This is a genomic window from Bordetella genomosp. 12, from assembly GCF_002261355.1.
Lineage (GTDB): Bacteria > Pseudomonadota > Gammaproteobacteria > Burkholderiales > Burkholderiaceae_B > Bordetella.
Genome location: NZ_NEVU01000002.1, coordinates 57,672 through 169,629 on the forward strand (window position 1 = coordinate 57,672; position 111,958 = coordinate 169,629).

Below are 111,958 nucleotides of genomic sequence, written 5' to 3' on the forward strand. Positions count from 1 at the left end.
CACGGGTTCGGCCACGAAGGCCAGGACGCTGGAGGGGCCCAAGGACTGGAAGGTTTGTTCCAGTTCGGCGGCGAGCCGGTCGGTGTACTGGTCGTCGCTTTCGCCAGGCAGTTGGTCACGGTAGGCATAGCAGGGCGAGACGTGGCTGACCTCGATCAGGAGGGGGGCGAACTGCGCCCGGCGCCAGGCGTTGCCGCCCACGGCCAGGGCCCCCAGCGTGTTGCCGTGATAACTCTGCCGGCGCGCCACGATATGACGGCGCTGCGGCTGACCGATTTCCACGAAATACTGGCGCGCCATCTTCAGGGCGGCTTCGATGGCCTCGGAGCCGCCGGATACAAAATAAACGTGGCTGGTGCCCGCTGGGGCATCGGCCACCAGCCGATCGGCCAGCCGCTCCGCGACCTCGGTGGTGAAGAAGCTTGTGTGGGCGTAGGAGATGGCATCGATTTGCGCATGCATGGCGGCCAGCACATCCGGGTGGTTGTGCCCCAGGCAGGACACCGCTGCGCCACCCGAGCCGTCAATATAGGAGCGGCCGGCGCTGTCCTGAATCCAAACGCCCGAGCCGTGCGTGGCCACTGGCGGAGTCTGACGCAATGAACGGTGCAGGATGTGGGTATTGCTCATGGTAGGGCTCCAGGGTGGGGGGGCAGAGCGTCAAGCGTTCAGGTTGGCGCCACGCGGCGCGATGGCGTCCAATAGACCTCGTCTTCGGCCAGGCGAGCCTCGATATGCGCCAGGCGCTCGAGGGCGGCCGGGCCGGCCAGGGTGGCCAGCCGCGCGATGACGTGTTCGGCCAGGCCCAGCAGGCCGGCCGTCGTGTGGAAAAAAGAACCCGGTCCTTGTTGCGTCGGGCACGCGCCGGCCTGCCGGTCATCCGCGGTGAAATGCAAGGTATGCCGCGCGCCGACGGCCACGGGAGCGAGCGGGTGATCGGTGAGCGCGACGACATGCACGCCGCGCGCCAAGGCCTGGCGTGTCAGCGCGATGGAGGCCGAGGCGTAGGGAGCCTGAGAAATGACCACCAGGGCGTCGCCGGCCTGCAGCGCGTCGGCGTCTTCGGCGGCCGTCCCGCCCAGGCCGTCGATGAGGACGCCATTGCGGCGGAGCAACTGGAAGGCATAACGCATCTGGTAGGCAATGCCAAAGGCCGAGCGCGTGCCCAGAAACCCCACCTGCGCGGCGGCCAGCAGGGTCCGGGCAGCAGCATCGAAGCTGTCCGGCGCATTGACGCGGCCGATCGAGGCCAGGGCGCGGGTTTGATCATGGGTGAGGGCGGCCTGACCGGCCCGGGCAGGGTCGGCTTGCAGGGTGGCGGCGCGTTCGTACAGGCCTGTTTGCGCGCGCTGCGTCAGCGATTGCTGGAAGGGCTTGCGAAACGCCCCATAACTTTCATAGCCGGCCGCGCGGGCCAGGCGTAGCATCGTCGCGGGCGCCACCCCGACACTCTGTGCCTGGCGGCGCATGGACCACAGGCTGACCTCGGCCGGATGCGCCAGGGCCCAGCGCGCGGCGCGCTGCAACTCGGCAGGCAGGTGCTCGATCCGGGCGCGCAGGGTGGTCATCAGCTCAGCGGGCAACATCGGTTCTCACAGGAAAAAACAAATGATAGGGCCAGAAAAAATAAAAAACATACGTTTTTTTTACCTGGGGAAATCGCTAATAAAGGCGTCCCCATTTATTTGGATGAAGCCCGCCAAGCCCCTGACTTAACGGTAATTTTTGTCATCTTCGCGATATCGGTGTTCATTTAATTACATCGTGCACGGAATTTTGGTTTGACTTGAATTACATCGATCCATATCATTCGTATAGAAATTAATTTTCGAATCATGAATATGAACAGCGTCAACACGACGGAACCCTCACAGCAGTACGACCTGCGCATCTTGCGTGCCCTGCGCCGCATCACGCGTTCGATCGCCCTGCATTCGCGCCAGCTCGCCGCGGTCAGCCACATCACGGCGCCGCAGCTCATGTGCCTGCGCACGGTGATTGCCAACGGCCCGATGACGGCCACGGCCATCAGCCGGGAGATCCACGTCAGCCCGAGCACCGTGGTCGGCATCCTGGATCGTCTCGAGGACAAGGGTTTTATCCGCCGCGAGCGCGGCCGGGAGGATCGCCGTATCGTGTTTGTCACTGCCACCGACGCCGGCCGCGAGCTGGCGTCCCAGGCGCCTTCGCCCTTGCAGAAGCATTTGGCGGATGCCCTCAACGCGCTGCCCGAACTGGAGCAGGCCACGATCACGCTCTCGCTCGAGCGCATCGTGGCCTTGATGGAAGAGGAGGGACATGCGGCCGAAGCCCATGGTGATCCTGCCTCACCCATCCTCGAGGTTCCGACGGGGGGAGCGCCGCCGGAATCGGGGTTGGTTGTATGAGAAATATAGACACACAGACACTCTCCACTTCTGCTCTTCATTCGGCCGCGCCCGGCGCGGCCCGTCACACCCAGAGCCATCTGCTGCGGGCCCCGCGCCTGATCGATGGCTCCGCCATCCACCGGCTGGTCGCCGATTGCCCCCCGCTGGATCTCAATTCTTTATATGCCTATCTGCTGCTGTGCGAGCACCACAGCGCAACCTGCGTTCTCGCCGAGAGCGCGGGGGGAAGCATCGATGGGTTCATCTCCGCATATCAGCCGCCGACCCGGCCCGACGTCCTGTTCGTCTGGCAGGTGGCGGTGCACGAAAGAGCGCGGGGCCAGAAACTGGCCCGCGCCATGCTGAACGCATTGCTGCGACGCGATGCGCTCAGTCAGGTTCGCCATCTCGAAACCACAGTGGGGCCGGATAACCACGCCTCGCGCCGTACCTTCGCCGGCTTGGCCGCCGAATTGGGCGCCCACATCTCCGAACAGCCGTATTTCGATCGGCAGACCTTCGGCGGTGCGGATCACGATGACGAGATGTTGTTGAAGATAGGCCCGTTTGCACCAGTGTCCCACTAGCCCTTAGCCGGGCAGGGGCCGCGCGGTCCTGCAACACCTCAGGATGTCAGTCCAGCTGGTCCCGCAAGGGGGCGGCCTGGGGCTTGTCGTCCCTCAACTACAGATAGGGAGGATCACATGGATTTGAAGATTTTTGATCGTATGGAGTCTGAAGTGCGTGGCTACATTCGGTCCTTTCCGGTGATATTCAGCCAGGCTCGCGGGTCTTTGCTGATCGATGAAGAAGGTCGTGAGTACATCGACTTCTTCAGTGGCGCAGGTACGCTGAACTATGGCCACAACAACCCCGTCTTCAAGGAAAAACTGCTGGAGTATCTCGCCGCCGATGGCGTGGTGCACGGCCTGGACATGGCCACCAGCGCCAAAAAGCGCTTTCTGGAGACTTTCGAGCGCGTGCTGCTCAAGCCTCGCAATTGGAAGTACACCCTGCAATTCACCGGCCCCACCGGCACCAATGCGGTGGAGGCGGCGCTGAAGATCGCGCGTCAGGTCAAGGGTCGTTCCAATATCATTTCCTTCACGCATGGCTTTCACGGTGTGAGCGGCGGCTCGCTCGCGGCCACGGCAAACATGAAGTTCCGCGACGCGGCCGGTTATGGCCTGGGCAATACGACCTTCATGCCGTATGACGGCTATTTCGGCCCGGATGTCGACACCATTGCTTATCTGGAACGCATGCTGGATGACCCCAGCAGCGGTATGGACAAGCCGGCCGGCGTGATCGTCGAGACGGTGCAGGGCGAGGGTGGCGTCAACGTTGCCACGCTGCGCTGGCTCAAAGAGCTGGAAAAACTCTGCCGCCGTCACGACATGCTGCTCATCGTCGATGACATCCAGGTCGGTTGCGGCCGTACCGGCAGCTTCTTCAGTTTTGAGTCGGCCGGCATCCGTCCGGACATCATCACGCTGTCGAAGTCGTTGTCCGGGTTCGGCCTGCCCATGTCCCTGGTACTGATGAAGCCGGAGTTGGACATCTGGAAGCCGGGCGCGCACAGCGGCACGTTCCGCGGCAACAACCTGGCTTTCGTCACCGCCGCCCAGGCCTTGGACAGCTATTGGGCCAGCGATGCCTTCTCCACCGAAGTGCAGCGCAAGGAGCGCGTGGTGCGCGACTGGCTGGAGAACCTGGCGCACAGCTACCCGAACGCCGGTCTGGCCGTGCGCGGCCGTGGCCTGATCCAAGGCCTGGTCGCCACCACCACTCCCGAGCTGGCCAATGAGATTGCCCGCAAGGCCTTCGAGCGCGGCGTGGTGATCGAGACCTCGGGCGCGCACGACGAAGTGCTCAAGATTCTGCCCGCCCTGACCATCGAGGATGAACTCCTCGCCCGCGGCCTGGACGTCATTGAAGCCAGCGTCGCCGAAGCCCTGGGACAGAAACAGTCCTCGGCCCGTGTTCTCAAATTTGGAGGTAAGCGCTAATGATCGTTCGCAACGTCAAAGATGTCATCGGAACCCCCGACGAAGTGCGCACCGACACCTGGATGAGCCGCCGCGTGCTGCTCAAGAAGGACAACATGGGTTTCTCTTTCCACGAAACCACCATCTTCCCGGGCACGCGTACCCATATTCACTACAAGAACCATCTCGAAGCGGTGTGGTGCATCGAAGGCGACGGCTCGATCGAGACGATCGCCGACGGTAAGCGCTACGACCTCGGGCCGGGCGTGGTCTACGCCCTGGACGAGCATGACGAACACTGGCTGTGCGGCGGCAAGGAGCCGCTGCGCGTGATCTGCGTGTTCAACCCGCCGCTGACCGGCCAGGAAGTGCACGACGCCGACGGTGTCTATGCGCTGCCCCAGGCCGAAGCGGCCTGATGACAGGAGGCTGATGATGATATCCACTGCGCAGGACCCGTACGCGTCGCGGACTGACCGTGCCGCGGCCATCATTGCACGCCAGGACCCGGTCGTTTATGGCGACGGCGCTTACGCCGACGCCTTGAGCGCCGAGCAAGTGCAGTCCTACGAGAACAATGGTTTTCTGCTTCTCGAGAATCTTTTTTCGGCCGAAGAGGTGGCCGCGTTGCTGGCCGAGGTCGAGCGCATGACGCGCGACCCCGCCATCGTGCGCCGCGAGGAAGCCATCACCGAACCGGGCAGCAATGCCGTGCGGTCGGTCTTCATGGTGCACGTGCTCAGTCCCATTCTGGCCCGCCTGTCGCGCGACCCGCGCGTGGCGAATGTGGCGCGCCAGATCCTGGGTTCCGAGGTCTATATCCACCAGTCGCGCGCCAACATGAAGCCGGGCTTCAAGGGCAAGGAGTTCTACTGGCACTCCGATTTCGAGACCTGGCACGTCGAGGACGGTATGCCCTCCATGCGCGCGCTGAGTTGCTCGGTATTGCTGTCGGATAACAACGCGACCAACGGCCCGCTGATGCTCGTGCCGGGCTCGCACCGCCAGTTCATTTCTTGCGTGGGCCAGACGCCGCGAGAGCACTACAAGCACTCGCTCAAAAAGCAGGAATATGGCGTGCCCGACCCGGTCAGCCTGCAACTGCTGGCCGAGCAGGGCGGCGTGAGCACCATGATGGCGCCGGCGGGCTCGGTGGTGTTTTTCGACTGCAACACCATGCACGGTTCGAACAGCAACATCTCCCCGTGGCCGCGTTCCAATGTGTTCATGGTCTACAACAGCATGGAAAACACGCTTGTCGCGCCCAAATATGGGTTGGATCCGCGTCCCGAGCACATTGCCACGCGCAAGGCCTTCAAGGCCGTAACGCCGTTGGACGCGCTCAAGCTGGTCGAGCGTTGAGCTAGGCGCCGTGGGTGTGAGGGCCCCCGGCGACATTGACCCCGGCGCATCGCGCCGGGGATTTTTTTGGTTCATCGCGCAATAGCGTGGAGGGATTTGGCAAGTTTTCGTACTCTTAATGGCAGGAATTTGCCATCAGGAGTGCGTGGAGATGCTGGATCGCAAGCTGCTGGAGACGTTGGGAGGCTGGCAAGGCTATGCCGTTGAACGCGTGGAGTGGCCCGAGGGCGCAGGACGCACGCTGTCGATCTATTTGAAGCCAACCGCCAAGGTGATGCTGTGCGAGCAGTGCGGCGCACGATGTCGCCAGGTCCATGAGACCACGGTGCGACGGGTGCGAGATCTGCCGCTATTTGAGTACCGGGTTGTTCTTCACGTGCCACGCCGGCGCCTGTTGTGTGAGCGATGCGGTGGCCCGCGCTTGGAGCGGCTTTCTTGGCTGGGTCGCTACCAACGGGTGACGGATCGGCTTGCGGCGGCCTGCAGCCAATTGCTGCAATCAAGCAACGTGCAGGCGGTGGCAAGGTTCTTCGAACTGGGTTGGCACTCCGTCAAGGCGCTGGACAAGGCCCGGCTCCGAGCGTCAATGCGCGAGCCGGATTGGTCCAGGATCGAGTATTTAGCGATGGACGAGTTCGCCCTGCATAAAGGGCATCGGTACGCGACAGTAGTCGTCGATCCGATCAGCAGGCAGGTGCTGTGGATCGGCCCAGGACGCTCACGCGAGACGGCTCGGGCGTTCTTCGAGCAATTGCCGCGTGGGGTGGCCCAACGCATCAAGGCCGTTGCCATCGACATGACTACGGCCTACGAGTTGGAAATCCAGGCCCACTGCCCACAGGCGGAGATCGTCTATGACTTGTTCCATGTCGTGGCCAAGTACGGACGAGAGGTCATTGATCGGGTGCGCGTGGATCAGGCCAACCAACTGCGCCAGGACCGTCCCGCGCGTCGGGTCATCAAATCGAGCCGCTGGCTGCTATTGCGCAACCGCGACAAGCTAGACCGGCAGCAGGCCGTCCGGCTCGACGAATTGCTGCAAGCCAACCAGCCGCTGCTGACGGTCTATGTTCTGAGGGACGAACTCAAGCGGCTCTGGTTCTACCGAAGACCTGCCTGGGCAAAACAAGCCTGGCACCACTGGTGCGAGCAGGCCGAGCAAAGCGGTATAGCCCCCTTGAACACCTTCGCTCAGCGTCTGAAAGGCTATCTGCATGGCATCCTGGCCAGATGCCGACATCGACTAAACACCAGCATCGTTGAGGGCATCAACAACACCATCAAGGCCATTAAGCGGCGCGCCTACGGGTACCGAGACCAGGAATACTTCTTCCTCAAAATCCGCGCCGCCTTCCCCGGTAATGCTCAATGAACCATTTTTTTGCCTGTTTGCACGCCCGGGCTATCCGGCTTGCGGCACGTCGTGGCACCAAGGATAGGCGCGCTCTGGCTCCATGGCGCTCTGCTATGCTTGCGCGGTCCCTTCGCCGGTCCGCCAGCCATCATGTCGCTCACTGTTCGCAGCCTGCATATCTATCCCATCAAGTCCTGCCACGGCATCGATCTGGCGCATAGCCAGGTGGGGCGAGCCGGTCTGGCGCATGATCGCCGCTGGCTGATCGTGACCGAGTCGGGTCAGTTCATGACGCAACGCCAATGGCCGCGCATGACCCTGATCCATACGGCGCTGACCGAATCGGCCCTGCATCTGAGCGCGCCGGATATGGACGACATCGAAGTGGCATTGGACGGCAGCCAGTTGGCCGAATCGATCGAGAGCGTGACCGTGTGGCGCGACACCATTCCCGCACGCGCCGAAAGCGCGGCGCTGGCCGACTGGCTGAGCCGCTTTCTGGGTGAGCCCTGCCGGCTCATGAAGGTCGACGCGCATGCCAGCCGGCCCGCGCGTCAGGAGTGGGTGCAGGGTTGGCGCGAGCGCCACCCGGAGGCGGCCGACGTCTTCGACGGCGACCATTTTTTCGGGTTCGCGGATGGGTTTCCGCTGCTGGTGACCAACCAGGCCTCGCTGGACGACTTGAACCAGCGTCTGGCCGCCAAGGGTGTCGCCGCCGTGCCCATGGATCGCTTCCGGCCCAATATCGTCCTCGAGGGCGAGGACTGGGCGGCCTTTGACGAAGACCTTACCGTTACGGTGGACTTTGGCCATCTGCGCGTGGCGCTGGTCAAACCATGCACCCGGTGCAGCATTCCGGATGTCGACCAGGCGACCGCTGTCGCCAACCAGGAGCCGGGCCTGACGCTGGCGGGCTATCGCAACCTGGAGATCGGCGTGGTCTTCGGGCAGAACGGCATCGTGGACGTCCTGGCCGAGACGACGCTGCGGGTGGGCGATAGCGCCGAAATCGAACTGAATTTCTGAGGGTTCAGCCGCTGGCCAGTTTCAGGCCGATCAGGCCGGCCACGATGAGCAGCACGCTGACCACGCGCAGGCCGTTCAAGGCCTCACCGAAAAGCACGATGCCGGCCACGAAGGCGCCGATGGTGCCGATGCCCACCCAGACGGCGTAGGCCGTGCCCAGGGGCAGGGTTTTCATGGCTGTGGCCAGGAGCCAGAAGCTCACGAGCATGCCGGCTACGGTAATGATGGAGGGGCCAAGGCGGCTAAAACCGTGGGTGTACTTAAGACCCACCGCCCAAACGACTTCGAAGAGGCCGGCAAAGATGAGAATGATCCAGGTCATGCTGATGCTCCCGAAAGCTGGGCTGGCGCGCGGTGGGCCGCCCAGGGGGCCGTCCCCGGATGTGACTCGGGCTTCGGGTCGTCCCAAAGCCCAAAGATTATAAAATACCCGCCGGCCGGGAGCCAGCCGGAACTCCCTGTGCCCATGGCAGCCGCCTTCGGGCGGCATGGCAACACTCGCGGCCCGGTCCGCATACCCAGGAATATTTTTATGCAACGCATTATGCTGCGTGCAAAGCTGCACCGCGTCACGGTCACCGAAGCCGACCTCCATTACGAAGGGTCTTGTGGCATCGATGAAGATCTCCTTGACGCCGCCGGCATGCGCGAGTTCGAGCGCATCGAGCTTTACAACGTCACCAACGGCGAGCGTTTCGATACCTACATCATCAAAGCGGCTCGCGGCAGTGGCGCCATTTCGCTCAACGGCGCCGCGGCGCGGCGCGCCCAGGTGGGCGACCTGATGATCATCTGCACCTATGGCCCCATGTCCGAAGAGGACTCGGCCCGCCATAAGCCGACGGTGGTGCTGGTCGACGACGGCAACCGCGTCAAGGAAATCCGCAAGTTTCCTGACTGATTGATATCGCGGGCGCCCCGGAGGCGCCCGCTTCACTCCTCCATCGATTCGTATTCCTTATGAGCTTTCAGGTCACCATCCAACCCAGCCAGCATCAATTTCCGGCCGAGCCTGGCCAGACGGTGCTCGATGCGGCACTGGCCGCCGGCATTGTGTTGCCTTACAGCTGTCGCACCGGCGCTTGCTCGACCTGCAAGGGCAAGGTGGTGACGGGCGAGTTCGACGCGGGCAACACGCCGGCGCAAGTCCTGTCGCCCGAGCAACTGGCCGAAGGGTACACGCTGTTCTGTCAGGCCAGACCGCAAACCGACCTGGTGATCGAGTCCACCGAGGTCCGTCTGGCCGGCGACATTCAGATTCGCAAAATGCCCACGCGCGTGCAGACGCTCACGCTGCTGGCGCCGGATGTGATGGAGATCAAGCTGCAATTGCCGGCGTCGGAGCAGTTCCGCTATTACGCCGGGCAGTACATCGAACTCATCCTGAAAGATGGCCGGCGGCGCAGCTATTCGATGGCCGGCGCGCCGCACAAGGGCAGCCCCCTGGAGCTGCACATCCGTCATATGCCTGGCGGCGTTTTTACCGATCATGTGTTCGGCGCGGCCGCCACGCAGATGAAAGAACGCGAAATTCTGCGCATGGAAGGCCCGTTCGGCTCGTTTTTCCTGCGCGAGGATTCCGACAAGCCCATCGTGCTGCTGGCCAGCGGCACCGGCTTCGCACCGGTCAAGGCCATCGTCGAGCACATGGCGCACCAGGACATCCGCCGGCCCGTCGCGCTGTACTGGGGCGGGCGCCGGCCGCGCGACCTCTATCTGAGCGAACTCGCCGCATCCTGGGCAGCCAGCCTGCCCGAGTTCCGCTTCATCCCCGTCGTCTCCAATGCCTTGCAAGAGGATGCCTGGACGGGCCGGGAGGGGTTTGTGCACGAGGCCGTGATGCAGGACATCCCCGATATGTCCGGCTATCAGGTCTATGCCTGCGGCGCGCCTCCCATGGTCGATGCTGCCCGGCGCGAGTTCAGCCTGCAGTGCGGGTTGCCCGAGGAGGAGTTCTATGCCGATGCGTTTACCTCGGAGGCCGATCTGGCCAAAGGTTGAGCGTTAATATAGGCAGTTGGGAAAGGGGGAGCCTCCCGTGCCGCGATCGGCCGGGATGCCACCCCTTTTTTTTGAAATATAGGCGGCCGCAGGCGGCGAGAGTAAACTGCCCGACCAGTATCGAAGCTGGATCCTGACCGGCGGCCTCCGTGCCGGCGATGGGTTGGGACGCACAGGAGTGAATGGCGCATGAAAGTAGCGGTTTTGGGCAGCGGCATCATCGGAATTTCAAGCGCCTGGTGGCTCAGGCAGGCTGGCCATGACGTCGTGGTCGTCGACCGCTCCACCGGGCCTGCCCAGGAGACCAGCCTGGCCAACGGCTCACAGATCTCGGTTTCCTATGCCGAGCCCTGGGCCAATCCCCAGGCGCCGCTCAAGCTGCTCAAATGGATGTTCAAGGACGATGCGCCGCTGCTGTTCCGGCCGCAACTGGACTGGCGGCAGTGGATGTGGGGGCTGGCTTTCCTGCGCGAATGCCTGCCCTCGCGTCTGGCGCCCAATATCCGGGCCATGGTGCGGATGGCGGAGTACAGCCGCTCGACGCTGCAGGGCATGCGCGCCGAGCTGGGCATCCAGTATGACCACCTCGAGCGTGGCATCCTTAATTTCTATCGCGATCCGCACGAGTTCGAAACGTCACAACGTGCCGCTGGCCTGATGCGCGATTTCGGCGTCGAGCGCCGCGTGGTCAATGCCGACGAAGTGATTGCCATTGAGCCGGCGCTGGCGCCGCAGCGGGCCAATATCGTCGGTGGCGATTACACGCCCGAAGATGAAAGCGGTGACGTGCATTTGTTCACCGTGGGTCTGGCGCAGCGCTGCGCGGCAGCCGGCGTCGAGTTTCTCTACAGCACGCGGGTGACGCGCTTGTTGAGTGAAGGCGGGCAGGTCCTGGGCGTGGAAATCATCCATCCCGACGGGCGCTATGGCCGGGTGGATGCCGATGCCTACGTCGTGGCCATGGGCAGCTATAGCCCGCAATTGGTACGACCCTTAGGGGTTCCTTGCAATGTGTATCCCGCCAAGGGATATTCGGCGACTTATCCTATACTGAATCCGGCCGCTGCTCCGATGGTCAGTCTGACGGATAGCAGCCACAAAGTTGTTTTTTCGCGCCTGGGCAATCGCCTGCGCATGGCCGGCACCGCTGAGCTTTCCGGATATTCCCGCGAGCTCAACTCCAACCGCTGTGCCGCGCTGACCACCCTGGCGCGTGAGCTTTTCCCTGATGCCCTCGATTTCCAGGGTGTCAGTTATTGGTCGGGTCTGCGTCCGTCGACTCCATCGAATGTGCCACTCATCGGCCGTACCCGCATTGCCAATCTGTATTTGAATACCGGACACGGCACGCTGGGATGGACGATGGGGGTGGGTTCGGGCCGGGCCCTGGCCGATCTGTTGAGTGGACGCCGGCCGGAGCCGGAATTTCCTTTTCTTGGTCTATGAACCTATGAAGAAACTGCAATTTACGGGCGTAGCCCGTGCCATGACCGCCAGCCGGCGCGCATGGGTGTTTGGTTTGGCCATGGCGGCCGCAGGCGTGGCGCATGCCGACGCTGTCCAGATCCAGGTCTGGCATACGCTGTCGGGCGCCAACAAGGCCGAGTTCGAGAAACTCGCCAAGCAATACAACAAAGAACAGAACGAGGTGGAGGTCAAGCTGCGCGACTTCCCCTCGCAAGCGGCCCTGCAACAGGAAACCACCGCTGCGCTCAAGGCCAAGAAAGGCCCCAATCTGATCCAGTTGGCCGACAACCACTCGCCGGAAGTCGTGGCCGAGCACAAGTCCATCCTGCCGATGTACCAATTGCTGGCCAAGTACCCGGTCAAGGACCTGAACTGGTTCCTGCCGAACACGTCCAGCTTCACGCGTGACGCCAAAGGCCGCCTGCTGGCCTTCCCCTGGATGGCCGAAGTGCCGGTGATGTTCTACAACACGGCCCTCTACAAAAAGGCCGGCCTGAATCCGAACCAGCCGGCCCATACCTGGACGGCCTTGCAGGGCGAACTGCTCAAGCTGCGCGATGTGGCCGACATTGATTGCCCCTACGCCTCCAGCAACCAAGTGCTGGTGCACCTGGAAAACCTGGCGCCGATGAACAATCAGCTCTATGCCAGCAACAGCAACGGCCTGGCAGCCGCCAAGCAGGCGCCGGCCATGCAGTTCGACACGCTGTACATGCGGCACATCGCGCTGATGGTGAGCTGGAAGCGTTCCCTGCTGTTGACCGCCTACACCAACGACAACAAGCCTGACGCGCAGTTCGCCAAGGGCGAATGCGGCGTGCTGACGGCCGGATCGTCGGCGTTCGGCACGTTCAACAACACGCGCGGTCTGTCCTTTGGCGTGGCGCCGCTGCCCTACTATGACCAGGTCACCCAGACGGCGGGCCGCCCCTTCGTGAGCGGTTCTGCACTGTGGGCGCTGGAGGGCAATCCGGCCTCGCAGGAAAAGGCCACGGCGCAATTCCTGGCTTGGCTGTCCAAGCCTGTGGTGGCGGCCGAATGGCATCAGCGCACCGGGTATCTGCCGCTGACCGAAGCGGCCTTCCGGGCCTCCGACGTCTCGTTCTATGACAAGATTCCGGGCGCCCAGCAACTCGTGGCGGCGCTGCGTGCCCAGCAGGTTGCTCCGCAGGCCCGCGGGTTCCGCATCGCCAATTACGATCGCATCGAAAACGTGCTCAACACGCAGTTGACCGATGCGCTCGACGGCAAGACGCCGCCCATGGCTGCGCTGAACAACGCAGTCGGCCAGGCGCGTAACCTCGCCGCGCAGCGTTAAACCGCGCTGGCAGGTCCAACCGCCTCGGTATCGAGGCGGTTTTTTTTCGTCCCCGGTCCGTGCGTCGTGGCTTTGTCCTTGCGTATATGCCGTTCTGGCGGCGGCCCGTGCGTTTGCTCATCATGATTCTGTTCACTCATACAGAGTCATGGGATGCGCGGTTTTATTTCCTTTCTTGCGTTGTTGCTGCTGGGCGGTTGCCAGTCCGCGGCGCCCACAGTCTGGCAGGTCGCGCCAGCGGCCTTCGATTTCGGCTGGCAACTGAGCGGCGACGCTGAGGTCGCGCCGCTGCAGGTTTTCGCGAGTCCGGACGAGGTCTGGCTGCAATTCGCGCCGCAGCAGGCCTTGCCCGCCGTGTTCGGGCAGGGGCCGGCGGGCGAGCAGCCTTTGCCGATGCTGCGCCGTGAGCCCTATGTGGTCGTGCCGGGCCGCTGGCAGACGCTGATCATGCGGGGCGGGCATCGCCTCGCCTACGCGCGCAGGGCGGCCGTGGATGAGCCCGGCCTGCCTCAGCCGGAACCTTTGCCCGGGTCCGAGCCCGAGCCCGAGCCTGAGCCCGCAACGCCATCTGGCGGCACGCCCGCCGTGTCGCCAGCCGGCCCAATCGGGCCCGCCGTCCGCGCGCCGGCTTTTGTTGCGGGCCCGCCCGACGCCACGTTGCGCGCCGTGCTGGCGCGTTGGGCGAGTCAGGCCGGGTGGACCTTCTCGGCCGAGCATTGGGCCCTGAATGTCGATATCCCTCTGCAGGGTCAGGCGCAGTTCGATGGCGGCTTTAAGGAGGCCGTGCGCGAATTGCTGCGTGCCACGGAGCTCTCTGACCGGCCCGTGCAGCCTTGCTTCTATGCCAACCAGGTGTTGCGCGTCGTGCCGCTGGCGCAGGCCTGCGACCGCAGCCGCGGAGCTGCAACATGACGGCCCTGATCCCTCGTCTGCCCGCACTCCTGCTTTGCCTGGCCCTCGGTGGCTGCGCCTTGCAGGCGCAATGGCAACACCTGCGCGATATGCTGGGGCGCTCTCGCGAAGAGGTCGAGGCGTTGCATGCGGCTCAGGCCCGCGCCACGGATGCCGAGGCGGCGCGCAGCGCCCGCGAAGCCGCGCAAGACGTCGGCAAACCCTGGCTGGCCGGTCCGGCCCAGGCGCTGGCCCGCGAGGTGGCGTTGCCCGCGCCGCTGCGTGCCCGGGTCGACACCACGCTGATTTTCGCTGGCCGTGCCGGGCTGACCGTGATCGCCGAACGCTTGCAGCGCGCCACCGGCATCGCGGTGCGCGTGCTGCCCGAGGCCCTGTTGCCCGCCGAGCTCTTTCTGCCACGTCTGGCCGAGAAGGCGGCCCTGGCGATACCGGCGTTGGCTGAGGTCGAGCTGCACGAGGGGCCCCGGCCGCTGGCAGACATCCTCGATACGCTGGCGGCGCGCCTGCTGGTGTGGTGGCGCTATCACGATGGCGCCATCGAGTTCTATCGCAGCCAGACCCGGGCTTTCGATTTGCGCATGCTGCCGCTGGAGGCCCGGTCCCAGGCACAGCTGGGGCGTCGCGCCGACGAAGCCGAGGGCTTTGATAATGCCATTCAGGCCAGCGTCACCGTCCATCTGCCAACCCCCGCGCAGCGGGTCCGCACCCAGATCGAACCCTTTCTGTCGCGCGCTGGCGTGGCGGTGCTGGCCGATGAGGGGGGCACCCTGGTCGTGACCGACACCCCGGCGGTCCTGGCGCGCGTGGAGGCCTTCATCGCGCAGCAGAACACGCGGGCAAGCCGGCGCGTGCGCCTGCTCTTCGAAGAAATCACCCTGGTGATGCACAACAGCGCCGAGGGTGCCATCGATTGGCGCCTCCTGCACGCCAGCGCGCGTGCGGCATTGGAGGGCGTGTTTCCGGCCGCCGCGCGCACGCTCGCCCCGGGGCTGTCAGCCAAGGCGCCACAGGGGGCATGGGGCGGCTCCAAAGCACTGCTGAGCGCGTTGGCCCAGTTCGGGGCGATCCGCCACCATCGATCGATTCCTCTGCTCACGCTCAACCGCCGGCCGGTGACCTATGCCGTGCACAGCACCTTCTCCTATGTCGATCAGGTGCAGGGGCTGCAAACGGGCACGGGCAGCACCGAGCTGCCCGCCTTATCCGTCAATCAAAAGCGCGTCACTGTGGGAACCTTCCTGACGTTGCTGCCAGATGCCCAGGACGACGGCAGCATCCTGCTGTCCATCGGATACGACAACACGGCCGCCCAGCCGCTCAAGACTCTGGCCTTCGGCGACGACAGCCGGCCCTTGCAAGTGCAGCAGCTCAATCTGGATGGCAATGGCAGCGTGCAGCAGGTCAGGGTGCGTCCGGGGCATCCTGTCCTGCTTTCGGGTTTCGATCGCAGCGTGGACAGCTTCGATCGCCAGCGCCTGACGCCCGATGCCCCCTTGCTGGCGGGCGGGCGAGACCAGGCGCGTCAGGAGCGTCTGCTCACGGTCATCGTGCTGAGCGCCCAATTGGAGGAGGCCGATGGCTGATCTCTGCTTGCGGCCAGCCGGCGCTCACGGGCAGTGGGTGCATGGTTTGTCCTGGTTCGCTGTGGTGGGCAGCCATGCGCAGGCCCTGGCCCGCTTGCGGGCCCGGCAGATGCGCGCCAGTCATTACGTGCTGGGCGGAGAACGCGCCATGACAGCAGGCTGCGCGCGTCTGGCAGGCCGCGGGCCGCGCTACTCGGCGGCGCAGCAGGTTGCCTCTCACTGTGCGCCGGAATGCCATGCTGCGATCGTCCCGCTGGGCCAGGCCTATTGGTTGGTCGCGGTCCAGGATGGCGCGGTGCTGGTGGGGGGCGATCAGATGTTCGCCGACGCGGACCAGGCCCAGGCCGCGTTGCAGGCCTTGGGAGTTCCGGCAGCCGGGGCGCCCGAGGTCGTGATGCAGGCCTTGCAGTCAACGCCATTGCCCGGCAGCCGCCTGCGCGTCCTGCCGCCCCGATTGGGCGTCTGGATGGCGGCCTTGCTCGCGCCGCTGGCCTGCCTGCTGCTGTGGCGGGCCTTGGCCGCCGCGCCGTCTCTGCCTGGGGCCGTCCCCGCGCAACCCACGCAGGCTTACGTGGCCCCGCCGCCACTTTGTCTGGGTCACGTGCTAGAGGGCTTGCATCGCCTGCCCATGGTCGTGGCCGGGTGGCGGCTATCCGCCGCACAGTGCCTGCCGCAACAGCAATGGCATTGCCAGGCGCGCTATCAGCCGGCGTCGGCGCAGGCTTTGAGTGCGGATTTTGAGCGCCGGGTCGGCCGTGCATGGCGGGTGGACTTTCCGGGTCTGGACGAGGCGGTGCTGCACTGGACGACAGACGGCGTCTGCCGCGCTGATGCCCAACCGCTGGATAGGCGTTGGATGCAGGCGCTGCAACCCTGGCGTAAGGCCTTTACCGACATCCGGCTGGGCCCATGGACCTCCACACCGCAGGGTGACACCCGCTCCTTATCCGTGAGCGGGCCGCTGCGATCTTTTTCCTTGCTTCGATGGGAGGTGTTGCCCGCGCACTGGAGCGGCCTGCGTCTGCAGGTCGATCCGAAGCAGTCTTCCGATGCCCGGCACAGTCCCTTGGTCTTGCACCTTGATGGAGGTATCCATGCCGATCAAACCCAACCCTGATGCATGGCGGCGTTTCCGGCGGCAGGTACGCCTGCTTACGCTGCTGGGGCTACTGCTCCTGCCCGCAGCGCATGGCGCGGACGAAGCCATGCTGGAGCAGAGTGTGCGGCAATGGTTGCAGCAGGAAGTGGCCGCTCATGCCCCTGTCTCCGGGGCGTCGGCCGCCGCCGCTGACGCGGCAAGCGCAGACGCCAAGAGCGCCGGCGCGCCCTTGGCGCTGCGGGCGATTTACGGCGTGGGGGCGCGGCTCACGGCCGAGTTTCAGCTCGCGGGCGCCGTTTGGGTCGCGCGCCCGGATGCGCCGCGCCTGCGCGGGCCGAGTGCCGGGGACGCGGGGTCCGCCACCCTGGTCCAGGTCCGGGCTCCCTGCGTCCGCCTGCGGCAGCCGACCGGGGCCATGGCCGAAGCCTGCATCGTGCCGGAGGCCGCCACGCATGACTGAATCCGTTCAGCCTCTGCATGCGTTGGCGCAACTGCAGCCGCCCTTGCTGCGGGTGCTCGACGCCGAGTTCCACTTGGGCGGCCTGAGAGGGCATATTTGCCCGGTTCTGCTGACAAGCGGGGAGGTGGCGGTATTGGCCCAGGCGCGCTATGTGCGGGGCGCCTGGATGGACGAAATCCTCCGGCAGGTGGCAGGCAGAGGCTACGCCCTGGCCCGGCCCGCCTGCTATCAGGTGGACGCCGCCTTGCTGCTGGATCTGTTGCGTCCGCTCAGCGCCGAGGGCGGCCGGAGGCCTGCCGAGCGCCACCCGGCGGGCCAGGGCGGCAGGCCGACGCTGGCTTTGCTCTTCGAAGACATCGTTCGCGCCGGGCTGAGCGCGGGCGCGAGCGATATCCATCTCAATGTGCTGGGCGCGGACCGGGCTGAGGTGCGCTACAGCATTGACGGGCGATACGTTGCCTTGCCCGACGTGCGGCCGCTCACGCGGGCGACGATGCTGGACATGCTGGCGGTGGTCTGGATGGATGTCATGGGGGGCAATGGCGCGGTGTTCGATCCGCTGGCCGAACAACAGGGGCGGATTCTGTGTCGCCTCGATGGTCAGGAGTGGGCGCTGCGCTGGGCGTCGCTGGCGACCGACAATGGGCCCTCCGTATGTTTGCGGATCCTGCGCCGCGAAAGCCTCGCGGGCAGCCGTCTGCGCGACCTCGGTTTCGACACAGCCCAAGCGCGCCTGTTGCGGCAGGCTTGCGCCCGCGAGGGTGGGGCCGTCGTCGTGGCCGGACGCGTAGGGTCCGGCAAATCCACCACGCTGGCCACGTTGTTGCGCGGCCTGTCTGCGACGCGAAAAATCATCACGCTGGAAGATCCGGTCGAAACCCGCATCGGCGATGCGTTGCAGAACACGGTGGGGCGCGGTCTGGACGCCGATCACGACGGCGTCTTCGACGCCAAGCTCAAGACCCTCAAACGCAGCGCCATGCATGACGTCTACCTCGGCGAAGTCCGCGATCGCGAAACCGGGCGGGCGTTCATGGATCTTGCCGGCTCCGGCGTCAGTGTTTACACCACCGTGCACGCGGGGTCGGCACCGGCGATTCCCGCGCGCCTGGCTTCCGACTTCATCGGCATCCCGGCAGACTTCCTGCGGCTGCGCGGCATTCTCAAAGTGATGGTCTATCAGGAGTTGCTGCCTCGTCCTTGTCCGCATTGCGCCCAGGGCGCCGAGGCGCTGCTCAGGGGGCCGCAGGCGCGGGCCTGGGCGCCTATCCTGGAAGCCTTGCCAGAGGCGCGTTGGCGTGTGCGCCGACCGTTGGGCTGCGGGCATTGCTCGCGCGGGCCGCGCTTGTTGCGCGGTTATCTCGGGCGCAGCGTGGCCGCCGAGGTGATGGCGGGCCCGGAGGCCGCCGTGACACCGTGGGCCGATGTGCTCAAAGCGAAGGTGCTGCGCGGAGAGCTCGACCCCCGGTATTGGGCTGCCCAGGCGGGCGGGCCGCAGGCGCTCGCGCGGGAGGTGGCGCGTGCGTGAGTCCTGGTGGCTGTTGCGTGCGGATGCCTGGCGATTTCAGCGCGCGCGCGCCGACTACTACGCCTACCTGAGTGCCTTGCTACGGGCCAGCGACGGCCGGCTCGCCTTACGCGATGTCTTCGCCAATGACGCGGCCCGCTACGGGACACGGCACTGGCGCGGCCGGCTGGCGCTGCGCTGGGCCAAGGCCAGCGGCACCTATGGCGGCAACCTCGCGGCCTTGTGGGCCGGCGTGGCGCCGGCCCAAGACTGCTTGATGCTGGCCACGGCGCAAGCGGCGGGCAGCGCCGCATTGGCGCAAGGTCTGCACGATCTGGCCCAGGCGTGCCGGCTGGCCGAGGCCGCGCGCAAACAGCTCACCGCCAGTCTGTGGGCCGCGGGGCTGGCGCTGGCCGTGCTGGTGGGCACGCTGTGGGCCGTGCCCTTGTTCACCGTACCCCATCTGGCGCAGGTATTCGGCGACCTGCCGGCGCAATATCACGGCCCGCAGACGCGTGCGCTGTTCCGATTCGCCGCGCACGTGGTCTGGCTTGGCCCGCTGGCCGCCCTGGCCGCCTCGGGCGGGCTCGGGGTCGGGGTGTGGTCCATGGGGCATTGGCGGGGGCGGTGGCGCAAATACTGCGATGCCATCGGCCCCTGGCGTCTTTATCGCGACGCGCAGGCCATCCGCTTTCTGAGCCTGCTCGAAGTGCTGATACGCGATGGCGCGGCCATGGACGCACGCCTGCGCTTGGCGTTGAACACCTTGCGGCAGTACGCCGTGCCGTGGCTGGCCGCGCATATCACGCAGATGTTGGCGCGTGTCGAGTCCGGCCAGGTGGGCGCCGCCACCTTCGATACCGGGCTTCTCGACAAAGAGCTGTGGTGGTTCATGAGCGACATGATGGCCGCCCATGGCATCGAGGCCGGGCTGTCGCGCGCGCGCCTGCGGGTGGAGCAGGCCTGGCTGCCGCGCCTGGCTGCGCAGGCGGTGTTCTGGCGTTGGGTGCTGTTGCTGGCCGCCGTTGTCGCCATGCTGGCGCTGGTCTTCTGGCATTACGGGGTCATCGACGAGCTGCGGCGAGGCCTGATGCATTTTTATTCCGCGCATTGATGTTCTTACACTTACTGGGAGGTAGCTTCATGCTTGATATCTTGCGACGCCGCCGGTCGCGCCAACTCGGTTTTTCCCTGATCGAGATTTCGGTGGTCGCGGCGATTCTGCTCATCGTGGCTGTGATCGGCGTGCCCGCCATTCAGGGCTATGTGGTCGAGAGCCGCGTGCCGCAACTGGCCGAGGCCCTGCAGCGCTTTGTGGTGCGCGTCCGCATCGCCGGCACCGGCGTATCGGCGCCTTATGCCGGCTTGGATACCGCGATGCTGGCCGACGCCATGCGTGAGGCCGGCGTGGTGGCCGTCAGCGGGCAGGGGGCGGCTGCATCGGTGCGGCATGGTCTGGGCGACGGCTCGATCAGCCTGACCAGCGCTGCGCGCCCGGGCCAGCCGCCGGGCTCGGCCTTCACGCTGACGCTGGATCGCGTGCATGCCGCCGCCTGCCCGGGCCTGGCCGCGGCCCTGCAGGGTCTGGCCTCACGCGTGAGCCTGCAGGGCAAGGGCGCGGCGGTGGAAGTCAAAAACGCGGATGCGACGCCGGCCGTGGCCTATGACGGGCTGCGAGCGGCGGCGCAGTGCGCGGCGCAGAACACCTTTGCGTTTACGTTTCCATGAGGCGCCGGCAAGGTGGCTTCGCGCTGCTCGAACTGGTGGTGGCCATGAGTATCGGCCTGCTGCTGGCTGTCTTTGCGGCCGGGCGCTGGGCGCGCGAGACCGACGAGCTGGCCGCGCGCGCCAGCGGGCAGTGGATGGAGCAGGTTCGTCAGGCGCTGGCGCAGGCGCTCGCGCGAGATCTCGGCGGTTGGACGGGCCGCTCGTCGCAGGAGGCCACCTTTGCCGATCCCTTGGCGCCAACGCTGGCCGAGCTGACGCGGCAGGGGCTGTTGCCGCCAGGTTTCCCGGAACGATCACCGCTAGGCTTCGGCGTGAGGCTGCTTGTGCTGCCCGCTGCCGATTGCCCGGCCGTGGCGTGCCGCGTGGACGGGCTGGTCCTGGCCGACCAGGCGTTACGCACGCGCTCGGGCCAGGTCGACCTGATGCGGCTGGGCGCTTTGCTGCAGCCCCTGGGCGCGGCGGGGGGGTATGCCCGGCCGTCTTTGCAGGGAGCGCAGTTCCGCTATCCGAACCCGCCGCGCGAGGGGATGCCTGCCTTGCCGGCGGGCACGCCGGTGGGCTGGGCCGGTTCGCACGGCGGCCTGGACCCGCGCTATGTCAGAGTGGGCGATGACCGCGATCCGCGCCTGCGTTCAGGGCTGACCGTGGCCGGGTCGATTCAGGCCGGGGCCCGTTTGAGCGCGGGCGAATACCTATTCGCGGGCGCCCGGCGCGTGCTGGGCGACGCCTGCGGCGCGCATGAAACGGGCGCGCTGGCTCAGGGCGACCAGGGCGAGCTGCTCCAATGCCATCGCGGCCGCTGGCGGCCAGGCGAAGGCAGTTTCGGTGGGGCCTACGGGTACAACAATCGCACCCGCTGCGCCCTGCACACCGGGCAATCCATGATCAACCCCTTGTCGGGCAGCTGCAGCTGCCCGCCCGGCTTCAAGGCCGTGGCGGTGTCGTACGGCGGCAAATGGACGGAAACCGAGGGCTGGACCACCGGCTTCGTATGCGTACGCGGCAGCAGGGGCGGGCCATGAGGCGGTCTTTGGGGGCTTTTCTGGCAAGGGCGCGCCTACCCTCTATAATCAAAGATTCGCCCAAATCCCGATTCATCCACGATGAAATCCTCCGAGATTCGCCAGAAGTTCCTGCAATTCTTCCAGTCCAAGGGACACACCATAGTGCCGTCCTCGTCGCTGGTCCCGGGTAACGACCCCACGCTGCTCTTCACCAATTCTGGGATGGTGCAGTTCAAGGATGTCTTTACCGGCAAGGAAAAGCGCCCCTATTCCCGTGCCACCTCGTCGCAGCGCAGCGTGCGCGCCGGAGGCAAGCATAACGACCTGGAAAATGTCGGCTATACGGCCCGGCATCACACCTTTTTCGAGATGCTGGGTAATTTCAGCTTCGGCGATTACTTCAAGCAGGACGCCATCCGCTACGCCTGGGAGCTGCTGACCACGGTCTACAAGCTGCCGGTGGAAAAGCTCTGGGTGACCGTTTACCAGGAAGACGACGAGGCCTACGACATCTGGGCCAAGGAAGTCGGCGTGCCGGCCGAGCGCATCATCCGCATCGGCGACAACAAGGGCGCGCGCTACGCGTCGGATAATTTCTGGCAGATGGGCGACACCGGTCCCTGCGGTCCGTGTACGGAAATTTTCTACGACCACGGTGCCGATATCTGGGGCGGCCCCCCGGGCTCGCCCGAGGAAGACGGCGATCGCTACATCGAGATCTGGAACCTCGTGTTCATGCAGTTCGAGCGCGACGCGGCCGGTAATATGACCCGTCTGCCCAAGCCCTGCGTGGATACCGGCATGGGGCTGGAGCGCATTGCCGCCGTGCTGCAGGGCGTGCACTCCAACTACGAAATCGATCTGTTCCAGAAGCTGATCGCCGCGGCGGCCCGCGAAACCGGCATCAAGGATCTTGAGGACAACTCGCTGAAGGTCATTGCCGACCACATCCGCGCTTGCTCTTTCCTGATCGTCGATGGCGTCATTCCGAGCAACGAAGGGCGGGGCTATGTCCTGCGCCGCATCGTCCGCCGTGCGCTGCGCCATGGCTACAAGCTGGGCCAGACCAAACCCTTCTTCTATCGTCTGGTGCCCGACCTCGTGGCCGAGATGGGCGAGGCCTATCCCGAGCTGGCCAAGACGGCCGAGCGCGTGGCCCAGGTGCTCAAACAGGAAGAAGAACGCTTTGGCGAAACGCTCGAGCATGGCATGAAGATTCTGGACGTCGCGCTGGCTCAGGTGCCCAAGGGCGGCAAGCTCGATGGCAATACGCTCTTCATGCTGTATGACACCTATGGTTTCCCGGTCGATCTGACGGCTGATATCTGCCGTGAGCGCGAAGTCGAGATCGACATGCCGGGCTTCGAGTCCGCCATGGAGCGTCAGCGTGACCAGGCGCGCGCGGCAGGCAAGTTCAAGATGGCCGAAGGCCTGAGCTACGAGGGCGCCCAAACCCGCTTCGAAGGCTATGAGCAGCTCGAACTGAGCGACGTCAAAGTCACGGCCCTCTACGTGGATGGCACGCAGGTCGAAACCGTACAGGCTGGCCAGCAGGCCGTCGTCGTGCTCGATGCGACGCCGTTCTACGCCGAGTCGGGTGGCCAGGTGGGAGACACCGGTCTGCTGCAGGCCGATGGCTTGCGCTTCGCGGTGGCGGACACGCTGAAGATCCAGGCCGGCGTGTTTGGTCATCATGGCACCCTCGAAGAGGGTACGCTCAAAGTGGGCGCGACCCTGCTGGCCCGCGTCGATGCGGTGCGCCGCGGCCGCACCGTGCGCAATCACTCGGCCACGCACTTGATGCACAAGGCCTTGCGCGAGGTGCTGGGTTCGCACGTTCAGCAACGCGGCTCCCTGGTCGACCCCGACAAGACCCGCTTCGACTTTGCGCACGATGCGCCCATGACGGGGGAGCAGATTGCCCGCGTCGAAGCCATCGTCAATGCCGAAGTGCTGGCCAACCAGCCTGCCCAGGCTCGCGTCATGGCCTATGACGACGCCGTCAAGGGCGGCGCCATGGCCTTGTTCGGCGAAAAGTACGGTGACACCGTGCGCGTGCTGGATATTGGCTTTTCGCGCGAACTGTGCGGCGGCACGCATGTGAGCCGCACCGGCGATATCGGCTTGTTCAAGATCGTCTCCGAAGGCGGCGTTGCCGCCGGCGTGCGCCGCGTCGAGGCCATCACGGGCGACAATGCCCTGGTCTGGGTGCAGGAGCAAAATGCGCTGCTGCAGCGCGCTGCTGGGGTGCTGCGTGCACCGTCGGCCGAACTGCCCGAACGCATCGCCCAGGTGCAGGAGCAGGTCAAGGCGCTCGAAAAAGAGCTCGAGCAGGCCCGCTCCAAGCTGGCTGCCAGCGCGGGCAATGACCTGGCGGACAAGGGCACGGTCGAGATCAAGGGTGTCAAGGTGCTCGCCGCGACGATCGCCGATGTCGATCCCAAGGCGTTGCGTGGCATGGTCGACAACCTGAAGGACAAGCTCAAGTCGGCCGTTGTGCTGCTCGCTGCAAGTGCCGATGGCAAGATCAGCCTGGTTGCCGGCGTGACGGCCGATCTGACCGGCAAGGTCAAGGCCGGCGACCTGGTGGGTTTTGTTGCAGCCCAGGTCGGTGGCAAGGGCGGTGGCCGCCCTGACATGGCCATGGGTGGCGGCACGGATGCGTCGGCGTTGCCGGCTGCGGTGTCCAGCGTGCAGGGCTGGGTCGATGAGCGGCTCTGATACCGCCTTGCCGGCTGTCGAGCTCGAAGTCGATGCCAGCGGGTTGAGCTGCCCGCTGCCGATTCTGCGCGCCAAGAAAGCCTTGGCCCAGTTGGCCAGCGGGCAGGTCTTGCGGGTCATCACGACCGACCCCAAGGCCGAGCGCGACTTTCAGGCCTTCTGCCAGCAAAGCGGCAACGCCCTGTTGGCGCAGCACGCGCAGTCGGGTCGTATCGAGCACTATCTGCGGCGGCGCTGAGCCCGGCGCGGCTGGCAAAACAACAAAGGCAGCCCCTGGGCTGCCTTTGCTGCGTTGGGGCGCTCAGTGTTTTTTCGCTGGCGCAACGACTGCGCCGGCCAGAGCCCGGGTGAAGGTGAAGTCCACCAGGTCGCCTTCTTTCAAGTGGGCGAGCGTTTTGATGGCCTGAGGATCATGCACCACGACCGTCTGCCGGCTGCCGTCCGGGCCTTGCAGAATCACGGTGTTGTTGTTGCGGCCGATGTGCCAGATCTCCGCCGTGACGGTGGTCTGCACGCCGGCGCCGCCCTGCGGGCGTTTGCCCAGCGTGGGGCGCGTCGTGGCCGATTCCGTGCGCACTTCCGGCGCGCCGGTGCCCTTGGGCCTTACCGAGATGTTCAGTGACTCGTAATAGCTCAGTTGCACCACATCGCCGACCTTGATGCGATCGAAATTTCGCACCTGAGGGCCTGCCTGCAGCATGACGGACTCTCCATTGGGATCGGTGACGGTCAGCATGCGGGTCGATGGATCGATCGCTGTCACCTTTCCTGCGGCGCGGACCAGGGTGGCGTCGACGACGCGGGCCTGAGCCGGCACGGGAAGAAGCGGGGTGGTGATGGCCAGCGCTGCAGCCAGGGCGGCAATCGCCTGTGCGCGGGTAGTCAGGGCAAGCAACTTTTGGACTTTCATGGCCAAGATCTCCTAGCGAGATGCGGCAATGAGCCGAGAGGGTGTATGCTTCGCCTTGCCGAGCTGGTGCGTAGCGCCGGCTCGTTGCACAACCGGCCATAGTCGCATGGGTCGGTCCAGGTCTTGCGATCCTTGCGCTTCGCGACCCTGTCTGATTGTGCCGCTTCAGCATACGCCGGGCCGGTCATTCTGGGAGCACATCACCCCCGCCGGCACCCGCGGTGTCGGTAAAAAACGGCAGGCTATTTGCCAGGGGCTGCGTTTGGATGCTAGAATTTCCCGTTTTTCACATCTAATTCAAGGGATTACCTATGGTGGTGATTCGTTTGGCCCGTGGCGGCTCGAAGAAGCGTCCGTTTTACAATCTGGTTGCAACTGACTCGCGCAATCGCCGCGACGGCCGTTTCGTCGAGCGTGTGGGTTTTTACAACCCCGTCGGCGCTGATGGCTCGGAAAACCTGCGCATTGCGCTGGATCGCGTCAAGTACTGGACCGACAACGGCGCTCAGCTTTCGCCCGCTGTCGAGCGTCTGGTCAAGGACTACGCGGCCAAGGTTTCGGCTGCTGCCTAAACCGGGTTTGGCTTGTCGGCGCTAAGCGCCTGGGCAGGTCATGATCCGGCAGGATGGGCATTGCTGCCGATCCGCTGATGCTTAAAGCACTGGCAGTTGCCTGGATGCGGGCAGAGGGCTTGTCCTTCGACGCCGCATCGTGCGCGTGGCCTTCTCGAGGCTGATGCTGCTTCAGTGCTGTGGACTCTGCCACGCCTTGTGCGTGGCTTTGTCTTCTGTGCCGTTTGCGTACGTGCGCCGCGCCTTGCCGTCGGGCAGGGCGCTTGGGCGTGACTTTTGATTTCTGGGATCTGTTCATGTCCAAACATGCGGACACGCTGCCTGACGACCTGGTCGAGCTCGGCCGCGTGGTATCGGCTTATGGGGTCAAGGGCTGGATCAAAGTCCAGCCGCACTCCGCTCAGGCCGATGTATTGCGTGCCGTTGCCCGCTGGTGGCTGGTCGCCCCGGGGCCTGCGGGCCGCGGCAATGCGGCAGCGCGAGCCCATGCGGTGCAGCACTGCCGGGTCCATGGGGCCAGCGCCGTCGCCCAGCTCGAAGGCATCGCCGATCGTGATCAGGCCGAGGCGCTCAAGGGCAGTTCGGTCTGGGTGTCGCGCTCGGCCTTTCCCAAGGCGGCCGAAGATGAGTACTACTGGGTTGACCTGATAGGCTGCGCGTTCTATAGCAGCGCCGACGGGCAGGCCCGCCGCCTGGGTGTGGTCGAAGAGGTGCTCGAAAACGCCGCTCACGCGATCTTGCGCGTGGTTTGCCAGACGGAAGATGGGCAGCCTTTGCTCGACGCCAAGGGCCGCGCGCGGGAGATGCTGGTGCCTTTCGTGCGCGCGCATGTACAGGCGGTGGATCTCGAAGCGCGCCGCATCGATAGCGATTGGCCGCTGGAAGACTGATGCGTATCGACGTCATCACCCTGTTTCCCGAGATGTTCGGGGTGGTGCGCGATCTGGGGGTCACGGGGCGGGCGCATGCGCAGGGCTTGTGGTCCTTGCACGCCTGGAATCCGCGGGACTTCACGACCGATGTGCACCGCACGGTGGACGATCGTCCCTATGGGGGCGGCCCCGGCATGGTCATGATGGCCGCGCCCCTCGAGGCCGCGGTCAACGCCGCGCAGGCGCAGCGCCAGCAGCAGGGACTGGGCGCCGCGCCCGTGGTCCTGCTGTCTCCCGTGGGGCAGCGTTATGATCAGAGCGCCGCACAGGGCGTTGCCGAGGGTAGCGGGCTCATTCTCATCTGTGGTCGCTACGAAGGGCTGGATCAGCGCTTTATCGATCGCTGCGTCACACACGAAATCTCTTTGGGTGATTTTGTGCTCTCGGGCGGCGAGATCGCCGCGCTGGCGGTGATAGACGCGGCCGTGCGTTTGCTGCCGGGCGCGCTGGGCGATGGCGACTCGGCCTTGCAGGACTCATTCAACGATAGTTTGTCCGGCTTGCTGGACAGCCCGCACTACACCCGCCCGGAAACGTATGAAGGGCAGGCTGTACCGGCGGAACTGATGAGCGGGCACCATGCGCGCATCGCACGCTGGCGGCGCGACCAATCCTTGCGCCTGACGCTGGCGCGCCGGCCGGAGCTCATCGCCCAGGCGCGTGCCCAAGGGTGGCTGGATCATGCCGACGAGTGCCAATTGGCGTTGCTGCAGGGCCTGGAACCTCCTCCCGATCCGCGCAAGCGTCGCCGGCGCAAATCTGCCGGCTGATGCCGGGCTTGGCCAAAAAAAATCCCCGCCTGCGAATGCACACACAGGCGGGGATTTTTTCATGGGCAGGTTCAGTTGCCCAGCTTGCTGCGCTGGTCACGCACCTTGATCAGTGTTTCGTTGAACTGAGCCACGCGGGCTTTCTCCTGCTCCACCACGGCAGCCGGAGCGCGTTCGACGAAGCTGGGGTTGCCCAGTTTGCCATTGGCCTTGGCGATCTCTCCCTCGAGGCGGGCGATCTCCTTGTCCAGGCGCGCGCGTTCGGCGACAACGTCCACTTCGACGTGCAGCATGAGACGTGCTTGGCCCACGACCTGCACCGGTGCACCGGCATCCGGCAGGGTGTCGGCCACGTCGACCTGGCTCAGCTTGGCCAGCGCGGCCAGATAGGGGGCATTGCGGCGCAGCAGGGCGGCATCGCCTTGGGCGATGAGCGGCACGCGCTGAGCTGGTGACAGCCCCATTTCGCCACGCAGCGCGCGCACGGCTTCGATTTGCGCCTTCAGTTCTGCGACCTCGGCTTCGGCGGCGGCATCCACCGCGTCGGGATTGGCGCGCGGATAGGGTTGCACGCTGACGCTGGCGGTCTGGCCGGCGGTCCGTTTGCCGGCCACCACCGACACCTTCTGCCACAGCTCTTCCGTGATGAAGGGGATGATGGGGTGGGCCAGACGCAGGACGACTTCCAGCACACGGATCAGCGTGCGGCGCGTGCCAAGCTGTTGAGCGGGGCTGCCCTGCTGGATCTGAACCTTGGCCAGCTCCAGGTACCAATCGCAATACTCGTCCCACACGTAGCGATACAGGGCATTGGCGATATTGTCGAAACGGTAGTCGCTGAAGCCGCGCGCGATCTCGGCTTCCAGCGTCTGCAACTGGCTGACGATCCAGAGGTCCGCGAAGGACAATTCGCCCTGCTCGGCGCCATGCAGGTCATGTCCTTCCGTGTTCATCAGCACAAAGCGCGTGGCATTCCACAGCTTGTTGCAGAAGTTGCGGTAGCCTTCGCAGCGCTTGAGGTCGAAGTTGATGTTGCGGCCCAGCGTCGCATAGGCAGCCATGGTGAAGCGCAGCGCATCCGTACCGAAGGCGGGGATGCCATCGGGGAATTGGCGGCGCGTGGCTTTTTCGATGCTGCCGGCCTGCTTGGGGTTCATCAGGCCGTAAGTGCGCTTGCCGACCAGCTGCTCGAGGTCGATGCCGTCGATCAGGTCGACCGGATCCAGGGTGTTGCCCTTGGATTTGCTCATCTTCTGGCCGTCGGCATCGCGGATCAGGCCGTGCACGTAAACATGCTTGAAGGGGATGCTGCCGGTCATGTGCATGGTGAGCATCACCATGCGCGCGACCCAGAAAAAGATGATGTCAAAGCCCGTGACCAGCACGCTGGACGGCAGGTAGCGCGCCAGGTCCTCGGTCTTTTCGGGCCAGCCCAGGGTGGTGAAGGGCACCAGCCCGGAGGAGAACCAGGTGTCCAGCACGTCGGGGTCGCGCGTGAGCGGGCCGCTCACGCCCGCCTCGCGGGCCTGCGCCAGGGCCTCTTCCTCGGAGTGCGCCACAAAGCAGCGGCCATCCTCGGCGTACCAGGCCGGGATCTGGTGGCCCCACCACAGTTGGCGCGAGATGCACCAGTCCTGGATGTTGTTGAGCCACTGGTTGTAGATGGTGGTCCAGTTCTCGGGGTAGAACTGGATGCTGCCATCGGCCACGGCCTGCAATGCCACCTCGGTGATGCTCTTGCCCGGGTTGAAGGTACCTTCGGGCGCCGGCTCGCTCATGGCGACGAACCACTGGTCCGTGAGCATGGGTTCCAGCACGACGCCGGTGCGATCGCCCTTGGGCTGCATCATCTTGTGCGGCTCGACCTTGACCAGATAGCCCTTTTCCTCGAGCTCGGCGACCACGGCCTTGCGCGCTTCATAGCGTTCCAGGCCCTGGAACTGCTTGGGGCCGTTTTCGTTGATGTGGGCGTCGAGCGTGAAAATGACGATCAGCGGCAGATGATGCCGCAGCGCGCAGGCGTAGTCATTGAAGTCGTGCGCGCCGGTGATCTTCACGCAGCCCGTGCCGAACTCAGGATCGACGAAGTCGTCGGCGATGATGGGAATGTTGCGGTCGCACAGCGGCAGTTCGACTTGCTTGCCGACCAGGTGCTGGTAGCGCGGATCTTCCGGGTGCACGCACAGCGCGCCGTCGGCGAGCATGGTTTCCGGGCGCGTGGTGGCAATGGTCATGCCGCGCAGCGTGACCGTGTTGCCGTCCTTGTCGGTAATGGTTTGCGGGCCGTCGACGAAGGGGTAGAGGATATGCCACATGTGGCCGTCGGTTTCCTCGGATTGGACTTCGAGGTCCGAGACGGCGGTCAGCAGTTTGGGGTCCCAGTTGACCAGGCGCTTGCCGCGGTAGATCAGGCCCTGGCGATAGAGCTCGACGAACGTCTGCACCACGCCGCGCGACATGCGGTCGTCCATCGTGAAGTATTCGCGCGGCCAATCGGCCGAGGCGCCCAGCCGGCGCACCTGGCTGGTGATCGTGTTGCCGGACTGCTCTTTCCATTCCCAGACCTTCTCGACGAAGCGTTCGCGGCCCAGGTCGTGGCGCGAGAGCTTCTGGGCATCGAGCTGGCGTTCGACCACGATCTGCGTGGCGATGCCGGCGTGATCGGTGCCGGGAATGAAGACCGTGTCATCGCCCGACATGCGGTGGTAGCGGATCAGGCCATCCATGATGGTCTGATTGAAGGCGTGGCCCATGTGCAGCGTGCCGGTCACGTTGGGCGGGGGAAACTGGATGCAGTAAGGCTGGGGGTCGGTCCCTGTTTCTACGTGGCGGCCGGCCTGGAAGTAGCCGCGCCGGTTCCATTCGTCATACCAGCGTGATTCGATGTCGTTGGGCTCGAAGCTCTTGGAGAGCTCCGCAGTATCGTTTTTGGGGTCGGCAGCTTGGGTCATTACGGGGTTCCGGCAGACAGAGGGCCAGCAAAAGCAGGCCAGGCAAACCACGGATTTTAAGATGTAATAGGTTCTTGTCGCCGTGCTAGAATGCCGGGTTACTGTAAACCTTTTAGAAGTCCCTGTTTTTATTGGAGAAATCTGACTGGTTGGCAGTGCCGAATCCGGGTTTTGACGAGTTCGGGCGCGTGATTGCGTCCTTGTCTGCGCAAAACAGCCAGGCGCAAGAGATGCAGCGAAGCCATTCGCGGAACGCTTTGTCCGGACTCGCGTCAAATTCCCTCAGCATAAAACTGTCTCTGCAGACTTTGGAGTTTCCATGTCGATTCAACGCACCCTCTCGATCATCAAGCCTGATGCCGTCGCCAAGAACGTCATCGGCCAGATCGTTGCCCGCTTCGAGCAGGCCGGCCTGACGGTCATCGCCGCTCGCTTGCAACAACTGTCGCGCGCCGACGCCGAGCGTTTCTACGCCGTGCACAAAGAGCGCCCCTTCTTCAAGGACCTGGTTGACTTCATGGTCTCCGGCCCGGTGTTCGTGCAGGTTCTCGAAGGCGAGAACGCCATCCAGACCAACCGCGACCTGATGGGCGCCACCGATCCCAAGAAGGCTGCCCCCGGCACCATCCGCGCCGACTTCGCCGACAGCATCGACGCCAACGCCGTGCACGGTTCGGACGCTCCGGAAACCGCCGCCGTGGAAGTCGCGTTCTTCTTCCCCGAGATCAACATTCACAGCCGTTGATCCTCGATAGCTGCTCTACTTTGTAAGTCATGGATAACGTCGAAACGATCAATCTGCTGGGCATGGATGCCAAGGCACTGGCCGACCTGGTTGGTCAGTGGGGTGGCAAGCCTTTTCGCGCCCGTCAGTTGCAGCGCTGGATCCATCAGCGCGGCGTAGATTCTTTCGACGCCATGAGCGATCTTGCGCGCGAGTTTCGCGCGCAACTCGCGCAGCATTGCGTCATCGAGGCGCTGCCGGTCAATATCGAGCAGCGCTCGACCGACGGCACGCGCAAATGGCTGTTCGACGTCGGGCAGGGCAACGCCATCGAGACCGTGTTCATCCCCGAGGATGATCGCGGTACGCTGTGCATTTCCAGCCAGGCGGGCTGCGTGGTCAATTGCCGGTTCTGTTCGACCGGACACCAGGGCTTTAACCGCAATCTGCAAACCAGCGAGATCATTGGTCAGCTCTGGTGGGCCAAGCGCGTGCTCGAAGCCGACATCGGCAGCGCGCGGCTGGCTCAGGCCAGCGGCGAGGACACCCGCGTCATCAGCAATGTGGTCATGATGGGCATGGGCGAGCCCTTGCTCAATTACGACCAGGTGCTGCCGGCGCTGCGCATGATGCTCGATGACAATGGCTACGGCTTGTCGCGCCGCCGCGTGACCGTCTCGACCTCGGGCGTGGTGCCCATGATGGACCGCCTGTCGCAGGATTGCCCGGTGGCGCTGGCCGTGTCGCTGCATGCGCCCAATGACGCCTTGCGCGACGAACTGGTCCCGCTGAACAAGAAATATCCTCTGAATGAACTGCTGGCCGCCTGCGAGCGATATCTCGCCCACGCGCCGCGTGATTTCATCACTTTCGAATACTGCATGCTGGACGGCATCAACGATACCGACCAGCACGCCAAGGAATTGATCCAGCTCGCTCGCCAGGTGCGTTGCAAGCTGAATCTCATTCCTTTCAATCCTTTCCCAGCGTCCGGCTTGAAACGCTCGCCGGCGCCGCGAGTAAAGGTGTTCGCCCAGCGCCTGATGGACGCGGGCATCATCACCACCGTGCGCAAGACGCGGGGCGACGACATCGACGCCGCCTGTGGTCAATTGGCCGGCGAAGTCAAAGATCGCACCCGCATCACTGAACGCAACGCCGCCGCCCGTTCCATTCCCATCAGACAGGTGCATGCATGACGCAGGATCTCGCTTCGGCTGTTCAACCCTCTGCGGCAGCGCCCGCGCAAGGCGGCAGCGTTGGGGCGGCCCTGCAAGGTCTGCGGCAAGCCAAGGGTTGGTCGCTCGAAGAAGTCTCCAGCCGCATCAAATTCTCCACCCGCCAGCTCGAAGCCCTGGAGGCCGAGCGTTGGGATGAGCTGCCAACCGGCGTTTCGTTGCGCGGCCTGATCCGCAATTACGCCCGCTTGCTGGGCGCCGATCCCACCGCCATCGTCGATTTGCTCGACGGGCAAGTGCGTGCGCCGGCCCCCGCCAGCCTGGGTGCGAGCCGCTCCTTGCATGGCAATGGCCTGGCCGTCGATGAAGAACGCACGGCCAGTTCCTGGGGATGGATCGTCGTCATCATCGCCTTGCTGGCGGTCGGGGTGGCGTATGCGTTCTGGCAAGGATGGTTGCCGCAGCACTGGCTGCCCTCCCAATGGTTCTCCAAGTCGAGCCAGTAACTCCGGACCAACATGCAAGATTTGTCCAATCCCTGCGAGGACACGCCGCCGCCAGCAGCGGGTTCTTTACCGCGCCGCTCGACGCGTGCGGTCCAAGTCAAATGGGGTGAGCGGGTCGTCACCGTCGGTGGCGGCAATCCGGTCGTCGTGCAGTCCATGACGAACACCGATACCGCCGATCCCATTGCCACGGCGATCCAGGTCAAGGAGCTGGTGCAAGCGGGCTCCGAGATCGTACGCATCACGGTCAATACGCCGGAAGCCGCGCGCGAAGTCATTGCCATCCGCGAGCAGCTCGACCGCATGAATGTGTCGGTGCCGCTGGTGGGCGACTTCCATTACAACGGGCACAAGCTGCTGACGCAGTTTCCCGATTGCGCCCAGGCCTTGTCCAAGTACCGCATCAACCCCGGCAATATGGGCGGGGGCAAGCGGCGCGACGATAACTTCGCCCAGATGATCGAAGTGGCCTGCCGCCATGACAAGCCCGTGCGTATCGGCGTGAACTGGGGCAGCCTCGATCACGAGCTCATGGCGCGCAAGATGGACGAGAACAGCCGCCGTGCCCGGCCCTGGGAGGCCCAGGCCGTCATGCGTGATGCGCTGGTGGTTTCGGCCATCACCAACGCCCAGCGCGCCGAAGAGCTGGGCATGCGAGGCGACGCCATCATTCTTTCCTGCAAGGTCAGCCATGTGCAGGATCTCATTGCTGTCTATCGCGACCTGTCCTCTCGTTGCGATTACCCGCTGCATCTGGGCCTGACGGAGGCCGGCATGGGCAGCAAGGGCATCGTGGCGTCGACGGCCGCCCTCGCGGTGCTGCTGCAGGAAGGCATCGGCGACACCATCCGTATTTCGCTCACGCCCGAGCCGGGCGGCGACCGGGGGCGCGAGTCCATCGTGGCGCAGGAGATCCTGCAGACCATGGGCCTGCGCGCCTTCACGCCCATGGTCGTGGCCTGCCCAGGCTGCGGCCGCACCAGCAGCACGTTCTTCCAGGAGCTGGCCGACAGCATCCAGACCTTCCTGCGCCGCCAGATGCCGATCTGGCGCAGTCGCTATCCCGGTGTGGAGAGCATGAACGTCGCCGTCATGGGCTGTGTGGTCAACGGTCCCGGGGAAAGCCGCCATGCCGATATCGGCATCAGCTTGCCCGGTACCGGCGAAGTGCCCGCCGCTCCCGTTTTCATCGACGGTGAACGCACGGTCACGCTCAAGGGCGACCATATCGCCGAAGAGTTTCAGGCCATTGTCGAAGACTACGTCGCGCGCCGTTATGGCGCCGCTGTTTCTCATTGAGTACAAGGACAGGCTGGCGCTTTACTGCCGGCATGACATAAATGACGCAAGCTTTTCAGAAAGTCTCCGCCATCCGCGGGATGAATGATGTGTTGCCTGACACGAGCGCCCAATGGGAGCGCTTCGAAGAGATCGTGCGCGATTGGCTGCAGGCTTACGGTTACCGTAACGTGCGCACGCCCATCCTCGAGCAGACGCGCCTGTTTACGCGTGGCATCGGCGAAGTGACCGATATCGTCGAAAAAGAGATGTACACCTTTACCGACGCGCTCAATGGCGAGTCGTTGACGATGCGCCCCGAAATGACCGCGGGGGTGGTGCGCGCCGCCATCGAGCACAACATGCTCTATGACCGGCCGCACCGGGTGTATTCCATCGGCCCGGTATTCCGGCATGAGCGTCCCCAGCGTGGCCGTTATCGCCAGTTCCATCAGATCGACGTCGAGGCCCTGGGCTTTGCCGGCCCGGACATCGATGCCGAACTCATCGTCATGCTGGCGCGCCTGTGGAAAAAACTGGGCTTGACCGACATCCGGCTCGAACTGAACTCGCTGGGCCAGCCCGCCGAACGTGCCGCCCATCGCGCGGCCCTGATCGCGTATCTGGAAAAGCATGCCGACATCCTGGACGAGGACGGCAAACGGCGTCTGTACACCAATCCTTTGCGTGTGCTGGATACCAAGAATCCGGCCTTGCAGGACATGGCCGATGGCGCGCCGCGCCTGTTTGATTTCCTGGGCGAAGCGTCGCGCGCGCATTTCGACGGCGTCTGCCAGCGTCTGGAAGCTGCCGGCATTGCCTATCGCCTGAACCCGCGTCTGGTGCGCGGCCTGGATTATTACAACCTGACCGTCTTCGAGTGGGTGACCGACCGACTGGGCGCTCAGGGCACGGTGTGCGGCGGCGGCCGTTATGATGGGCTGATTGAGCTGCTGGGCGGCAAGCCCGCGCCGGCGGTCGGTTTTGCCATCGGGATGGAGCGCCTGCTCGATCTGTGGGAGCAAAGCGCGGGCGTGCAGACGCGGGCCGAATGCGAGGTCTATATCGTGCACCAGGGCGACGACGCCCAGAAGCTGGCGGCCAAGGTGGGCGAGGATCTGCGTGATGCGGGCTTGTCTGTCATCGTGCATGCCGGTGCGGCGAGTTTCAAGTCCCAGTTCAAGCGTGCGGATGCCAGCGGCGCCCGCGTTGCGGTTATTCTTGGCGGCGACGAAGTGGCCGCTCAGACCGCGAGCGTCAAGTATCTGCGGGCCGATGCCGGTGGCGAAGGCGCGCAGGAAAAAGTCTCGCTGGCGATGCTGGCTAGCGTGTTGCAATCCAAGGGTTAAAGCATGGCATACGATCTCGAAGAGCAGGAAAAACTGGACGCGCTCAAGGCGTGGTGGTCGCGTTATGGCACGCTGCTGGTGTCGGCCGCGACCGCTGTCGTGGTGGCTTGGGGCGGCTGGAGCGGCTGGAAGGCCTACCAGACCTATCGCGCCAATCAGGCCATGGGCTATTTCGAGGCGCTGGAAGACGCTGCGCGCCTGGGGGGCGCCGATTCTGCGGCGCGCATCAAGGCTGCGGTCAACACGCTGCGCACCGACTATCCCCATACCGGTTATGCCGGCCGGGGTGTGCTGATCGCCGCCAATGCATTGGCCGAACAGAAGGATGTCGACGGCGCACGCCAGCAGCTCGAGTGGCTGGCGGGCCAGGACAAGCAGCCGGCTCTGCAACCGGTGGCTCGCCTGCGTCTGGCCGGTTTGCTGTTGGAGCAAAAGCAGTACGACGCCGCGCTCGGCCAGCTGAATAACCCTCCTGCCGCCTTCGCGGCGTTGTTCGCAGACCGCCGTGGCGATATTCTTGCAGCGCAAGGCAAGCGCGACGAGGCGCGCGCTGCCTGGCAACAGGCTATTGACGGCCTGGGCACCAGCAATCCGCTGACCCAGGTTGTGCAACTGAAACTCGATGCTTTGACCGGAGCTTGAACGTGATGCGCATTTCCCTTTCCGGCCGCGCCAGACGCGGTGCTGTGGTGGTCTGCGGGCTGTTGGCCCTTTCCGGGTGCTCACTGTTTTCCAGCTCCGACACCCGCTATGACCCGGCCCCGCTGACGGAATATGTCGCCGGCATGTCGGTCCGTACGGTCTGGTCGCAGTCCGTCGGCAGCGGCTCGGGCCTGGGCTTTGCGCCCACGGTGCTGGGCGAAGCCGCCTACGCCGCCACGCCCGATGGCGCCGTGGCCAAGGTGGATCTGCTCAGCGGCCGTATCCTCTGGAAAGCCGCCGCCGACACCAAGCTGTCGGCGGGTGCGGGCAGTGACGGCACCACCACCGCAGTGGCTTCGCCGGGCGGCATGATCATCGCCTTTGACGATGCGGGTAAGGTCAAGTGGCGTGCCCAGGCAACCAGCGATGTCACCATCCCGCCTGTGGTGGGTTATGGCGTGGTCGTGGTGCGCAGTGGCGACTATCGCATCCAGGCTTTCGACGCCAACAGCGGCGAGCGTCTGTGGAGCCTGCAGCGGCCGGGCCCGGCGCTGGCGCTGCGCAGCGTGTCCGAGATGATCATGGCCGAGGGCATGATCATCACTGGCCTGCCGGGCGGTAAGCTGCTGGCCATCAACGCCGCTTCGGGCAATGTCCAATGGGAAGGCACGGTGGCAACGCCCAAGGGGGCCAGCGATCTGGAGCGCCTGACGGATGTGGTCGGATCGCCGCGTATTGCCGGGCCGCTGCTGTGCGCGGTGGCCTATCAGGGCCGCATCGTTTGCTTTGACGTCACGCAGGGCGGCCGCCCGGTCTGGGCCAAGGATTTCTCCAGCTCCACCGGTATGAGCATCGACCAGCGTTTCGCCTTCGCTTCCGATCAGTACAGCGTGGTCCACGCCTTCGATCTGGCCAATGGCAACAACGCCTGGAAGCAATCCGCCCTGAAGAACCGGGGCCTGACCGTCCCGGCCTTCCTCGGCGAAGGCATGGCCGTGGGTGACAATGAGGGCTACGTGCACTTCCTGTCGCGCAGCGACGGCCACCTGCTTGCCCGCTTGTCCGTGGGCGGCGGAGCCGTCGTATCGCCGCCGCAAACGACACCCCAGGGTGTCCTGGTCCAGACCGGCAACGGCAATCTGGTCCTTATCGGCACTAACTGAACCTCTTAGAACAAGCCTTACACCGTGTCCTTCAAGCCTGTTGTTGCCCTGGTGGGCCGACCCAATGTGGGTAAGTCCACGCTCTTCAATCGCCTGACGCGCTCTCGCGCCGCGTTGGTGGCCGACTATTCCGGCCTGACCCGCGACCGGCATTATGGCGAGGGCAGAGTGGGCGACATTCCGTTCATCGCGATCGACACGGGCGGTTTCGAACCGGTTGCCAAGGATGGGATCCTGGCCGAAATGGCGCGCCAGACCCGTCAGGCAATCGCCGAGGCCGACGTCGTGGTCTTTCTGGTGGATGCCCGCGCCGGCCTGAATGCGCATGACCATGAGATCGCCCGGTTGTTGCGCAAGTCGGGGCAACAGCGGGTCCTGCTGGCGGTCAACAAGGCCGAGGGCATGAACGAAGGCAAGGCCGTTTCGGAATTCTACGAGTTGGGCCTGGGCGAGCCCCATCCCATTTCCGCGGCGCACGGCGATGGCATCGTCGATCTGATCGAGATGGCCCTGCAAGGGCTGGTCACGCCAGAGGAAGAGCCCGAGCAAGACGAGCAGGAAGGGATCGAGCACCGCATCAAGCTGGCCATCGTGGGCCGCCCCAATGTGGGCAAGTCCACCTTGATCAATACCTTGATGGGCGAAGAGCGGGTGATCGCCTTCGACATGCCCGGCACCACGCGTGACGCGATCGAGATCGATTTCGATCGTGACGGGCGCAAGTACACGCTCATCGACACGGCCGGCCTGCGCAAGCGGGGCAAGGTCTTCGAGGCCGTCGAGAAATTTTCCGTCATCAAGACCCTGCAGGCGATCGAGGCCAGCAACGTAGTGTTGCTGATGCTGGATGCCCAATCCGAAATCTCCGAGCAGGATGCGCACATCGCGGGTTTCGTGCTCGAGACCGGGCGCGCCGTGGTCGTGGCCATCAACAAGTGGGACGGCCTGGATGACGAGCAGCGCGAACGCATCGAGCGCGAGTTCCAGCGCAAGCTGCGCTTTTTGTCGTTCGCCCGCATGCATACGATTTCCGCGCTCAAGGGGCAGGGCATCCGCCCCTTGCTCAAGTCGGTCAATGCGGCGCATGCCGCGGCCTTTGCCAAGCTGTCCACGCCCAAGCTCACGCGAGAGCTGCAGGCGGCGGTGGAGCAGCAACAGCCGCCGCGCAAGGGGATTTTCCGTCCCAAGATGCGCTACGCGCACCAGGGCGGGCAGAATCCGCCGCTGATCGTCGTGCATGGCAGCGCGCTCGACGCCATCCCCGATTCATATCGCCGCTACCTCGAGACGCGTTTCCGCAATGCGTTCGATCTGGCCGGCACTCCGTTGCGCATCGAGTTCAAGGCGTCGCGCAATCCCTACGCGCAGGATAAGGAATGAGCCAGTACTGGAGTCCCGTTGTCGCCACGTTGAACCCCTATGTGCCGGGCGAGCAACCCAAGTTGCAGAACCTGGTCAAGCTCAACACCAACGAGAATCCCTACCCGCCGTCGCCCAAAGTGCTGCAGGCGATCCGCGCCGCGGCCAACGACACGCTCAGGCTCTACCCGGATCCTGCTTCCGAGGGGCTGTGCCAGGCCGTAGCCCGGGCCCTGAATGTTCAGCCCGAGCAGGTGTTTGTCGGCAACGGTTCCGATGAAGTCCTGGCGCACGCCTTTCAGGCTTTTTTCAAGCATGACGGCCGCCCGCTGCTGTTTCCCGACATCAGCTACAGTTTCTACCCGGTTTATTGCGGCCTCTATCAGATCGAGCATCTGACGGTGGCGCTCGACGACGCCTTTGGCGTGGTGGTCGACGATTATCTGCCGCGTCCGGGCCGTCAGGCCGGCGGAGTGATCCTGCCCAACCCGAATGCGCCGACTGGCCGGGCATTGCCCTTGTCCGATATCGAGAAGCTGGCCGCGGGCAACCCCCAGTGCGTGGTGCTGATCGATGAAGCCTATGTCGACTTCGGCGCTGAATCGGCTGTCTCGCTGGTGGGCCGCCACCCCAATCTGCTGGTGGTGCAGACGTTGTCCAAGTCGCGCTCGCTGGCCGGGATGCGGGTGGGTTTCGCCGTCGGCCATCCGGCGCTCATCGAAGGCCTGCAGCGGATCAAGGACAGTTTTAATTCCTATCCCATCGATCGCATCGCCGCCGTTGGCGCGACCGCGGCGATGGAAGACAAGGCTTACTTCGAGCGCACCCGCCAGGCGGTGATCGCCAGCCGCGAGCGACTGGTGGCCGGCCTGGTTGACCTGGGCTTCGAGGTGCTCCCGTCCGCGGCCAATTTCGTGTTTGCTCGTCATCCGGCGCACGACGGCGCCGGGTTGGCCGCGCAATTGCGCGATCGCAGCATCATCGTCCGACACTTCAAACGGCCGCGCATCGACCAGTTTCTGCGGATTACGGTGGGTACGGAAGCCGAGTGCTCGAGTCTGATCGCAGCCTTGAAGAGCCTGTTGCATTGATGCTGCTCCAGAGCCACGCCGCCAGTGAGGATCCCTGTTTTTTCAGGGGTTTGCACCGGTCTGGGGCGCAGAAAACTCTCGTGGCAATTCCGTTTTTGGGCCAAGTGGCACGGCCCGGGAAAACCCTGTAGAGTACACATTTCGGCGTTTGCCACCACTCAAAACAAACAAATGGAGCCTGGCCAATGAGCAATAAAGGGCAAACTTTGCAAGATCCGTTTCTGAACACACTGCGCAAGGAACACGTGCCGGTGTCGATCTATCTCGTAAACGGTATCAAGCTTCAGGGGCAGATCGAATCTTTTGATCAATATGTTGTGCTCTTGCGCAACACTGTCACCCAGATGGTCTACAAGCATGCCATCTCCACGGTTGTGCCGGCTCGCGCCGTCAACTTTCAGGTGGAAGTTCCCGCTGAATAAACGTCTCGCTCCAGCTTTACCTCTTGCTGCCCGCCTCGCGCTTCGCGCCGGCGGGCATTTTCGCTCTGGTTCCAAAATGGTGCATGCATGCGCGCATTGATCATCAGTGTTGACCTCGGGGATCCGGACCACCAGGCGCATGCCGATGAGTTCGTCATGCTGGCCGAAGGTGCCGGCGCCGAGATCGTCGGGACGCTGAACGCGCGGCGTGACCGGCCCGACGCCAAGTACTTCATCGGTTCGGGCAAGGTGGAAGAAGGCGTGGCCCTGGCCGGCGCGGCTTTGGCTGACATCGTCCTTTTCGACCAGCCACTGTCTCCGGCACAGCAGCGCAATCTGGAGCGCGAGTTCAACCTGCGGGTGGTCGATCGCGTGGCCCTCATCCTGGACATCTTCGCGCTGCGCGCCAAGAGCCACGAGGGCAAACTGCAGGTCGAGCTCGCCCAGTTGCAACATCTGGCCACGCGCCTGACCCGGCTGTGGACGCACTTGGAGCGTCAGCGCGGCGGGATCGGCATGCGCGGCCCGGGCGAATCGCAGCTTGAAATGGATCGCCGCATGATCGGCGCCAAGGTCAAGATGCTGCGCGAGCGGCTGGACCGGGTCGAGCGCCAGCGCGTCACGCAACGGCGGGCGCGCGCCCGGGGCGGCGCGGCCTCCGTATCGCTGGTCGGCTATACCAATGCCGGCAAGTCCACGCTGTTCAACGCGCTGACGCGCGCTGGCGCTTATGCCGCCGACCAGCTCTTCGCCACGCTCGACACGACCACGCGCCGCATCTGGATCGAAGGTGCGGGCTCGGTCGTGCTGTCGGATACGGTGGGCTTTATCCGTGATCTGCCGCCCAACCTCATCGCGGCGTTCCGCGCGACGTTGGAAGAAACCGTGCACGCGGATCTGCTGCTGCATGTCGTCGATGCCGCCAGCCCGCAGCGTGAAGAGCAGATATTCGAGGTCAACAAGGTGCTGGCGGAGATCGGTGCCGCAGAGATCCCGACCATTCTGGTTTATAACAAGATCGATCGCGCTGGCCTGGAACCTCGGGTGGAGCGAGATGCACATGGTACGATTGCGCGAGTATTTGTAAGCGCTACCGAGCGCGCTGGTCTGGATGCGTTGCGCGGGGCAATTGCAGAGATCAGTCAGATTGCGGGAAACAATGCCTCGAATCATCAAACTCTTCAATCTGAATGACCCCGGTTGGGGTCGTGGAAACAACAATGGCTCCGAGCCGCCGAAGCGGCCGCAGGGCAATGGAGACGGTCCGCCGGACCTGGACGAGGTCTGGCGCGATTTCAATAATCGCCTGGGCTCTTTGTTCGGGCGCAAGGGCGGGGGCGGCAATCGCCCGAATCCGCCGCGCGGCGGCGGATTCTCGGGGCCATCGCCCAAGGGCGCGCGCATCGGGCTGGGGATCATTGCCCTGGTGCTTGTCGCCCTTTGGCTAGCCAGCGGCTTTTTCATCGTGCAGGAAGGCCAGGTCGCCGTGGTGACCCAGTTCGGCAAATATAAGAACACCGCGCCGGCCGGTTTCCAGTGGCGCATGCCGTACCCTATCCAGAGCCATGAGCTCGTCAATGTCTCCCAGCTGCGCACCTTCGAGGTGGGCTTTCGGGGCGGTTCGCGCAACAAGGTGCTGCCTGAGGCCCTGATGCTGACCACCGACGAGAACATCGTCGACATGCAGTTCGTGGTCCAGTATCGCCTGCGTGCCGACGGTGCGCCGGACTACCTGTTCAAGATGCGCGATCCGGACGAGGCCGTGCGCCAGGCGGCCGAGACCGCCATGCGTGAAATCGTCGGCAGAAAGCCGATGGACTTCGTGCTGTACGAAGGCCGTACCGAGGTTGCCGGCGAAGTGCAGTCGCTGATGCAGCAGATCCTCGATCGTTACAGTGCCGGCATTCAGATCAGCACCGTGGCCATCCAGAACGTGCAGCCGCCGGAGCAGGTCCAGGCCGCTTTCGATGACGCCGTGAAGGCCGGGCAGGATCGCGAGCGCCAGATCAACGAAGGCCAGGCCTATGCCAACCAGGTCGTGCCGCTGGCCAGCGGGCAGGCTTCGCGCATGCTCGAGCAGGCCGAGGGCTACAAGGCCAAGGTGCTTGGCGACGCGCAGGGCAATACCGCGCGCTTCTCCTTCATCCTGGGCGAGTACCAGAAGTCGCCGCAGATCATGCGTGACCGCATGTACCTCGAGACGATGCAGGAAATCTTCTCCCGCTCGAGCAAGGTCATGGTCGACGCCGGCAAGTCCAACAATATGTTGTACCTGCCGCTGGACAAGATCATGCAGCAGGCCGCACAGGATGCGGGCCGTCAGGGCGCGTCGCTGGGCGTACCGGGGGCTGCTCAGCCTTCGGTGCCGCCGCCGCCCACGCGCGCCGGCACGCCCGCGAGCTCATCCGGCAGTAGCAGCAGCGGTAATACCAATACGCTGCCCCGCGATCGTATGTCGCGCTAACCGGAGGAGTCCTGATCATGCAACGTTTCATGCCTTATCTGGTCGGCCTTCTCATCATTCTGGCCGTCCTGTCATCCTGCGTTTTCGTCGTGCGCGAGCGCGACTACGCCCTGCAGTTCACCCTGGGCGAAGTGCGCAAGGTCATCAGCGAGCCTGGCCTGTATTTCAAGGCCCCGCCGCCGTTCCAGAATATCGTCACGCTGGATAAACGCATCCTGACGATTGAATCGAGTGATGCCGAGCGCATCCAGACTTCCGAAAAGAAGAACCTGCTGATCGATTCTTACGTCAAGTGGCGTATTGCGGATCCGCGCCTGTTCTACGTGACCTTTGGCGGCAACGAGCGCGCTGCTCAGGAACGCCTGCAGGCGCAAATCCGCGACGCGCTCAATGCCTCGGTCAACGTGCGCACCGTCAAGGACGTGGTCTCGACCGAGCGCGACAAGATCATGTCTGAGATCCTGGCCAATGTGGCCAAACGCGCCGAGCCGCTGGGTGTGCATATCGTTGACGTGCGTTTGCGTCGCATCGAGTTCGCCCCCGAGATCTCCGAGTCGGTGTACCGCCGCATGGAGGCCGAGCGTACGCGGGTGGCCAACGAGCTGCGCTCCATCGGTGCCGCCGAAAGCGAGCGCATTCGCGCCGAGGCTGATCGGCAGCGTGAAGTCATCGTGGCCGAAGCCTATGCCAAGGCGCAGAGCGTGATGGGTCAGGGCGATGCCCAGGCCAGCGCGATCTATAGCGACGCCTATGGCAAGAACCCGGAGTTCTACCAGTACTACAAGAGCCTGGAAGGCTATCGTTCGGCGTTCTCCAAACCCAGCGACGTGCTGTTGGTGGATCCGTCTTCCGACTTCTTCCGTTTCTTGAAGGGGCCGCAGGGCCAGTCTGCGCCTGCTAATTAACCGCGTTCACGACATCGGCACCCCAGGGTGCCGATGTCGTTTTTGCCGTCTCAAAAAAACGGGGTGGGATGCCAGAACGGGTCGTGCCAAGGCGCGGCCCGCTTGGCTAGGCCATGCTGGCCGATCCATGTACAATACCGCGTAAGCTAGAAAACTTTCCGCAAGGCTGAGCGGGCTTACGCCCTCTCAGCCTTTTTTCGTTTGGACGACGCTTTCGCAAGGTCGAGGCGTTTTCAGAGTGCATATTCATGGGTAACTGGTTGCTGCCCGAAGGCCTGGCCGACGTACTGCCGGCAGAGGCCCGGCGCATCGAGGAGTTGCGTCGTGAACTGCTCGATCTGTACCGTACGTACGGATTCGAGTTGGTCGCGCCGCCTTTGGTTGAGTACATCGATTCGTTGCTGTCCGGCATGGGCAGCGACCTGAATCTGTACACCTGCAAACTGATCGATCAGCTGTCCGGCCGCACGCTGGGCGTGCGCGCCGACATGACGACGCAGGTCAGCCGCATCGACGCCCATCTGCTTAATCGCGAAAGCGTCACCCGGCTGTGCTATTGCGGCTCGGTATTGCACGCACGTGCCGCGGACTTGCTGTCCAGCCGTGAACTGCTGCAGATCGGCGCCGAAATCTACGGCCATTCCGGTTTCGAGGCGGATCTCGAGATATTGCAACTGGTGCTCGAGACGGTGGCGATTGCCGGCGTGTCGCGTCCGCGCCTGGATCTCAGCCACCCTGGCGTGGTCAAGGCGCTGTTCGACGCAGACCCGGCCGCAGCGGCGCGGGCGGATCTCATCATCACCTTGCTGCGCGAGAAAGACGTGGCCGGTCTGGCCGAGCTCGAGCATGCCGAGCCCGCGCTGCAGCCCGCTACCTTGCGCGCCTTGACGCTCTTGCCGCGCCTGTACGGGCAGATCGATGTCATCGCGCGTGCGCGTCAGGCGTTGCCGGCCTTGCCGGCGCTGGCCGCGGCGCTCGACGAACTCGAGCGTCTGGCGCTGGCGGTGCCCGATGTGGCGCTGGGCCTGGATCTGGCGGACGTCGGGGGCTATGGCTATCACTCAGGCGTGACCTTCGCGCTTTACGCCGAAGGTTGGCACGATGCATTGGTGCGTGGCGGGCGTTATGACGACGTCGGTCACGCGTTTGGCCGGGCTCGCCCGGCCACGGGTTTCAGTCTGGATCTGCGCAAGCTGGCAGCCGGGCTGACTCCGGCGGAGCCCGGGCGCGCGATTCGCGCACCCTGGGGGCAGGACCCCGCCCTGGCTGCTGCAGTGCGAGCACTGCGTCAGTCGGGCGAAATCGTCGTTCAGGTACTGCCCGGCCACGAGCATGACCAGGACGAATTCGTTTGTGATCGCGAGCTTGCGCTACATGATGGCGCCTGGACGATCAAAGCGCTGTGACTAACTCCCTCCCTATCGGGGAAGGGCCGCGGGGAGATTTCCGGATTTCCCGAGAAACTCGATATTGATTCATGACATGAGCAAGAACGTAGTGGTGATCGGCACCCAGTGGGGTGACGAGGGCAAGGGCAAGATCGTCGATTGGCTGGCAGAGTCCGTCCAGGGCGTGGTGCGCTTTCAGGGCGGCCACAATGCTGGGCATACGCTGTGGATCAACGGCAAGAAGACCATCCTGCGTTTGATTCCGTCGGGCATCATGCATCCCGGCGTGACCTGCTATATCGGCAATGGTGTCGTGCTCTCGCCCGAAGCGCTGCTCAAGGAAATCGAAGAGCTCGAAGCTGCCGGTCTGGATGTGCGCTCGCGTTTGCAGATTTCCGAGATCTGCCCGCTGATCCTGCCGTACCACGTGGCGATCGATAAGGCCCGTGAAGCGCGCAAGGGCGACGGCAAGATCGGCACGACCGGCCGCGGCATCGGCCCGGCCTATGAAGACAAGGTCGCTCGCCGCGCGCTGCGCGTGCAGGATCTGTTCACGCCCGATATCTTCGATGCCAAGCTGGCCGAAGTGCTCGATTATCACAACTTCGTGCTCACCAAGTATCTGGGCGCCGAAGCCGTGTCGGCCAATGAGGTTCGTGATCAGGCCATGGCGCTCGCCCCGGCCATCCAGCCCATGGTGCGCGACGTCTCGAGCAGCCTGTTCCTGGCGCAGCAGCAAGGCGCCAACTTCCTGTTCGAAGGCGCGCAAGGCGCGTTGCTGGACGTGGATCACGGCACCTATCCCTATGTCACCAGCAGCAATTGCCTGGCCGGTGCGGCCTCGGCGGGCGCAGGCGTGGGTCCGCAAACGCTGAACTACGTCCTGGGCATCACCAAGGCCTACACCACGCGCGTGGGCTCGGGTCCGTTCCCGACCGAGTTGCTCGATGAAGTCGGCACCCGCCTGGCCACCGTGGGCAAGGAATTCGGCTCGGTGACCGGCCGTCCGCGCCGCTGCGGCTGGTTTGATGGCGCCGCGCTCAAGCGCTCGGTGCGTCTCAATGGCATCTCGGGTTTGTGCATCACCAAGCTGGACGTGCTCGATGGCCTGGAAACGCTGCAGTTGGGCGTGGGTTATCGCGTCGATGGCGAGTTCCGCGATGTGTTGCCTTATGGCGCGCATGCCGTGGCCCAGGCGCAACCGGTGCTCGAAGAGCTGCCGGGCTGGTCGGAGTCGACCGTCGGCATCACGGAGTACAGCAAATTGCCCGCCAACGCGCGCCGCTATCTGGAGCGTGTGGCCGAGGTTTGCGGCGTGCCCATCGACCTGGTGTCGACCGGCCCGGACCGCAACGAGACCATCGTCTTGCGCCATCCCCTGAAGGGCTGATCAGCCCCTGGGCAGGGGCACCCGGCGCTGCGCCACGCACGCGCGTCGGGTTATGATTACGCACGGCCGCCGCGGCAACACGCCGCCGGCGGCCTTTTCGTATTTTCCAGCAGGAGTTAAAGCGCCTATGAGCTCGCCACAAAATGATGACAGCCATGTCTGGGTGACCTGGGACGACTACCATCGATTGATCGAGAAGCTGGCCCTGCAGGTATACCAATCTGGTTGGGAGTTTGACCAGATTCTGTGCCTGGCACGAGGCGGCGTCCGTGTCGGGGATGTGATGTCCCGCATCTATGACGTGCCCCTGGGTATTCTGGCCACCAGCAGCTATCGCGAGGCCGCCGGCACCAAGCAGGGCGACCTGGATATCGCCCAGTTCATCACCATCACGCGCGGCACTTTGTCCGGCCGGGTGTTGCTGGTTGACGACATGGTCGATACCGGCATGACGTTCAACAAGGTGTTCAACCACCTCAAGGAACAGTTCCCGGCCATCACCGAGCTCAAGAGCGCGGTGTTGTGGTGGAAGGGGCACTCGCAAGTCACCCCGGACTACTACGTCGACAAGCTTCCGACCAATCCGTGGATACATCAGCCTTTCGAAGACTACGACAGCCTGCGGCCCCATCAGCTCGAGTCCTGGGTGCGCAAGGGCAATCGTTAAGAGGTGGGCGCCTGCCTCTGTTCAAAGCAGGCTCTATCGTGCTAGAATCGCTGGTTATCGCTAAACCGAACCTGGCGCTCGTTTCCCGCGTACCGATTTTTCGGTCTCTTACTTGGGTGACAACGCCACGGAAACAGCCGCGGTGGTTTTTAACCACCCGGGAGCGACCCGGCTAGCCGGGAATGCCGGTTTTTCTGCGTACACCCCAAAAACAGGCGTTTGCGGGGTGGGCAGGGCACCGGTTTGGCCAGGTTTGTTAATCAATCGCTGTTACCCAAGACACTGAATTTATGCCTATCGTTCGACTGAAGGAAAACGAGCCGTTTGAAGCCGCTCTGCGTCGCTTCAAGCGCACCATCGAAAAAACCGGTTTGCTCACCGAACTGCGCTCGCGCGAGTTCTATGAGAAGCCCACGGCCGAGCGCAAGCGCAAGCACGCCGCCGCGGTGAAGCGCCATTACAAGCGGATTCGTAGCCAGCAACTGCCCCCGCGCATGTATTGATCTGATTCCCGAATCTATTGATTCCTGAATCATTCATACAAGATTTGCTCGCCCGGGTCGACGTCGTCGACGTCATCGGGCGATATGTGCAGTTGCGCAAGGGCGGGGCCAACCTGCTTGGCCTGTGCCCCTTTCACAACGAGAAAAGCCCGTCTTTTACCGTCAGCCCCACCAAGCAGTTTTATCATTGCTTCGGTTGCGGAGCCCATGGCAGCGCCATCACTTTTTTGATGGAGCACACGGGCGCAAATTTCCCCGAGGCCGTGCGTACGCTCGCCGCCTCGGCGGGAATGACGGTCCCCGAAGAGCCGCGCAGCCCGCGACAGCAGGCTGAGTCCGCTCGCCGCAAGGCCGAGGTCTCGCGCCATACCCAGGTTCTCGATGCTGCCCAGACGCATTACTTGCGCCTGTTGCGTGCCTCGCCTGACGCCATCGCTTATCTGAAACAACGCGGTCTGACGGGCGCGGTCGCCAAGGCCTTCGGTCTTGGCTGGTCCGGCACGGACCGGCACGGTCTGGCCAAGGTGTTCGACAATTACGACGATCCGACCCTGGTCGAAGCCGGTCTGGTGATCGAGTCGGAGGATGGCCGCCGCTACGACCGTTTCCGCGAACGCGTCATGTTCCCCATCCGCAATACGCGGGGCAGTCTGATCGGATTTGGCGGCCGGATCATCGGCAAGGGTGAGCCCAAGTATCTCAATTCACCGGAAACGCCCGTCTTCAGCAAGGGTCACGAGCTCTATGGCCTCTGGGAGGGCCGGCTGGCCATTCGCCAGGAAGGCGTGGTCATCGTCGTCGAAGGCTATATGGATGTGGTCGGCCTGGCGCAGCTGGGCATTGGCAATGCCGTGGCCACCCTGGGTACGTCGACCACGCCGGATCACGTCAAGAAGCTGTTGCGCGCCAGCGATAAAGTCGTCTTCAGTTTTGATGGCGACGCGGCGGGGCGACGCGCGGCGTGGCGCGCCTTGCAGGCTTGTCTGCCGGTATTGCGCGACGATATCGCCATTCGCTTTCTCTTTTTGCCTGCCGAGCATGATCCGGACTCTTATGTGCGCGAGTTCGGCGCCGACGCGTTTCGCGAGCAGATGGCGCAGGCCAGCGCCTTGTCGCGCTTTCTGCTCGATGAACTGGCATCACGCCACAATCTGGGCGAGGCAGAAGGGCGGGCCAGTTGCCTGCATGAAGCCAAGCCCTTGCTGGCGGATGTCCCCGAGTGCGGATTGAAAACCCAGATCGAGCGCGAGCTGGCCAAGCTGGTCCAGCTCACGCCGGAAGAAATGGCGCAGTCGCTGGCGCAGTATTCGGCGCAGATGCAGGCGCAGGCAGCGGCCCGCCAGCAAGCGCAGGCGGGCGCCACCCCGGCGCCCGTGGCTGTTGCGGCGGCACGCAGCGATGCTGCCGCGCCGGCGGATGAGCCGCCGCCGGATTGGGCTTATGAGCCCATCTCGGAAGCCGATCATGATGCCTATTCGGTCGGCGCGATGGGTGAGGCACCGGCGTGGCAGCAGGGCGGTGCCAGGCAAGGGGGCTTCAAGGCGCGCAGCGACTGGAAGGGTAAGGGCGAGCGCAAAGGAGACTGGAAAGGGCGCGGGCGCCGTGACGAGGTTGGCGGTTACGAAGGCCGGCGCGTCATGCCCTCGTTGGCTCGCCGTCTGCTGTGTCTGCTGCTGGCGCATCCCGAGATCGTGGACACCATGGGCGACCAGCAACTTGAAGTCATCGACCATGGCCCCAATCTAGGTCTTGTGCGGGACCTGATCGTCCTGGCGCAGGCCAGCGGTGCGCGCCACGTCGGCGCCCTGATGGAGGCGGCGGATCCGGATTCGGATCTTTATGTGGTGCTCAAGGGTTTGCGGGCCGACATGATGGCCCAGGAAGATCTGCCCGAACCGCAGACCGAATGGGACGATGCCCTGCGCCGCATCGAGATCGACACCCTGCGCGCCGAGATGACGCGGCTGGCGCATGAAGGGTTGGGGACGGATGAATCGCGCAAGCGTTATGCCGAACTCCGCCAGCGTTTGGCGGTCTTAAGCACGGCAGGGCTGAGATAAAAGTACGGTAAACTTTAGGGTTTTCCTCGGATGCTTGCGGCGAGCGACGCCAGCGGCATGCGTGGGCGGGCGGTCTGGATGCCGCCGGCGTAGGGAAACCAGGATTTTGGCGGATCAGTCCTAAATTTTGGCTGATTCGCTATGGTAGAAGGGCGTTTGCCATTATGGGAGCGTCTGGCAGTAAAACATGGCAACGGTTTTTTGCGCGGCAGGCTGGTATTGCGTCACTGAAATGCGCATACTGGCATGATGCGAACCTGTTTATCCAGCGGGTGCGCCGCGCCGAACCGTTGTACTGAATATCGATAGCGAGAAGGTGGGTCGTGCAATCCACGACCGTCCGGCTGGCGGCATCGAGGTTAGACGTTGAGTCCGTATGGCAAGCGAGGAGGGCCTGTGCCCCCGCTTAGCCCCGCCTGTTGCAGGCAACGACAGCGTCCCTGATGTCCCGACCGGATGGCCATGGGTGAAACTGCGACCAGGACGGTTTCCGGGCTTGAGGGCCAGAGGTAACTTTCCGGGGCTTTGATGCCAGATCCGCGCCCAACGCGGACTTGCGGCTTCTGCCTGCCCACCCGTTTTACCCGCCAACCGGCCCCGACCGGCACGCGGTGCACCAAACCCCAACGGGTTGCGACGACTACGGAAGCGACTATGACCAAATCCACCGGCAAAACCTCATCAGCGATCGAAGCGGCTGACGCCTCCCTCACGACGCCCCAGAAGCGGGTCGTCAGCATGGCGGCGGAAAAAGCGCCCGCCAAGACGGCGGTGAAGGTCGCCAAGACCGCAACCAAGACCGCGGCCAAGAAGGCCGCCAAGCCGGCCGCCGCCGCAGGTGAAAAAACCACCAAGGCGCGGGCCAAAAAGGCGGAAGACAAGCTCGCCGACCTGGTCGGCGCGCCGGCGGCGCGCGTGCCCAGCGGCCGCCGTCCCGGCCGACCGGCCAAGAACGCCAATAACGACAGCGATTCCTTCGACGATCCGATGGACGGCGAAGGCGAGGTCGTGCCCGATTTCAAGCCGGCCAAGCGCGGCGGCAAGCGTGGCAAGGGTGATCCCAAGGAGCTGCTGGCTCGCGGTCCCGTCTCGCCCGAGGAATATGAAGCGCGCCGCAATCGCCTCAAGCAGCTGATCAAGCTGGGCAAGGATCGCGGCTACCTCACCTACGGTGAAATCAACGACCATCTGCCCGATGATCTGGTCGATGCCGAAGCCATCGACGGCATCATCAGCACCTTCAGCGACATGGGGATCTCGGTCTATGACCAGGCCCCCGACGCCGAAACGCTGCTGATGAGCGAGAACGCGCCGGTCGCGTCCAACGACGATGACGTCGAGGACGAAGCCGAGGCCGCGCTGACCACGGTGGACTCGGACTTCGGCCGCACGACCGATCCCGTGCGTATGTATATGCGCGAAATGGGTTCGGTCGAGCTGCTCACGCGCGAAGGCGAAATCGAGATCGCCAAGCGCATCGAAGACGGCCTCAAGCACATGGTCATGGCCATCTCCGCTTGTCCCACCACCATCAATGAAATCCTTGCCCATGCCACCCGCGTGCGTGAAAGCCAGGCCCAGATCGATGAGGTCGTCGACGGCCTGGTCGATCCCGAGGACGGCGAAGAGTACGCTGGCGCCGGCGTGACCGCCGACGAAGACGAAGGCGATGACGGCCCGGCCGGCGGCATGTCCAGCAAGCAGCTGGAAGACCTGCGCGTCAAGGCCCTGGCCAAGTTCGATGAGGTGTCCAAGCAGTTCGATCGCATGCGCCAGTCGTATGAGAAAGACGGCTATCGCTCCGAAACCTACGTTCAGGCGCAAGAGACCATCCAGAACGAATTGATGGGCATCCGCTTCACGGCCAAGATGGTCGAGAAGCTGGCTGACACCCTGCGCAATCAGGTCGAGGAAGTCCGGCAGCTCGAGCGCGCCGTGCTGCATACCTGCGTGGATCGCGCCGGTATGCCGCGCTCGCACTTCCTGAAAGTCTTCCCGGGCAACGAGACCAACCTGCAGTGGGTCGTCGAGGAAGTGGCCGCCGGCCATCCCTATGCCGAAACGCTGGAGCGTCAGATTCCCGCTGTGCAGGAACTGCAGCAGAAGCTCATCGACCTGCAAACGCGCGTCGTGCTGCCGCTCAAGGACCTCAAGGACGTCAACAAGCGCATGGCCACCGGTGAGGCCAAGGCCCGCAAGGCCAAGCGTGAAATGACCGAGGCCAACCTGCGTCTGGTGATCTCGATTGCCAAGAAGTACACCAACCGTGGCCTGCAGTTCCTGGATCTGATCCAGGAGGGCAACATCGGCCTGATGAAGGCCGTGGACAAGTTCGAATACCGTCGCGGCTATAAGTTCTCGACTTACGCCACGTGGTGGATTCGCCAGGCCATCACCCGTTCCATCGCCGATCAGGCGCGTACCATCCGTATTCCGGTTCACATGATCGAAACGATCAACAAGATGAACCGCATCAGCCGTCAGATTCTGCAGGAAACCGGCGCCGAGCCGGATCCCGCGACGCTGGCGCAGAAGATGGACATGCCTGAAGACAAGATCCGCAAGATCCTGAAGATCGCCAAAGAGCCGATCTCCATGGAGACGCCGATCGGTGACGATGATGACTCCCATCTGGGTGACTTCATCGAGGATACGTCCACGCTGGCGCCCTCGGATGCAGCGTTGCATGGTTCCATGCGCGATGTGGTCAAAGAAGTGTTAGACTCCCTCACCCCGCGTGAAGCCAAGGTTTTGCGCATGCGTTTTGGTATTGAAATGAGTACCGACCAGACGCTCGAGGAAGTCGGCAAACAGTTTGATGTCACCCGTGAGCGGATCCGTCAGATCGAGGCTAAGGCACTGCGCAAGCTGCGTCACCCCAGCCGCGCCGACAAGCTCAAGAGCTTCCTGGAAGGTCAGTAAGTTTTAAGGGCCTCTAGCTCATGCCTGGTTAGAGCAGCGGACTCATAATCCGTTGGTGCCGAGTTCGACTCTCGGGGGGCCTACCAAGAAATCCTGGGCAATCAGGTAACGACAGCCGCCAGTTATGGCGGCTGTTTCTTTTTGGGCGTTTATAGGGCGGCGGCCTGAGATCGCTTGGGTGCAGCGCTGGGGCGGGAGGGGGCGGGCCGGCCGTCATTTGTCGGCAAATACGATGGCCTCGATCTTTGCCATGAGGTCAGAGGGGGCCTCTTTGGAAATATCGTCGACAGACGCCAGGCCAAGCCAGGCGAGCAGTTTGCGGCGAAAAATCGGTAAATCCGCGCTTTCGTATCGGTTGCCCATCTCGGCTGCGGCCAGCGGGAAAAGCAGCAAGTAACCCGTGCGATCCGAAACTGCATCTTCGATGCCACCCACATAGGCGATATTCACCGTGGGATCGAAGGTATAGGTTTTTCCGGCTATTTGGGCATCGACGAAAACATGGCCCGGGATGTAGCGGTATTCGTACTTGATTCCCCGCCGGTGCAGCACATACGCGAGCAAGGCCGCGTAGTCATAGCAACATCCAATCTCGGATCGAGTAAATTCACTGAAATTCCTTATGCGCTGCCCGCTTTCATTCTCGATGACGCAGCCCAGAGCTTCCTTGTTTTGAAAGTTTCCGTAGTGATAGAGCGCCGCGACGGTATTCATGGCATGAATCGAGAACAGCGCTTCCGTGCCCAGTTCGCGCAGGGATTCAGGGAACAGCCGGGGTTGGTAGGTGTCGACGACGAATTTATAGAAATCGGGCCCCGTGGCGAGTGCCGCCATCGCTTCCTTGTGACTGAAGATTCCGAGGTAATCATCAATGGCCACGCTGTAGCTTTTGACATCCCTCGATGAATAAAAGGTCAACCGCGAAAGCGCGGCTTCGCTCGTGACCTCAATTTGTCCAAGGTAGGCGTTGATGATTTTTTCAGTCGATCCGGATTTACGGGCCTGGATGTGGAAGTCATAGATTCCACGGCCATTGAGATCCACACTGAATGCCCCGTCACGGGAGTAATCCGAAAGCGGGGTCCAGGAGATTTCAGGTTTCTGCTCGCCGGCGTCGGGACGATAACGCATGAGAAATTGGTACTCGACGCCATCCTCAGGCGCGGCGACGCGGCCGCGTTCCGTCCCCTCCAGCCTCACACCACCCAGATCGAGGTCGGCGATTTTCGGCAGGCTGCTGGCATAGGCAGCAAAAGAAATAAAGAATATCGCGGCACAGACAAGTAGTTTTCTCATCGTCAGGGAAGGGTGTCCTGTTCGCATTGCTGCGGTATGCGGGCAATTCTAGCGTAGGCACCATGGATGCCATATAAGTGTGTTAGCAGAGAGGTGTTGCGCTGGATGTCGCGCCGATGTCTGTGGGGGGGAGGGGGCCGCAAGGGGCGCGGATTCCGGGGAAACCGGAGGGCGAGCCGGGCGGGTGGCGCAGGGGTTTTCCGATCAGCCGGGTGTCTTTCTGGCTGGCCTGAGGGGGGGGCGTGCCATGCCGGCGCCTTAGCCACCTCGCCCGGCTGAAAGGGGGGGCGCCTCATGCTTTATATGACAGTCTGGCTAAAATGAGCGCATCTCCGGTTTAGGCTGACTTCCATGCTTTATTTTTCTGCACTGGGTTTGATCCGCTTCACTGACGCCGCCCGCACGCGGATTGCGCATCCCTCGGCCTTACGCTTGCCGCTCAATGGGAGCCGTGGGCATGCGTAAGCTATTGATGGTGTTGCTATGTTTGCCCTTGCTCTGTCTGGCGGAGGGGGGGCCGCAAGTCTCGGGCTTGCTGCTGGGGGGGACCGTACTGGAGGGGAAAATATCGGGTCAAGTGGACAGCCCCGATCCGGAACTCGAGTATCAGGTGCTGGTGAGGTTTCGCCCTGACGCGGGAGAATCCAAGCCCGAGTTGCCCTGGACCCCGGTTACGGATTATTCGTCGTCCGGCGCATTCTCCCTGCCCATGGACGGCAGCGGCGTGTTTGATTTTCATTTGAATGCGCGCAGAAAATCTGATCAGACACAGGTCCTGAATAAGTATCTCGGGCAGATGGACACGGTCAGCGATGCGGATTTGTCCAATACGACTTTCTATCCATCGCAGTATCTGAAAACCTATAACGTCCCCACGACCTATTACCTCGATATGTTCCAGCGCAAGGAACAAATCAAGGAAATACACACGAACAAAGGCCTGGCTGCCTTTATTAAACGAAAGTTCAAACCCGAAGTGTTTCCCGATTCCGTCAGGGGGCTGCCCCGGGATCTGGTTCTCGCGCTGCATGCGATGAATTCGATCAACGCGATGTACCACTACGGGAACGTGGTGGATTCGGAAGGCGCCGGATGTGTTTTGTTGAACGAGGGCGACAAGAAAGTCGAGTCGTTCGCGCAGTTTGTCGACTCCTACGTGGCTTGCTGCATTGATTACGTCATGTTGCTCAAGTACGTGCTGGATCAGTACGGTATCAAGAGTGAGCTGGCGACGATTCCCAACCACGTCTATCTCAATGTGATCGTCGATGGCGAGACCTACACGCTCGATCCGACCGTCAACATGGCCTTCATCGGCGGCATCATCGATGTCCTGGATCGCAAGGGCGGCTATATCCTGACTTTCCCGATGGTGGCCGAAACGCAGGGCAACCGTTATGAAAGCATGCCGGCCAGCAACTTCCGCCGCAAGATGATCGCCTGGGTGGGTTTGGCGGGTTCCGATCAGGTCGGCCCCGGGCCCGTGGTGATGTCAGAGCCGGCCTATCCGTTTATCTATGGCGTACCCAGACAGAACGCCGCCGCCCAATGAGGTGAGGCGCGGCGCTGGCGGCCCCTGCAGGGCGAGGTGGCGGCGCGCGGTCAGCGAATGGCGTTGTCCGTGCGATAGGCGTCCGCGACGTTTCTGAATGACGGGTTGCCGCTGATGCGGTAGAGCGCTTCGGCGAAATTGATGGCCCGCAAGGGGCCATAGTCAGCCACATTGGCGTCAAACAGCCAGTACGCGCTGTTCTCGCCCGGACGGCGTACCTCCCACATATAGCGCGCCATGGTGGCAAGGCCTGCGCGGATAAGGGGTACGAACTGTTGGTCGCCCGTTTGCTGGGTGTAATAGTAAAAGGCGAACACCACACCCACGTGGCCGTTGATGACATGGGTGCGGCGGCCGTCAAAGGGCGGCGTTTCTTCAAACCATAGAAAGCTGGCGTCGTCGACCATCACCAGGTCGTTGTTGGCACCGGTCCAGGCGAGCTTCTGCAGGTAGGCATATGCCAGCCGGGTCAGCTCCGGTCGATGGGTCGCCGCGGCCAGATCCAGCAGGCCGATCACGGCAAACGCATTACCGAGTGCGCTCGTCCATCCTTTCTTCAGCCTGCCGCCCTGCATGCTGTGGTCGAAGTCATAACGGACATAGCCGTCACGCGTATAGGCGGCGAGTTGCCTGAGCAGGTAATCCGCGGCGTCCTTGATGGGCGTCTGCGGTGCCGCCTGCGCGGTATGGCGCAAAATGGCGGCATTCTGGGCGAAGGTGTAAGGCGCGAATTCCTGTTTGAAAACCTCGGTGTACACCTGGGGCCAGGGAATGGGCAGCAGCCCTTTGCCGTCCCAGACGCGCTCGTTCGGCAGCGCCATGGCCGCGCGCACATTTTCGCGCATATTGAGCGGGGCTTCGAGGACCTTGATCGTCGTGCCTTGCATCGCGGTCCAGCTGATGCCGCGCACGATAGGCGTGCCAGGCAAGAGGACGGACGGCGTGACAAGGGCATCCCGGCGTGCGGTTTCGATGAGGGCCTTCTACGCATGGGCGAGGTCCGCGGCGCGCCGGGCTGCCGCCTCGGCGGCATCGAGCTTGGACCCGGCCGCGAGCGTTGCCCGGGCCTGCTGGTCGAGCTGGTGCTGCAGATTCATGACCTGCGCGCGCATGCGTTCGTGTTGGTGGCGCGCTTTGCGCTGCTCGTGATGCGTCATCAGCGTGAGGATGAGCGTGGCCAACAGCAGTATGGCGATCGCTGCATATTGGCATGCGGCCCTCGTTGCGCGCCTCATTGGCTGCCCGTAACGGGACGGATCGGAGAATCGAGCGGGCGATGCGAAACCGAATCTATCACGGCGATGCCCCTGCTGGCGTTGGTGTGATGGATGCGTCCCGGCAGTGAACAGCTCGTCGGGCATGACTGCCATTGTCTGCGCGAGGCGCAGGCGTCGTGATGCTCAGATAATGCAGTGCATTATCTGAGTAACCATATCACGGATACTAGGATGGATTTTGTTGCATTATCGGCGGCATTATTCGGCCACCGGTTCGCCATATGCGACGATGATGAGCATGAGTTGGCTTCAGTCCGAGCGACAAGGCCAGCGATCAGGATGAGCAGAGGCAAAGGGAGCAGGGCGCATGGGGATTCGAGCGTTGGGGCGGTATGGGCTGATCATGGTGTGCGCCGTGTTGGCGGGCTGTTCGTCCCTGGCCCGTCCGGAACCTGCCCTCACGCCGGCGCAGGCCAGTAGCGAGTGCCGCTGGAACCGGAGCAAATGCCTATATGACGGCCAATATGAACCCGGCGAGCGCGATTATGCCGAGCAGGAGGCGCGGCGTTTGAATCTGGCCGAAGCCGCAAGGTTGCGGCGGGCCTTTGGCAACTGAACGCGGTCATGGCCGCGCTGACACGCCAGGGCCTCTGCGGTCGGCGGGCTTGGATGGGTTAGGGCGATCAAGGGGCGGCGCGGGGCCACCGCGCGCGCCAGCGAGCAAGGCATTGCCTTCGGATCAGAAGCGGGTGTGCTGATCGAAGGGGGCTTCGCGGCTATCGGGGGCTTGCAACTCAGGTGCGGTGCCGTTGAGGTCGGCGATCTGGATCTGCGCCAATCGGGTGGCCTCATCGATGGCGGTCTGGGCGGCAGGATAGTGTTGCTGGATGTCGATGCGCTGTTCGTTGCCGTCGGGGCCCACGAGCAGATAGCTGATCCGCCAATCGCCGTCCTGACCGGTCGGCCGCTGCACGCGAAAATCCCAAGTGTTTGCTGTCATGACTGCCTCCTGTGGGGGAGTCCCATCTTATCCTGCGTGCCGGCTCGGCGGCGCCCATCCTGCGATTTGATGTCATATTCTGCTACAATTTGCGTTTTATGCGGTAGCTTGGCAGTCTTTCTTCATGTTTGTTCCCCCGGTTGTCTCATCGTGCGCGCCTGCCTCACGCGCGGGTTCGCCTGTCGCTGCTCGAACCGGTAGGAACAACGATGGCCACTGACGGCGCAGCCTGGGTTGCGCAGCAGACTGCGATCGGCCGCATCGAAGCCTTGATGCAGTCCCTGACCGAGCGTGATCCGCATACGGCCGGTCATTCCCGGCGCACGGCGCGCATCGCCATGGCGCTGGGAGAAGGGGCCCGTCTGGATGCCGCCCAAAGCTATGTGCTGGGCGCGGCCGCCTTGCTGCACGATATCGGCAAGCTGGGCGTGCCGGCAAGGATTCTCGATTTCAAGGGCCGGCTCGACCGCGCCGATTGGGCGCGCATGCAGGAACACTCCGTGCTGGGCGAGCGCATCGTCCGAGCGGCGGAACTGCCGTTGGGCGATCAACTGGCCCGGGCGGTGCGGCATCATCACGAGAATGTCGATGGCACCGGCTATCCGGATGGTCTGGCGGGCGAACAGATCGAATTGGCCGCGCGCATGATCAGCCTGGCGGATGCCTATGACGCCATCTCCTCGGCGCGTTCCTATCATGGTGAGCGCACGCACGCAGAGACCATGGGCATTCTGGCCGGCGAGGTGGGGCGTAAGTGCGACGCCGGGGTCTTCGAGCTGTTCGTGCGCGAGGTCGAGCCACGCTTGACGGGCGCCCGGCCCTGGCCGCATGCCGAAGCGGCGGCCTGGCAGGCCATCCAGCGTTATTGCGACGGGCTGGATTGAAGCGTGCCCGGCTTGCCGTGCATGCACATCAGCGTTTGTTGCCCGACGGCCACCAGTGTGCGCTGGCCATCCTCGACGCCGAAGACTTCCATCTGGCACAGGGTCAGCGTGCGCCCATGGCGCAGCACCTTGCCGATCGCCTCCAGATGATCGCCGCGCGCGGGCGCCACGAGATTGATCTTGAATTCGATGGTGAGGACCGAGCTGCCCTCAGGAAACAGGGAGTAGCCGGCATAGCCGCCCGCTGTGTCGGCAATCGCGCTGGTGGCCCCGGCGTGAAAGTAGCCGTGTTGCTGCGTGAGTTCAGGCTTGAAGGGCATGCGGATGACGACCCGGCCGGCCGTCACCTCGACCAGCGTGGCGCCGAGATGGCGCATCAGACCCTGACGTTCGAAGCTATGTTGCACGCGCGCACGTTGCGCGGCGGTGAGATCTGGCGCGTTGGGCAAAGTCATGAGGGCGGGCTTCCGTGGCTCAATGGGATCCCTAGCTTAACCGCGCCCGCTGCCTCAGCGGGCCGAGCGCGGCATGCGTGGGACGTCAGCGGCCGGGCAGCGGATCGCGATTGAGCACTAGCCAGCCGGCGATGCTCAGCATGGCCGCGCCCAGCAGGCCGTCCTGAAAGCGTAGAAACCAGGGATTGCGCATCAGCCAGCCGCGGATGCGTGCGGCACCGTAGGCCAGGCATGCGCCCGTGCCCAGCCCCAACATCTTGGACAGCAAGGCCAGCAGCAGCATCTGTACCCAGATGGGGCCGCGCGCCGCATCGGTGAACTGAGGCAGGAAGGCCACCAGAAAAAGGAAGACTTTGGGATTGAGCAAATTGGTGAACAGACCTTGCCAATAGGCATCGCGGGCGGACGTCTCGGCTGCGCCGGTCTCCAGATCCCGTGGCGGGCGGGCGCAGCGCCGCAATGCGCGCACGCCCAGATACACCAGATACAGCGCCCCCAGAATCTTGACCGCTGAAAACAGCACGGGAGAGTGCTGAAACAAGGCCGCCAGGCCCAGCACTACGAGCGGGATCTGAACCAAGCCTGCCGACCAGGTACCCAGTACGCTGAGCCACGCAATCCGAAAGCCTTGCGTCATCCCGCGCGTGAGCGTCAGTGCCATGTCCGGGCCGGGCGTGATCTTGAGCGCCAGATCGGCAGCCAGAAAGAGCAACAGGGTTTGCAGCGTGGGCATGGTCCACCAGGGAGCGATGAAACGCAGCAGTGTAGTGCAGCGGCAGCAAAATCCGGCAAGGCAGGGAAATAGCGCGCTAGAATTCGCCTCAGCAGAACGGGTCGTGCGCGCTGGCTGTGCGCGGTCTTGCGACGCGCACTTCCTCGCGCGGCGTGGCAATGTGGCCTTGGGTCAAAGACGAAGATGAAACTACGAGCCGTGCTCCTGACGTGTTTGACGCTGGTTCTGGCCGGTTGCGCGAGTTCGGCGGAATTCGCCCATCCCGGTCCACCGCACCCCGGCGCGGCCAATCCGTACAGCAATGGCGGATTCCATGATGCCGGACCCAACTATCCGGATACCGGGCGCTAAGGAGCGCAGGCAGCGGCCACGCATTGCTGGCTTTCAGGGTCGGATGCCTGCCGGGCGCCTGTAATTTCTGGTAAATTGGCAAGTTAAATTGTCACAGATCGGGGCGGGCCGGATTTTGCGCGCCTAGCCTCCGACGCAAAGCTATGGACCACGAAGACTATCTGGTCACGGGACGTCTCGAAATCGTGCATCTGCTGCTGACCATCATGCAGCGGCAGTCACTGGTGTTCATGCATGTGCCGGGCCGTCCCATCAATAGCGTCACGTCGATTCTGGCCGTGGATGCGGATCGCGGCGAGTTGTTTCTGGACGCGGCCCAGGAAAGCAGCGTCAATGATCGCATCGCCACCGGCGAGCGGGTCTCGTTCGAAACCTCGCTGGACAACATCCGCGTCTCGTTTTCGGGCAGTGAAATCACCCCGGCAAATTTCGAAGGCCGGTCGGCCTTGTGCATGCCGCTGCCCGCAGCGATCTCGCGCATGCAGCGGCGCGATTCGTTCCGTATTGAAGTCCCCGTGCTCAAGCCGGCCACCTGGTCCATGGCGGGCCGCCGGCTGACGCTGGCCATCAAAGACATCAGTTCGACCGGGCTGGCCTTGAGCGATGTCGATCAGCAGATGGATACCACGCCGGGCGTCGAGTATGACGGCGTGCTCAGTCTGCCGGAGATCGGCGCTTTTGCATTGACTGTCAGAGTGGTGCACCACGCCGATCAGGATGCTGGCAAAGGTAAGGTCCTGCGCCGCATCGGCTGTACCTTTGTGGACCTGGATAACGGGATCCGCATTCGCATCCAGTCATACGTCAATACCCTGCAGCGCGCGATGATCGCGCGGCAGCGCGGCAACTGACGGCCGCGGCGATGCGGGCCGCGCGCCGGTCCCGTGTCCATGGTGTCATGAAAACCCAGCTATCCTATAGGCGGAGCCATTACCGGGCCTCGAGGATGGGAGGGTTTATTGACCGATTCCAATGTCGTCTTGGCGCGTCTGGAGCTGTGGCTGGAGCAGAGCCGCCCACCGCCCGGCACGCATTTACCCGCGCAGCAACTGGCCGATTTGCTGGGAGTGTCGCGTTCGCCGGTCAGCCAGGCGCTGGCCGTGCTGGCTGAGCGAGGCTGGTTGCGCCGTCAGCCCCATCGCGGCTATTACGTCGAACAGCTTCCCGACCCCGGCGGCTTCCCGCCGCAAGGCTCGGCGGCGGCTGCGTGGCCCCACGACGATCTGCACCAGCCGTTGCGGCTGTGCATGGCGATGGTGCCCGCGGCTTTGCTGGAACCGGGCTATCAGCTTGATCCCGCAGTATTGCGGCGTCTGCGTGCCCAGGAAAACCGGCTGCATGCGCTGCCGGATGGCGCGCGTGCGCAGCATGAGCTGGATTTCTACATCGCCCTGACAGAGGCGGCGCACAATCCCTATTTCACCGAGGCGATTCTGCGTCTTAACCGGCCAGCCGGGCTGCGCAATGTGGCCGATGCGCTGTGGCGTCATCACAGTGGTCAGCGTCTCGATGTGCTGGACTTGCTCGAGCTGGGTCATCACGAAGCGGCAGCGCGTCTGATGACAAGCCATTTTCGCAGTACGCTTAGCAGCCTGGCTCAGCAAGAACAGGCTTGCAGGCAGGGAGGAGAAATCAATATGAAGCTGGATGAGAAGATACGCGCGGCATTTTTGCCCGAGGGCCGGCTGCGTGCGTCGATCAATGTGGGCAACCCGATTCTGGCCCGCCGCGATGAGCAGGACGGCGCGGCAGGCGTTTCCGTGGATCTGGCTCGCGAGTTCGCCAAGTGGCTGCAGGTCGAATTGGAGTTGGTGGTGTTTGCCTCGGCCGGCGAATCGGTGGAGGCCGTCGCCGCGCAAAAGGCCGACATCGGGTTTTTTGCCATCGATCCCAAGCGCGGCGAGCAGATCGCCTTTACCGCGCCCTACGTCATCATCGAGGGGGCTTACCTGGTGCGTGAGGACGCGGCGCTGACCGCGCGCGAGGAGGTCGACCGGCAAGGCCTGACGGTCATGGTCGGCAAGGGCAGTGCCTATGATCTCTTCCTGAGCCGTGAGTTGCGTCATGCCAGCATCGCGCGCGCGCCCACCTCGCCTTCCGTCGTCGACACCTTTCTGGCGCAAGGGGCGGATGTCGCCGCCGGCGTACGCCAGCAACTGCAGGCCGATGCCCGCCGCCTTGGCGGACTGCGCCTGCTCGACGGCCATTTCATGTTGATCCGCCAGGCCATGGGCCTGCCCAAAGCCCGCGGCGCGGCCGCGCAGGCCTATCTCGCCTATTTCGTCGAGCAGATGAAGGCCACCGGCTTCGTCGCTGCGGCGTTGCAACGCCACGGTATCGAGGGCGCGGCCGTGGCCGGGCCGCAGGAGCATTGATGCAGGCGGCACCCCGCATCGCCATTCATTACTGCACGCAATGCCAGTGGCTGTTGCGCGCCGCCTGGATGGCCCAGGAACTGCTTTCGACGTTCGGCACCGACCTGGCCGAGGTGGCGCTGGTGCCCGGCACGGGGGGCGTGTTCCGTATCGACTACGCCGGTCAGACGCTCTGGGATCGCAAGGCCGACGGCGGCTTCCCCGATGCCAAGACCTTGAAGCAGAGAGTGCGCGACCGCCTGGACCCCCAGCGTGATCTGGGGCACATCGATAAACACGGCGTGCGCTGAGGCAGCGTCAGAGATCCGGACGGCACGCGATGACGCTCAAGCAACTCGAGGCCTTTTACTGGGCGGCGGCCTGCGCCAGTTTTGCCGTGGCCGCCCAGCGCCTGCACCTGTCGGTGTCCTCGCTGTCCAAGCGCATCGTCGAGCTGGAAGAGGATCTCGACCAGACCCTCTTTGACCGCAGCGGCCACCGTGCCGTACTCACCGCCGCCGGCGACAGGCTGGTGCCGCAGGCCCGCGAGTTGCTCGCGGCGGCCGACCGCATCCGGGCCTCCATGGCCACGCGAGATGCCTTGGCGGGCCGTTGCCGTTTCGGGGTGGGCGAGTTGAGCGCCTTGACCTGGTTGCCGGCGCTGATCGGGCGTGTGCGCCAGGCCTATCCGTCGCTGGCCTTGGAACCTTACGTCGATGTCGGGCAGACGCTGGAGCGCAAGGTGGCCGATGGCGAACTGGACTTCGCCGTCATCGCGGGCCGCTCTTCGCGGGCGGGCATCGTGTCGGTCCCGGTGGGCGAGGCGCGTTTCGTGTGGGTGGGCGCGCCCCGCGCCGTGGGGCAGGCCACGCATGTCACGCCCGAACTGCTGCGCGTGTGCCCGCTGGTCTCGCTGCCCGAGGGCGCCGGGACCACCCGCTTGCTGCAGGCCTGGCTGAGCCCGCTGGCCCAGGCGGAGCAGCGCCTGCACTGCAACAACTGGGGCGCCATCGTCGGCATGCTGGTCGAAGGCACCGGCGTGGGCTTGTTGCCAGGACATTGGGCGCAGGCGCTGGAGCAGGAGGGCAGCCTGCGGATATTGAACAGCGATCCCGCGCCGGGCGCGTTGCCCTATTCCTTTCAGTACCGGCGCGACGATAGCCGCGTGCTGGTGGAAAAAATGCGGACCGAGGTGATGCGCGCCGTGGACTTCGCCGCGCCTTGCCGGCTGCCCTGAGGCGGCTCAGCGCTGGCCGTCGTGCACGGCAACCGCTTCCTTGGTCAGGCCGCCCAGACGCGAGTGCACGCGCCCGCCGGTGCCCATGACCAGCGCAAACAGGATTTCGTCCGGCCGGGGAGCATCCTGGATGCCGATTTCGATGCTGTTGAAGTGGCTGCGCACATAGGAAGCATGAATGTAGTGCACCGGCACCATCATGCGATAGCCGGCCGACGCCACGGCCTTGACGGCGGGCACCATGGCCTTGGGCTCGCCCAGCACCGTGCGCATGGCCCAGCCGCCCGCTTCATGCCAGACGGCACCGTGTTCCATTTCGCCATTGATGCCCACGATGGCCGCCTTGCTGTAGACCTCGATGTTGTCCTTACCCAATGTGTCGACCAGCTCGGTGGCCAGCAGGGTGCCCAGCGAGCGCAGTTCTGCCATGAACGGCATGAGATCGGGCTCGTAACGGCCGGCATAGGGATTGCGGATGACGGCGCAGGCTGCCGCCAGTTTCAGAGGCTGCGCGGGGGCGGGGCCATTCTCGTGATAGGTGGTCTCGACGATGAGTGTGCGCTTGCGGATGTCGATCAAAGACATGCTTGAGATCCTTGGGAAAGTGGGGGGTTATTGCGCCGGGATGCCGGTTTCTTTGACGATGGCGGCCCATTTGTCGATTTCGCTTTGGACAAAGGCGCCGAACTGGGCCGGGCTTTGGGTTTTGACGTTCAAGCCCTGACGCGCATAGGCCTCGCGCACCGTGTCGGAAGCCAGCGCGGCGTTCAAGGCTTGCGCCAGGCGTTCGGTGATGTCCGAAGGCAGAGCGGCCGGTCCCATGAGTCCGAACCAGACGGTCAGGTCGAAGCCCGGCGCGCCGCTTTCGTTCAGCGTGGGGATGTCGGGGGTGAGGGCAAAGCGCTCGGGCGTGCTGACGCCGTATACCTTGACCTTGCCGGCGCGCGCCTGTTGCAAGTCGTTGGCCAGATCGGTAAACGTCAGGTCGACGGTGCCGCCGATGACGTCGGTCATGGCCTGGGGGCCGCCGCGGTAGGGAATGGGCGTGACGTTCATCTCGCCCATGGCTGCCAGCTTGGCGCCGAAGACCTGGGCGCTGCCGGAACCATAGGCATAGGTGAGTTTGCCGGGGTGCTGACGGCCGTAGTTGAACAGTTCGCCGACATTGGCGCCGGGCACCTGGTGGCCGCCGACCAGCAGGTACGGCGTTTCGGCCACGGCGCCGATGGGCGTGAGGTCACGGGCGGGGTTGTAGGGCAGATCCTTGAACAGGCTGACTGCGCTGGCGGCCGTGGAGACACCGACCACGACCAGGGTGTACCCGTCGGGCTTGGCCCGGGCGACTTCGCCCGTGCCGATGATGCCGTTGGCGCCCGGCTTGTTCTCCACCACGATGGGCTGACCCAGTTGCGCCGCCATGCCCTGGCCCAGGCTGCGTGCCACCACGTCGGTGATGCTGCCGGGAGGAAAGGGCACCATCATGCGTATCGGGCGGTCCGGATAGCTGGCCGCAGCGGGTGCGGCTGCGCTGAGCGCAAGCGCGAAGGCGAGCAGAGTCTTGGTCATGGGTTGTCTCCGTTGTCGTTGTCGTTATGCACTGCGTAGGTGGGTCAGGCGCCCGGGCTGCCCTGATCCAGGTAGCGATGGATGGCGGTGTTGTCGCTGCCGGCCGGCAGGTTGGCCAGCGCGGACTTCCACAGCCCGGCACACAGGGACAGTTGGCGAGCCTGCAGGCCCGTCAGTGTCTGCAGTGATTGCGCGGTGTCCAGGTCTTTGGCCATCAGCGCCAAGGCGAAGCCGCCGTTGTAGGTTTGCGGAATGATGAATTGCTTGAGTTTGGTCTCGGTGGCCACATTGCGCCCGCTGGAAGCATTGAGCACGTCGGTCAGGATCTCCGGATCCAGGTCCATGCGTTGGGCAATCGCCAGCGCTTCGGAGGCGGCCAGCAACCCGGCCGCGTAGACATAATTGTTCAGTGCCTTCATGGCGTGAGCGGATGCCACCTTGCCGGTGGGGATGATGGTGCTGCCCATGCATTGCAGGATGGGACGGGCCCGCTCCAGATCCCCGGCGCTGCCGCCAGCCATGATGGCCAGCGAGCCGTTGGCGGCCTTGGCCACCGCGCCGGAAACCGGCGCATCCATCAGCGCCAGGCCCCGCTCGGCCAGCGCCTGCGCCAGGCGCAGGGTGTCGGCCGGATTGGACGAGCCCATGTCGATCAGTAGCGCGCCGCGGCGCAGCACGTCGATCAGGCCAGGCTGGCCCGCCTTGCCCAGGACCACGCTATTGGTGATCGGGCTATTGGGCAGCATGGTGATCACGGCGTCGCAATCGGCCAGTTCGGTCAGTGCGGCCGCGCGTCGCAGTCGCGATTGCCAGGCGGGGTGGCTGGCCAGGCGGTCGAAGGGCGCCGCCGCGCTGTCGAAGGCCAGGATCTCCCAGCGCTCATCCCGAGCCAGGTTTTCCAGCATGGGCAGCCCCATCATTCCCAAGCCGACAAAGCCCAGTTTCCGAATCATGCATCTTCCTTATCGAAACCTCCGGAACCTGCCGGAGAAAAACGAAAATCCTAACCACGGGGCGACCGGAAAAGGTAATGCGAACTTGATTCCGGGGTATAACGTTTCATTATCGATAAGGGCAGGCGAAGAGGTAAATGCGCTTTAAACTCAGGCAGATGGAGGCATTTCGGGCGGTGATGCTCACCGGCTCCATGAACGGCGCGGCGCGCCTGCTGTTCGTCTCTCAGCCGGCGGTCAGCCGCTTGATCGGTCATGCCGAGCAGACGCTGGGCCTGCAGTTATTCGAGCGCGACAAGGGCAAACTCACGCCCACCTCCGAAGCGCAGCGTCTGTTCCAGGAAATCGGTCCCTGGTTCGATGAGGCGCTGCGCATCGACGAGTTGGCGCGCGACCTGGCCGCCCGGCCGGAAGGAGCGCTCAACCTGTGCTCCAGCCCCAGTCTGGCCCTGAATTTCCTGCCCCCGGTGCTGGCCCGCTATCTGAACGAGCATCCGGATGTGCGCGTCAAGTACCACACGACTTTGCTGTCCGACATGGCGCACGAGTTGCTGGGGCGCAAAGTGGAGTTGGCCATTTCGGTCTTGCCCATCGATCATCCCAATCTGGTCGTCGAACCCTTCGCTTCGGGACAGATGGTGTGCATTCTTCCGCTGGATCATCCCCTGGCGGCCCAGGAGGCCGTCGGCCTCGAGGAGCTGGCGCGGGAAAGACTGGTGCTCTACCACCGCAACATTCCGTTTGGCCAATTGGTGGCCGCGGCTTTTCAGCGGGCGGGAGTCCCCTGGCGGCCGGCGGTGGATATCGTGCGCGCCGAGCTGGCTTGCGCCCTGGTGGGCAGCGGAGCGGGCGTGGCCATCGTCGATGAGTTCTCCGTCGGCGGCAAAGGCTGGCCGGGTGTGGTCGTGCGGCCGCTGCGTCAGTCCATCCCCCTGGCCTTGAGCCTGGTGCGGTCGCGCTTCGAACGGCCCAGCCGTCATGTGCAGCGATTCGTGCGCATGCTCAAGGCACACGTGCAGCAGGTCAAGGGCTAGCCTTGCTCCCCGATCGGGCCATGCGCTATCTTCAGGGGCATGAATGCTTCTCAAATGGCCCTGAACGGGCACGAAATCCTGCACATCATCATCAACACCGGTTCCGGACGCGACGATGCCGGGCAAGTGCAAGCCCTCATCGGCGAAGCGCTGCGCGCGGCGGGCCGCCAGTACGTCATCCATCCTGTGGACGATGCCAGACGGCTGGCCGAGATCGCACGCGATGTGGTGGCGCGGGCGCGTCAGGAAGGCGGCGTGGTGGTGGCTGCCGGGGGCGATGGCACGCTCAATGCCGTGGCCGGCGCGGTGCTGGGCAGCGGCGTGCCCTTTGGCATCCTGCCCCAGGGCACGTTCAATTACTTCGGGCGTGTCTACGGCATATCCCAGGACACCGTCCAGGCCGTCCAGGCTTTGCTCAGCGCACGTCCGCAGCCGGTCCAGGTCGGGCTGGTCAACGGACGGCTCTTTCTGGTCAATGCCAGTCTGGGGCTGTACCCGCAACTGCTGGAAGACCGCGAAGCCTATAAGAATCGTTTCGGCCGGCGCCGGTGGGTCGCCTTGCTCTCCGGCCTGGTGACGCTGTGGCGTCATCGCCGCCAGCTCGACCTGACGCTGGAGTATGGCGGGCAGCGGCTGCGCACGCCCACGCTGGTCGTGGGCAACAACGCTTTGCAATTGCGGCAGGTCGGGATCGACCAGGCCGAGGCGCCGGAACAAGGCAAGCTGCTGGCCATGACGCTGCGCCCGGTGGGGACCTGGACGCTTTACGGACTGTTGCTGCGCGGGCTCATGAGCCGGCTCGGAGAGGCCGAGCAGGTCAGCAGCTTTGCCTTCGAACGCCTGACGGTGGGGCTGCGCAGCCGGCGCGTCAAGGTGGCCATGGATGGCGAGATCTGTTGGCTGGATACGCCCTTGCGCTTTGAGGTCTCGCCCCAGCCGCTCGATTTCCTGGTGCCTGCCGAAGAACACCGTCTGGAGCCGGAATGACCCGGGTCTTGCATATCTCCGATACGCATTTCGGCACGGTGCATGAGAGCACCGAACGCGCGCTGCAGGATATGGTGCAGACCACCCGGCCCGATCTGGTGCTCATCGGCGGGGATATTACGCAGCGGGCGCGCAAAGGCCAGTTCGCCGCGGCGCGCCGCTTCGTGCAAAGCCTGCAACGGCCCGTGCTGGCCGTGCCTGGCAATCACGATATTCCTCTGTTCAATCTGGCGGCGCGGCTGTTCAACCCTTACGGCAATTACCGCCAGGCGCTCGGAGTCAATCTCGAGCCGGTATTCGAAGATGACCGTCTGCTGGTCATCGGGGTCAACAGTACCCACCCCGCGCGGCGCAAGGATGGCCGGGTGAGCCCGCGGCAGGCGCAGCGGGTGGTGCAGCGTCTGCATGCGGCGCGCCCGGGGCAGTTGCGCATCGTACTGCTGCATCACCCGGTACGGGCCGTGGAAGAGAGCGATACGGCCAATCTGCTGATCGGCCGCGAATTTGCCGTGCCGGCCTGGGTGGATGCCGGCGCCGATCTCATCCTCGGCGGGCATATCCATCTGCCCTATGTCGTGCCCCTGGCCGGGCGGCTCGGGCGCGCGGCCTGGTGTGTGCAGGCGGGCACGGCGCTGTCGTGGCGTGTGCGCGGCGGGATTCCCAACTCGGTCAATCTGATCGACCGGCAGGCCGACGACAGTTGTCTGGTGCGCCGCTGGGACTTCGATGCCGGGCTGGCCCGTTTTCAGGAAGTGGCGGCCCATCCTCTGGCCTTGTCGCGGCAAGCCGCGGGCAATGTTGCGGCGGCCGTCGCGCCATGAAGGACGTCGCCGTCTGGGTCTCGGTGCACCCTTATTATTGGTTTGGCGGGCTGCCCTTGTTGGCCGCCTTGCTGGCCTGGACCTCCTGGCGGGCGCTCAGCGGGCTGGCGCCCGGGCGGCGGCGCAGCGCGCTCTATGGCGGATTCGGTCTGGTCATGGTGGCGCTGTTCGTCCTGATGGCCGCCGCGGTCAGCCTGGATGGCAGCCTGGTGGCTTTCGATGCCGCGCTCGCGCGTGCGCTCAGCCTGTCGCTATCGACCGAACTGCTCTGGTTGCTGTCGTGGTTCACCCACCTGGGGGACCGCAATTGGCTGACGGTCCTGGCCATCATCATGGTGCTGGGCCTGCTCATGCGGCAGCAGTGGGTGCTGGCCGCGGGGGCGGCGGCGGCCACGGCGGGCGGCGGGGTGCTGAACTGGACCCTCAAGCATGCTTTTCAGCGCAGCCGGCCGGATTTCTCTCATGGTTTCAGCCATGTCTCGGGGTTCAGCTTTCCGAGCGGGCACGCCTCCGCGTCGCTGGCCGTCTACGGGTTTGCCTGTTATTTGCTGTTGCGTCTGCTGCCAGCGCGCTGGCAGGGTGTCTGTGTGGCGGTGACGGCGGCGCTGATCACGGCCATCGGCCTGAGCCGGGTGCTGCTCCAAGTGCATTTCCTGAGCGACGTCGTCGCGGGGTTCGCGATCAGTGCGCTTTGGCTGGCGCTGTGCGTCACGGTGACCGAGCAGATACTGCGCCGGCGATGAGGCCGGGCAACTCGCGGGCGGTGGAAGGCCGATAGTCGGCGCCCGCGGCGCGGATGGCGTGGGCCAACTGCCGGCCCCAGTCGCCCGCGTGAGGGCAAAGATCCAGCACCTGTTTGCCGCGCAGCGTCACGGTCACGTCGCCGTCGCTGTAGCGCCGCAGGACGCGGTCGATCTCGTGCGGATCGGACAGCGCCAGCACAATGAGTCGCGATTCGCGCAGCGCCTCGGCGGGACTGCCCGCCAGTGTGGCCTGGCCCCGGAAGGCCTCGCCGCGCAGGGGATCGCGGTCGTAGACCGTGATGTCGCAGTCGGGCTGGCAGGCCAGCAACTGCCGTGCGGCGTGCGCGCCGGTATCGTTCAACCCGATGATGCTGATCGTGTCCATCATGGCGCGGGCACCGACCAGGTGCTGACGATGTGCGCCAGCGGTTCGCCGCCCTGCTCGGCGCGCAGGGTGACTTCACCCGCCGTCAGGCGCCCGACCTTCAGCAGACGGGCGTCGGCCATCACGGCGCCGGCGGGCGTTTTACGCAGAAAATTAATGGTCAGGCTGGCGGTCACCGCGCGCGGCTGGCCCGTCGCACCGACCACGGCGGCGTACATGGCCACGTCGGCCAGGCCCATCAGCATGGGGCCGGCCACGATGCCGCCCAGGCGTTGGTGGCTGGGGCTGGGCGGCAGGCGCAGCAGAGCGGTGCCGGGTCCGATTGCCTCGACCTCGATGCCCAGGACCTCTGAGAAAGGATGCTGCTCGGCGAGCAGGCGGCGAAACTCGGGCACGCTCACCCGGGCGCCGGAAGTCGTAGTGTCCATCAGGAGTGCTCCAAGGCATGGCAATAGTGTTCCAGCAGCGTTTCGGTGCGCTGGTGCAGCGATTTGACGCGCCGGGTGTGGTGCAAAAGCAGCAAACCCATCAGATAGGTAAAGACGTTCATGGCTTCGATCTGCACGCGGGCGGTGTCCCAGCCCTTGCTGGTCGCCAGGCCGGCGCCCAGTCGGTCCACCGCCTGGCGCAGCAGCGCATTGAGCGAGGCGTCGATCTCCCGGCCCAGGCCTTGAGGCTGCAAACCTCTATACAGATACAGCCCCAGGGAAAACTCGGTTTCACGCGCGGCGTAGTAGTTGAAAAAACCTTCGATGACCGCGCGGGCGGCCCGGTTGGCGGGGGCGAGCGTCAGCTGTTCATCGAGGTGGGCCAGCAGGCGCAGCAAGGAGGCGCGCAGGAGTTCGCCATAAATGGCTTCCTTGCCTTCGAAGCATGGGTAGATGGCGCCTGTCGTGCAGCCGGCCTCCTTGGCGATGGCCCGGATGGTGGTGTGCTCCAGCCCGTCGCGCGTGAAGACGCGTTCGGCCGCGTCCAGGATGATCTGGCGCCGCAAGGCGGCCAGGCGATCGGAGCGGGGCAGGGCGGCGTCGGACATGGATAGATCCAATAGCATCGTTCTTGGTTGATAACATTGTTATTCAAAAGCGGCGGCTTGACCAGACGGACCTTGATACGAGGGAAAACCGGGCGGCTTGCGCCATGGCCGCGAGCTAAGGGTAAGCCCTCGGCACAGAGCGCTAACGGGGACGGGATGTTGCAACAAGCCAACAGTGCTGCCGCCCTGCGCACCTTTTCTTCGTGTCTTCGTAGCCAGTCCCGAGGATTTTTGATGCAATAGCGTCAACTTCCCTTCGCGGAGTTAGGGGGGCGGCAGGCTGGTCGTGCGGCGTTGCTGCTCTTGTCACTCAAATCTACGGAGATTTCTTAAATGAAAAAGACTCTGCTCGCTGCCGCCCTGCTCGCTGGCTTCGCTGGCGTCGCCCAGGCAGAAACGTCGGTGACCCTGTACGGCATCATCGATACCGGTATCGGCTACAACAAGGTCAAGGGCCCCGGCTACGACGCCAGCCGCATCGGCATGATCAACGGCGTGCAGAACGGCTCCCGTTGGGGCCTGCGTGGCACGGAAGATCTGGGTGACGGCCTGCAAGCTGTTTTCCAACTGGAATCGGGCTTCGATTCGGGTAACGGCCAATCGGCTCAAGGCAGCCGTCTGTTCGGTCGTCAAGCCACCATCGGTCTGCAAAGCAACAGCTGGGGCCGTCTGGACTTCGGTCGCCAAACCAACATCGCTTCGAAGTACTTCGGTTCGATCGATCCGTTCGGCGCTGGTTTCGGCCAAGCCAACATCGGTGTTGGCCTGAGCTCGACCAACACGGTCCGCTACGACAACATGGTCATGTACCAAACCCCGTCGTTCAGTGGTTTCCAAGTTGGCGCCGGCTACTCGTTCTCGGCTGATGACACCAAGGACGGTCGTATCAACCCGACCACCGGTGCCACGACGACCTCGCAAACCGGCTTCGCCACCGCTGACAACACCCGCGCCATCACCGCTGGTGTGCGCTACGTCAACGGCCCGCTGCAAGTCGCTTTCTCGTACGACCAGCTCAACGCTTCGAACAAGCTGAACTCGGCTGCTCGTGACGCTACCCCGCGTGCTTACGTTGTTGGCGGCGCTTACGACTTCGAAGTCGTCAAGCTCTCGCTGGCCTACGGCCGCACGACCGACGGCTGGTTCGCTGGCCAAGGCCTGCCGACCGGCGTGTCCGCTTCGGGTCTGAGCAGCAACGTGTTCGCCGACGGCTTCAAGTCGAACTCCTACCTGGTTGGCCTGTCGGCCCCGATCGGTGGCGCCAGCCAACTGTTCGGTTCCTGGCAAATGGTTGACCCCAGCAACAAGAAGTTGACTGGCGGCGACGAGACCATGAACGTGTTCTCGCTGGGCTACACCTACGACCTGTCCAAGCGCACCAACCTGTACGCTTACGGTTCGTACGCCAAAGACTACGCCTTCGTGGACGGCGTCAAGTCGACCGCTGTCGGCGTGGGCCTGCGTCACCGCTTCTAATTGCCTGCGGGGTTCGCGCCCCGTTTGCGATTATCAAGCAGCAACGGACGGGACTTTGTCCCGTCTGTCAAAAAGCCACCCTCGGGTGGCTTTTTGCCTGATTGGAATACTCTATTCCACCGATAGAGTTCAGCCGGAAGTAACCGCGCAAATGCTACAATCTGAAGGTTTGCGCATTTGACGGACGCCCTGAATGAACTTGCAACAGTATTTTCCCGTCCTGCTGTTTATCGCCGTGGCCACGCTGATTGGCTTCGCGCTGATCACGGCAGGCTCTCTCCTGGGGCCGCGGCGTCCTTACGCCGAGAAGCTCTCCCCGTATGAGTGCGGTTTCGAGGCGTTTGAAGACGCTCGTATGAAGTTTGATGTGCGCTATTACTTGGTCGCCATTCTCTTCATCCTGTTTGATCTGGAAATTGCCTTTCTGTTTCCGTGGGCCATCGCCCAAGGGACGGTCGGCCTCGTAGGCTTCTGGACGGTAATGGTATTCCTCGCCGTGCTGACGGTCGGTTTCATCTACGAATGGAAGAAAGGCGCGCTGGATTGGGAGTAATGCTCTCCAGGCACGCTAGCAGAGACGAATATGGCTATTGACGGCATTCTTAAGCAAGGTTTTATCACCACCAGCGCCGATAAGTTCATCAACTGGGCAAAAACCGGTTCGATGTGGCCCATGACCTTTGGTCTGGCCTGCTGCGCGGTGGAAATGATGCATGCGGGTGCGGCCCGTTATGACCTTGACCAATTTGGGATCATTTTCCGCCCCAGCCCGCGGCAATCCGATCTGATGATCGTGGCCGGCACGCTGTGCAACAAAATGGGCCCGGCGCTGCGCAAGGTTTACGACCAGATGCCGGAGCCGCGTTGGGTGGTTTCCATGGGCTCCTGTGCCAACGGTGGCGGCTACTACCACTACTCATATTCGGTAGTGCGTGGCTGTGACCGCATTGTGCCGGTTGACGTCTACGTCCCCGGGTGCCCTCCCACGGCCGAGGCGCTGGTCTATGGTCTGCTGCAAATGCAGAACAAGATCCGCCTGACCAACACGATCGCGCGCTAAGCCTCAGCGCGGATGCGCCATCGGCGCGGTTCCGTGCGGCATAGCAGTACCGGTTTACCAATGCGTAAAAGATGATGACCAGGCTCGAAACCCTGAAAAACAACCTGCAGGCCACACTCGGCCAGGATATCGCCTTGATCGAAGATCTGGGCGAGCTGACGCTGGAAGTGCCGGCCGAACAATGGCTCACGGTATGCAACAAGCTGCGCACCGATGCCGGCCTGCGGTTTGAAAGCTGTATCGACCTCTGTGGCATGGATTACCTGACCTGGGGCAACGGCAGTCGCGCCCAGCAGCTCGAAGAGCAGGGCGGCGCCACGCGCGGCCGCTTTGCCGTCGTGATCCATCTGCTGTCGATCGAACACAACTGGCGCTTGCGCGTGCGCACCTTCGCCGCCGACGACGAGTTCCCCATCGTGGCCTCGCTGCTCGAGTGCTGGCCCGGTGTGAACTGGTACGAACGCGAGGCCTTCGATCTGTATGGCATCGTCTTCGAGGGGCATCCGGATCTGCGCCGCATCCTGACCGATTACGGCTTCATCGGTCATCCTTTCCGCAAAGACTTCCCGCTTTCGGGCACCGTGGAAATGCGCTACGACCCCGAGCAAAAGCGCGTCATTTACCAGCCGGTCACCATCGATCCGCGTGAAATCACTCCGCGCGTCGTGCGTGAGGATTCTTACGGCATGGGGCGTTAATCATGGCAGAAATCAAGAACTACACGCTCAACTTCGGTCCGCAACACCCGGCCGCGCACGGTGTGCTGCGCCTGGTGCTCGAACTCGACGGCGAAGTGATTCAGCGCGCCGATCCGCACATCGGCCTGCTGCACCGTGCCACCGAAAAGCTGGCCGAACACAAGACCTTCATCCAGGCGCTGCCCTATATGGACCGCCTGGACTATGTGTCCATGATGTGCAATGAGCACGCCTACGTCATGGCCATCGAAAAGATGCTGGGCATCGAGGCGCCGCTGCGTGCGCAATACATCCGTGTGATGTTCGATGAAATCACCCGCATCCTGAATCACCTGATGTCGCTGGGTTCGCACGCGCTGGACGTGGGCGCGATGGCGGTGTTTCTGTACGCCTTCCGCGAACGTGAAGATCTGATGGACTGCTACGAGGCGGTGTCGGGCGCGCGCATGCACGCGGCCTACTACCGTCCGGGCGGCGTGTATCGCGATCTGCCGGACACCATGTCGCAGTACGGCGAGAGCAGCAAGTACCGCAGCGACAAAGAACTGCGCCTCATGAACGACGCGCGTTCGGGTTCGCTGCTGGACTTCATCGAAGATTTCACCAATCGTTTCCCGGCCTGTGTCGACGAGTACGAGACGCTGCTGACCGATAACCGTATCTGGAAGCAGCGTCTGGTGGGCATCGGCGTGGTCGACCCTGATCGCGCCAAGGCGCTGGGCTTTACCGGCCCGATGCTGCGGGGTTCGGGCGTGGCCTGGGACCTGCGCAAGACCCAGCCTTACGAAGTCTACGATCTGATGGACTTCGATGTGCCGGTCGGCGTCAACGGCGATTGCTACGACCGATATCTGGTCCGCGTTGCCGAGCTGCGTGAAAGCAACCGCATCATCCGCCAGTGCGTGGAGTGGCTGCGCAACAACCCGGGTCCGGTCATGATCGAGAACCACAAGGTTGCACCGCCCAAGCGCGCAGAGATGAAGAGCAACATGGAGGAGCTGATCCACCATTTCAAGCTCTTCACTGAAGGCTTCCACGTTCCTCCGGGCGAAGCTTATGGCGCGGTGGAGCATCCCAAGGGCGAATTCGGCATCTATCTGGTGTCCGACGGCGCCAACAAACCTTACCGTCTGAAGATTCGGGCGCCCGGTTTTGCCCACCTGCAGTCGTTGGATGAAATGTCGCGCGGCCACATGATCGCCGACGCCGTCACCATCATCGGCACGCAGGACATCGTTTTCGGCGAAATCGACCGCTGATTCATCAGTCTAGAGCGCCCGCATAAATCCGGATTCAAACTATGCTGCTTTCCGCACAGGCCTACCAGAAGATCGACCGCGAACTCGCGAAGTTCCCGGCCGACCAACGGCAGTCGGCCATCATGGCTTCGCTTGCCATCGCGCAAGAAGAGAAGGGCTGGTTGCCTGCTGAAATCATTGAAGACGTGGCCAATTACATTGGCGTGCCGCCCATCGCGGTCCAGGAAGTCGCCACGTTCTACAACATGTTCGACGTCAAGCCCGTCGGCACCCACAAGATCTCTGTCTGCACCAATTTGCCCTGTGCCTTGCGCGACGGCGAAAAGGCCGCCGACTACCTCAAGCGCAAGCTTGGCGTGAATTTCCGCGAGACCACGGCCGACGGCCAGTTCACTCTCGTCGAGGGCGAATGCATGGGCGCCTGCGGCGACTCGCCGGTGCTGATCGTCAATAACAAGCACATGTGCGTACGCATGTCAGAGCAGAAGCTTGACGCCCTGATCGATGGCCTGAAGTCGCAAGGAGAATCGGCATGAACGCGCCGGAATTGTTCAAGCAACTGGGTACCGGCCTGACGGTCGATCCCGGCGCCGATCTGTCGACTTCGATGATCTTCCACGGCCGCCACCTGGGCCCGCAGATCCTCGACGGTCTCGATGGCGCGAACTGGCATCTGGAAGATTACGTCAAGCGTGGCGGTTACGAAGCCCTGCGCAAGATCCTGACCACCGGCATGAAGCCGGAGGACGTCATTGCCGAGGTCAAGGCCTCGGGTCTGCGCGGCCGGGGCGGTGCGGGCTTCCCCACCGGCCTGAAGTGGAGCTTCATGCCGCGCGCCTTCCCGGGCCAGAAGTACCTGGTCTGCAATTCGGACGAAGGCGAGCCGGGCACGTTCAAGGATCGTGACATCCTGCGTTTTAACCCGCATATCGTGATCGAGGGCATGGCGATTGCCGCTTTCGCCATGGGTATCAGCGTGGGTTACAACTATATCCACGGCGAAATCTTCGAAGTGTACGAACGCTTCGAAGCCGCGCTCGAAGAGGCGCGCGCCGCCGGCTTTCTTGGCGACAAGCTGCTGGGTTCGGATTTCAGCTTCCAGCTGCATGCCTTCCACGGCTACGGCGCCTATATCTGCGGTGAGGAAACGGCCCTGCTCGAATCGCTGGAAGGCAAGAAAGGCCAGCCGCGCTTCAAGCCGCCTTTCCCGGCCAGCTTCGGTCTGTACGGCAAGCCCACGACCATCAACAACACCGAAACCTTCGCGGCGGTGCCCTGGATCATCCGCAATGGCGGCCAGGCCTACCTCGAGGTCGGCAAGCCCAACAACGGCGGCACCAAGATCTTCTCGATCACCGGCGACGTCGAGCGGCCGGGCAACTACGAGATCCCCATGGGCACGCCGTTCTCCAAGCTGCTGGAGCTGGCGGGCGGCATGCGCGGCGGCAAGAAGCTCAAGGCGGTGATTCCGGGCGGATCCAGCGCGCCGGTGCTGCCTGCCGACATCATCATGGAATGCACGATGGACTATGACTCCATCGCCAAGGCCGGCTCCATGCTGGGTTCGGGCGCGGTCATCGTCATGGACGAAACCCGTTGCATGGTGAAGTCGCTGCTGCGTCTGTCGTACTTCTATTTCGAAGAAAGCTGCGGTCAATGCACGCCTTGCCGTGAAGGCACGGGCTGGCTCTACCGCATGGTGCACCGTATCGAGACCGGCCATGGCCGTCCGGAAGACCTGGACATGCTCGACAACGTTGCCAGCAATATCATGGGCCGCACCATTTGCGCCCTGGGCGATGCTGCCGCCATGCCGGTGCGCGGCTTCATCAAGCATTTTCGCGACGAATTCGCGCACCACATCGAGCACAAGTCTTGTGTGGTCCCGCAATATCTGTAGGTCTCAGGAACAGCAATGGTTGAACTAACCGTCGACGGCAATAAAGTCGAAGTGCCCGAGGGCAGCATGGTGATGCATGCGGCCCAGAAGATCGGGCTTTACGTGCCGCATTTCTGCTACCACAAGAAACTGTCCATCGCGGCCAACTGCCGCATGTGCCTGGTTGAAGTGGAAAAAGCGCCCAAGGCGCTGCCGGCCTGCGCCACCCCCGTGACCAATGGCATGGTGGTGCACACCTGCTCCGAGAAGGCCAAGGCCGCCCAGAAATCGGTCATGGAATTCCTTCTCATCAATCACCCGCTTGACTGCCCGATCTGTGATCAGGGCGGCGAGTGCCAGTTGCAGGATCTGGCCGTGGGCTACGGTGGCTCTTCCTCGCGTTATCACGAGGAAAAGCGCGTGGTCTTCCACAAGGATCTGGGCCCGCTGGTCTCGGCCGAGGAAATGTCGCGCTGCATTCACTGCACCCGCTGCGTGCGTTTCGGTCAGGAAATCGGCGGCATGATGGAACTGGGCATGCTCAATCGTGGCGAGCATTCCGAGATCACCTCTTTCGTCGGCCGGTCGATCGAGTCCGAGTTGTCGGGCAATATGATCGATATCTGTCCGGTCGGCGCGCTGACATCCAAGCCGTTCCGCTACAGCGCCCGTACCTGGGAACTCGCCCGCCGCCGTTCCGTCAGCCCGCACGACAGCGTCGGTGCCAACCTGGTCGTCCAGGTCAAGGGCGACCGTGTGCTGCGTGTGGTGCCCTTCGAGAACGAAGATGTCAACGAGTGCTGGATCAGCGATCGTGACCGCTTCTCCTATGAAGGCCTGAACGTCGAAGATCGTCTGGCCGCGCCGATGATTCGTGGCACCGATGGCCAGTGGCAGGAAGCCTCCTGGGCCGATGCGCTGCAGGCCGTCGCGCAAGGGCTGTCGCGGGTGCGCGAAAGCGCCGGCGCCGGCCAGATCGGCGCGCTGGCGACCGAGTACGCCACCACCGAAGAGTTCTCCCTGCTGGCGCGCCTGACGCGTGCCCTGGGTTCGGAGAACATCGATTTCCGCCTGCGCCAGACCGATGCCGCTTTCGACGCCGCCCTGTCGGGCGCGCCGTGGCTGGGCATGCCGATCGCCGAACTCGACAATCTGGATCGTGTGCTGGTGGTGGGTTCCTTCCTGCGCAAGGACCATCCTCTGATGGCGCAGCGCCTGCGTCAGGCCGTCAAGCGCGGCACGCAAGTGCTGCTGCTCGACAGCGCCGCGGACGATCCCTTGCTGCCGGTGGCCGCCCGCCTGACGGTCGCGCCCTCCGAGCTGGCCCGTGGCTTGGCCGAAGTGGTCGTGGCCCTGGCTCAGGCCAAGCAGCTCGCCGTGCCGGCTGAATTCGCCGCGCTCACGCCGGGCGAAGAGGCCAAGCGCATTGCCGCCAGCCTCGCCTCGGGCAGCAATGCTGCCGTGCTGCTGGGCAATCTGGCCGTGGCCGCGCCCAACGCCGCCACGCTGGCCGCCAATGCGCGCGCCATCGCCGAGCTGGCCGGTGCCAAGTTTGGTTTCCTGACGGCAGGCGGCAATACGGTGGGCGGCTATCTGGCCGGCGCCGTGCCGGGCCGGGGCGGAAAAACGGCCGCGCAGATGCTGGCCGAACCGCTCAAAGCCTACGTCGTGCTGCACGCCGAGCCGACGCTCGACGCCGACAACGGTCCCCAGGCGCTTGCCGCGCTGCGCGGGGCGCAGTTCGCCGTGGCCCTGACTTCCTATCGTTCTTCAGCCGAAGAATGGGCCGATGTCATGCTGCCCGTGGCGCCGTTTACCGAAACCTCGGGCACCTTCGTCAACGCCGCCGGCGTGGCGCAGAGCTTCAAGGGCACGGTCGCGCCGCATGGCCAATCGCGTCCGGCCTGGAAGGTTCTGCGTGTGTTGGGCAATGTGCTGCACCTGGCCGGTTTCGAGGACGAAACCTCCGAAGCGGTGCGCGACGCAGCGCTGGCCGGTGGCATCGAAGGCCGCCTGTCCAACGACATCAACGCCGCGCTCGGCGTGGGCCAACCCGCCGGTGCGCTCGAGCGCCTGGCCGATGTGCCCATCTACCGCAGCGATGCGATGGTGCGCCGTTCGGCGCCCTTGCAAGCGCACGCGGCTTCGCGCGCGCCCAAGGCCCGCATGAACGCCCGCACGCTGGCCGCCCTGGGCCTGGAAGCCGGCGCCAAGGTGCGCGTGTCTTCCGCGCAGGGCGCCGTCGAGTTGGAGGCCGCGCTGGATCAGGCCGTGGCCGATAACGCCGTGCGTGTGGCCGCCGCCTTTGCGCAAACTGCCGCCCTGGGCGGTGCCTTCGGTCAAATCAGCGTGGAGCGTGCCTGATGGAATGGCTCAATGTTCTTGAAAGCCAGGGTCAGGCATTGCTCGGTCCGACGGCTTGGTTGGTGATCTGGACGATCATCAAGATCGTCTGCATCGCAGTGCCCATCATTCTTTGCGTGGCCTATCTCACTTACTGGGAACGCAAGATGATCGGCTGGATGCACGTGCGTCTTGGGCCCACCCGCGTGGGTTTCAAGGGGTTGCTGCAGCCGTTTGCCGACGTCTTCAAGTTGCTCACCAAAGAAGTGGTGGTGCCGTCCGAGGCCAACAAAATCCTGTTCATCGTCGCGCCGGTCGTGACGCTGATGCCGGCGCTGGCCGCCTGGGCGGTGGTTCCCTTCGGTCCTGAAACTGTGCTGGCCAACGTCAACGCCGGCCTGCTCTACATCATGGCCATCACCTCGATCGGGGTGTACGGCGTGATCGTGGCCGGCTGGGCGTCCAACTCCAAGTACGCCTTCCTGGGCGCCTTGCGGGCCTCGGCGCAGATGGTGTCGTACGAGCTGGCCATCGGTTTCGTGCTGGTGACGGTCCTGCTGGTGTCCGGCAGCCTGAACATGAACGAGATCGTCATGGGGCAGGGACGCGGCTGGTTCGCCGGCCATGGCCTGACCTTCCTGTCGTGGAACTGGTTGCCGCTGCTGCCCTTGTTCGTCATCTACGTGATCTCGGCGGTTGCGGAAACCAACCGCCACCCGTTCGACGTGGTTGAAGGCGAATCGGAAATCGTGGCCGGCCACATGGTCGAGTACTCGGGCATGGCCTTCGCCCTGTTCTTCCTGGGCGAGTACGCCAACATGATTCTGCTGTCGGCGATGGCGTCGATCATGTTCCTCGGCGGCTGGATGGCGCCGATCGACATGGCCCCGTTCACGTGGGTGCCGGGTTGGCTCTGGTTGGGCATCAAGACTTTCTTCGTGGTGTCGCTGTTCATTTGGTTCCGCGCGTCGTTCCCGCGTTACCGCTATGACCAGATCATGCGTTTGGGCTGGAAGATCTTCATCCCGCTGACCGGCGTGTGGCTGGTCGTCGTCGCGGTCTGGATGCAGACGCCCTGGAACATTTGGCGCTAAGGCGCCGGATCGAGGCTGGATATGGAAGCGATCAAGGATTTTTTCGGCAGCCTGCTGCTGACCGAGTTGTTCAAGGGTATGCGCCTGACAGGCAAGTACTTTTTCAAGCGCAAGATGACCTTGCGCTATCCCATGGAGAAGACGCCGGCGTCGCCGCGTTTCCGGGGGCTGCATGCGTTGCGCCGCTATCCCAACGGGGAAGAGCGTTGCATCGCCTGCAAACTCTGTGAAGCCGTCTGCCCGGCGCTGGCCATCACGATCGAGTCGGATCAACGCGAGGACGGCACGCGCCGCACCACGCGCTACGACATCGATCTGACCAAGTGCATCTTCTGCGGCTTCTGTGAGGAAAGCTGCCCGGTGGACTCCATCGTGGAAACGCATATTCACGAGTACCACGGCGAAAAGCGCGGTGATCTGTACTTCACCAAAGACATGCTGCTCGCCGTCGGCGACCGCTACGAAGCCGAAATCGCCCAACGCCGGGCCGAAGACGCGCCTTACCGTTGATCGCCAGGGTCTGATCCATGACTTTTACTTCTGTCCTGTTCTACTTACTGGCTTTCGTCCTGGTGGTGGCCGCTTTCCGCGTCATCACCGCGCGTAGCCCCGTGACCGCCGTCCTGCACCTGATCCTGGCCTTCGCGAATGCGGCCATGCTCTGGATGCTGCTAGGCGCGGAGTTCCTGGCCCTGTTGCTGGTGCTGGTCTATGTCGGCGCCGTGATGGTGCTCTTCCTGTTCGTCGTGATGATGCTCGATATCCGTATCGATCACCTGCGCCGCGGCCTGAAGACGTATCTGCCGCTGGGCCTGGTCATCGGCTTGATCCTGGTGCTGGAAATGGGCTTCGTGCTCTTTACCACCTGGGGCGATGCCGGTCCGCAGGTCGCCATGGCGGGTGACTACAACAATGCCCGCGCGCTGGGCGAAGCCATGTACACGCAGTATGTGTTCGGCGTCGAAGTCGGTGCCGCGCTGTTGCTGGTCGGTATGGTCGCGGCCATTGCCCTGACCCTGCGCCGCCGTCGCGACGCCAAGTACAACGATCCGGTTGCCGCCGTGCGCGTGCGGGCCAAGGACCGCTTCCGCCTGGTCAAGATGACGGCCCAGAGCGAGCGCGCCCAAGGCCAGGCTGCCGCCGAGCAAGGAGAAAAACAATGACCATCACCCTGGCCCATTACCTGATTCTCGGGGCGATCCTGTTCGCCATCGGCATCTTCGGCATTTTCCTGAACCGCCGCAATCTGATCATTCTGCTGATGTCCATCGAGCTGGTGCTCCTGGCCGTCAACATGAACTTCGTGGCGTTTTCGAGCTGGTTCGGCGACACGGCCGGCCAGGTGTTCGTGTTCTTCATCCTGACCGTGGCTGCCGCTGAAGCCGCCATCGGCCTGGCGATTCTGGTGCTGTTGTTCCGCAACCTGAACACGATCAACGTTGACGAACTCGATCGCCTGAAGGGCTGACGGGGTATTGGAAGAAAATGTCTAGCTCACCCAATCTCTATTTGCTTATCGCGTTGGCCCCGCTGGCCGGCGCGATCCTGGCCGGCCTGTTCGGCACAGGGTTCCTGGGCCGTCCTATCGGACGCCGCGGGGCGCATTGCATCACCATTCTGTTCGTGGCGATTTCCGCCATCGGTTCGTTGTTCGTGCTGCGTGATGTGCTCAACGGCCACACCTTCGACGGCGCGGTCTACACCTGGACGCTGATCGGTCACACCAAGCTCGAAATCGGCTTTCTGATCGATTCGCTGTCGGCCATGATGATGGTCGTGGTGACGTCGGTGTCGCTGATGGTGCACATCTACACCATTGGCTACATGGCCGACGATCCCGGCTACCAGCGCTTCTTCGCCTACATCTCCTTGTTCACCTTCTCCATGCTGATGCTGGTGATGTCGAACAATATGGTGCAGTTGTTCTTCGGCTGGGAAGCCGTGGGTCTGGTGTCGTATCTGCTGATCGGCTTCTGGTATACCCGCCCGACGGCCATCTTCGCCAATATGAAAGCCTTCCTGATCAACCGGGTGGGCGACTTCGGCTTCGTGCTCGGCATCGGCCTGCTGTTCGCTTACGCGGGCACCATGCATTACGGCGAGGTGTTCGCCCAGGCCGACAAGCTGGCTGCCCTGAAGCTGCCGGGCAGCGACTGGATGCTCCTGACCGTGGCCTGCATCTGCTTGTTCATCGGCGCCATGGGTAAATCGGCCCAGGTGCCGCTGCATGCCTGGCTGCCGGACTCGATGGAAGGCCCGACCCCGATCTCGGCCCTGATCCACGCCGCCACCATGGTGACGGCCGGGATTTTCATGGTTGCCCGGTTTTCGCCCTTGTTCGAGCTGTCGAACGTGGCGCTGTCCTTCATCATCGTCATCGGTGCCATCGGCGCGCTCTTTCTGGGCATCCTGGGCATCATCCAGAACGACATCAAACGCGTGGTGGCGTATTCCACGCTGTCGCAGCTGGGCTACATGACGGTGGCACTGGGCGCCTCGGCCTACTCGGTGGCGATCTTCCACCTCATGACCCATGCCTTCTTCAAGGCGCTGCTGTTCCTGGGCGCGGGCTCGGTGATCATCGGCATGCATCACGATCAGGACATCCGCCATATGGGCGGCCTGCGCAAGTACATGCCCATCACCTGGATCACCTTCCTGCTGGGTACGCTGGCCCTGGTCGGCACGCCGTTCTTCTCGGGTTTCTATTCCAAGGAACAGATCATCGAGGCGGCGGGTGCGGCCAATGTCTGGGGCGCGAGTTTTGCGTACTACGCCACCATGACCGGCGTGTTCATCACCTCGCTGTACTCCTTCCGCGTCTACTTCCTCGTCTTCCACGGCAAGGAACGCTTCCCGACGCATGATGATCACGGTCATGACGCTCACGCGGCGCACGGCCATGACGATCACGGTCACGATGACCATCATCATGGCGGCACGCCGCATGAATCGCCCTGGGTGGTCACGCTGCCGCTGGTGCTGTTGGCCATCCCGTCGGTCATCATCGGCGCGCTGGTGGTCGACCCCATGCTCTTTGGCAAGTTCTTCGATGGCGTGATCACGGTGTTGCCGCAGCATCCGGCCATGCATGAATTGCGCGAAGAGTGGCACGGCTGGGTGGCTTTCGGCCTGCATGCGTTCCAGACCCTGCCGTTCTGGCTGGTGGTGGCTGGCGCCGTCATCGCCTGGTACTGCTATCTGATCAACCCCAAGGTGCCGGCCAAGATTCAGGCCAGCCTCTCGGGCGTGAACAAGGTGCTGGAGAACAAGTATTACGTGGACTGGGTCAACGAGCAGATCATCGCTCGCGGTGCGCGCTGCCTCGGCCGTGGCCTGTGGCAGACCGGTGACCGGGGCCTGATCGACGGCCTGCTGGTCAACGGCAGTGCCCGCGTGGTGGGCTGGGTGGCTGCGGTCAGCCGCCACCTCCAGTCGGGCTACATCTATCACTACGCGTTCGCGATGATCATCGGCATCATGGCGCTGGTGACTTTCTTTGTGCTGATTCCCCAATGATGGCAAGCGAGATGGCATCCAACAATTTCCCCTGGCTTACGCTTGCGATCTTTGTTCCGATCGTATTCGGTCTGCTGGTGCTGGCGGTGGGCCGTGACGACCGTCCCTGCCTGACGCGGGGGCTGTCGCTGATCGGCGCGGTCGCTGGCTTCCTGGTCACCATTCCCCTGTACACCGGTTTCGACAAAACCACTGCCGCAATGCAGTTCGTCGAGAAGGCGTCCTGGATCGAAGCGTTCAACGTCAATTACCACCTCGGCGTTGACGGCATTTCCGTCTGGTTCGTGCTGCTGACCGCCTTCGTCACCATCATCGTGGTGGCGGCGGGCTGGGAGGTCATCACCAACCGCGTGTCGCAGTACATGGCGGCCTTTCTGATCCTGTCGGGTCTGATGGTTGGCGTGTTCTCGGCGCTGGACGGCTTGCTGTTTTACGTGTTTTTCGAAGCCACGCTGATCCCGATGTACATCATCGTCGGGGTATGGGGCGGACCGAATCGCGTGTACGCGGCCTTCAAGTTCTTCCTCTACACGCTGATGGGTTCGCTGCTGACGCTGGTGGCGTTCGTCTACCTGTGGCATGCCTCGGGGGGTTCCTTCGACATCCTGACCTGGCAGCAGACCAAGCTCGGTTATACGCCGCAGATCCTGATCTTCGTCGCCTTGCTGGCCGCCTTTGCCGTCAAGGTGCCGATGTGGCCGGTGCATACCTGGCTGCCCGACGCGCACGTCGAGGCCCCCACGGGCGGCTCGGTGGTGCTGGCGGCCATCATGCTCAAGCTGGGCGCCTATGGTTTCCTGCGCTTCTCGCTGCCCATCGCGCCCGATGCCTCGCATAGCCTGGCCGGCATGATGATCACGCTGTCGCTGATCGCCGTGATCTACATCGGCCTGGTCGCCATCGTCCAGGAAGACATGAAGAAGCTGGTGGCTTATTCGTCGGTGGCCCACATGGGCTTCGTGACCTTGGGCTTCTTTGTCTTCAACACGGCCGGCGTCGAAGGCGCCATCGTGCAGATGATTTCCCACGGTTTCGTCTCCGGCGCGATGTTCCTGTGTATCGGCGTGCTTTACGACCGTATGCACAGCCGCCGCATCGCCGATTACGGTGGCGTGGTCAATGTCATGCCGCGTTTCGCGACTTTCTTCGTGCTCTTTTCGATGGCCAACAGCGGCCTGCCGGCCACCAGTGGCTTCGTCGGCGAGTTCATGGTCATCATGGGCGCGGTCGAGCACAACTTCTGGGTCGGCCTGCTGGCAGCCACGGCCCTGATTCTGGGAGCTTCCTACTCGCTGTGGATGGTCAAGCGCGTGGTCTTCGGTGACATCACCAATGAGCATGTTCGCGAAATGTCCGACCTGAACCGCCGCGAGTTCTGGATTCTCGGTGTCATGGCGATCGCCGTGTTGTACATGGGGATCTATCCCAAGCCCTTTACCGATGTCATGCATGTGTCGGTGGAGGCCCTGCTGCAACACGTGGCCGTCTCGAAACTGTAAGACTAGACAATGATGCAATCCCACATCGATTTCGCTTTGGCCACACCAGAGATCCTGCTGCTGGTGCTGGCGCTGGCCGTGTTGCTCGTCGACGCGGTAAGCACCCATCCGGAACGCAAGACCACTTACGTGCTGACCTTGTGTACGCTGGCCGTCCTGACGGTGGTCTCCCTGGTTCAATGGAAGAACGGTGTCAGCGGCAAAACCTTCAATGGCATGTATGTCACGGATGCCTTTTCGCATCTGCTGAAGATCACCTCGTACATCGCGGTGGCCGTCACGCTGATTTACGGCCGGCTCTACGCCCAGGCTCGTGACATGCTGCGTGGCGGGGAGCTCTACGTTCTGACCCTGATGGCGCTGTTGGGCCAGATGGTCATGATCTCCTCGGGCAATCTGATCTCCATCTATCTTGGCCTGGAGCTCATGTCTCTGGCCCTGTATGCCCTGATCGCGTTGCGTCGTGACGACGCCGTGGCCACCGAAGCCGCCATGAAGTACTTCGTGCTGGGTGCCTTGGCGTCGGGTTTCCTGCTCTATGGCATGTCCATGGTGTATGGCGCCACCGGCCACCTCGATCTGGCCGAGATCGCCCGCGTCATCAGCGCCGGCCAGGCGCAGGCGCTGCCGCTGGTGTTCGGCATCGTGTTCCTGGTTGCCGGTCTGGCGTTCAAGCTGGGCGCCGTGCCTTTCCATATGTGGGTGCCGGATGTCTATCAAGGTTCGCCCACGGCCGTGACCCTGATCCTGGGTGGTGCCCCCAAGCTGGCCGCTTTCGCCATCACGATGCGCCTGCTGGTCGATGGCCTGCACGGCCTGGCCGCGGACTGGCAGCCCATGCTCATGATTCTTGCGGTGCTGTCGCTGGCGATCGGTAATCTGACGGCCATCGCCCAGACGAACTTCAAGCGCATGCTGGCCTATTCCACCATTTCGCACATGGGCTTCGTGCTCCTGGGCCTGATGGCCGGTGTGGTCGACGGCAAGCCGGATGCGGCTTCGGCGGCCTACGGCGCGTCGCTGTTCTACATGATCACCTATGTGCTGACCACGCTGGCCAGCTTCGGTATCGTGCTGCTGCTGTCGCGTCAGGGCTTCGAATGCGAAAGCATCGATGATCTGAAGGGCCTGAACCGCCGCAGCCCGTGGCATGCGCTCATCGTGCTGCTGCTGATGTTCTCCTTGGCCGGTATTCCGCCGCTGGTGGGCTTTTACGCCAAGCTGGCGATTCTGCAGGCTGTCGTCGAGTCGGGCCATGTCGCCCTGGCCGTCATCGCCGTGCTGTTTTCGCTGATCGGTGCCTTCTACTACCTGCGCGTGGTCAAGGTCGTTTACTTCGACGAGCCCGTGGGCGAAGCCGCTCCGGTGACGGGCACCTGCCTGCAACGCGGTGTGTTGTCGGTCAACGGCGCGCTAATCCTCATCCTGGGCATCCTGCCGGGTGGCCTGATGGCCCTGTGCGTGCAGGTCATCAGGAGCTCGCTGGGCGGTTGATCCCCCCGTGAGTCAGACCCTGGCCGTCTGGTTGCTGATCGCGCTGGCTTTTGTCAGCGCGAATCTGCCCTTCCTGACGGACAGGGTTTTTGCCGTCTGGGCGCGCAAGAACGGCAAACCGGTGGCGTTGCGCTTGCTGGAGTTGCTGGTTTACTACCTGATCGTCGGCCTGGCGGGCCAGGCCTTCGAGTCGGCCTTGGGCAATCCCTTTGCTCAGACTTGGGAGTTCTACGCCATTACCTTGAGCCTGTATGTGGTATTGGCGTTTCCGGGCTTCGTCTATCGTTATCTGTATCAACGCAGGCGCGGGCGCCCAGCGTGACAAAGCCTCCCAGCGGGAGGCTTTTGTTTTATTGCATCAGCCGGCGTGGCCGCGCGCTGCGGCGGCGCCGCCTCAACCCTCGAACCAGTTCAGAACGCCGTCCAGGCCGCTGACGCTCAGTGCGTAAGGCGTTTGTTGCCGCACGATGGGCTTGGCGTGATAGGCGACCGCATAGCGGGCACGGGCCAGCATGAGCAGATCATTGGCCCCGTCACCCAGTGCGATGGTCTGGTCGGCGCTGGCGCCATGCTCACGGGCGAAGGCCTCCAGGTGGCGTGCCTTGGCCGCGCCGTCGAGGATATCGCCCTGCACGCGGCCCGTGAGCTTGCCTTCGGCGTCGATTTCCAGCGTATTGGCGTGAGCGCTGTCGAGCTTGAGCCGGGCGCGCAGCCGTTCGGTAAAAAACGTGAAGCCGCCGGACACCAGCAGTGTCTTGATGCCGGCCGCCTGAACGGAGGTAAGCAGTTGCTCCGCGCCAGGATTCAGCCGGAGTTTTTCTTCGTAGACCCGCTCGAGCACCGTGGCCGGCGTGCCTTGCAGCAGCGCGACCCGCCGGCGCAGGCTTTCGGAGAAGTCCTTGATCTCGCCACGCATGGCCGCCTCGGTGATCTGCGCCACTTGTTCGCCTACCCCCGCGCACGCCGCGATCTCGTCGATGCATTCGATATTGATCAGGGTGGAGTCCATGTCCATGGCCAGCACCTTGCAACTGGCGAGCTTGAGCCCGGCCGGCACAAAGGCGGTATCGACGGCGTGGCGTTCGGCCCACTCGCGGACTTCCGCGCGCGTATCGTCGTCGGCGGCCACATTGAGCAGCCGCGCAGCGGTGGTGGTGATGCGCGCGATGCCTTCGGCGCGGGCCAGGGCCGCCAACTGCTCGGCATGATGGGCAGTAAGGCCCGGCGACTGAATGATGAGATGGGTGCTCATGGGTAGGTGCGTGAGGATGGGCGGGTTATTTTAACGAGCGCAGTACGGCGCGCACGGCGTCGGCGCGCGCGGCGGTTTGCGGCGCGGTGATCTCGATGCGCAGTTTGTCCTGGCCGGACAGTTTGATGTGCCGCTGCTTTTGCACCAGTTCGATGATACGCAGGGGATCGACCGCGGCCTTGGGGCCAAACTGCAGCAGCGCCTGGGTTTCGCTGACGTCGATCTTGACGATGCCCAGGGGCTCGGCCGCCAGGCGCAGGCGATGCGTCATCAACAGGGTCTGGGCGGGTTCGGGCAGCTTGCCGAAACGGTCGATCAGTTCTTCCTGGATGCGGATCAGATCATCTTCATCCTGGGCGTGGGACAGCCGTTTGTAGATAGCCAGCCGCCCATGAACGTCGGGGCAGTAATCGGCCGGCAGCAGCGCGGGCGCATGCAGATTGACCTCGCACGCCAGATTGAACGGCGCGTCGAGATCCGGCTCTTCGCCGGATTTCAGCGCACGCACCGCTTCGCTGAGCATCTCGTTGTACATCGAGAAGCCGACTTCCTGGATATTGCCCGATTGCGAGTCACCCAGAATCTCGCCCGTGCCGCGAATTTCCAGGTCATGCATGGCGAGGTAAAAGCCCGAGCCCAGTTCTTCCATGGCCTGGATGGCTTCCAGGCGCTTTTTGGCATTGCTGGTGATGGCGTCTTCACCCGGCGTGAGCAAGTAGGCGTAGGCCTGGTGGTGAGAGCGACCCACCCGGCCGCGCAATTGATGCAGCTGGGCCAGGCCGAAGCGGTCGGCGCGATGGATCACGATCGTGTTGGCACTGGGCACGTCGATGCCGGTTTCGATGATCGTGGTGCACAGCAGCACGTTGAAGCGCTGTTGATAAAAGTCTTTCATGACCTGTTCGAGCTCGCGCTCGGGCATCTGGCCATGCGCCACGCCGATACGGGCCTCGGGGACAAGCTCTTCCAGGCGCGCCCGCCGGTTATGGATGGTCTCGACCTCGTTGTGCAGGAAATAGGCCTGGCCGCCCCGCTTGAGTTCGCGCAGCAGTGCTTCGCGTATGGTGCTGCCATCTTCGCGCCGCACGAAGGTTTTGATCGCCAGGCGTTTCTGCGGCGCGGTGGCGATCACTGAAAAGTCGCGGATGCCTTCGAGCGACATACCCAGCGTGCGCGGGATGGGCGTGGCCGTGAGGGTCAGGACGTCGACCTCGGCGCGCAAGGCCTTGAGCGTTTCCTTCTGGCGCACGCCGAAACGATGCTCTTCGTCGATGATCACCAGACCGAGACGCTTGAAGCGCACGTCCTTGGAGAGGATTTTGTGCGTGCCGATCACGATATCCACGCGCCCGTCATTGATGCCTTCGATGGCCGCGCTGACTTCCTTGGCCGAGCGAAAGCGCGACAGCTCCACCACGCGCACGGGCCAGTCGGCAAAGCGATCCGAAAACGTCTGGGCGTGTTGTTCGGCCAGCAGAGTGGTCGGGCAGAGCAGGGCGACCTGTTTGCCGTTGGCCACGGCCAGAAAGGCCGCGCGCAGGGCGACTTCGGTCTTGCCGAAACCCACGTCGCCGCACACCAGGCGGTCCATGGGCTTGCCCGAGGTCATGTCCATGATGACGGCCTGGATGGCGGCGGATTGATCCGGCGTCTCTTCGAAGCCAAAGCCCTCGGCAAAGGCTTCGTAATCCGAAAGCGGCAGATTGAAGGCATAGCCCTCACGCGCGGCGCGCTGTGCATACAGGGCGAGCAATTCGGCGGCGGTATCGCGCACCTGCTTGGCGGCTTTCTTGCGCGCCTTGTCCCATTGCCCGGAGCCCAGCTGATGCAAGGGAGCGGCGTCGGGATCGGCGCCGCTGTAGCGCGCGATCACGTGCAATTGCGATACCGGCACATAGAGCGTGGCGCCGCTGGCGTACTGCAGATGCAGAAACTCCATCTCGCCTTCGCCCATGTCCATATTCACCAGGCCGTGGTAGCGGCCGATGCCATGCTGAGCATGGACGACAGGGTCGCCTTCGCGCAATTCGGCCAGGTCGCGGACCATGGCTTCGACGTTGCTGCTGCCTTCCTGAGCGCGTTTGCCGCGCCGCTTGATGCCGGCATTGCCGGGATAAAGGTCATTCTCGGTGAGGAAGACCAGGCCGCCGTCGGCCAGGCCGAACCCCGCGCTCAGCGGCGCGATGGTCAGCCCGAAGTTGGCCGGCGTGAACAGAAAGGCGGCGATGTTGTCGGTCTGTTCGCCAGGTGCCAGACCTTGCTCGACCAGCATCTGCGACAGCGTTTCGCGGCGGCCGGCCGAATCGGCGCACAGCAGGACGCGCGCGCCGGGGCGTGCGACCAGCGCCCGGAGTTTGGCCACCGGATCTTCGGCGCGCCGGGCCACGGCCACATCCGGGGCATTGCGGAAATCCGGATGGGGCGGCTCGCCCGTGAGCGCCAGCCGCGCGAAGTCCTTGAAGCCGGTGTAGAGGGCTTCCCCGTCAAGGAAGAGGGCCGCCGGCGGCAGGACGGGCCGCTCGCGGTCGCTCTTCAGAAATTGATAGCGGCTGGCCGTGTCCTGGGAAAAACGCTGAATGGCGTCGTCGATATTGCCCAGCGTGACCGTCAGCGTGCCGCTTTTGAGATAGTCGAACAAGGTAGCCGTCTGCTCGAAAAACAGCGGCAGGTAGTATTCGACGCCGGCAAAAGCGATGCCGTTGCCGATGTCTTTGTAGGGCAGGGCCCGGGACGGATCGCCTTCGAAGACTTCGCGAAAACGCGCGCGGAAATGATTGCGCGCCTCTTCGTCCATCGGAAACTCGCGCCCCGGCAGCAATTGCACCTCGGCCACGGGGTAGAGGCTGCGCTGAGTGTCGACATCGAAGGCGCGGATGGACTCGATTTCGTCGTCGAAGAGGTCCAGGCGGTACGGCACCACGGACCCCATGGGGAATAGATCGACCAGCCCGCCGCGCAGGCAGAACTCTCCCGGCGCGGTGACCTGGGTCACGTGGGTGTAGTTGGCCAGCGTCAGTTGCGCGCGTAGCGCCGCCTCGTCGAGTTTGTCGCGCTGCCGGAAGGAGAAGGTATAGGCCGCCAGGAACGCGGGCGGCGGCAAGCGGTACAAGGCCGTCGTGACCGGTACGGTCAGGATGTCGACCGACTCGGTCATCAGCGCGTGCAGCGTGTGCAGGCGCTCCGAGATCAGGTCCTGGTGCGGAGAGAAAGCGTCATAGGGCAGGGTTTCCCAATCGGGCAACTGCCGCACGCGCAGCTCCGGCGCAAACAGCGGGATCTCATCGGCCAGGCGCTGCGCCTGCAAGGGATCTGCCGCCAGCACGACGATGGGTTTGCGGGCCTGGCGTGCCAGGTCGGCAAGCAGCCATCCATCGCCCGAACCGGGGGGGCAAGGTTGAACAAAGCGCGTCCCGGGTTTGAGGGCGGCCAGGGTAGAGGAGGTGGAAGGCAGCTGCGTATCCACTGAGGCGGGGGGCGAGGAGTCATGCATTGCCGGGAAATTATAAAATCTCCTGATCATGTCTGACTCCTTAATCGCAATTGTTCCTGCCGCCGGCGTCGGCAGCCGCGCCAGCGGCCGTGCCGCCGACGGTTTGCCCAAGCAATATCGTCCGCTGGGTGGACTACCCATGCTGCGGCGGGCGGTGCTCGCGCTGCTGGCCGATCCGCGCATCGAGCAGGTCCGGGTGGCCGTCAGCCCTCAGGACGCCTGGGTGGCGCAGACGCTGGCGGGCCTGCCGCGCACCGTCTGGCGGCCCTGCGGCGGGCCGACGCGGGCCGATACGGTGGCGGCGGCGCTGGAGGAGGCGGCCTTGCCTGATGCGAGCTGGGTGCTGGTGCACGATGCGGCGCGGCCGGGCTTGCCGGCGCAGGCGCTCGCACGGCTCATCGACGCCTGCCAGAATGACGCGGTCGGCGGCTTGTTGGCGCTGCCGGTGGCCGATACGGTCAAGGCCGCCAGGCCAGAGGCCGCACAGGACGCGCGCGTGCGCGCGACGGTCGACAGAGAGGGCCTGTGGCTGGCGCAGACCCCGCAGATGTTTCGCGCCGGCCTGTTGCGGCACGCGTTGCAACAGGCGCGCGTGCAGGCAGCGGCCGTCACCGACGAGGCTTCAGCCATCGAGGCGCTGGGCCTGGCGCCGCGCCTCGTGCTGGGGTCGGCGCGTAATTTCAAGGTGACCTGGCCGGATGATTTCGCTTTGATGGAAAAATGGTTATGACAATTCCCTTTCGGGTTGGGCAAGGTTTTGATGTGCATGCGCTGGTCGCAGGCCGGCCGTTGATCATTGGCGGCGTGACGATCGAGCACACCCATGGTTTGCTGGGGCACTCCGATGCGGATGTGCTGCTGCACGCGGTAACCGATGCGGTCCTGGGGGCGGCGGGCCTGGGCGATATCGGCCGGCATTTTCCGGATACGGATCCGCGCTTCAAGGGCGCCGACAGCCGGGTGCTGCTGCGCGAGGCCATGGCGCGTGTGCGCGAGGCAGGGTGGCAGGTCGTCAACGTGGATGCCACGGTGCACGCCCAGGCGCCCAAGATCGGCCCGCATGCCGCGGCCATGGTGGCCCATATCGCCGCCGACCTGAATATCGATGCCACGGCGGTCAACGTCAAGGCCAAGACCAACGAGAGCCTGGGCTATCTGGGCCGCAAAGAGGGCATCGCCGCCACCGTCGTGGCGCTCATCGCCCGGATCGGCTGAGCCCGCGCACTGCCAAAAAAAAGCCGGCTCGTCTGGGCGAGCCGGCTTGTCAGCGCACGGGGCTTATTTGCCTTGCGCGGCCAGCGCCAGGGCGGCAGCGTTGATCACCGACGCAATGCGGCCGGCATCGCGCAACTGCTCGGTGGACAGGCCGTCCTTCTTCAGATTTTCGTAGTGCGATTGCACGCAGAAATGGCACTTGCCGACGATGGAAGCGACCAGCGCGAACAGCTCGAAGCGCTTCTTGTCGACGCCGCCGTGGCTGGCGTAGGCGTTCATGCGCAACTGCGCCGGCAGGCTCTTGAGCTGGGCGTCGCCGCTCATCTCGACATAGGGATACCAGGTGTTGTTCATGCCCATGAGGGCGGCTGCGGTCAAGGCGGCATTGGCGTCGGTTTCCGACAGCGCGCCCTTGAAGGCATTGATCAGAAAAGCATTGCCCGAGGCATAGGCGGCGGCCAGGCCAGCGCCCAGCGCATCCTCTTGCGACAGGGTGGAACGCGCAATCACGCTATCCAGATTCAGGCGAATGTCCTTGGCCCAATCCGGTAGTTGATCCTTGATGGTAGAAAGGAATTCCATAGTTTTTACCTATAGTCTGGAGGGAGAAAAGGCCCGGACGAGCCGGGCCCATGGCATTACAGCGTAGCGCCGCCCACGTTGCGGTTGCACGGGCAGAGTTCGTCCGTTTGCAGACCGTCCAGCAAGCGCAGCACTTCTTCAGGGTTGCGGCCGACGTTCAGGTTGTTGACCGAAACGTGCTGAATGGTGTTGTCGGGATCGACGATGAAGGTGGCGCGCAGGGCAACGCCGGCAGCCTTCTCACGCACGCCCAGTTGGTCGATCAGCGCGCCGGTGGTGTCGCCGAATTGGTAGTGACCCAGCTTGTTGAGGTCCGGGTGCTCACGGCGCCAGGCCAGCTTGACGAATTCGTTGTCGCTCGAGCCACCCAGCAAGACGGCGTCGCGGTCTTCGAAATCCTTGGCCAGCTTGTTGAAGCCGACGATTTCGGTCGGGCACACGAAGGTGAAATCCTTCGGGTAGAAATAGATCACCTTCCACTTGCCGGGGAACGAGCTTTCGGTGATTTCTTCAAAGGCGGAAACGCCGTTTTCTTCGTGCTGATTGAAGCCGGGCTTGACGCCGGTGACCTTGAAAGGCTCGAGCTTATCGCCAACAGTTTTCATGTGGTACTACTCCCAATAAGTTGTTGGTGGAGGTGGAGCGTGAAGCTCCAAACCGCTAATTCTACGCTATTGATTTGCCGTGTCTAATTGATAATTCCTAAACTTGGCTTTGGGTAACTCTATCCTGGCCGTGAGTCCGCCGCCTGGTCGGGGCAGCATGCGCAGCGAGCCGCCGACGTGCTTGAGCAGGCGTTCGACAATGGCCAATCCGAGCCCCGCGCCACTGACGCCGGTGCGGGCGGCCTCGCCGCGCGAGAACGGCCGCAACAGGCGCTCGACCTCTTCGGCGGCGATACCCGGGCCCCGGTCGGAGACTTCGATGGCCAGCGTATTGCCCTCGGATTGCACGGTCATGACCAGATGAGCCAGGCCGTCCGTCGAGCGGCCGTAGCGCCGCGCGTTTTCGATGAGATTGCCCACGATGCGCTTCAGATCCAGGGCCGTGATCCGTGCCCGCAGGCCGGGTTCGATGCTGGCCTCCAGTTCGCCGCCGACCGAGGACGTGTGGCTGCGTTCGCGCTCGTACAGCTCACTGAGCACCGAGGAAATATCCGTGGCCAGTTGCGGCAGGGTGCCGGCCGGGCGCGCATATTCCATCAATTGCCCGATACTGTGGTCGATCTGGCCCAGATCTTCGTCGATGGCCTGGCGCGCGTCCTCGGACACCCCGCTCATCTCGATTTCCAGACGCATGCGTGCCAGGGGCGTGCGTAGATCGTGCGAGATGCCCGCCAGCATGAGTTCGCGGTCCGCCTCGGCTTGGCGCAAGTCTTTCGCCATGCGGTTGAAGGACGCATTGAGATCACGGATTTCCCGCGGCCCTTGTTCGGGCAGAGGGGCCGGTGTCTCGCCGCGGGACAGCACCTGGGCGGCCCGGGCCAGCCGCGAGAGCGGCCGGTTGACAAAGCCCACGCTGACTGCCGCGCCCACCAATGACAGCAGCAGTGCCGTCGCACCCCAGCCCAGCCATTCGATGCCGCCGGTCAGTCCGATCTGCTCGCGCTCGAACACCAGCCAATAAAGATCCTGATCGATCCGGAAGCTTACCCAGAACCCGGGAACCTGATTCACGCTCCAGGCGATCTGGGTATCGGGGCCAAAACGGGTGCGGATGTGCTGCGCGACGCGTTGCCAGTAGTCGTCGTCGGGCAGCGCCTCGGTGAAATCCGTGATTTCGCGCGGATAGACCTGGATGCCCTCGTTGGTGGCCAGATCCAGCAGCAGTTTGCTGCGTTCGTCGGCATGGGAATAGATCAGCGCGGTGCGGGTGATATTGACCGCGGTGATGACCCGCTGCGCCATTTGATTGGCGCGCGGCCCCAGTTCCATGCTGAAGAACACCTGCAGCCAGGCCGCCAGGCTCACGAGCATGAGTGCGGCCAGCAGCAAAAAGGTGCGCCCGAACAAGCCGAGGCGCAACCCTGAAGTGAGTTTCTTTATACTTTTCTGCAATGGGGGCACGAGGCTTTGCTCCTGCCCGGTGGGGCCAGCTTAATCAGCTGCCACCATCCGGGACGAAGACGTATCCCAGGCCCCAAACGGTTTGAATGAAGACGGGTTTCGAAGGATTGGGTTCGATCAGTTTGCGCAGGCGTGAGATCTGCACGTCCAGGCTGCGATCGAAGGCCTCGTATTCACGGCCGCGCGCCAGCTCCATGAGCTTGTCGCGCGACAGGGGGATCTTCGGGTGGCGGGCGAAGACCTTCAAGACCGAGAATTCGCCGGTTGTGATGGGCACCTGTTCGCCGTTGCGGGTCAGGGTGCGGGTCGAGAGGTTCAGCACATAGGGGCCGAACGCGATCGATTCGTTTTCCTGGCTGGGGGCGCCCGGATGCTCTTCCGTGCCGCGGCGGCGCAGGATCGCATTGATGCGGGCCAGCAGTTCGCGCGGGTTGAAAGGCTTGGACAGATAATCGTCGGCGCCCATTTCCAGGCCGACGATGCGGTCGATTTCCTCGGCCTTGGCAGTCAGCATGATGATGGGCGTGTTGTCGTGGCCGCCGCGCAGCCGGCGGCAGATCGACAGGCCATCCTCGCCCGGAAGCATCAGGTCGAGCACGAGCAGGTCAAAGTGCTCACGTTGCCAGAGCTTGCCCATTTCCTTGGCATCTTCGGCAACGAAGACATTGAACCCTTGTTCCGACAGGTAGCGGCGCAGCAGATCGCGCAGTCGCGGATCATCGTCGACAACCAGGATCTTGCGGGTGGGGGTGGTGTTTTGCGTATTCATGGCCAAAAATGTAACAGTGACAAGAATCGGCGGCTAGTGGGTATTCACAAGATATTACATATTGCACGGGAACGTAGAGTTTCTTCTTACATTCAGGGCACTTGGCGCTGATTTCGTACAATTGAGTCCTATGGATCTCAACCTGCTTGCCTTTGAAACATCTTCTTCGCGCTGCGGCGTGGCCTTGCTGCGGCGGCGCGCCGGCGAGGAACACCTGACCGTGCTGGAACACGAGGGTGCCCAGGAGCATGCCGAGCGCTTGCTGCCCATGGCCCGGCGGCTGCTTGACGAGGCCGGGCTGTCTGCCCAGGCGCTGCACGCCGTGGCGTTTGGCCAGGGGCCGGGCGGCTTCACCGGCTTGCGCGTGGCTTGCGGCGTGGCTCAGGGGATGGCCATGGGGCTGGAGATTCCGGTTTTGCCCGTGGTCTCCCACCTGGCGGTGGCGGAGGCGGCCGGGGCGCTGTATGGACAGGCCGTCGTGGTGGCGCTCGATGCCCGCATGGAGGAGGTCTATGCGGCTGTGTACCGGCGGGTGCCGAGCGCGCAGGGCCCCGCCTGGGAGGTGCTGCAGCCGCCCCTGCTGATCGCGGCGGGCGAGTTGCTGCCCTGGGTCCGGCATCAATTACCGCTCTGGCGGCTCGATGGCCCGCCCTTGCTGGCCGGCGACGCCTGGATGGTGTATCCCGAAGCCATGGCCGTGCCGCCCGGTTGGCCGCAGCGTCCGGCGGCCCGACCCCAGGCGGCCGAAGTGGCCCGGCTGGCCGAGCGGGATTGGCAGCAAGGGCTGAGGCTGGATCCCGAGTTGGCGGCCCCGCTGTACGTGCGCGACAAGGTCGCTTTCACGACGGCGGAGCGCCAGCAGGGCCTGGGCGGCAATCCCAGGGCCGAGCCCGCCGTCGTCACGGTTCAGGCGCCGTTGAGCGAGGGCGGCGAATTCACACCCGAGCCCATGACGGCTGCGGATCTTCCGGCCGTGGCCGAGTTGGAGGCGCGAGTCCAGGCTTTTCCTTGGACGCAAGGCAATTTCGCGGATGCGCTGGCGGCCGGTTACGACTGCTGCGTGTTGCGCAAGGGATCGCGGGTCGTCGGATTTTGCGTGCTCATGCATGCCCCCGACGTCTCTCATATTCTGGTCATCGCCGTCGATCGCGACAGCCAGCGCCAGGGTCTGGGCCGCCGGCTGATCGCCTGGAGCGCGGCGCGCGCCCGTGCGCACGCGGTGCCCGCGCTGCTGCTGGAGGTCCGGCCCTCCAACCAGAATGCGCTGGACTTTTATGCCGGGCAAGGCTTTCTGCGCGTGGGCGTGCGCCGCGACTACTATCCCGCCGGCCATGGCAAGCGTGAGGATGCCTGGGTCATGCAGAAGGCCCTTGCGCCCGAGGCGGCGGCATGATGGCGACCGTGCGGGTCAATCCTTTGCAGCGCCTGTGGCTGCGCGAAATCGGGATCGATAAAACCTGGCTGCGTGCCCCTGCGCCCGGTGATGCGGCCGCTGTTCCCGTGCCCGCCGGCTCTGCCATGGCCCCGGCCGTCGAGCCGCCCGTCCCGCCCGCGCCGGTTGCCAAGCTTGCGCCTGCGATGCGGCCCGAGTCCCCGCCCGCCCGGCCCGCCAAGGCCGAGCCGACGGTGGTCGAGGTGGCCGCGCCCGGCCATGCCGGCGTCGAGGTCGCGCGGCGCGTGGCGGGTCAGGATCTGGCGCAATTGGAGCGTGAGGTTTTCGCCTGCACGGCTTGCGGGCTGTGTCAGGGCCGTAAACATTCGGTGTTCGGCGAGGGCGCGCGGCCGGCCCGCTGGTTGGTGGTGGGCGAGGCGCCGGGCGAACAGGAAGACCGGCGCGGCCTGCCTTTCGTGGGGCGTTCGGGGCAGTTGCTCGACGCCATGCTGGCGTCGGTCGGCATGAGTCGCGAGCGCGATGTCTTCATTGCCAATGTGATCAAATGCCGCCCGCCAGGCAACCGGAATCCCAAGCCGGAAGAAATCGCTGCCTGCAGCCCGTATTTGATGCGCCAGATCGACTTGATCGAGCCGGACCGCATTCTGGTGCTGGGCCGCTTTGCCGCGCAGGCGCTGCTGGGGACCGACGCCACGATCGGCACGCTGCGCGGCCGCCGGCACACGCTCAAAACCGGGCAGGGCCGCGAGATTCCGGTGATCGTGAGCTACCACCCGGCCTATCTGCTGCGCAGCCCGTCCGAAAAGGCCCGGGCCTGGCAGGATCTGCAATTGGCGCTGCGGGAGGCCTGAGCCGGCAGCGCCTGTGGCGCGTGGCCGATGAGGCTTAGTGCAGCGAGTCCAGCGCCTTGCCGTGGCCTTCCTGGCCGATCTGTTCGTAGAGCTCCGGGTGGCGGGCCAGGTTGCGCTTGCTCCAGCGCATGAATATCACCATCAGGATGGTGACGATCAGGCCGAAGATCACGATCACGGTATTGATGGACATGTCCATCCAAAGCATCAGGGTGTAGACGGCAACCATGAGCAGGATGTTGAGTTGCTCATTGAAGTTCTGCACCGCGATGGAGTGGCCGGCCGACAGCAGGACATGCCCGCGATGCTGCAGCAAGGCGTTCATGGGCACGACGAAAAAGCCGGCCAGCGCGCCCGTGACCAGCAAGAGCAGGTAGACGCTCCAGGGCGAATAGACCAGGGGCATGAGCAGCACGACCAAACCCATGGCCGCGCCCACCGGCAGCACGCTCAGCGCGCGTCGCAAGGGGATGCGGCCGGCTGCGACCGAGCCGATGACCGTGCCCAGGGCGGCCACGCCCATGAGGATCGAGGCCTGGTCCAGGCGATAGCCCAGATGGCTGCGGCCCCACTCGATGACGATGAGCTGCAGGGTGGCGCCCGCCCCCCAGAACAGGGTGGTCACCGCCAGCGAGATCTGCCCCAGCTTGTCGTGCCACAGGACGCGCACATAGCCGGCGAAGGTGCGCACCAGTTTGATTGGGTTTTTCTGTTGCGGGGGATAGCGCACGTGTGTGTTGGGGATCAGCAGGTTGCACAGGGCAGCGAGCAGATACACCAGAGCGATCACCAGGATGGCGGCTTCGGCTGGCGTGCGCACCAACTTGCCCAGCCCGGGGTGATGCAGCAATACATCGGAGACGGCCGGCGAAATCAGGGCGCCGCCCAGCACGGTGCCGATGATGATCGACAGTACGGTCAGGCCCTCGATCCAGCTGTTGCCCTTGACCAGCATGTCGGGCGGCAGCATTTCGGTGACGATGCCGTACTTGGCCGGGGAATAGGCGGCCGCGCCGATGCCGACCAGGCTGTAGGCGGCGCAGACGAGGTAGGTCTGGTAGGCGGCGGGGACGCCGAGACTGGCGTAGGAAAACATCAGCAGGCAGCCGGCGACCTTGAGCGCGTTGGTCACGAACATGACCCGCCCCTTGGGGAAGGAGTCGGCGAAGGCTCCCACGAAGGCCGCCAGCACCACATAGGCGAGGGCGAACGACCATTTCATCAGGGGGGCCATCCAGTCGGGACCGTGGAGCTCCAATATCAGGGCGATGGCGGCAATGAACAGCGCATTGTCCGCCATGGATGAGAAGGCCTGGGCGGCCATGACCAGATAAAACCCGCGTTTCAAGAATGTCCCCGCTGCTCCCGGCCAGATCGCGGCCGAATTGTTGGAATTCAGTGTCAGATTGAGAGTGTGAGCGAGTATAGCGTCCGCGCCCCGGTAACGTGCGTCGGCGTTTCCCCGCGGCAACGGCGGCCGGCGATCTTTGCCCTGCTGGCTACTGGGGTATCATACGACCGTTACCAGACCGGCCTTCGAGGCCGGTTTGCCAATCTGTGCGGCAGGTCCGTTCAACGCCCTCGTTCAACCTACCCGGTCCGTCATCTCCAGTGCGCCTTACCCAACTCAAACTCGCCGGTTTCAAGTCTTTCGTCGATCCCACCGTGATTCCCGTGCCCAGCCAGCTGGTCGGCGTGGTGGGTCCGAACGGCTGCGGCAAATCCAATATCATCGACGCCGTGCGTTGGGTGCTGGGCGAGGCCAAAGCATCCGAGCTGCGTGGCGAGTCCATGCAGGACGTCATTTTCAACGGTTCCGGCAACCGCAAACCGGCGGCTCGCGCCTCGGTGGAAATGGTGTTCGACAATAGCGAAGGCCGGGCCGCCGGCCAGTGGAGCGCGTATTCGGAGATCGCCGTGCGGCGGGTCCTGACCCGCGACGGCACCAGCAGTTATTACGTCAATAATCAGCAGGTCCGGCGGCGCGACATCCATGACATTTTCCTGGGCACCGGCCTGGGCGCGCGCGGCTACGCCATCATCGGGCAGGGCATGATCAACCGCCTGATCGAGGCCCGGCCCGAAGAGTTGCGGGTGTTTCTCGAGGAGGCTGCCGGCGTGTCGCGCTATAAAGAGCGCCGGCGCGAAACCGAGAATCGCCTGTCGGACACGCGGGAAAACCTCACCCGCCTGGAGGACATCCTGCGAGAGCTGGGCAGCCAGCTGGAAAAACTCGAGTCCCAGGCCGAAGTGGCGCGCCAATACCGTGACCTGCAGGCCGATGGCGAGAAAAAACAATTCGCCCTCTGGTTTTTGAAGGAAAGCGGCGCCCGCGAGGAGCGCGACCGCAAAAGCCAGGAAATGGCGCAGGCGCAGAACAATCTGGAAGCCGCGATCGCGCAGTTGCGCGCCGGCGAGGCCGCGCTGGAGTCGCGCCGCCAGGCTCACTACGCCGCCAGCGATGCGGTCCACCAGGCGCAGGGCCAGCTCTATGAGGCCAATGCCCAGGTCAGCCGTCTGGAGGCCGAGATCCGCCATGTGGTGGATTCCCGCAATCGTCTGCAAGCCCGGCGTGATCAATTGCAGGCCCAGATCGAAGAATGGAACAGCCAGCAGGAGCACTGCACCGAGCAGATCGCCGCCGCCGAGGATGACCTGACCACGGCCGCGGCTCGCACCGAAGAGGCGCGGGCCGCCGCCGAGGACGCCCAGGAGGGGTTGCCAGCCATCGAAGCGCGTGTGCGCGAAGCCGCGGCCGGCCGGGACGAAATGCGCGTGGCCTTGGCGCGGGTGGAGCAGAATCTCGCCCTGGCCGCTCAGACGCAGCGCGATGCCGACCGGCAGATCCAGGTTCTGGAGCAGCGCCGCGAGCGTCTGCAACAAGAGTTGCGTGAGTTGCATACGCCCGACGCGGCGCGCCTGGAGCAGTTGGCCGGCGACCGCTACGCTGGCGAAGAGCAATTGCAGGCTGCGCAGGCCGAACTGGCCACGCTCGAAGGCCGCGTGCCTGAGGCCGATGCCGAACGCAGCCGGGTTCAGGGCGCCGCCCAGCAGGAAGCGCAGACGCTGGCGCGCCTGGATGCGCGCCTGGCGGCGTTGGTCAAATTGCAGGAAGACGTGCAAAAGCAGGGGGCCCTGGAACCCTGGCTGGCCAAGCACGAGCTGACCAGTCTGGGCCGGCTGTGGCAGAAGTTGCATGTCGAGGCCGGCTGGGAGGCCGCCCTGGAAGCCGTGTTGCGCGAGCGCATGGCGGCGCTCGAAGTGCGCAACCTGGACTGGACCCGGGCTTTTGCGGAGGATGCGCCGCCTTCGCGCTTGGCCTTCTATCAGACGCCGCCCGCGGCCGTGGCGCCAGCCGCCGCGGCGGGCCTCACACCGCTGGCCAGTCTGTTGCGCATCACCGACCCGGACCTGCGCGCGCTGCTCAATGATTGGCTGCGTGGGGTTTATGTCGCCACGGATTTCGCGCAGGCCTTGGCCGCCCGGGCAACGCTGCCGGCCGGAGCGGCCTTTGTGGTCAAGGCCGGGCACCTGGTCGAGGCCCATGCCGTGCGCTTTTATGCGCCGGACTCCGAGCAGGCCGGCATGCTGGCCCGCCAGCAAGAGATTGAGAACCTGCAGCGCGAAATCAAAGCGCAGCAGTTGATCGCCGACCAGTCGCGCAGTGCGGTGGCGCGCGCCGAACAGGCCTGGCAGCAGGTGTCCCAGGCGCTCGGCCCGGCACGTCAGCGAGTGGGTGAATTGACGCGCCGTCTGCATGATGTGCAGCTCGAACACTCGCGCCTGCAGCAGCAGGCCGAGCAGTCCGGTGAGCGGGCCCGGCGTTTGCGCGAGGATCTCCAGGAGCTGGCCGCGCAGGAAGAAGACCTGCGTGCCACCCGCGAGGAGGCCGAAGCGCGCTTCGAGACGCTGGATGCCGAGCTGGCCGAACACCAGGGGCGGTTTTCCGACGCGGAAATCGACGGCGAAAGTATCGCGGCGTCGGCCGAGGCTGCCCGGGCACGCCTGCGGGAGCTCGAGCGAGGCGCTCAGGAGGCGGAGTTCGCCGAGCGTGGCATCCAGGTGCGCATCACCGACCTGCAGCGCAATCGGCAACTGGCCATGGATCAAAGCCAGCGCGCCAGCACCGAATTGACCCAGCTCGAGGTCGATCTGTCCGAGCTGGACGCCTCGGCGACCCAGGCCGGTCTGCAGGACGCGCTCGAGCAGCGCGTCGAACGCGAGGAGGCGCTGTCGCAGGCGCGCCAGGAGCTGGACAATCTCTCGGCCTTGCTGCGTGGCGCGGACGAAGATCGCCTGCAGCAGGAGCGCGTGCTGGAGCCGCTGCGCGCCCGCATCACCGAGTTGCAGCTGCAGGAGCAGGCCGCCCGGCTGGCGGAAGAACAATTCACCGAGCAGCTCAACGCGCGCGAAGTGGATCGCCAGGCACTGGCGCAGGAGCTGGCCGCCATGCCGGAAGAGTGGCGGCGCGCCAGTTGGCTGCAATCGGAAGTGGGTAAGATTTCGCGTCAGATCGAAGCGCTGGGCCCGGTCAACCTGGCGGCGCTGGACGAACTGAGCACCTCGCGCGAGCGCAAGACCTTCCTGGATTCGCAACAGCAGGATTTGATGACGGCCATCGAGACGCTCGAGGACGCCATCCGCAAGATCGACCGCGAAACGCGCGAGTTGCTGCAAGAAACCTTCAACACGGTCAACGGTCATTTCGGCGAGCTCTTCCCCAAGCTGTTCGGTGGCGGCGAAGCCAAGCTCACCATGACGGGCGACGAGATCCTCGATGCCGGCGTGCAGGTCATGGCGCAGCCGCCCGGCAAACGCAACAGCACCATCCATTTGCTGTCCGGCGGAGAGAAAGCCCTGACCGCCACGGCCCTGGTGTTCGCGCTGTTCAAGCTCAACCCGGCGCCGTTCTGCCTGCTCGACGAAGTGGATGCGCCGCTGGATGACGCCAACACGGAGCGTTACGCCAATCTGGTCAGCAATATGAGCGAGCAGACGCAGTTTCTTTTCATCTCGCATAACAAGATCGCCATGCAGATGGCTAAGCAACTGGTCGGCGTTACCATGCAGGAGCAAGGGGTTTCGCGTATCGTTGCCGTAGATATCGATTCGGCCGTGCAGATGGCCGCCGAAGCCGCTTAACCACCTCACCTATATCGAAGGGCGCCCTAGCCGGCGCGGGATTTTTAAATGAGTGATTTGCAGATTGGGCTGATCGTCCTTGGCGTACTGCTGATACTGCTGGTATTGGGGTTCAACTGGTGGCAGGACCGCCGGGTACGCCGCCGCATGCAGGAGCATTTCCCCGCCAGCGAGCAGGATCCGCTGCTCGGCAGCGCCGAACCGCTGCGTGCCGCCGCCCCGGCCGCCGAGCCGGCCAGGCAGCGCCGCGAACCCGGGATAGGCCTGGGCGTGCCGGCCGAGCCTGCCGCGGGTGGCGAGATGCCGGCCGAGGGGCCGCTGGTGGCCGAAAGCGATGATGGCGAAGAGCCCGATCCCGCGGTTGAAGTCGTCATCGAAATCCATTTCGCCGAACCGGCCCGGGGCGCGGATCTGCTGCCCTATATGCAGTCGCTGCGCCAGGTCGGCAAGAAGCAACTGCGGGTGTTCGCCAGCACCGACCGCGGCCGTCACCGCAGCCGGATCGCGGCCGAAGAGTCATACAGCACGCTGCAGCTCGCCGTGTTGCTGGCCAATCGCAGTGGTCCGCTGACGGCGATCGAGTGGTCTCAGGCCTGGGCCCGTGCCCAGGATCTGGCCGATCGCTTCGAGGGCAGCATCGAAGGCCCGGACCAGCAGGCCGTGCTGGAGCAGGCCGCCCGTCTGGACGATGTCTGCGCGGCACTCGATACGCAGGTCGGTCTGACCTTGATGCTGGGCGCGGCCCAGCCTGCCGCCGAGGTGCTGGCTGTCGCGCGCGGCCTGGGCTTTGCGCCCGACGGCGCGCGCCTGGCCTGGCTCAACGATGCCGGCGCGGTGCGCTTTACGCTGGCGCGTGGCGACGGCGCGGCCTTCGACGCGGGCATGGGCGGCATCGAGCGGCTCTATCTGTTGCTGGATGTGCCTTGCAGCCCGGCTGATCCGCACGCCTTCGGCCGCATGGTCGAGGTGGGGCGTGATCTGGCTGGCCGTCTGCGCGCCGAGCTGGTCGATGACCAGGGCCGCGTGTTGGCCGACGGCGCCGATGCCGTGATCGATGAGCGCCTGCGGGTCCTGTTTGAACAGCTCGAGCAGGCCGGCCTGCCGGCCGGCAGCGAGCGCGCCCAACGAGTGTTTGCCTGATGGTTGCGAGTGCCGCTGAGCGTGCCGCCCGTTTGCGGGCGGAGATCGCTCAGCATAATGTCCGTTATTACGTCTACGACGAACCCGCGATTTCCGATGCCGAGTACGACGCGCTGATGCGCGAGCTGACGGCGCTGGAAACCGCGCATCCCGAGCTGATCACGCCGGACTCTCCCACGCAACGCGTGGGGGCCGCGCCGCTGGCCGAATTCGGCAGCGTGCAGCACGCCATGCCCATGCTGTCGCTGGGCAATGGCTTCGAGGATGAAGACGTACACGCCTTCGACAAGCGGGTGTGCGACACCTTGCGCGGCGCCGGCTTGCTGGGTCCGGCCGAGCCGGCCGGGTATTTCTGTGAGCTCAAGCTCGACGGCCTGGCCATCAGCCTGCGCTACGAGAACGGTGAGCTGGTTCAGGCCGCCACGCGCGGCGATGGCCAGACCGGCGAGGACGTCACCGCCAATATCCGTACGATCAAAGCCATCCCGCTCAAGCTCAAGGGTCAGGTGCCCGCCGTGCTGGAAGTGCGCGGCGAGGTGCTGATGAATCGGGCGGAATTCGAGAAACTGAATCAGAAGCAGGCTGCGCGCGGCGAGAAGGTCTTCGTCAATCCGCGCAACGCCGCGGCCGGCAGTCTGCGCCAGCTCGATCCGCGCGTGACCGCGCAACGACCGCTGCGGTTTTTTGCCTATAGCTGGGGCGAGGTGCAGGGCTTGCCCGCCGGGGTGAGCGATGCTTTCGATGAAACCGCGCCCGGGACGGGGGTGGCGTCGACGTTGCCGCGTGACACCCACGGCGGCATGTTGGAGTGGTTGGCCGAACTTGGCCTGCCAGTCAACGTGCGTTTCAACCATAAGGCCCAGGGCGCCGACGGCCTGCTGGCGTTTTACCGCCGCATTGGTTCCGAGCGGGCCGGGTTGCCTTACGACATCGATGGCGTGGTCTATAAGGTCGATGCGCTGCCCGCGCAACGCGTGCTCGGATTCGTGGCCCGCGCGCCGCGCTGGGCGCTGGCGCACAAGTTTCCCGCCGAGGAGGCGTCGACCGACCTGCTCGGCATCGAAGTGCAGGTGGGCCGCACCGGCGCCATCACCCCGGTGGCCAGGCTTAAACCGGTCTTCGTGGGCGGCGTCACGGTCACCAACGCGACCCTGCACAATGAAGACGAGATCCGCCGCAAGGATGTGCGCGTGGGCGACGTGGTCGTGGTGCGCCGCGCAGGCGATGTGATTCCCGAGGTCGTCGGGCCGGTGCTGGAAAAGCGCAGCGCCGAGTTGCCGCTGTTTGTCATGCCCACGCATTGCCCCATCTGCGGGTCGGCCGTCGAACGTCTCGAAGACGAGACCATCGCGCGTTGCACGGGCGGGCTGTTCTGCCCGGCGCAGCGCAAACAGACGCTGGTGCATGCCGCGGGCCGCAAGGCGCTGGACATCGAGGGGCTGGGCGACAAGCTGGTCGAGCAACTGGTGGATAACGGCCGGCTCAAGACCCTGGCTGACGTGTTCACGCTGGATGCCTTCGAACTGGCGGCCTTGGATCGCATGGGCAAGAAGTCCGCCGAGAATCTGGTGGCCGCGATAGACCAGGCGCGGCGTCCTTCGCTGGGCCGGCTGCTCTTTGCGCTGGGCATCCGCCATGTCGGTGAAACGACGGCTCGGGATGTGGCGCGGCACTTTGGCAGCATCTCCCGCATCATGGATGCCGACGAGGAAGCCTTGCTGGCAGTGCCGGCTGTCGGGCCTGTGGTCGCGGGCTCCATCCATCGTTTCTTTCGCGAGCCTCACAATCGCGAAGTGGTGCACCAGCTGGAGCAACGGGGGGTGCAGCCTCAGGCGGAGGCGCAGGCGCAAGGCGGCAGCCTGACGGGCAAGACCTTTGTGCTGACGGGCACCATGCCGACCTGGAGCCGCGACGAGGCCACGCGCCATATCCTGGCCGCAGGCGGCAAGGTCAGCGGCTCGGTGTCCAAGAAGACCGCTTATGTCGTGGCGGGTGAAGACGCCGGCAGCAAGCTCGTCAAGGCGCAGGAACTCGGCCTGACCATCCTTGACGAGGATGGCCTGAAGGCCCTGCTCGGGCAATAGCCGGTCATTGCGGCTGCCCCCACTCGGGGGGCAGGCCTTCGGTCAGCGTGATGACGAACTCGCGGGTGCGGGCATCGCGGGCCTGGGTGAATACGGCTCGTGGCGGGCCCGATTCGACCACCTGTCCGGCCTGCAGAAAGATCACTTGATCTGCGATGTTGGCGGCCAGGCGCAGGTCGTGGGTCGCCATGATCATGGTCATGCCTTCGTCGGCCAGGCGCTTGAGGACATCGACGACTTCGGCGGCCAAGGCAGGATCGAGCGCCGAGGTCGGCTCATCGCACAGCAATACGCGCGGTGAGGGCGCCAGTGCCCGGGCAATGGCGACCCGTTGCTGTTGCCCGCCAGAGAGCGTGGCCGGCCAGGCCTGGGCCTTGTGCGCCATACCGACTTTTTCCAGTAGCGCCATGGCGTGTTCCCGGGCCCGTTCGCGGGGCCATTTGAGTACCGTCACCAGGCTTTCCATGACATTGCCGATGACCGTCTGGTGGGCAAAGAGCTGGAAGTTCTGGAACACCATGCCGGTCTGGCGGCGCACGCGCAGCACGGCGTCCCGGCTCGGGGGGCGCCCCTGGAAATCCAGCGTTTCCGTGCCGACCTGCAGGCGGCCGCGCTCTGGACTTTCCAGCAGATTCACGCAACGCAGCAGGGTGCTCTTGCCGCTGCCCGAGGGCCCGATCAGCGCGGTGACACTGCCCGCGGCCACCTGCAGGCTGACTTGCCGCAAGACGGGGTTGTCCCCGAAATGCTTGTCGATATCGTAGAGGCCTATCATCGCTGCTGCTCCGCGAACACGGCATGCTGGCCAAAGTGCTTCTCCAGCCGCGTCTGCAAGGCCGACAGCACGGAGCTGAAGAGCAGGTAAATCAGGGCGGCTTCCGTATAGAGAATCATGGGTTCATAGGTCACGGCCGCGATGCGTTGGGCCGCCTGGAAGATCTCCGGAACGGTCAGCACCGCCGCCAGTGAGGTGTCTTTGACCAGCGCGATGAAGGCATTGGACAGCGGCGGCACCGCCACGCGAGCCGCCTGGGGCAATACCGTGCGGCTCAGGACCTGGGCTCGCGTCATGCTCAGCGAATAGGCGGCCTCCCACTGCCCCTTGGGCACGGCCTCGATGGCGCCGCGTATGACTTCGGAGTTATAGGCGCCCACATTCAGCGTGAAGCCGATCAGGGCGGCGGGCAGCGGATCCAGCACGATGCCGATGCTGGGCAGACCGTAAAACAGGATGAACAGCTGCACCAGCAGCGGCGTGCCACGGATCAACCACACGTAGAAGCGCATCAGCAGCACGATGGGACGTGGGCCGAACAGGCGCAGCATGGCTACCGCGAAAGCCAGCAGCAGACCGGCCGCAAACGAGATCAGCGTCAGCGGCACGGTGAACTGCAGGCCGGCGATGAGCAGCGGCCAGAATGCGTCGAGCATCAAGGAGAGCCAGGCAGGCACCATGCGTATCTCCGGGACCGGCCGCGCGCCGGATCAGCGGGCGGACGACAGGTCGGCGCCGAAGTATTTTTCGCTCAGGCGGCGATACGTCCCGTCGGCCTTGAGATCGGCCAGGGCCTGGTTGATGGCCGCTTGCAGTTGCGGATTGCCCTTGCGCAGCAGCACGCCTGACTCGCTGAATTCCTTGCTCTTGTCATAGGCCGCGATGCGCACTGGCGCATTGGGCTTTTGCTTCTTGAAGTCCAGAAAGGACAGCTTGTCATTGACCGTGGCGGCGACCCGGCCGCTCAGCAGTAGTTCGATCGCCTCATTGAAGCCTTGCACCGGCACGACTTCGGCGCCGTAGCTCTGGGCCAGCTTGCCGAAGTTGCTGGTGATCGTATTGGCTGACCGCTTGCCCTTGAGATCGGCGAAATCCTTGATGTCCTTTTCGTCGTTGCGCACGATGAGCACCGCTTCGGACGAGATATAGGGGTCCGAGAAATCAAACTTCTGCTTGCGCGCATCGGTGATGCCAACCTGATTGATCACCGCGTCATAGCGTTTGACGTCCAGGCCGGCGATCAGCCCGTCCCACTTGCCTTCGACGAACTCGGCCTTCACGCCCAGCTTGTCGGCGATGGCGCGCCCGATCTCGACATCAAAGCCGGTAAGCTGGTTTTTGGCGTCGTGAAAGGAGAAGGGCGCGTAGGTGCCTTCGGTACCGATCTTGATGACGCCGTTGGACTTGATCTGTGCAAGATCATCGGCGTGAGCGGCCGCCAGGGGCAGCAGCGCGGCGGCGAAGACGGACAACAAGGTGCGGCTGAGGATGTTCATCGTGCTGGGCTCCGGCGGGAAGGTGATGAAACACTCTAAAGCTCAGTCTATTTTTCCACAAAGAATATAAAACATTGAAAACATATCAAAAAGTTATATAAACGCGGCCTGAGTTCGACCCTGCCAGGATGGCCGATATACGACATCCGCGGCGCCTGGCAGCGAAAACTCTTTGCCCTGCATGAAATGCTTTCCCTATAATGAGAATTATTCTTATAACAAGCGGGCCATCCAGCGCCCGGGATAGTGATGGCGCCTGCCTGGGAACAACAAGTCGAAAGCCTGTATGCGGATCATCACGGTTGGCTCAAAGGCTGGCTGATGCGCCGCCTCGGTTGTTCGCACCATGCCGCCGATGTCGCCCAGGATACGTTTGTGCGCATTCTCGGTTCGCGCGATGCGCTGCTGGGTGTGCGTGAGCCCCGGGCCTACCTGACGACCACCGCCAAGCATCTGCTGATCTCCCGGTCACGGCGGCAGGTGTTGGAGCAAGCTTATCTGGCGGAGTTGGCCGCCTTGGCCAGCACCGCACCGGGCCATCCCTCGCCCGAATCCATACTGATGGCGGTCGAGGCGCTGGAACAGATTTCTGCCGCCCTGAGCGCCGTGGCGCCGCGCGTGCGCGAGGCATTTCTGCGGCACTACCTCGAGGGCCAGACGCAGGCCGAAGTCGCGAGCGCCGTGGGCGTTTCCAAGCGCATGGTGCAGAAGTATCTCGTGGACGCCCTGGTCTGCTGCCGTCTGCATTGCGCGGCGCTGAGGCATCATGGCGGCTAGGCCGGATGACGGAGATTTCCGCGCTGCCGCCGAATGGATGGTGCGCATGGGCGCCGACAGCGAGGCCGAGCGGCAGGCCGCGCGTACGGGATTCGATGCCTGGTTACGCGCCGATCCCCGCCGCGCGGCACTGGCCGAAGAGGCGCGAGCGTTGCTGCAAGGCCTGGACGGAATACGCGGCGCGGGTGGCCTTGCCGCCCGGCGCGCCTTGGATGCGGCGCAACACCACGGGCGCAAGTCGCGCGCGGTGGTGCGCCTGCTCGTGTTGCTGCTGGCGCTCTGCTTGCCGCTGGCGCTGGCGCAACGATTTTTCCCGGTACAGATCCTCACGGCGGATGTCCGTACCGGGACGGGGCAGTGGCTGACACAAGAACTGCCGGACGGCAGCCGGATCACATTGAGCGCAGCGAGCGCGATCAATATTCGATTCGACGCCGGCCAACGCGTCATCGAGTTGCTGCAGGGGGATATTCTGGTGGCGGTGGCCCGAGATCCGCAGCGCCCCTTTGATGTCCGGACGCCGCAAGGCAGGATACGCGCGCTGGGCACGCTCTTTACGGTGCGAAACGACGGCAGCGCCACTTGGCTGCAGATGCTGGAATCCGCGGTGACCGTAAGGCCCGCCGATCTGGCGCAGGAAACCATCGTGCGGGCCGGCGAGCAGGTGCGCCTGACGGCCGCTGGCGTGGACGACCGGCAGGCCATCGATGCGGCCGGTGTGGTGGACGCCTGGAAGGGCCATCAGTTGATGGTCCATGACCGCCCCCTGCCTGGCGTGCTGGATGAGCTGGCGCGTCATCGGCGCGGCATTCTGCACTATGACCGCGACGCGTTGCAGCATATTCGTGTCACGGCCGTGCTGCCGCTGGACAACACCGATCAGGCCTTGCGCCTGTTGCAGAACAACTTTCCGGCCTTACGGGTGGGCACGCTGGGGCCCTATCTGACCTGGGTGTCCTTCGATCGCTGAGGTTTTTGTGTAACAGCGATTCGTCTTTTTCGATTTCAGGCGTCAAGGGGAAAATCCCTCTGCACAGGAAGCCCTCATGACGCCATCCCGCCGTACGCGCCGCCATCTGGCGGCTCTGCTTTTTGCCACCGTGCTGCCGCCCGCCATGGTGCAGGCGCAATCCCGCGCCGTCGATGTGCCCGCCGGACCGTTGGCGCCGGCGCTGAGCCGCTATGCGCAACAGATGGGTGTTGCCCTGGTGCTCGATGCGCCGCAGCTCGCGGGTCTGATGAGTCCGGGGCTGCGGGGGACGTACGACGTCGAGGAGGGCTTCGCCCGTCTGCTGCAGAACCAGCCTTACCGTGCGGTCAGGACCGACGCCGGCTATGTATTGCGGCCGGCGCCGCCGGCCGGCGTGGCGGAATTGGCCGCCGTCCCGGTCTATGGCGGCCTGTCGACCGGCGCGTTCTCCGGTTATGCGGCCACCGATAGCAACACGGCCATGAAGACCGACACCCCGTTGCTGGAAACGCCGCAATCCATTTCCGTCGTTGGTCGTGACGAGATGGATTCGCGCGGCGTGCAGGACATCATGGACGTGGTGCGCTATACCGCCGGCATTACCACCAATACCTACGGACCGGACAACCGCGGCTGGGATGACATCAGCATCCGTGGTTTTTCGAGCTACTACAGTTCTTATCGCGATGGTCTGGCGCTCACCCCGGCGGGCGTTTCGTATTACATGAGCGAGCCCTATGGGCTGGAGCGGGTGGACGTGCTGCGCGGCCCTTCGTCCATGGTGTTTGGACAAGGGGATGCCGGCGGCATCATCAACAAAGTCAGCAAGCAGCCCAATGGCTCGGCAATACGCGAGGTCGAACTGCAATATGGCAGTTTTGATCGCAAGCAGGTGGGCGTGGATATCGGTGACGCCATCGGCGAGAACGGCCTGAGTTACCGCCTGGTGGGCCTGGGACTGGACAGCCATGATCAGGATGAATATC

The 111,958-nt window shown here is 64.0% G+C and carries 108 protein-coding genes, 1 tRNA gene and 1 pseudogene (2 of these 110 only partly in view); 83 read left to right on the forward strand and 27 right to left on the reverse strand.

Annotated features, from left to right (window positions below; all coding sequences use genetic code 11):
* Positions 1–630: the beginning of an aspartate aminotransferase family protein gene (locus tag CAL22_RS05640; RefSeq protein ID WP_094811242.1), read on the reverse strand. It extends 702 nt beyond the left edge of the window; 630 of the gene's 1,332 nt are visible here — the first part of the coding sequence; it begins with the start codon at positions 628–630; its stop codon lies off the left edge, out of view.
* Positions 631–668: 38 nt separating this feature from the next.
* On the reverse strand, positions 669–1,586 hold the full coding sequence (locus tag CAL22_RS05645; protein ID WP_094811244.1) for a MurR/RpiR family transcriptional regulator: 918 nt from the start codon (positions 1,584–1,586) through the stop codon (positions 669–671).
* Positions 1,587–1,841: 255 nt separating this feature from the next.
* Between CAL22_RS05645 and CAL22_RS05650 the strand changes: the two genes are divergently transcribed.
* The 7 genes from CAL22_RS05650 (at position 1,842) to CAL22_RS05680 (ending at position 8,099) form a co-directional block, all read left to right on the forward strand.
* On the forward strand, positions 1,842–2,387 hold the full coding sequence (locus CAL22_RS05650; protein ID WP_094811246.1) for a MarR family winged helix-turn-helix transcriptional regulator: 546 nt from the start codon (positions 1,842–1,844) through the stop codon (positions 2,385–2,387).
* Positions 2,384–2,956 carry a diaminobutyrate acetyltransferase gene (ectA, locus tag CAL22_RS05655; protein WP_094811248.1) on the forward strand — a complete coding sequence of 191 codons (573 nt, stop codon included), beginning with the start codon at positions 2,384–2,386 and terminating at the stop codon, positions 2,954–2,956. Before CAL22_RS05650 ends, ectA begins: the two co-directional genes overlap by 4 nt.
* Before the next feature lie 117 nt (positions 2,957–3,073).
* A complete protein-coding gene (gene ectB / locus CAL22_RS05660) occupies positions 3,074–4,378 on the forward strand; it encodes a diaminobutyrate--2-oxoglutarate transaminase (RefSeq protein WP_094811250.1) in 1,305 nt (434 codons plus the stop codon).
* Complete coding sequence (locus CAL22_RS05665) at positions 4,378–4,776, forward strand: ectoine synthase (RefSeq protein ID WP_094811252.1); 399 nt, start codon at positions 4,378–4,380, stop codon at positions 4,774–4,776. Before ectB ends, CAL22_RS05665 begins: the two co-directional genes overlap by 1 nt.
* A gap of 16 nt (positions 4,777–4,792) precedes the next feature.
* Positions 4,793–5,719: an ectoine hydroxylase gene (gene thpD / locus CAL22_RS05670; protein ID WP_094813455.1), complete on the forward strand. Its 927-nt coding sequence runs from the start codon at positions 4,793–4,795 to the stop codon at positions 5,717–5,719.
* 151 nt (positions 5,720–5,870) lie between these two features.
* A complete protein-coding gene (locus CAL22_RS05675; protein ID WP_094811254.1) occupies positions 5,871–7,091 on the forward strand; it encodes an ISL3 family transposase in 1,221 nt (406 codons plus the stop codon).
* 132 nt (positions 7,092–7,223) lie between these two features.
* Positions 7,224–8,099 carry an MOSC domain-containing protein gene (locus CAL22_RS05680; RefSeq protein WP_094813457.1) on the forward strand — a complete coding sequence of 292 codons (876 nt, stop codon included), beginning with the start codon at positions 7,224–7,226 and terminating at the stop codon, positions 8,097–8,099.
* Positions 8,100–8,103: 4 nt separating this feature from the next.
* Here CAL22_RS05680 and sugE read toward each other — a convergent pair whose 3' ends face one another.
* Entirely contained in the window at positions 8,104–8,421 is a 318-nt protein-coding gene (gene sugE / locus CAL22_RS05685; protein WP_094811256.1) for a quaternary ammonium compound efflux SMR transporter SugE, read from the reverse strand.
* A gap of 210 nt (positions 8,422–8,631) precedes the next feature.
* Here sugE and panD point away from each other — a divergent pair, with 210 nt between their 5' ends.
* From panD to CAL22_RS05755, 14 genes are all read left to right on the forward strand, one after another.
* Positions 8,632–9,000: an aspartate 1-decarboxylase gene (panD, locus tag CAL22_RS05690; protein WP_094811258.1), complete on the forward strand. Its 369-nt coding sequence runs from the start codon at positions 8,632–8,634 to the stop codon at positions 8,998–9,000.
* Between the two features lie 59 nt (positions 9,001–9,059).
* Complete coding sequence (locus CAL22_RS05695; RefSeq protein WP_094811260.1) at positions 9,060–10,100, forward strand: CDP-6-deoxy-delta-3,4-glucoseen reductase; 1,041 nt, start codon at positions 9,060–9,062, stop codon at positions 10,098–10,100.
* Positions 10,101–10,289: 189 nt separating this feature from the next.
* On the forward strand, positions 10,290–11,546 hold the full coding sequence (locus CAL22_RS05700; RefSeq protein WP_094811262.1) for a D-amino acid dehydrogenase: 1,257 nt from the start codon (positions 10,290–10,292) through the stop codon (positions 11,544–11,546).
* 4 nt (positions 11,547–11,550) lie between these two features.
* A complete protein-coding gene (locus CAL22_RS05705) occupies positions 11,551–12,885 on the forward strand; it encodes an extracellular solute-binding protein (RefSeq protein ID WP_094811264.1) in 1,335 nt (444 codons plus the stop codon).
* Positions 12,886–13,038: 153 nt separating this feature from the next.
* Positions 13,039–13,797, forward strand: a complete 759-nt coding sequence (locus CAL22_RS05710; protein ID WP_094811266.1) for a TcpQ domain-containing protein — start codon at positions 13,039–13,041, stop codon at positions 13,795–13,797.
* Complete coding sequence (locus CAL22_RS05715) at positions 13,794–15,380, forward strand: type II secretion system protein GspD (RefSeq protein ID WP_094811268.1); 1,587 nt, start codon at positions 13,794–13,796, stop codon at positions 15,378–15,380. The genes CAL22_RS05710 and CAL22_RS05715 overlap by 4 nt, the downstream gene beginning before the upstream one ends.
* Positions 15,373–16,497, forward strand: a complete 1,125-nt coding sequence (locus CAL22_RS05720; protein WP_094811270.1) for a type 4b pilus protein PilO2 — start codon at positions 15,373–15,375, stop codon at positions 16,495–16,497. Before CAL22_RS05715 ends, CAL22_RS05720 begins: the two co-directional genes overlap by 8 nt.
* Positions 16,475–16,939, forward strand: coding sequence for a hypothetical protein (locus CAL22_RS05725; RefSeq protein ID WP_094811272.1), 465 nt, complete (start codon positions 16,475–16,477; stop codon positions 16,937–16,939). Before CAL22_RS05720 ends, CAL22_RS05725 begins: the two co-directional genes overlap by 23 nt.
* Positions 16,932–18,467: a GspE/PulE family protein gene (locus CAL22_RS05730; protein ID WP_094811274.1), complete on the forward strand. Its 1,536-nt coding sequence runs from the start codon at positions 16,932–16,934 to the stop codon at positions 18,465–18,467. Before CAL22_RS05725 ends, CAL22_RS05730 begins: the two co-directional genes overlap by 8 nt.
* A complete protein-coding gene (locus CAL22_RS05735; protein ID WP_094811276.1) occupies positions 18,460–19,560 on the forward strand; it encodes a pilus assembly protein in 1,101 nt (366 codons plus the stop codon). The genes CAL22_RS05730 and CAL22_RS05735 overlap by 8 nt, the downstream gene beginning before the upstream one ends.
* Positions 19,561–19,589: 29 nt before the next feature.
* Positions 19,590–20,174, forward strand: coding sequence for a pilin (locus tag CAL22_RS05740; RefSeq protein ID WP_094811278.1), 585 nt, complete (start codon positions 19,590–19,592; stop codon positions 20,172–20,174).
* On the forward strand, positions 20,171–21,196 hold the full coding sequence (locus CAL22_RS05745) for a PulJ/GspJ family protein (RefSeq protein ID WP_094811280.1): 1,026 nt from the start codon (positions 20,171–20,173) through the stop codon (positions 21,194–21,196). The genes CAL22_RS05740 and CAL22_RS05745 overlap by 4 nt, the downstream gene beginning before the upstream one ends.
* Positions 21,197–21,277: 81 nt before the next feature.
* Entirely contained in the window at positions 21,278–23,899 is a 2,622-nt protein-coding gene (gene alaS, locus CAL22_RS05750) for an alanine--tRNA ligase (RefSeq protein WP_094811282.1), read from the forward strand.
* The gene (locus CAL22_RS05755) at positions 23,886–24,137 is read left to right on the forward strand and encodes a sulfurtransferase TusA family protein (RefSeq protein WP_094811284.1); all 252 of its coding nucleotides are present in this window, start codon (positions 23,886–23,888) and stop codon (positions 24,135–24,137) included. Before alaS ends, CAL22_RS05755 begins: the two co-directional genes overlap by 14 nt.
* A gap of 63 nt (positions 24,138–24,200) precedes the next feature.
* Here the strand turns inward: CAL22_RS05755 and CAL22_RS05760 are convergent, their stop codons facing one another.
* Positions 24,201–24,809, reverse strand: coding sequence for a hypothetical protein (locus CAL22_RS05760; RefSeq protein WP_094811286.1), 609 nt, complete (start codon positions 24,807–24,809; stop codon positions 24,201–24,203).
* A 311-nt stretch (positions 24,810–25,120) separates the two neighbouring features.
* Between CAL22_RS05760 and rpsP the strand changes: the two genes are divergently transcribed.
* The 3 genes from rpsP (at position 25,121) to trmD (ending at position 27,083) form a co-directional block, all read left to right on the forward strand.
* Entirely contained in the window at positions 25,121–25,381 is a 261-nt protein-coding gene (gene rpsP / locus CAL22_RS05765) for a 30S ribosomal protein S16 (protein WP_094811289.1), read from the forward strand.
* Positions 25,382–25,677: 296 nt separating this feature from the next.
* Complete coding sequence (rimM, locus tag CAL22_RS05770) at positions 25,678–26,271, forward strand: ribosome maturation factor RimM (RefSeq protein ID WP_094813459.1); 594 nt, start codon at positions 25,678–25,680, stop codon at positions 26,269–26,271.
* Positions 26,271–27,083, forward strand: coding sequence for a tRNA (guanosine(37)-N1)-methyltransferase TrmD (trmD, locus tag CAL22_RS05775; protein WP_094811291.1), 813 nt, complete (start codon positions 26,271–26,273; stop codon positions 27,081–27,083). Before rimM ends, trmD begins: the two co-directional genes overlap by 1 nt.
* Positions 27,084–27,154: 71 nt before the next feature.
* Here trmD and CAL22_RS05780 read toward each other — a convergent pair whose 3' ends face one another.
* Complete coding sequence (locus tag CAL22_RS05780; RefSeq protein WP_094811293.1) at positions 27,155–30,034, reverse strand: valine--tRNA ligase; 2,880 nt, start codon at positions 30,032–30,034, stop codon at positions 27,155–27,157.
* A gap of 319 nt (positions 30,035–30,353) precedes the next feature.
* On the opposite strand from CAL22_RS05780, the gene ndk reads away from it, so the two are divergent.
* The 20 genes from ndk (at position 30,354) to CAL22_RS05880 (ending at position 52,131) form a co-directional block, all read left to right on the forward strand.
* Positions 30,354–30,779 carry a nucleoside-diphosphate kinase gene (ndk, locus tag CAL22_RS05785; RefSeq protein ID WP_094811295.1) on the forward strand — a complete coding sequence of 142 codons (426 nt, stop codon included), beginning with the start codon at positions 30,354–30,356 and terminating at the stop codon, positions 30,777–30,779.
* 29 nt (positions 30,780–30,808) lie between these two features.
* Entirely contained in the window at positions 30,809–31,957 is a 1,149-nt protein-coding gene (gene rlmN, locus CAL22_RS05790; protein WP_094811297.1) for a 23S rRNA (adenine(2503)-C(2))-methyltransferase RlmN, read from the forward strand.
* Positions 31,954–32,442 (forward strand): helix-turn-helix domain-containing protein, encoded by a 489-nt coding sequence (locus tag CAL22_RS05795; protein WP_094811299.1) that lies wholly within the window; start codon positions 31,954–31,956, stop codon positions 32,440–32,442. Before rlmN ends, CAL22_RS05795 begins: the two co-directional genes overlap by 4 nt.
* A 12-nt stretch (positions 32,443–32,454) precedes the next feature.
* Positions 32,455–33,741, forward strand: coding sequence for a flavodoxin-dependent (E)-4-hydroxy-3-methylbut-2-enyl-diphosphate synthase (ispG, locus tag CAL22_RS05800; protein WP_094811300.1), 1,287 nt, complete (start codon positions 32,455–32,457; stop codon positions 33,739–33,741).
* A gap of 41 nt (positions 33,742–33,782) precedes the next feature.
* Positions 33,783–35,069: a histidine--tRNA ligase gene (hisS, locus tag CAL22_RS05805; RefSeq protein WP_094811302.1), complete on the forward strand. Its 1,287-nt coding sequence runs from the start codon at positions 33,783–33,785 to the stop codon at positions 35,067–35,069.
* Between the two features lie 3 nt (positions 35,070–35,072).
* Complete coding sequence (locus CAL22_RS05810) at positions 35,073–35,711, forward strand: YfgM family protein (protein WP_094811304.1); 639 nt, start codon at positions 35,073–35,075, stop codon at positions 35,709–35,711.
* Between the two features lie 2 nt (positions 35,712–35,713).
* On the forward strand, positions 35,714–36,874 hold the full coding sequence (bamB, locus tag CAL22_RS05815) for an outer membrane protein assembly factor BamB (RefSeq protein ID WP_094811306.1): 1,161 nt from the start codon (positions 35,714–35,716) through the stop codon (positions 36,872–36,874).
* A gap of 24 nt (positions 36,875–36,898) precedes the next feature.
* Entirely contained in the window at positions 36,899–38,254 is a 1,356-nt protein-coding gene (gene der / locus CAL22_RS05820) for a ribosome biogenesis GTPase Der (RefSeq protein WP_094811308.1), read from the forward strand.
* Entirely contained in the window at positions 38,251–39,324 is a 1,074-nt protein-coding gene (hisC, locus tag CAL22_RS05825; RefSeq protein WP_094811310.1) for a histidinol-phosphate transaminase, read from the forward strand. The genes der and hisC overlap by 4 nt, the downstream gene beginning before the upstream one ends.
* Positions 39,325–39,509: 185 nt before the next feature.
* The gene (gene hfq / locus CAL22_RS05830; protein WP_003810707.1) at positions 39,510–39,746 is read left to right on the forward strand and encodes an RNA chaperone Hfq; all 237 of its coding nucleotides are present in this window, start codon (positions 39,510–39,512) and stop codon (positions 39,744–39,746) included.
* Between the two features lie 87 nt (positions 39,747–39,833).
* A complete protein-coding gene (hflX, locus tag CAL22_RS05835) occupies positions 39,834–40,940 on the forward strand; it encodes a GTPase HflX (protein WP_094811312.1) in 1,107 nt (368 codons plus the stop codon).
* Positions 40,906–42,210, forward strand: coding sequence for an FtsH protease activity modulator HflK (gene hflK, locus CAL22_RS05840; protein ID WP_094811314.1), 1,305 nt, complete (start codon positions 40,906–40,908; stop codon positions 42,208–42,210). The genes hflX and hflK overlap by 35 nt, the downstream gene beginning before the upstream one ends.
* A gap of 17 nt (positions 42,211–42,227) precedes the next feature.
* The gene (gene hflC, locus CAL22_RS05845) at positions 42,228–43,115 is read left to right on the forward strand and encodes a protease modulator HflC (protein WP_094811315.1); all 888 of its coding nucleotides are present in this window, start codon (positions 42,228–42,230) and stop codon (positions 43,113–43,115) included.
* A gap of 248 nt (positions 43,116–43,363) precedes the next feature.
* Entirely contained in the window at positions 43,364–44,521 is a 1,158-nt protein-coding gene (locus CAL22_RS05850; RefSeq protein ID WP_094811317.1) for an ATP phosphoribosyltransferase regulatory subunit, read from the forward strand.
* A gap of 76 nt (positions 44,522–44,597) precedes the next feature.
* On the forward strand, positions 44,598–45,893 hold the full coding sequence (locus tag CAL22_RS05855) for an adenylosuccinate synthase (protein WP_167383569.1): 1,296 nt from the start codon (positions 44,598–44,600) through the stop codon (positions 45,891–45,893).
* Positions 45,894–46,020: 127 nt separating this feature from the next.
* Complete coding sequence (locus tag CAL22_RS05860) at positions 46,021–46,560, forward strand: phosphoribosyltransferase (RefSeq protein WP_094811321.1); 540 nt, start codon at positions 46,021–46,023, stop codon at positions 46,558–46,560.
* 290 nt (positions 46,561–46,850) lie between these two features.
* Complete coding sequence (rpsU, locus tag CAL22_RS05865) at positions 46,851–47,063, forward strand: 30S ribosomal protein S21 (RefSeq protein WP_012417992.1); 213 nt, start codon at positions 46,851–46,853, stop codon at positions 47,061–47,063.
* A gap of 17 nt (positions 47,064–47,080) precedes the next feature.
* A complete protein-coding gene (dnaG, locus tag CAL22_RS05870) occupies positions 47,081–49,123 on the forward strand; it encodes a DNA primase (protein ID WP_094811323.1) in 2,043 nt (680 codons plus the stop codon).
* Between the two features lie 654 nt (positions 49,124–49,777).
* Positions 49,778–52,045, forward strand: a complete 2,268-nt coding sequence (gene rpoD / locus CAL22_RS05875; protein WP_094811325.1) for an RNA polymerase sigma factor RpoD — start codon at positions 49,778–49,780, stop codon at positions 52,043–52,045.
* 7 nt (positions 52,046–52,052) lie between these two features.
* Positions 52,053–52,131: transfer RNA gene (locus tag CAL22_RS05880), tRNA-Ile, on the forward strand.
* A 127-nt stretch (positions 52,132–52,258) separates the two neighbouring features.
* Here the strand turns inward: CAL22_RS05880 and CAL22_RS05885 are convergent.
* On the reverse strand, positions 52,259–53,341 hold the full coding sequence (locus tag CAL22_RS05885) for a transglutaminase-like domain-containing protein (RefSeq protein ID WP_094811327.1): 1,083 nt from the start codon (positions 53,339–53,341) through the stop codon (positions 52,259–52,261).
* Between the two features lie 457 nt (positions 53,342–53,798).
* On the opposite strand from CAL22_RS05885, the gene CAL22_RS05890 reads away from it, so the two are divergent.
* Positions 53,799–54,893 (forward strand): hypothetical protein, encoded by a 1,095-nt coding sequence (locus CAL22_RS05890; protein ID WP_143276941.1) that lies wholly within the window; start codon positions 53,799–53,801, stop codon positions 54,891–54,893.
* 50 nt (positions 54,894–54,943) lie between these two features.
* Here the strand turns inward: CAL22_RS05890 and CAL22_RS05895 are convergent, their stop codons facing one another.
* Both CAL22_RS05895 and CAL22_RS20980 read right to left on the reverse strand, forming a co-directional pair.
* Positions 54,944–55,822, reverse strand: a complete 879-nt coding sequence (locus CAL22_RS05895; RefSeq protein ID WP_143276942.1) for a D-glucuronyl C5-epimerase family protein — start codon at positions 55,820–55,822, stop codon at positions 54,944–54,946.
* A 54-nt stretch (positions 55,823–55,876) separates the two neighbouring features.
* On the reverse strand, positions 55,877–56,128 hold the full coding sequence (locus tag CAL22_RS20980) for a hypothetical protein (protein ID WP_143276943.1): 252 nt from the start codon (positions 56,126–56,128) through the stop codon (positions 55,877–55,879).
* 349 nt (positions 56,129–56,477) lie between these two features.
* On the opposite strand from CAL22_RS20980, the gene CAL22_RS05905 reads away from it, so the two are divergent.
* Positions 56,478–56,726 carry a hypothetical protein gene (locus CAL22_RS05905; protein ID WP_094811335.1) on the forward strand — a complete coding sequence of 83 codons (249 nt, stop codon included), beginning with the start codon at positions 56,478–56,480 and terminating at the stop codon, positions 56,724–56,726.
* Between the two features lie 123 nt (positions 56,727–56,849).
* Here the strand turns inward: CAL22_RS05905 and CAL22_RS05910 are convergent, their stop codons facing one another.
* A complete protein-coding gene (locus CAL22_RS05910; protein WP_094811337.1) occupies positions 56,850–57,110 on the reverse strand; it encodes a hypothetical protein in 261 nt (86 codons plus the stop codon).
* 209 nt (positions 57,111–57,319) lie between these two features.
* On the opposite strand from CAL22_RS05910, the gene CAL22_RS05915 reads away from it, so the two are divergent.
* Complete coding sequence (locus CAL22_RS05915; protein ID WP_094811339.1) at positions 57,320–57,994, forward strand: HD-GYP domain-containing protein; 675 nt, start codon at positions 57,320–57,322, stop codon at positions 57,992–57,994.
* Here CAL22_RS05915 and CAL22_RS05920 read toward each other — a convergent pair.
* Entirely contained in the window at positions 57,973–58,449 is a 477-nt protein-coding gene (locus CAL22_RS05920; protein WP_094811341.1) for a PaaI family thioesterase, read from the reverse strand. The two genes, CAL22_RS05915 and CAL22_RS05920, sit on opposite strands and share 22 nt — an antisense overlap.
* Positions 58,450–58,534: 85 nt before the next feature.
* Positions 58,535–59,182 carry a LysE family translocator gene (locus CAL22_RS05925; protein WP_208621907.1) on the reverse strand — a complete coding sequence of 216 codons (648 nt, stop codon included), beginning with the start codon at positions 59,180–59,182 and terminating at the stop codon, positions 58,535–58,537.
* Between the two features lie 183 nt (positions 59,183–59,365).
* On the opposite strand from CAL22_RS05925, the gene CAL22_RS21100 reads away from it, so the two are divergent.
* From CAL22_RS21100 to CAL22_RS05950, 6 genes and pseudogenes are all read left to right on the forward strand, one after another.
* Entirely contained in the window at positions 59,366–59,533 is a 168-nt protein-coding gene (locus CAL22_RS21100; RefSeq protein ID WP_094811343.1) for a hypothetical protein, read from the forward strand.
* Between the two features lie 143 nt (positions 59,534–59,676).
* A complete protein-coding gene (locus CAL22_RS05935; RefSeq protein WP_094811345.1) occupies positions 59,677–60,384 on the forward strand; it encodes a flagellar brake protein in 708 nt (235 codons plus the stop codon).
* A 129-nt stretch (positions 60,385–60,513) separates the two neighbouring features.
* Positions 60,514–61,050, forward strand: a pseudogene (locus tag CAL22_RS21265) (GntR family transcriptional regulator); the annotation flags it as partial.
* Positions 61,051–61,170: 120 nt separating this feature from the next.
* Positions 61,171–61,908 (forward strand): ABC transporter substrate-binding protein, encoded by a 738-nt coding sequence (locus tag CAL22_RS21270; protein WP_244193849.1) that lies wholly within the window; start codon positions 61,171–61,173, stop codon positions 61,906–61,908.
* Positions 61,908–62,198 carry a SelT/SelW/SelH family protein gene (locus CAL22_RS05945; RefSeq protein WP_094811349.1) on the forward strand — a complete coding sequence of 97 codons (291 nt, stop codon included), beginning with the start codon at positions 61,908–61,910 and terminating at the stop codon, positions 62,196–62,198. The genes CAL22_RS21270 and CAL22_RS05945 overlap by 1 nt, the downstream gene beginning before the upstream one ends.
* A gap of 29 nt (positions 62,199–62,227) precedes the next feature.
* Positions 62,228–63,124, forward strand: coding sequence for a LysR family transcriptional regulator (locus CAL22_RS05950; protein ID WP_094811351.1), 897 nt, complete (start codon positions 62,228–62,230; stop codon positions 63,122–63,124).
* A gap of 6 nt (positions 63,125–63,130) precedes the next feature.
* Here the strand turns inward: CAL22_RS05950 and CAL22_RS05955 are convergent, their stop codons facing one another.
* Genes CAL22_RS05955 through CAL22_RS05965 form a run of 3 tightly spaced genes read right to left on the reverse strand, consistent with a single transcriptional unit; the run spans position 63,131 to position 65,643 of the window.
* Positions 63,131–63,709, reverse strand: a complete 579-nt coding sequence (locus CAL22_RS05955) for an amino acid synthesis family protein (RefSeq protein ID WP_094811353.1) — start codon at positions 63,707–63,709, stop codon at positions 63,131–63,133.
* Positions 63,710–63,736: 27 nt separating this feature from the next.
* Positions 63,737–64,690, reverse strand: a complete 954-nt coding sequence (locus tag CAL22_RS05960) for a Bug family tripartite tricarboxylate transporter substrate binding protein (RefSeq protein WP_094811355.1) — start codon at positions 64,688–64,690, stop codon at positions 63,737–63,739.
* A gap of 44 nt (positions 64,691–64,734) precedes the next feature.
* Positions 64,735–65,643 (reverse strand): NAD(P)-dependent oxidoreductase, encoded by a 909-nt coding sequence (locus tag CAL22_RS05965; protein WP_094811357.1) that lies wholly within the window; start codon positions 65,641–65,643, stop codon positions 64,735–64,737.
* 137 nt (positions 65,644–65,780) lie between these two features.
* Between CAL22_RS05965 and CAL22_RS05970 the strand changes: the two genes are divergently transcribed.
* From CAL22_RS05970 to CAL22_RS05985, 4 genes are read left to right on the forward strand one after another with little or no spacing between them, the layout of a single operon-like run.
* Positions 65,781–66,677: a LysR family transcriptional regulator gene (locus CAL22_RS05970; protein WP_094811359.1), complete on the forward strand. Its 897-nt coding sequence runs from the start codon at positions 65,781–65,783 to the stop codon at positions 66,675–66,677.
* A 39-nt stretch (positions 66,678–66,716) separates the two neighbouring features.
* Complete coding sequence (locus CAL22_RS05975) at positions 66,717–67,664, forward strand: diacylglycerol/lipid kinase family protein (RefSeq protein WP_208621908.1); 948 nt, start codon at positions 66,717–66,719, stop codon at positions 67,662–67,664.
* Positions 67,661–68,485 carry a metallophosphoesterase family protein gene (locus tag CAL22_RS05980; RefSeq protein ID WP_094811363.1) on the forward strand — a complete coding sequence of 275 codons (825 nt, stop codon included), beginning with the start codon at positions 67,661–67,663 and terminating at the stop codon, positions 68,483–68,485. Before CAL22_RS05975 ends, CAL22_RS05980 begins: the two co-directional genes overlap by 4 nt.
* A complete protein-coding gene (locus tag CAL22_RS05985; protein WP_094811365.1) occupies positions 68,482–69,228 on the forward strand; it encodes a phosphatase PAP2 family protein in 747 nt (248 codons plus the stop codon). Before CAL22_RS05980 ends, CAL22_RS05985 begins: the two co-directional genes overlap by 4 nt.
* Here the strand turns inward: CAL22_RS05985 and CAL22_RS05990 are convergent.
* Genes CAL22_RS05990 through CAL22_RS06000 form a run of 3 tightly spaced genes read right to left on the reverse strand, consistent with a single transcriptional unit; the run spans position 69,194 to position 70,649 of the window.
* Complete coding sequence (locus tag CAL22_RS05990) at positions 69,194–69,616, reverse strand: NAD(P)-binding domain-containing protein (protein WP_208621909.1); 423 nt, start codon at positions 69,614–69,616, stop codon at positions 69,194–69,196. The two genes, CAL22_RS05985 and CAL22_RS05990, sit on opposite strands and share 35 nt — an antisense overlap.
* Positions 69,613–70,041, reverse strand: a complete 429-nt coding sequence (locus tag CAL22_RS05995) for a PaaI family thioesterase (protein WP_094811369.1) — start codon at positions 70,039–70,041, stop codon at positions 69,613–69,615. Before CAL22_RS05995 ends, CAL22_RS05990 begins: the two co-directional genes overlap by 4 nt.
* Positions 70,041–70,649 (reverse strand): TetR/AcrR family transcriptional regulator, encoded by a 609-nt coding sequence (locus tag CAL22_RS06000; RefSeq protein ID WP_094811371.1) that lies wholly within the window; start codon positions 70,647–70,649, stop codon positions 70,041–70,043. Before CAL22_RS06000 ends, CAL22_RS05995 begins: the two co-directional genes overlap by 1 nt.
* Positions 70,650–70,982: 333 nt before the next feature.
* On the opposite strand from CAL22_RS06000, the gene CAL22_RS06005 reads away from it, so the two are divergent.
* From CAL22_RS06005 to CAL22_RS06080, 16 genes are all read left to right on the forward strand, one after another.
* The gene (locus CAL22_RS06005; RefSeq protein WP_094811373.1) at positions 70,983–72,125 is read left to right on the forward strand and encodes a porin; all 1,143 of its coding nucleotides are present in this window, start codon (positions 70,983–70,985) and stop codon (positions 72,123–72,125) included.
* A 193-nt stretch (positions 72,126–72,318) separates the two neighbouring features.
* Positions 72,319–72,678, forward strand: a complete 360-nt coding sequence (locus tag CAL22_RS06010; RefSeq protein WP_005012020.1) for an NADH-quinone oxidoreductase subunit A — start codon at positions 72,319–72,321, stop codon at positions 72,676–72,678.
* Between the two features lie 30 nt (positions 72,679–72,708).
* Positions 72,709–73,185: a NuoB/complex I 20 kDa subunit family protein gene (locus CAL22_RS06015; RefSeq protein ID WP_005012021.1), complete on the forward strand. Its 477-nt coding sequence runs from the start codon at positions 72,709–72,711 to the stop codon at positions 73,183–73,185.
* Positions 73,186–73,256: 71 nt separating this feature from the next.
* Complete coding sequence (locus CAL22_RS06020; protein ID WP_094811375.1) at positions 73,257–73,883, forward strand: NADH-quinone oxidoreductase subunit C; 627 nt, start codon at positions 73,257–73,259, stop codon at positions 73,881–73,883.
* Between the two features lie 2 nt (positions 73,884–73,885).
* The gene (locus tag CAL22_RS06025; protein ID WP_094811377.1) at positions 73,886–75,142 is read left to right on the forward strand and encodes an NADH-quinone oxidoreductase subunit D; all 1,257 of its coding nucleotides are present in this window, start codon (positions 73,886–73,888) and stop codon (positions 75,140–75,142) included.
* Positions 75,143–75,183: 41 nt separating this feature from the next.
* On the forward strand, positions 75,184–75,678 hold the full coding sequence (nuoE, locus tag CAL22_RS06030; protein WP_094811379.1) for an NADH-quinone oxidoreductase subunit NuoE: 495 nt from the start codon (positions 75,184–75,186) through the stop codon (positions 75,676–75,678).
* On the forward strand, positions 75,675–77,042 hold the full coding sequence (gene nuoF, locus CAL22_RS06035) for an NADH-quinone oxidoreductase subunit NuoF (protein WP_094811381.1): 1,368 nt from the start codon (positions 75,675–75,677) through the stop codon (positions 77,040–77,042). Before nuoE ends, nuoF begins: the two co-directional genes overlap by 4 nt.
* A 15-nt stretch (positions 77,043–77,057) precedes the next feature.
* Complete coding sequence (gene nuoG, locus CAL22_RS06040) at positions 77,058–79,385, forward strand: NADH-quinone oxidoreductase subunit NuoG (RefSeq protein ID WP_094811383.1); 2,328 nt, start codon at positions 77,058–77,060, stop codon at positions 79,383–79,385.
* A complete protein-coding gene (gene nuoH, locus CAL22_RS06045; protein WP_094811385.1) occupies positions 79,385–80,458 on the forward strand; it encodes an NADH-quinone oxidoreductase subunit NuoH in 1,074 nt (357 codons plus the stop codon). The genes nuoG and nuoH overlap by 1 nt, the downstream gene beginning before the upstream one ends.
* Positions 80,459–80,479: 21 nt before the next feature.
* Positions 80,480–80,968 carry an NADH-quinone oxidoreductase subunit NuoI gene (nuoI, locus tag CAL22_RS06050; RefSeq protein ID WP_029578775.1) on the forward strand — a complete coding sequence of 163 codons (489 nt, stop codon included), beginning with the start codon at positions 80,480–80,482 and terminating at the stop codon, positions 80,966–80,968.
* Positions 80,969–80,985: 17 nt separating this feature from the next.
* Positions 80,986–81,621, forward strand: coding sequence for an NADH-quinone oxidoreductase subunit J (locus tag CAL22_RS06055; protein ID WP_094811387.1), 636 nt, complete (start codon positions 80,986–80,988; stop codon positions 81,619–81,621).
* Complete coding sequence (gene nuoK, locus CAL22_RS06060) at positions 81,618–81,926, forward strand: NADH-quinone oxidoreductase subunit NuoK (RefSeq protein WP_029578773.1); 309 nt, start codon at positions 81,618–81,620, stop codon at positions 81,924–81,926. Before CAL22_RS06055 ends, nuoK begins: the two co-directional genes overlap by 4 nt.
* Positions 81,927–81,943: 17 nt before the next feature.
* Entirely contained in the window at positions 81,944–83,977 is a 2,034-nt protein-coding gene (gene nuoL / locus CAL22_RS06065; protein ID WP_094811389.1) for an NADH-quinone oxidoreductase subunit L, read from the forward strand.
* Complete coding sequence (locus CAL22_RS06070) at positions 83,974–85,476, forward strand: NADH-quinone oxidoreductase subunit M (RefSeq protein WP_094811390.1); 1,503 nt, start codon at positions 83,974–83,976, stop codon at positions 85,474–85,476. The genes nuoL and CAL22_RS06070 overlap by 4 nt, the downstream gene beginning before the upstream one ends.
* A 9-nt stretch (positions 85,477–85,485) precedes the next feature.
* Entirely contained in the window at positions 85,486–86,970 is a 1,485-nt protein-coding gene (gene nuoN, locus CAL22_RS06075) for an NADH-quinone oxidoreductase subunit NuoN (protein WP_094811392.1), read from the forward strand.
* 7 nt (positions 86,971–86,977) lie between these two features.
* The gene (locus CAL22_RS06080; protein ID WP_094811394.1) at positions 86,978–87,292 is read left to right on the forward strand and encodes a DUF2818 family protein; all 315 of its coding nucleotides are present in this window, start codon (positions 86,978–86,980) and stop codon (positions 87,290–87,292) included.
* 72 nt (positions 87,293–87,364) lie between these two features.
* Here CAL22_RS06080 and serB read toward each other — a convergent pair whose 3' ends face one another.
* Together serB and mfd are read right to left on the reverse strand one after the other, a co-directional pair.
* Positions 87,365–88,222: a phosphoserine phosphatase SerB gene (gene serB / locus CAL22_RS06085; RefSeq protein WP_094811396.1), complete on the reverse strand. Its 858-nt coding sequence runs from the start codon at positions 88,220–88,222 to the stop codon at positions 87,365–87,367.
* A 25-nt stretch (positions 88,223–88,247) separates the two neighbouring features.
* On the reverse strand, positions 88,248–91,712 hold the full coding sequence (gene mfd / locus CAL22_RS06090; protein ID WP_094811398.1) for a transcription-repair coupling factor: 3,465 nt from the start codon (positions 91,710–91,712) through the stop codon (positions 88,248–88,250).
* A 28-nt stretch (positions 91,713–91,740) separates the two neighbouring features.
* On the opposite strand from mfd, the gene ispD reads away from it, so the two are divergent.
* Together ispD and ispF are read left to right on the forward strand one after the other, a co-directional pair.
* Entirely contained in the window at positions 91,741–92,442 is a 702-nt protein-coding gene (gene ispD / locus CAL22_RS06095; RefSeq protein ID WP_094811400.1) for a 2-C-methyl-D-erythritol 4-phosphate cytidylyltransferase, read from the forward strand.
* Positions 92,439–92,927, forward strand: a complete 489-nt coding sequence (ispF, locus tag CAL22_RS06100; protein ID WP_094811402.1) for a 2-C-methyl-D-erythritol 2,4-cyclodiphosphate synthase — start codon at positions 92,439–92,441, stop codon at positions 92,925–92,927. The genes ispD and ispF overlap by 4 nt, the downstream gene beginning before the upstream one ends.
* Positions 92,928–92,990: 63 nt before the next feature.
* Here the strand turns inward: ispF and CAL22_RS06105 are convergent, their stop codons facing one another.
* The 4 genes from CAL22_RS06105 to risA all read right to left on the reverse strand — a co-directional run bounded on the left by CAL22_RS06105 (position 92,991) and on the right by risA (position 96,344).
* Positions 92,991–93,509, reverse strand: coding sequence for a carboxymuconolactone decarboxylase family protein (locus tag CAL22_RS06105; RefSeq protein ID WP_094811404.1), 519 nt, complete (start codon positions 93,507–93,509; stop codon positions 92,991–92,993).
* Between the two features lie 56 nt (positions 93,510–93,565).
* On the reverse strand, positions 93,566–94,114 hold the full coding sequence (locus CAL22_RS06110) for a peroxiredoxin (RefSeq protein ID WP_094811406.1): 549 nt from the start codon (positions 94,112–94,114) through the stop codon (positions 93,566–93,568).
* A gap of 66 nt (positions 94,115–94,180) precedes the next feature.
* Complete coding sequence (gene risS, locus CAL22_RS06115) at positions 94,181–95,575, reverse strand: sensor histidine kinase RisS (RefSeq protein ID WP_094811408.1); 1,395 nt, start codon at positions 95,573–95,575, stop codon at positions 94,181–94,183.
* Between the two features lie 34 nt (positions 95,576–95,609).
* Entirely contained in the window at positions 95,610–96,344 is a 735-nt protein-coding gene (risA, locus tag CAL22_RS06120; RefSeq protein ID WP_003813882.1) for a response regulator transcription factor RisA, read from the reverse strand.
* A 130-nt stretch (positions 96,345–96,474) separates the two neighbouring features.
* Here risA and tsaB point away from each other — a divergent pair, with 130 nt between their 5' ends.
* Positions 96,475–97,737, forward strand: coding sequence for a tRNA (adenosine(37)-N6)-threonylcarbamoyltransferase complex dimerization subunit type 1 TsaB (gene tsaB, locus CAL22_RS06125; protein WP_094811410.1), 1,263 nt, complete (start codon positions 96,475–96,477; stop codon positions 97,735–97,737).
* A complete protein-coding gene (locus CAL22_RS06130; protein WP_143276966.1) occupies positions 97,737–98,588 on the forward strand; it encodes a uracil-DNA glycosylase in 852 nt (283 codons plus the stop codon). Before tsaB ends, CAL22_RS06130 begins: the two co-directional genes overlap by 1 nt.
* 34 nt (positions 98,589–98,622) lie before the next feature.
* Here CAL22_RS06130 and lplT read toward each other — a convergent pair whose 3' ends face one another.
* The gene (gene lplT, locus CAL22_RS06135) at positions 98,623–99,936 is read right to left on the reverse strand and encodes a lysophospholipid transporter LplT (protein WP_094811412.1); all 1,314 of its coding nucleotides are present in this window, start codon (positions 99,934–99,936) and stop codon (positions 98,623–98,625) included.
* 263 nt (positions 99,937–100,199) lie between these two features.
* On the opposite strand from lplT, the gene smc reads away from it, so the two are divergent.
* Genes smc through ligA form a run of 3 tightly spaced genes read left to right on the forward strand, consistent with a single transcriptional unit; the run spans position 100,200 to position 106,954 of the window.
* Positions 100,200–103,730, forward strand: coding sequence for a chromosome segregation protein SMC (gene smc / locus CAL22_RS06140; protein ID WP_094811414.1), 3,531 nt, complete (start codon positions 100,200–100,202; stop codon positions 103,728–103,730).
* A gap of 48 nt (positions 103,731–103,778) precedes the next feature.
* On the forward strand, positions 103,779–104,870 hold the full coding sequence (locus CAL22_RS06145; RefSeq protein WP_094811416.1) for a cell division protein ZipA C-terminal FtsZ-binding domain-containing protein: 1,092 nt from the start codon (positions 103,779–103,781) through the stop codon (positions 104,868–104,870).
* Positions 104,870–106,954, forward strand: a complete 2,085-nt coding sequence (gene ligA, locus CAL22_RS06150; RefSeq protein ID WP_094811418.1) for an NAD-dependent DNA ligase LigA — start codon at positions 104,870–104,872, stop codon at positions 106,952–106,954. Before CAL22_RS06145 ends, ligA begins: the two co-directional genes overlap by 1 nt.
* 4 nt (positions 106,955–106,958) lie before the next feature.
* Here the strand turns inward: ligA and CAL22_RS06155 are convergent, their stop codons facing one another.
* Genes CAL22_RS06155 through CAL22_RS06165 form a run of 3 tightly spaced genes read right to left on the reverse strand, consistent with a single transcriptional unit; the run spans position 106,959 to position 109,225 of the window.
* Positions 106,959–107,729 (reverse strand): amino acid ABC transporter ATP-binding protein, encoded by a 771-nt coding sequence (locus tag CAL22_RS06155; RefSeq protein ID WP_094811419.1) that lies wholly within the window; start codon positions 107,727–107,729, stop codon positions 106,959–106,961.
* Positions 107,726–108,406, reverse strand: a complete 681-nt coding sequence (locus tag CAL22_RS06160) for an amino acid ABC transporter permease (RefSeq protein ID WP_005012079.1) — start codon at positions 108,404–108,406, stop codon at positions 107,726–107,728. The genes CAL22_RS06155 and CAL22_RS06160 overlap by 4 nt, the downstream gene beginning before the upstream one ends.
* 33 nt (positions 108,407–108,439) lie before the next feature.
* Positions 108,440–109,225, reverse strand: a complete 786-nt coding sequence (locus CAL22_RS06165) for an amino acid ABC transporter substrate-binding protein (protein WP_094811421.1) — start codon at positions 109,223–109,225, stop codon at positions 108,440–108,442.
* Positions 109,226–109,474: 249 nt separating this feature from the next.
* Between CAL22_RS06165 and CAL22_RS06170 the strand changes: the two genes are divergently transcribed.
* The 3 genes from CAL22_RS06170 to CAL22_RS06180 form a co-directional block, all read left to right on the forward strand.
* The gene (locus tag CAL22_RS06170) at positions 109,475–110,002 is read left to right on the forward strand and encodes a sigma-70 family RNA polymerase sigma factor (protein WP_094811423.1); all 528 of its coding nucleotides are present in this window, start codon (positions 109,475–109,477) and stop codon (positions 110,000–110,002) included.
* A complete protein-coding gene (locus CAL22_RS06175) occupies positions 109,992–110,972 on the forward strand; it encodes a FecR family protein (protein ID WP_094811425.1) in 981 nt (326 codons plus the stop codon). The genes CAL22_RS06170 and CAL22_RS06175 overlap by 11 nt, the downstream gene beginning before the upstream one ends.
* A gap of 76 nt (positions 110,973–111,048) precedes the next feature.
* Positions 111,049–111,958 carry the beginning of a TonB-dependent siderophore receptor gene (locus tag CAL22_RS06180; RefSeq protein ID WP_094811427.1) on the forward strand. The gene runs 1,415 nt beyond the window's last position, so 910 of the gene's 2,325 nt are visible here — the first part of the coding sequence; it begins with the start codon at positions 111,049–111,051; the stop codon falls past the right edge of the window.

Excerpts from the sequence above, each read along its gene's own strand:
- CAL22_RS05645 (WP_094811244.1), bottom strand. The coding sequence starts at position 1,586 with ATGTTGCCCGCTGAGCTGATGACCACCCTGCGCGCCCGGATCGAGCAC.
- CAL22_RS05650 (WP_094811246.1), top strand. The coding sequence starts at position 1,842 with ATGAACAGCGTCAACACGACGGAACCCTCACAGCAGTACGACCTGCGC.
- ectA (WP_094811248.1), top strand. The coding sequence starts at position 2,384 with ATGAGAAATATAGACACACAGACACTCTCCACTTCTGCTCTTCATTCG.
- ectB (WP_094811250.1), top strand. The coding sequence starts at position 3,074 with ATGGATTTGAAGATTTTTGATCGTATGGAGTCTGAAGTGCGTGGCTAC.
- CAL22_RS05665 (WP_094811252.1), top strand. The coding sequence starts at position 4,378 with ATGATCGTTCGCAACGTCAAAGATGTCATCGGAACCCCCGACGAAGTG.
- thpD (WP_094813455.1), top strand. The coding sequence starts at position 4,793 with ATGATATCCACTGCGCAGGACCCGTACGCGTCGCGGACTGACCGTGCC.
- CAL22_RS05675 (WP_094811254.1), top strand. The coding sequence starts at position 5,871 with ATGCTGGATCGCAAGCTGCTGGAGACGTTGGGAGGCTGGCAAGGCTAT.
- CAL22_RS05680 (WP_094813457.1), top strand. The coding sequence starts at position 7,224 with ATGTCGCTCACTGTTCGCAGCCTGCATATCTATCCCATCAAGTCCTGC.
- sugE (WP_094811256.1), bottom strand. The coding sequence starts at position 8,421 with ATGACCTGGATCATTCTCATCTTTGCCGGCCTCTTCGAAGTCGTTTGG.
- panD (WP_094811258.1), top strand. The coding sequence starts at position 8,632 with ATGCAACGCATTATGCTGCGTGCAAAGCTGCACCGCGTCACGGTCACC.
- CAL22_RS05695 (WP_094811260.1), top strand. The coding sequence starts at position 9,060 with ATGAGCTTTCAGGTCACCATCCAACCCAGCCAGCATCAATTTCCGGCC.
- CAL22_RS05700 (WP_094811262.1), top strand. The coding sequence starts at position 10,290 with ATGAAAGTAGCGGTTTTGGGCAGCGGCATCATCGGAATTTCAAGCGCC.
- CAL22_RS05705 (WP_094811264.1), top strand. The coding sequence starts at position 11,551 with ATGAAGAAACTGCAATTTACGGGCGTAGCCCGTGCCATGACCGCCAGC.
- CAL22_RS05710 (WP_094811266.1), top strand. The coding sequence starts at position 13,039 with ATGCGCGGTTTTATTTCCTTTCTTGCGTTGTTGCTGCTGGGCGGTTGC.
- CAL22_RS05715 (WP_094811268.1), top strand. The coding sequence starts at position 13,794 with ATGACGGCCCTGATCCCTCGTCTGCCCGCACTCCTGCTTTGCCTGGCC.
- CAL22_RS05720 (WP_094811270.1), top strand. The coding sequence starts at position 15,373 with ATGGCTGATCTCTGCTTGCGGCCAGCCGGCGCTCACGGGCAGTGGGTG.
- CAL22_RS05725 (WP_094811272.1), top strand. The coding sequence starts at position 16,475 with ATGCCGATCAAACCCAACCCTGATGCATGGCGGCGTTTCCGGCGGCAG.
- CAL22_RS05730 (WP_094811274.1), top strand. The coding sequence starts at position 16,932 with ATGACTGAATCCGTTCAGCCTCTGCATGCGTTGGCGCAACTGCAGCCG.
- CAL22_RS05740 (WP_094811278.1), top strand. The coding sequence starts at position 19,590 with ATGCTTGATATCTTGCGACGCCGCCGGTCGCGCCAACTCGGTTTTTCC.
- CAL22_RS05745 (WP_094811280.1), top strand. The coding sequence starts at position 20,171 with ATGAGGCGCCGGCAAGGTGGCTTCGCGCTGCTCGAACTGGTGGTGGCC.
- alaS (WP_094811282.1), top strand. The coding sequence starts at position 21,278 with ATGAAATCCTCCGAGATTCGCCAGAAGTTCCTGCAATTCTTCCAGTCC.
- CAL22_RS05755 (WP_094811284.1), top strand. The coding sequence starts at position 23,886 with ATGAGCGGCTCTGATACCGCCTTGCCGGCTGTCGAGCTCGAAGTCGAT.
- CAL22_RS05760 (WP_094811286.1), bottom strand. The coding sequence starts at position 24,809 with ATGAAAGTCCAAAAGTTGCTTGCCCTGACTACCCGCGCACAGGCGATT.
- rpsP (WP_094811289.1), top strand. The coding sequence starts at position 25,121 with ATGGTGGTGATTCGTTTGGCCCGTGGCGGCTCGAAGAAGCGTCCGTTT.
- rimM (WP_094813459.1), top strand. The coding sequence starts at position 25,678 with ATGTCCAAACATGCGGACACGCTGCCTGACGACCTGGTCGAGCTCGGC.
- trmD (WP_094811291.1), top strand. The coding sequence starts at position 26,271 with ATGCGTATCGACGTCATCACCCTGTTTCCCGAGATGTTCGGGGTGGTG.
- CAL22_RS05780 (WP_094811293.1), bottom strand. The coding sequence starts at position 30,034 with ATGACCCAAGCTGCCGACCCCAAAAACGATACTGCGGAGCTCTCCAAG.
- ndk (WP_094811295.1), top strand. The coding sequence starts at position 30,354 with ATGTCGATTCAACGCACCCTCTCGATCATCAAGCCTGATGCCGTCGCC.
- rlmN (WP_094811297.1), top strand. The coding sequence starts at position 30,809 with ATGGATAACGTCGAAACGATCAATCTGCTGGGCATGGATGCCAAGGCA.
- CAL22_RS05795 (WP_094811299.1), top strand. The coding sequence starts at position 31,954 with ATGACGCAGGATCTCGCTTCGGCTGTTCAACCCTCTGCGGCAGCGCCC.
- ispG (WP_094811300.1), top strand. The coding sequence starts at position 32,455 with ATGCAAGATTTGTCCAATCCCTGCGAGGACACGCCGCCGCCAGCAGCG.
- hisS (WP_094811302.1), top strand. The coding sequence starts at position 33,783 with ATGACGCAAGCTTTTCAGAAAGTCTCCGCCATCCGCGGGATGAATGAT.
- CAL22_RS05810 (WP_094811304.1), top strand. The coding sequence starts at position 35,073 with ATGGCATACGATCTCGAAGAGCAGGAAAAACTGGACGCGCTCAAGGCG.
- hisC (WP_094811310.1), top strand. The coding sequence starts at position 38,251 with ATGAGCCAGTACTGGAGTCCCGTTGTCGCCACGTTGAACCCCTATGTG.
- hfq (WP_003810707.1), top strand. The coding sequence starts at position 39,510 with ATGAGCAATAAAGGGCAAACTTTGCAAGATCCGTTTCTGAACACACTG.
- hflX (WP_094811312.1), top strand. The coding sequence starts at position 39,834 with ATGCGCGCATTGATCATCAGTGTTGACCTCGGGGATCCGGACCACCAG.
- hflK (WP_094811314.1), top strand. The coding sequence starts at position 40,906 with ATGCCTCGAATCATCAAACTCTTCAATCTGAATGACCCCGGTTGGGGT.
- hflC (WP_094811315.1), top strand. The coding sequence starts at position 42,228 with ATGCAACGTTTCATGCCTTATCTGGTCGGCCTTCTCATCATTCTGGCC.
- CAL22_RS05850 (WP_094811317.1), top strand. The coding sequence starts at position 43,364 with ATGGGTAACTGGTTGCTGCCCGAAGGCCTGGCCGACGTACTGCCGGCA.
- CAL22_RS05855 (WP_167383569.1), top strand. The coding sequence starts at position 44,598 with ATGAGCAAGAACGTAGTGGTGATCGGCACCCAGTGGGGTGACGAGGGC.
- CAL22_RS05860 (WP_094811321.1), top strand. The coding sequence starts at position 46,021 with ATGAGCTCGCCACAAAATGATGACAGCCATGTCTGGGTGACCTGGGAC.
- rpsU (WP_012417992.1), top strand. The coding sequence starts at position 46,851 with ATGCCTATCGTTCGACTGAAGGAAAACGAGCCGTTTGAAGCCGCTCTG.
- rpoD (WP_094811325.1), top strand. The coding sequence starts at position 49,778 with ATGACCAAATCCACCGGCAAAACCTCATCAGCGATCGAAGCGGCTGAC.
- CAL22_RS05885 (WP_094811327.1), bottom strand. The coding sequence starts at position 53,341 with ATGAGAAAACTACTTGTCTGTGCCGCGATATTCTTTATTTCTTTTGCT.
- CAL22_RS05890 (WP_143276941.1), top strand. The coding sequence starts at position 53,799 with ATGCGTAAGCTATTGATGGTGTTGCTATGTTTGCCCTTGCTCTGTCTG.
- CAL22_RS20980 (WP_143276943.1), bottom strand. The coding sequence starts at position 56,128 with ATGAGGCGCGCAACGAGGGCCGCATGCCAATATGCAGCGATCGCCATA.
- CAL22_RS05905 (WP_094811335.1), top strand. The coding sequence starts at position 56,478 with ATGGGGATTCGAGCGTTGGGGCGGTATGGGCTGATCATGGTGTGCGCC.
- CAL22_RS05910 (WP_094811337.1), bottom strand. The coding sequence starts at position 57,110 with ATGACAGCAAACACTTGGGATTTTCGCGTGCAGCGGCCGACCGGTCAG.
- CAL22_RS05915 (WP_094811339.1), top strand. The coding sequence starts at position 57,320 with ATGGCCACTGACGGCGCAGCCTGGGTTGCGCAGCAGACTGCGATCGGC.
- CAL22_RS05920 (WP_094811341.1), bottom strand. The coding sequence starts at position 58,449 with ATGACTTTGCCCAACGCGCCAGATCTCACCGCCGCGCAACGTGCGCGC.
- CAL22_RS05925 (WP_208621907.1), bottom strand. The coding sequence starts at position 59,182 with ATGCCCACGCTGCAAACCCTGTTGCTCTTTCTGGCTGCCGATCTGGCG.
- CAL22_RS21100 (WP_094811343.1), top strand. The coding sequence starts at position 59,366 with ATGAAACTACGAGCCGTGCTCCTGACGTGTTTGACGCTGGTTCTGGCC.
- CAL22_RS05935 (WP_094811345.1), top strand. The coding sequence starts at position 59,677 with ATGGACCACGAAGACTATCTGGTCACGGGACGTCTCGAAATCGTGCAT.
- CAL22_RS21270 (WP_244193849.1), top strand. The coding sequence starts at position 61,171 with ATGAAGCTGGATGAGAAGATACGCGCGGCATTTTTGCCCGAGGGCCGG.
- CAL22_RS05945 (WP_094811349.1), top strand. The coding sequence starts at position 61,908 with ATGCAGGCGGCACCCCGCATCGCCATTCATTACTGCACGCAATGCCAG.
- CAL22_RS05950 (WP_094811351.1), top strand. The coding sequence starts at position 62,228 with ATGACGCTCAAGCAACTCGAGGCCTTTTACTGGGCGGCGGCCTGCGCC.
- CAL22_RS05955 (WP_094811353.1), bottom strand. The coding sequence starts at position 63,709 with ATGTCTTTGATCGACATCCGCAAGCGCACACTCATCGTCGAGACCACC.
- CAL22_RS05960 (WP_094811355.1), bottom strand. The coding sequence starts at position 64,690 with ATGACCAAGACTCTGCTCGCCTTCGCGCTTGCGCTCAGCGCAGCCGCA.
- CAL22_RS05965 (WP_094811357.1), bottom strand. The coding sequence starts at position 65,643 with ATGATTCGGAAACTGGGCTTTGTCGGCTTGGGAATGATGGGGCTGCCC.
- CAL22_RS05970 (WP_094811359.1), top strand. The coding sequence starts at position 65,781 with ATGCGCTTTAAACTCAGGCAGATGGAGGCATTTCGGGCGGTGATGCTC.
- CAL22_RS05975 (WP_208621908.1), top strand. The coding sequence starts at position 66,717 with ATGAATGCTTCTCAAATGGCCCTGAACGGGCACGAAATCCTGCACATC.
- CAL22_RS05980 (WP_094811363.1), top strand. The coding sequence starts at position 67,661 with ATGACCCGGGTCTTGCATATCTCCGATACGCATTTCGGCACGGTGCAT.
- CAL22_RS05985 (WP_094811365.1), top strand. The coding sequence starts at position 68,482 with ATGAAGGACGTCGCCGTCTGGGTCTCGGTGCACCCTTATTATTGGTTT.
- CAL22_RS05990 (WP_208621909.1), bottom strand. The coding sequence starts at position 69,616 with ATGATGGACACGATCAGCATCATCGGGTTGAACGATACCGGCGCGCAC.
- CAL22_RS05995 (WP_094811369.1), bottom strand. The coding sequence starts at position 70,041 with ATGGACACTACGACTTCCGGCGCCCGGGTGAGCGTGCCCGAGTTTCGC.
- CAL22_RS06000 (WP_094811371.1), bottom strand. The coding sequence starts at position 70,649 with ATGTCCGACGCCGCCCTGCCCCGCTCCGATCGCCTGGCCGCCTTGCGG.
- CAL22_RS06005 (WP_094811373.1), top strand. The coding sequence starts at position 70,983 with ATGAAAAAGACTCTGCTCGCTGCCGCCCTGCTCGCTGGCTTCGCTGGC.
- CAL22_RS06010 (WP_005012020.1), top strand. The coding sequence starts at position 72,319 with ATGAACTTGCAACAGTATTTTCCCGTCCTGCTGTTTATCGCCGTGGCC.
- CAL22_RS06015 (WP_005012021.1), top strand. The coding sequence starts at position 72,709 with ATGGCTATTGACGGCATTCTTAAGCAAGGTTTTATCACCACCAGCGCC.
- CAL22_RS06020 (WP_094811375.1), top strand. The coding sequence starts at position 73,257 with ATGATGACCAGGCTCGAAACCCTGAAAAACAACCTGCAGGCCACACTC.
- CAL22_RS06025 (WP_094811377.1), top strand. The coding sequence starts at position 73,886 with ATGGCAGAAATCAAGAACTACACGCTCAACTTCGGTCCGCAACACCCG.
- nuoE (WP_094811379.1), top strand. The coding sequence starts at position 75,184 with ATGCTGCTTTCCGCACAGGCCTACCAGAAGATCGACCGCGAACTCGCG.
- nuoF (WP_094811381.1), top strand. The coding sequence starts at position 75,675 with ATGAACGCGCCGGAATTGTTCAAGCAACTGGGTACCGGCCTGACGGTC.
- nuoG (WP_094811383.1), top strand. The coding sequence starts at position 77,058 with ATGGTTGAACTAACCGTCGACGGCAATAAAGTCGAAGTGCCCGAGGGC.
- nuoH (WP_094811385.1), top strand. The coding sequence starts at position 79,385 with ATGGAATGGCTCAATGTTCTTGAAAGCCAGGGTCAGGCATTGCTCGGT.
- nuoI (WP_029578775.1), top strand. The coding sequence starts at position 80,480 with ATGGAAGCGATCAAGGATTTTTTCGGCAGCCTGCTGCTGACCGAGTTG.
- CAL22_RS06055 (WP_094811387.1), top strand. The coding sequence starts at position 80,986 with ATGACTTTTACTTCTGTCCTGTTCTACTTACTGGCTTTCGTCCTGGTG.
- nuoK (WP_029578773.1), top strand. The coding sequence starts at position 81,618 with ATGACCATCACCCTGGCCCATTACCTGATTCTCGGGGCGATCCTGTTC.
- nuoL (WP_094811389.1), top strand. The coding sequence starts at position 81,944 with ATGTCTAGCTCACCCAATCTCTATTTGCTTATCGCGTTGGCCCCGCTG.
- CAL22_RS06070 (WP_094811390.1), top strand. The coding sequence starts at position 83,974 with ATGATGGCAAGCGAGATGGCATCCAACAATTTCCCCTGGCTTACGCTT.
- nuoN (WP_094811392.1), top strand. The coding sequence starts at position 85,486 with ATGATGCAATCCCACATCGATTTCGCTTTGGCCACACCAGAGATCCTG.
- serB (WP_094811396.1), bottom strand. The coding sequence starts at position 88,222 with ATGAGCACCCATCTCATCATTCAGTCGCCGGGCCTTACTGCCCATCAT.
- mfd (WP_094811398.1), bottom strand. The coding sequence starts at position 91,712 with ATGCATGACTCCTCGCCCCCCGCCTCAGTGGATACGCAGCTGCCTTCC.
- ispD (WP_094811400.1), top strand. The coding sequence starts at position 91,741 with ATGTCTGACTCCTTAATCGCAATTGTTCCTGCCGCCGGCGTCGGCAGC.
- ispF (WP_094811402.1), top strand. The coding sequence starts at position 92,439 with ATGACAATTCCCTTTCGGGTTGGGCAAGGTTTTGATGTGCATGCGCTG.
- CAL22_RS06105 (WP_094811404.1), bottom strand. The coding sequence starts at position 93,509 with ATGGAATTCCTTTCTACCATCAAGGATCAACTACCGGATTGGGCCAAG.
- CAL22_RS06110 (WP_094811406.1), bottom strand. The coding sequence starts at position 94,114 with ATGAAAACTGTTGGCGATAAGCTCGAGCCTTTCAAGGTCACCGGCGTC.
- risA (WP_003813882.1), bottom strand. The coding sequence starts at position 96,344 with ATGAATACGCAAAACACCACCCCCACCCGCAAGATCCTGGTTGTCGAC.
- tsaB (WP_094811410.1), top strand. The coding sequence starts at position 96,475 with ATGGATCTCAACCTGCTTGCCTTTGAAACATCTTCTTCGCGCTGCGGC.
- CAL22_RS06130 (WP_143276966.1), top strand. The coding sequence starts at position 97,737 with ATGGCGACCGTGCGGGTCAATCCTTTGCAGCGCCTGTGGCTGCGCGAA.
- CAL22_RS06145 (WP_094811416.1), top strand. The coding sequence starts at position 103,779 with ATGAGTGATTTGCAGATTGGGCTGATCGTCCTTGGCGTACTGCTGATA.
- ligA (WP_094811418.1), top strand. The coding sequence starts at position 104,870 with ATGGTTGCGAGTGCCGCTGAGCGTGCCGCCCGTTTGCGGGCGGAGATC.
- CAL22_RS06155 (WP_094811419.1), bottom strand. The coding sequence starts at position 107,729 with ATGATAGGCCTCTACGATATCGACAAGCATTTCGGGGACAACCCCGTC.
- CAL22_RS06165 (WP_094811421.1), bottom strand. The coding sequence starts at position 109,225 with ATGAACATCCTCAGCCGCACCTTGTTGTCCGTCTTCGCCGCCGCGCTG.
- CAL22_RS06170 (WP_094811423.1), top strand. The coding sequence starts at position 109,475 with ATGGCGCCTGCCTGGGAACAACAAGTCGAAAGCCTGTATGCGGATCAT.
- CAL22_RS06175 (WP_094811425.1), top strand. The coding sequence starts at position 109,992 with ATGGCGGCTAGGCCGGATGACGGAGATTTCCGCGCTGCCGCCGAATGG.